Origin of the sequence: Natronomonas aquatica, assembly GCF_024449025.1 — an archaeon.
Taxonomy (GTDB): Archaea; Halobacteriota; Halobacteria; order Halobacteriales; family Haloarculaceae; genus Natronomonas; species Natronomonas aquatica.
Window position 1 is genome coordinate 1 of record NZ_JAHLKM010000006.1, and the last position, 112,458, is coordinate 112,458.

At 65.1% G+C, this 112,458-nt stretch carries 108 protein-coding genes, 2 tRNA genes and 2 pseudogenes; 57 read left to right on the forward strand and 55 right to left on the reverse strand.

Features of this window, described 5'->3' with window-relative positions:
- Positions 1-108: 108 nt before the first annotated feature.
- Positions 109-192, reverse strand: a tRNA-Leu gene (locus KM295_RS06680).
- Positions 193-301: 109 nt separating this feature from the next.
- On the opposite strand from KM295_RS06680, the gene KM295_RS06685 reads away from it, so the two are divergent.
- Positions 302-778 (forward strand): hypothetical protein, encoded by a 477-nt coding sequence (locus KM295_RS06685; protein ID WP_256029174.1) that lies wholly within the window; start codon positions 302-304, stop codon positions 776-778.
- A gap of 14 nt (positions 779-792) precedes the next feature.
- On the opposite strand, the pseudogene KM295_RS17030 reads toward KM295_RS06685, so the two are convergent.
- From KM295_RS17030 to KM295_RS06700, 3 genes and pseudogenes are all read right to left on the reverse strand, one after another.
- A pseudogene (locus KM295_RS17030) lies at positions 793-1,142 on the reverse strand (FAD-dependent oxidoreductase); the annotation flags it as partial.
- A gap of 106 nt (positions 1,143-1,248) precedes the next feature.
- On the reverse strand, positions 1,249-2,589 hold the full coding sequence (locus tag KM295_RS06695; protein ID WP_256029176.1) for a hemolysin family protein: 1,341 nt from the start codon (positions 2,587-2,589) through the stop codon (positions 1,249-1,251).
- A gap of 94 nt (positions 2,590-2,683) precedes the next feature.
- On the reverse strand, positions 2,684-4,249 hold the full coding sequence (locus KM295_RS06700; protein ID WP_256029177.1) for a spermidine synthase: 1,566 nt from the start codon (positions 4,247-4,249) through the stop codon (positions 2,684-2,686).
- 204 nt (positions 4,250-4,453) lie between these two features.
- Here KM295_RS06700 and KM295_RS06705 point away from each other — a divergent pair, with 204 nt between their 5' ends.
- Positions 4,454-4,744, forward strand: coding sequence for a DUF7577 domain-containing protein (locus KM295_RS06705; RefSeq protein ID WP_256029178.1), 291 nt, complete (start codon positions 4,454-4,456; stop codon positions 4,742-4,744).
- 265 nt (positions 4,745-5,009) lie between these two features.
- Positions 5,010-6,437 (forward strand): DASH family cryptochrome, encoded by a 1,428-nt coding sequence (locus KM295_RS06710; RefSeq protein WP_256029179.1) that lies wholly within the window; start codon positions 5,010-5,012, stop codon positions 6,435-6,437.
- An 18-nt stretch (positions 6,438-6,455) separates the two neighbouring features.
- Here KM295_RS06710 and KM295_RS06715 read toward each other — a convergent pair whose 3' ends face one another.
- The gene (locus tag KM295_RS06715; protein ID WP_256029180.1) at positions 6,456-8,021 is read right to left on the reverse strand and encodes a cryptochrome/photolyase family protein; all 1,566 of its coding nucleotides are present in this window, start codon (positions 8,019-8,021) and stop codon (positions 6,456-6,458) included.
- Between the two features lie 242 nt (positions 8,022-8,263).
- On the opposite strand from KM295_RS06715, the gene KM295_RS06720 reads away from it, so the two are divergent.
- Positions 8,264-8,410 (forward strand): anaerobic ribonucleoside-triphosphate reductase, encoded by a 147-nt coding sequence (locus tag KM295_RS06720; protein ID WP_256029181.1) that lies wholly within the window; start codon positions 8,264-8,266, stop codon positions 8,408-8,410.
- A 20-nt stretch (positions 8,411-8,430) separates the two neighbouring features.
- Here the strand turns inward: KM295_RS06720 and KM295_RS06725 are convergent, their stop codons facing one another.
- On the reverse strand, positions 8,431-9,453 hold the full coding sequence (locus KM295_RS06725) for a deoxyhypusine synthase (protein ID WP_256029182.1): 1,023 nt from the start codon (positions 9,451-9,453) through the stop codon (positions 8,431-8,433).
- 206 nt (positions 9,454-9,659) lie between these two features.
- Here KM295_RS06725 and KM295_RS06730 point away from each other — a divergent pair, with 206 nt between their 5' ends.
- The 5 genes from KM295_RS06730 (at position 9,660) to KM295_RS06750 (ending at position 14,410) form a co-directional block, all read left to right on the forward strand.
- The gene (locus tag KM295_RS06730) at positions 9,660-10,151 is read left to right on the forward strand and encodes a hypothetical protein (RefSeq protein WP_256029183.1); all 492 of its coding nucleotides are present in this window, start codon (positions 9,660-9,662) and stop codon (positions 10,149-10,151) included.
- Positions 10,148-11,587 (forward strand): 4Fe-4S ferredoxin N-terminal domain-containing protein, encoded by a 1,440-nt coding sequence (locus KM295_RS17035; protein ID WP_256029184.1) that lies wholly within the window; start codon positions 10,148-10,150, stop codon positions 11,585-11,587. Before KM295_RS06730 ends, KM295_RS17035 begins: the two co-directional genes overlap by 4 nt.
- Positions 11,587-12,924: an NrfD/PsrC family molybdoenzyme membrane anchor subunit gene (nrfD, locus tag KM295_RS06740; protein WP_256029185.1), complete on the forward strand. Its 1,338-nt coding sequence runs from the start codon at positions 11,587-11,589 to the stop codon at positions 12,922-12,924. The genes KM295_RS17035 and nrfD overlap by 1 nt, the downstream gene beginning before the upstream one ends.
- Positions 12,924-13,154 carry a hypothetical protein gene (locus tag KM295_RS06745; RefSeq protein ID WP_256029186.1) on the forward strand — a complete coding sequence of 77 codons (231 nt, stop codon included), beginning with the start codon at positions 12,924-12,926 and terminating at the stop codon, positions 13,152-13,154. The genes nrfD and KM295_RS06745 overlap by 1 nt, the downstream gene beginning before the upstream one ends.
- A gap of 134 nt (positions 13,155-13,288) precedes the next feature.
- Entirely contained in the window at positions 13,289-14,410 is a 1,122-nt protein-coding gene (locus KM295_RS06750; protein ID WP_256029187.1) for an Mrp/NBP35 family ATP-binding protein, read from the forward strand.
- 3 nt (positions 14,411-14,413) lie between these two features.
- On the opposite strand, the gene KM295_RS06755 is transcribed toward KM295_RS06750, so the two are convergent.
- Positions 14,414-15,127: an alpha/beta fold hydrolase gene (locus tag KM295_RS06755; RefSeq protein WP_256029188.1), complete on the reverse strand. Its 714-nt coding sequence runs from the start codon at positions 15,125-15,127 to the stop codon at positions 14,414-14,416.
- Positions 15,128-15,327: 200 nt separating this feature from the next.
- Here KM295_RS06755 and KM295_RS06760 point away from each other — a divergent pair, with 200 nt between their 5' ends.
- Together KM295_RS06760 and KM295_RS06765 are read left to right on the forward strand one after the other, a co-directional pair.
- Positions 15,328-16,578, forward strand: a complete 1,251-nt coding sequence (locus KM295_RS06760; protein WP_256029189.1) for a Glu/Leu/Phe/Val family dehydrogenase — start codon at positions 15,328-15,330, stop codon at positions 16,576-16,578.
- Between the two features lie 59 nt (positions 16,579-16,637).
- Positions 16,638-17,123 (forward strand): DUF309 domain-containing protein, encoded by a 486-nt coding sequence (locus KM295_RS06765; RefSeq protein WP_256029190.1) that lies wholly within the window; start codon positions 16,638-16,640, stop codon positions 17,121-17,123.
- 48 nt (positions 17,124-17,171) lie between these two features.
- Here the strand turns inward: KM295_RS06765 and KM295_RS06770 are convergent, their stop codons facing one another.
- From KM295_RS06770 to KM295_RS06800, 7 genes are all read right to left on the reverse strand, one after another.
- Positions 17,172-18,053, reverse strand: a complete 882-nt coding sequence (locus tag KM295_RS06770; RefSeq protein ID WP_256029191.1) for a hypothetical protein — start codon at positions 18,051-18,053, stop codon at positions 17,172-17,174.
- 238 nt (positions 18,054-18,291) lie between these two features.
- Positions 18,292-18,615 carry a transcription factor S gene (locus tag KM295_RS06775; protein ID WP_256029192.1) on the reverse strand — a complete coding sequence of 108 codons (324 nt, stop codon included), beginning with the start codon at positions 18,613-18,615 and terminating at the stop codon, positions 18,292-18,294.
- A gap of 43 nt (positions 18,616-18,658) precedes the next feature.
- Positions 18,659-19,153 (reverse strand): DUF8135 domain-containing protein, encoded by a 495-nt coding sequence (locus tag KM295_RS06780; protein WP_256029193.1) that lies wholly within the window; start codon positions 19,151-19,153, stop codon positions 18,659-18,661.
- Positions 19,146-20,024, reverse strand: coding sequence for a hypothetical protein (locus KM295_RS06785; protein ID WP_256029194.1), 879 nt, complete (start codon positions 20,022-20,024; stop codon positions 19,146-19,148). The genes KM295_RS06780 and KM295_RS06785 overlap by 8 nt, the downstream gene beginning before the upstream one ends.
- A gap of 60 nt (positions 20,025-20,084) precedes the next feature.
- Entirely contained in the window at positions 20,085-20,921 is an 837-nt protein-coding gene (locus tag KM295_RS06790) for an RAD55 family ATPase (RefSeq protein WP_256029195.1), read from the reverse strand.
- A gap of 72 nt (positions 20,922-20,993) precedes the next feature.
- Entirely contained in the window at positions 20,994-21,968 is a 975-nt protein-coding gene (locus KM295_RS06795; protein WP_256029196.1) for a beta-ribofuranosylaminobenzene 5'-phosphate synthase family protein, read from the reverse strand.
- A gap of 105 nt (positions 21,969-22,073) precedes the next feature.
- Positions 22,074-22,214 (reverse strand): rubrerythrin-like domain-containing protein, encoded by a 141-nt coding sequence (locus KM295_RS06800; protein ID WP_256029197.1) that lies wholly within the window; start codon positions 22,212-22,214, stop codon positions 22,074-22,076.
- Positions 22,215-22,430: 216 nt separating this feature from the next.
- Here KM295_RS06800 and ilvD point away from each other — a divergent pair, with 216 nt between their 5' ends.
- Positions 22,431-24,188 (forward strand): dihydroxy-acid dehydratase, encoded by a 1,758-nt coding sequence (gene ilvD / locus KM295_RS06805; protein ID WP_256029198.1) that lies wholly within the window; start codon positions 22,431-22,433, stop codon positions 24,186-24,188.
- A gap of 49 nt (positions 24,189-24,237) precedes the next feature.
- Here the strand turns inward: ilvD and KM295_RS06810 are convergent, their stop codons facing one another.
- Positions 24,238-24,591, reverse strand: a complete 354-nt coding sequence (locus KM295_RS06810; RefSeq protein ID WP_256029199.1) for a DUF8062 family protein — start codon at positions 24,589-24,591, stop codon at positions 24,238-24,240.
- A 181-nt stretch (positions 24,592-24,772) separates the two neighbouring features.
- Positions 24,773-26,395 (reverse strand): GTPBP1 family GTP-binding protein, encoded by a 1,623-nt coding sequence (locus tag KM295_RS06815; RefSeq protein WP_256029200.1) that lies wholly within the window; start codon positions 26,393-26,395, stop codon positions 24,773-24,775.
- 167 nt (positions 26,396-26,562) lie between these two features.
- Here KM295_RS06815 and aglM point away from each other — a divergent pair, with 167 nt between their 5' ends.
- On the forward strand, positions 26,563-27,858 hold the full coding sequence (gene aglM / locus KM295_RS06820) for a UDP-glucose 6-dehydrogenase AglM (protein ID WP_256029201.1): 1,296 nt from the start codon (positions 26,563-26,565) through the stop codon (positions 27,856-27,858).
- Positions 27,859-28,446: a tRNA (pseudouridine(54)-N(1))-methyltransferase TrmY gene (gene trmY / locus KM295_RS06825; protein ID WP_256029202.1), complete on the forward strand. Its 588-nt coding sequence runs from the start codon at positions 27,859-27,861 to the stop codon at positions 28,444-28,446. It begins immediately after the preceding gene.
- 176 nt (positions 28,447-28,622) lie between these two features.
- Here the strand turns inward: trmY and KM295_RS06830 are convergent, their stop codons facing one another.
- The 3 genes from KM295_RS06830 to KM295_RS06840 all read right to left on the reverse strand — a co-directional run bounded on the left by KM295_RS06830 (position 28,623) and on the right by KM295_RS06840 (position 32,023).
- Complete coding sequence (locus KM295_RS06830; RefSeq protein WP_256029203.1) at positions 28,623-29,351, reverse strand: universal stress protein; 729 nt, start codon at positions 29,349-29,351, stop codon at positions 28,623-28,625.
- Positions 29,351-30,775 carry an APC family permease gene (locus KM295_RS06835; RefSeq protein WP_256029204.1) on the reverse strand — a complete coding sequence of 475 codons (1,425 nt, stop codon included), beginning with the start codon at positions 30,773-30,775 and terminating at the stop codon, positions 29,351-29,353. Before KM295_RS06835 ends, KM295_RS06830 begins: the two co-directional genes overlap by 1 nt.
- Before the next feature lie 120 nt (positions 30,776-30,895).
- Positions 30,896-32,023: a C45 family autoproteolytic acyltransferase/hydrolase gene (locus KM295_RS06840; protein ID WP_256029205.1), complete on the reverse strand. Its 1,128-nt coding sequence runs from the start codon at positions 32,021-32,023 to the stop codon at positions 30,896-30,898.
- A 258-nt stretch (positions 32,024-32,281) separates the two neighbouring features.
- Here KM295_RS06840 and KM295_RS06845 point away from each other — a divergent pair, with 258 nt between their 5' ends.
- The gene (locus tag KM295_RS06845; RefSeq protein ID WP_256029206.1) at positions 32,282-33,469 is read left to right on the forward strand and encodes an MFS transporter; all 1,188 of its coding nucleotides are present in this window, start codon (positions 32,282-32,284) and stop codon (positions 33,467-33,469) included.
- Between the two features lie 46 nt (positions 33,470-33,515).
- Here the strand turns inward: KM295_RS06845 and KM295_RS06850 are convergent, their stop codons facing one another.
- The 5 genes from KM295_RS06850 to KM295_RS06870 all read right to left on the reverse strand — a co-directional run bounded on the left by KM295_RS06850 (position 33,516) and on the right by KM295_RS06870 (position 38,288).
- Complete coding sequence (locus tag KM295_RS06850) at positions 33,516-33,629, reverse strand: C2H2-type zinc finger protein (protein ID WP_256029207.1); 114 nt, start codon at positions 33,627-33,629, stop codon at positions 33,516-33,518.
- Between the two features lie 79 nt (positions 33,630-33,708).
- A complete protein-coding gene (locus KM295_RS06855) occupies positions 33,709-35,112 on the reverse strand; it encodes an FAD-dependent oxidoreductase (RefSeq protein ID WP_256029208.1) in 1,404 nt (467 codons plus the stop codon).
- A 69-nt stretch (positions 35,113-35,181) separates the two neighbouring features.
- Positions 35,182-36,927 carry a MutS-related protein gene (locus KM295_RS06860; RefSeq protein ID WP_256029209.1) on the reverse strand — a complete coding sequence of 582 codons (1,746 nt, stop codon included), beginning with the start codon at positions 36,925-36,927 and terminating at the stop codon, positions 35,182-35,184.
- 114 nt (positions 36,928-37,041) lie between these two features.
- Positions 37,042-37,428 (reverse strand): glutaredoxin family protein, encoded by a 387-nt coding sequence (locus tag KM295_RS06865; RefSeq protein WP_256029210.1) that lies wholly within the window; start codon positions 37,426-37,428, stop codon positions 37,042-37,044.
- 56 nt (positions 37,429-37,484) lie between these two features.
- Positions 37,485-38,288: a sulfurtransferase gene (locus KM295_RS06870; RefSeq protein ID WP_256029211.1), complete on the reverse strand. Its 804-nt coding sequence runs from the start codon at positions 38,286-38,288 to the stop codon at positions 37,485-37,487.
- 280 nt (positions 38,289-38,568) lie between these two features.
- On the opposite strand from KM295_RS06870, the gene KM295_RS06875 reads away from it, so the two are divergent.
- From KM295_RS06875 to aglJ, 9 genes are all read left to right on the forward strand, one after another.
- Positions 38,569-39,438 (forward strand): sulfurtransferase, encoded by an 870-nt coding sequence (locus KM295_RS06875; protein WP_256029212.1) that lies wholly within the window; start codon positions 38,569-38,571, stop codon positions 39,436-39,438.
- A 196-nt stretch (positions 39,439-39,634) separates the two neighbouring features.
- On the forward strand, positions 39,635-40,258 hold the full coding sequence (locus KM295_RS06880) for a ferritin family protein (protein WP_256029213.1): 624 nt from the start codon (positions 39,635-39,637) through the stop codon (positions 40,256-40,258).
- 72 nt (positions 40,259-40,330) lie between these two features.
- The gene (locus KM295_RS06885) at positions 40,331-41,293 is read left to right on the forward strand and encodes an NADPH:quinone reductase (RefSeq protein ID WP_256029214.1); all 963 of its coding nucleotides are present in this window, start codon (positions 40,331-40,333) and stop codon (positions 41,291-41,293) included.
- 95 nt (positions 41,294-41,388) lie between these two features.
- The gene (locus KM295_RS06890; protein WP_256029215.1) at positions 41,389-42,228 is read left to right on the forward strand and encodes an NOP5/NOP56 family protein; all 840 of its coding nucleotides are present in this window, start codon (positions 41,389-41,391) and stop codon (positions 42,226-42,228) included.
- Complete coding sequence (locus tag KM295_RS06895; RefSeq protein ID WP_256029216.1) at positions 42,225-42,851, forward strand: fibrillarin-like rRNA/tRNA 2'-O-methyltransferase; 627 nt, start codon at positions 42,225-42,227, stop codon at positions 42,849-42,851. Before KM295_RS06890 ends, KM295_RS06895 begins: the two co-directional genes overlap by 4 nt.
- 108 nt (positions 42,852-42,959) lie before the next feature.
- Positions 42,960-44,054, forward strand: a complete 1,095-nt coding sequence (locus KM295_RS06900; protein ID WP_256029217.1) for a glutamate--cysteine ligase — start codon at positions 42,960-42,962, stop codon at positions 44,052-44,054.
- 144 nt (positions 44,055-44,198) lie between these two features.
- Positions 44,199-44,699, forward strand: a complete 501-nt coding sequence (locus KM295_RS06905) for a winged helix-turn-helix transcriptional regulator (RefSeq protein WP_256029218.1) — start codon at positions 44,199-44,201, stop codon at positions 44,697-44,699.
- Positions 44,700-44,755: 56 nt separating this feature from the next.
- Positions 44,756-45,247 (forward strand): phosphopantetheine adenylyltransferase, encoded by a 492-nt coding sequence (locus tag KM295_RS06910; protein ID WP_256029219.1) that lies wholly within the window; start codon positions 44,756-44,758, stop codon positions 45,245-45,247.
- Positions 45,248-45,298: 51 nt separating this feature from the next.
- Positions 45,299-46,243 carry an S-layer glycoprotein N-glycosyltransferase AglJ gene (gene aglJ / locus KM295_RS06915; RefSeq protein ID WP_256029220.1) on the forward strand — a complete coding sequence of 315 codons (945 nt, stop codon included), beginning with the start codon at positions 45,299-45,301 and terminating at the stop codon, positions 46,241-46,243.
- Here aglJ and KM295_RS06920 read toward each other — a convergent pair.
- Complete coding sequence (locus KM295_RS06920) at positions 46,232-46,561, reverse strand: DUF5789 family protein (protein ID WP_256029221.1); 330 nt, start codon at positions 46,559-46,561, stop codon at positions 46,232-46,234. The two genes, aglJ and KM295_RS06920, sit on opposite strands and share 12 nt — an antisense overlap.
- An 89-nt stretch (positions 46,562-46,650) precedes the next feature.
- Between KM295_RS06920 and KM295_RS06925 the strand changes: the two genes are divergently transcribed.
- The 6 genes from KM295_RS06925 (at position 46,651) to KM295_RS06950 (ending at position 53,624) form a co-directional block, all read left to right on the forward strand.
- A complete protein-coding gene (locus KM295_RS06925; RefSeq protein WP_256029222.1) occupies positions 46,651-46,860 on the forward strand; it encodes a ribbon-helix-helix domain-containing protein in 210 nt (69 codons plus the stop codon).
- A 115-nt stretch (positions 46,861-46,975) separates the two neighbouring features.
- Positions 46,976-48,067, forward strand: coding sequence for a lysylphosphatidylglycerol synthase transmembrane domain-containing protein (locus tag KM295_RS06930; RefSeq protein WP_256029223.1), 1,092 nt, complete (start codon positions 46,976-46,978; stop codon positions 48,065-48,067).
- A gap of 24 nt (positions 48,068-48,091) precedes the next feature.
- Entirely contained in the window at positions 48,092-49,273 is a 1,182-nt protein-coding gene (locus KM295_RS06935) for an alpha-1 4-glucan-protein synthase (protein ID WP_256029224.1), read from the forward strand.
- Between the two features lie 38 nt (positions 49,274-49,311).
- On the forward strand, positions 49,312-50,487 hold the full coding sequence (locus KM295_RS06940; RefSeq protein WP_256029225.1) for an extracellular solute-binding protein: 1,176 nt from the start codon (positions 49,312-49,314) through the stop codon (positions 50,485-50,487).
- 39 nt (positions 50,488-50,526) lie between these two features.
- Positions 50,527-52,695: a DUF7846 domain-containing protein gene (locus KM295_RS06945; RefSeq protein WP_418904764.1), complete on the forward strand. Its 2,169-nt coding sequence runs from the start codon at positions 50,527-50,529 to the stop codon at positions 52,693-52,695.
- The gene (locus tag KM295_RS06950) at positions 52,692-53,624 is read left to right on the forward strand and encodes an NAD-dependent epimerase/dehydratase family protein (RefSeq protein ID WP_256029227.1); all 933 of its coding nucleotides are present in this window, start codon (positions 52,692-52,694) and stop codon (positions 53,622-53,624) included. The genes KM295_RS06945 and KM295_RS06950 overlap by 4 nt, the downstream gene beginning before the upstream one ends.
- Before the next feature lie 42 nt (positions 53,625-53,666).
- Here the strand turns inward: KM295_RS06950 and KM295_RS06955 are convergent, their stop codons facing one another.
- From KM295_RS06955 to KM295_RS06965, 3 genes are all read right to left on the reverse strand, one after another.
- Positions 53,667-54,314, reverse strand: a complete 648-nt coding sequence (locus KM295_RS06955; RefSeq protein WP_418904765.1) for a dolichyl-phosphate hexose transferase — start codon at positions 54,312-54,314, stop codon at positions 53,667-53,669.
- A gap of 171 nt (positions 54,315-54,485) precedes the next feature.
- Complete coding sequence (locus KM295_RS06960; protein WP_256029229.1) at positions 54,486-56,093, reverse strand: GMC family oxidoreductase; 1,608 nt, start codon at positions 56,091-56,093, stop codon at positions 54,486-54,488.
- Positions 56,090-56,629, reverse strand: a complete 540-nt coding sequence (locus tag KM295_RS06965) for a gluconate 2-dehydrogenase subunit 3 family protein (RefSeq protein WP_256029230.1) — start codon at positions 56,627-56,629, stop codon at positions 56,090-56,092. The genes KM295_RS06960 and KM295_RS06965 overlap by 4 nt, the downstream gene beginning before the upstream one ends.
- A 100-nt stretch (positions 56,630-56,729) precedes the next feature.
- Between KM295_RS06965 and KM295_RS06970 the strand changes: the two genes are divergently transcribed.
- A complete protein-coding gene (locus KM295_RS06970) occupies positions 56,730-58,334 on the forward strand; it encodes an ABC transporter permease (protein WP_256029231.1) in 1,605 nt (534 codons plus the stop codon).
- Positions 58,335-58,354: 20 nt separating this feature from the next.
- Here KM295_RS06970 and KM295_RS06975 read toward each other — a convergent pair whose 3' ends face one another.
- Positions 58,355-58,768 carry a JAB/MPN domain protein-containing protein gene (locus KM295_RS06975; protein ID WP_256029232.1) on the reverse strand — a complete coding sequence of 138 codons (414 nt, stop codon included), beginning with the start codon at positions 58,766-58,768 and terminating at the stop codon, positions 58,355-58,357.
- Positions 58,769-59,040: 272 nt separating this feature from the next.
- Between KM295_RS06975 and KM295_RS06980 the strand changes: the two genes are divergently transcribed.
- The 4 genes and pseudogenes from KM295_RS06980 to KM295_RS06995 all read left to right on the forward strand — a co-directional run bounded on the left by KM295_RS06980 (position 59,041) and on the right by KM295_RS06995 (position 61,878).
- Entirely contained in the window at positions 59,041-59,544 is a 504-nt protein-coding gene (locus KM295_RS06980) for a halocyanin domain-containing protein (protein WP_256029233.1), read from the forward strand.
- Positions 59,545-59,596: 52 nt separating this feature from the next.
- Positions 59,597-60,184 carry a uracil-DNA glycosylase family protein gene (locus KM295_RS06985; RefSeq protein WP_256029234.1) on the forward strand — a complete coding sequence of 196 codons (588 nt, stop codon included), beginning with the start codon at positions 59,597-59,599 and terminating at the stop codon, positions 60,182-60,184.
- 55 nt (positions 60,185-60,239) lie between these two features.
- Positions 60,240-60,706: pseudogene (locus KM295_RS06990) on the forward strand (VOC family protein).
- Positions 60,707-60,861: 155 nt separating this feature from the next.
- Positions 60,862-61,878: an MBL fold metallo-hydrolase gene (locus tag KM295_RS06995; protein WP_256029235.1), complete on the forward strand. Its 1,017-nt coding sequence runs from the start codon at positions 60,862-60,864 to the stop codon at positions 61,876-61,878.
- A gap of 6 nt (positions 61,879-61,884) precedes the next feature.
- Here KM295_RS06995 and KM295_RS07000 read toward each other — a convergent pair whose 3' ends face one another.
- Complete coding sequence (locus tag KM295_RS07000) at positions 61,885-62,970, reverse strand: sensor histidine kinase (protein ID WP_256029236.1); 1,086 nt, start codon at positions 62,968-62,970, stop codon at positions 61,885-61,887.
- Positions 62,971-63,273: 303 nt separating this feature from the next.
- Between KM295_RS07000 and KM295_RS07005 the strand changes: the two genes are divergently transcribed.
- From KM295_RS07005 to KM295_RS07020, 4 genes are all read left to right on the forward strand, one after another.
- Positions 63,274-63,417, forward strand: coding sequence for a ribbon-helix-helix domain-containing protein (locus KM295_RS07005; protein ID WP_256029237.1), 144 nt, complete (start codon positions 63,274-63,276; stop codon positions 63,415-63,417).
- A gap of 56 nt (positions 63,418-63,473) precedes the next feature.
- On the forward strand, positions 63,474-65,573 hold the full coding sequence (gene rqcH / locus KM295_RS07010) for a ribosome rescue protein RqcH (RefSeq protein WP_256029238.1): 2,100 nt from the start codon (positions 63,474-63,476) through the stop codon (positions 65,571-65,573).
- A gap of 83 nt (positions 65,574-65,656) precedes the next feature.
- Complete coding sequence (locus KM295_RS07015; protein ID WP_256029239.1) at positions 65,657-66,796, forward strand: DUF4013 domain-containing protein; 1,140 nt, start codon at positions 65,657-65,659, stop codon at positions 66,794-66,796.
- 65 nt (positions 66,797-66,861) lie between these two features.
- A complete protein-coding gene (locus tag KM295_RS07020; RefSeq protein ID WP_256029240.1) occupies positions 66,862-67,929 on the forward strand; it encodes an mRNA surveillance protein pelota in 1,068 nt (355 codons plus the stop codon).
- Between the two features lie 21 nt (positions 67,930-67,950).
- On the opposite strand, the gene KM295_RS07025 is transcribed toward KM295_RS07020, so the two are convergent.
- Positions 67,951-68,718, reverse strand: coding sequence for an MBL fold metallo-hydrolase (locus tag KM295_RS07025; protein WP_256029241.1), 768 nt, complete (start codon positions 68,716-68,718; stop codon positions 67,951-67,953).
- Positions 68,719-68,803: 85 nt separating this feature from the next.
- Between KM295_RS07025 and KM295_RS07030 the strand changes: the two genes are divergently transcribed.
- Positions 68,804-71,626: an ATP-dependent helicase gene (locus KM295_RS07030; RefSeq protein WP_256029242.1), complete on the forward strand. Its 2,823-nt coding sequence runs from the start codon at positions 68,804-68,806 to the stop codon at positions 71,624-71,626.
- On the opposite strand, the gene KM295_RS07035 is transcribed toward KM295_RS07030, so the two are convergent.
- Positions 71,623-73,317: a hypothetical protein gene (locus tag KM295_RS07035; RefSeq protein WP_256029243.1), complete on the reverse strand. Its 1,695-nt coding sequence runs from the start codon at positions 73,315-73,317 to the stop codon at positions 71,623-71,625. The genes KM295_RS07030 and KM295_RS07035 overlap by 4 nt on opposite strands.
- 73 nt (positions 73,318-73,390) lie before the next feature.
- Entirely contained in the window at positions 73,391-74,848 is a 1,458-nt protein-coding gene (locus tag KM295_RS07040; protein ID WP_256029244.1) for an RtcB family protein, read from the reverse strand.
- A 235-nt stretch (positions 74,849-75,083) separates the two neighbouring features.
- On the opposite strand from KM295_RS07040, the gene cheB reads away from it, so the two are divergent.
- From cheB to KM295_RS07065, 5 genes are read left to right on the forward strand one after another with little or no spacing between them, the layout of a single operon-like run.
- Complete coding sequence (cheB, locus tag KM295_RS07045) at positions 75,084-76,175, forward strand: chemotaxis-specific protein-glutamate methyltransferase CheB (protein WP_256029245.1); 1,092 nt, start codon at positions 75,084-75,086, stop codon at positions 76,173-76,175.
- On the forward strand, positions 76,172-78,454 hold the full coding sequence (locus tag KM295_RS07050; protein WP_256029246.1) for a chemotaxis protein CheA: 2,283 nt from the start codon (positions 76,172-76,174) through the stop codon (positions 78,452-78,454). The genes cheB and KM295_RS07050 overlap by 4 nt, the downstream gene beginning before the upstream one ends.
- Positions 78,451-79,269, forward strand: coding sequence for a CheR family methyltransferase (locus tag KM295_RS07055; protein WP_256029247.1), 819 nt, complete (start codon positions 78,451-78,453; stop codon positions 79,267-79,269). Before KM295_RS07050 ends, KM295_RS07055 begins: the two co-directional genes overlap by 4 nt.
- Position 79,270: 1 nt before the next feature.
- Positions 79,271-80,593: a HEAT repeat domain-containing protein gene (locus KM295_RS07060; protein WP_256029248.1), complete on the forward strand. Its 1,323-nt coding sequence runs from the start codon at positions 79,271-79,273 to the stop codon at positions 80,591-80,593.
- Positions 80,590-81,453 carry a CheF family chemotaxis protein gene (locus tag KM295_RS07065; RefSeq protein WP_256029249.1) on the forward strand — a complete coding sequence of 288 codons (864 nt, stop codon included), beginning with the start codon at positions 80,590-80,592 and terminating at the stop codon, positions 81,451-81,453. The genes KM295_RS07060 and KM295_RS07065 overlap by 4 nt, the downstream gene beginning before the upstream one ends.
- An 18-nt stretch (positions 81,454-81,471) precedes the next feature.
- On the opposite strand, the gene KM295_RS07070 is transcribed toward KM295_RS07065, so the two are convergent.
- A complete protein-coding gene (locus KM295_RS07070; protein WP_256029250.1) occupies positions 81,472-82,467 on the reverse strand; it encodes a VOC family protein in 996 nt (331 codons plus the stop codon).
- A 127-nt stretch (positions 82,468-82,594) separates the two neighbouring features.
- Here KM295_RS07070 and KM295_RS07075 point away from each other — a divergent pair, with 127 nt between their 5' ends.
- The gene (locus KM295_RS07075; RefSeq protein ID WP_256029251.1) at positions 82,595-82,918 is read left to right on the forward strand and encodes a hypothetical protein; all 324 of its coding nucleotides are present in this window, start codon (positions 82,595-82,597) and stop codon (positions 82,916-82,918) included.
- Between the two features lie 9 nt (positions 82,919-82,927).
- On the opposite strand, the gene ahbB is transcribed toward KM295_RS07075, so the two are convergent.
- Positions 82,928-83,986 carry a siroheme decarboxylase subunit beta gene (ahbB, locus tag KM295_RS07080; RefSeq protein WP_256029252.1) on the reverse strand — a complete coding sequence of 353 codons (1,059 nt, stop codon included), beginning with the start codon at positions 83,984-83,986 and terminating at the stop codon, positions 82,928-82,930.
- A gap of 125 nt (positions 83,987-84,111) precedes the next feature.
- Here ahbB and KM295_RS07085 point away from each other — a divergent pair, with 125 nt between their 5' ends.
- Positions 84,112-85,176 carry an anthranilate phosphoribosyltransferase gene (locus KM295_RS07085; protein WP_256029253.1) on the forward strand — a complete coding sequence of 355 codons (1,065 nt, stop codon included), beginning with the start codon at positions 84,112-84,114 and terminating at the stop codon, positions 85,174-85,176.
- Between the two features lie 9 nt (positions 85,177-85,185).
- On the opposite strand, the gene KM295_RS07090 is transcribed toward KM295_RS07085, so the two are convergent.
- The 6 genes from KM295_RS07090 to KM295_RS07115 all read right to left on the reverse strand — a co-directional run bounded on the left by KM295_RS07090 (position 85,186) and on the right by KM295_RS07115 (position 93,749).
- Positions 85,186-85,479, reverse strand: coding sequence for a DUF7521 family protein (locus KM295_RS07090; RefSeq protein WP_256029254.1), 294 nt, complete (start codon positions 85,477-85,479; stop codon positions 85,186-85,188).
- Between the two features lie 2 nt (positions 85,480-85,481).
- Positions 85,482-85,868, reverse strand: a complete 387-nt coding sequence (locus KM295_RS07095) for a winged helix-turn-helix domain-containing protein (protein ID WP_256029255.1) — start codon at positions 85,866-85,868, stop codon at positions 85,482-85,484.
- A gap of 191 nt (positions 85,869-86,059) precedes the next feature.
- Entirely contained in the window at positions 86,060-88,048 is a 1,989-nt protein-coding gene (locus KM295_RS07100) for a SpoVR family protein (RefSeq protein ID WP_256029299.1), read from the reverse strand.
- Between the two features lie 2 nt (positions 88,049-88,050).
- Positions 88,051-89,382, reverse strand: a complete 1,332-nt coding sequence (locus KM295_RS07105) for a YeaH/YhbH family protein (RefSeq protein WP_256029256.1) — start codon at positions 89,380-89,382, stop codon at positions 88,051-88,053.
- A 15-nt stretch (positions 89,383-89,397) separates the two neighbouring features.
- Positions 89,398-91,680 carry a PrkA family serine protein kinase gene (locus tag KM295_RS07110; RefSeq protein WP_256029257.1) on the reverse strand — a complete coding sequence of 761 codons (2,283 nt, stop codon included), beginning with the start codon at positions 91,678-91,680 and terminating at the stop codon, positions 89,398-89,400.
- On the reverse strand, positions 91,677-93,749 hold the full coding sequence (locus tag KM295_RS07115; protein ID WP_256029258.1) for a PrkA family serine protein kinase: 2,073 nt from the start codon (positions 93,747-93,749) through the stop codon (positions 91,677-91,679). Before KM295_RS07115 ends, KM295_RS07110 begins: the two co-directional genes overlap by 4 nt.
- 596 nt (positions 93,750-94,345) lie before the next feature.
- Between KM295_RS07115 and KM295_RS07120 the strand changes: the two genes are divergently transcribed.
- Positions 94,346-95,320: a transcription initiation factor IIB gene (locus tag KM295_RS07120; protein WP_256029259.1), complete on the forward strand. Its 975-nt coding sequence runs from the start codon at positions 94,346-94,348 to the stop codon at positions 95,318-95,320.
- Positions 95,321-95,412: 92 nt separating this feature from the next.
- Positions 95,413-95,586: a DUF7836 family putative zinc-binding protein gene (locus KM295_RS07125; RefSeq protein WP_256029260.1), complete on the forward strand. Its 174-nt coding sequence runs from the start codon at positions 95,413-95,415 to the stop codon at positions 95,584-95,586.
- Positions 95,587-95,614: 28 nt separating this feature from the next.
- Here the strand turns inward: KM295_RS07125 and KM295_RS07130 are convergent, their stop codons facing one another.
- On the reverse strand, positions 95,615-96,178 hold the full coding sequence (locus KM295_RS07130; protein WP_256029261.1) for a DUF420 domain-containing protein: 564 nt from the start codon (positions 96,176-96,178) through the stop codon (positions 95,615-95,617).
- Between the two features lie 153 nt (positions 96,179-96,331).
- A tRNA-Leu gene (locus KM295_RS07135) sits at positions 96,332-96,416 on the reverse strand.
- A gap of 197 nt (positions 96,417-96,613) precedes the next feature.
- Here KM295_RS07135 and KM295_RS07140 point away from each other — a divergent pair.
- From KM295_RS07140 to KM295_RS07150, 3 genes are read left to right on the forward strand one after another with little or no spacing between them, the layout of a single operon-like run.
- On the forward strand, positions 96,614-97,105 hold the full coding sequence (locus KM295_RS07140) for a helix-turn-helix domain-containing protein (RefSeq protein WP_256029262.1): 492 nt from the start codon (positions 96,614-96,616) through the stop codon (positions 97,103-97,105).
- Positions 97,106-97,143: 38 nt separating this feature from the next.
- Positions 97,144-98,316 carry an alanyl-tRNA editing protein gene (locus KM295_RS07145; RefSeq protein ID WP_256029263.1) on the forward strand — a complete coding sequence of 391 codons (1,173 nt, stop codon included), beginning with the start codon at positions 97,144-97,146 and terminating at the stop codon, positions 98,314-98,316.
- A complete protein-coding gene (locus KM295_RS07150; RefSeq protein WP_256029264.1) occupies positions 98,313-98,846 on the forward strand; it encodes an HAD family hydrolase in 534 nt (177 codons plus the stop codon). Before KM295_RS07145 ends, KM295_RS07150 begins: the two co-directional genes overlap by 4 nt.
- Here the strand turns inward: KM295_RS07150 and KM295_RS07155 are convergent.
- The 4 genes from KM295_RS07155 to KM295_RS07170 all read right to left on the reverse strand — a co-directional run bounded on the left by KM295_RS07155 (position 98,807) and on the right by KM295_RS07170 (position 101,882).
- Entirely contained in the window at positions 98,807-99,049 is a 243-nt protein-coding gene (locus KM295_RS07155; RefSeq protein WP_256029265.1) for a DUF5822 domain-containing protein, read from the reverse strand. The genes KM295_RS07150 and KM295_RS07155 overlap by 40 nt on opposite strands.
- The gene (locus KM295_RS07160) at positions 99,050-99,232 is read right to left on the reverse strand and encodes a DUF7576 family protein (protein ID WP_256029266.1); all 183 of its coding nucleotides are present in this window, start codon (positions 99,230-99,232) and stop codon (positions 99,050-99,052) included.
- Positions 99,233-99,309: 77 nt separating this feature from the next.
- Entirely contained in the window at positions 99,310-100,497 is a 1,188-nt protein-coding gene (gene glmU, locus KM295_RS07165; protein WP_256029267.1) for a bifunctional sugar-1-phosphate nucleotidylyltransferase/acetyltransferase, read from the reverse strand.
- 38 nt (positions 100,498-100,535) lie between these two features.
- On the reverse strand, positions 100,536-101,882 hold the full coding sequence (locus tag KM295_RS07170; protein ID WP_256029268.1) for a RimK family alpha-L-glutamate ligase: 1,347 nt from the start codon (positions 101,880-101,882) through the stop codon (positions 100,536-100,538).
- A gap of 102 nt (positions 101,883-101,984) precedes the next feature.
- Between KM295_RS07170 and KM295_RS07175 the strand changes: the two genes are divergently transcribed.
- The 5 genes from KM295_RS07175 to KM295_RS07195 all read left to right on the forward strand — a co-directional run bounded on the left by KM295_RS07175 (position 101,985) and on the right by KM295_RS07195 (position 106,574).
- A complete protein-coding gene (locus tag KM295_RS07175) occupies positions 101,985-102,983 on the forward strand; it encodes a succinylglutamate desuccinylase/aspartoacylase family protein (RefSeq protein WP_256029269.1) in 999 nt (332 codons plus the stop codon).
- A gap of 92 nt (positions 102,984-103,075) precedes the next feature.
- Entirely contained in the window at positions 103,076-103,468 is a 393-nt protein-coding gene (gene sdhC, locus KM295_RS07180; protein ID WP_256029270.1) for a succinate dehydrogenase, cytochrome b556 subunit, read from the forward strand.
- Position 103,469: 1 nt separating this feature from the next.
- A complete protein-coding gene (locus KM295_RS07185; protein ID WP_256029271.1) occupies positions 103,470-103,835 on the forward strand; it encodes a succinate dehydrogenase hydrophobic membrane anchor subunit in 366 nt (121 codons plus the stop codon).
- A 2-nt stretch (positions 103,836-103,837) separates the two neighbouring features.
- A complete protein-coding gene (locus KM295_RS07190; RefSeq protein WP_256029272.1) occupies positions 103,838-104,701 on the forward strand; it encodes a succinate dehydrogenase/fumarate reductase iron-sulfur subunit in 864 nt (287 codons plus the stop codon).
- 43 nt (positions 104,702-104,744) lie between these two features.
- Positions 104,745-106,574 carry an FAD-binding protein gene (locus KM295_RS07195; protein WP_256029300.1) on the forward strand — a complete coding sequence of 610 codons (1,830 nt, stop codon included), beginning with the start codon at positions 104,745-104,747 and terminating at the stop codon, positions 106,572-106,574.
- Positions 106,575-106,638: 64 nt separating this feature from the next.
- Here the strand turns inward: KM295_RS07195 and KM295_RS07200 are convergent, their stop codons facing one another.
- The 8 genes from KM295_RS07200 to KM295_RS07235 all read right to left on the reverse strand — a co-directional run bounded on the left by KM295_RS07200 (position 106,639) and on the right by KM295_RS07235 (position 112,427).
- On the reverse strand, positions 106,639-107,019 hold the full coding sequence (locus tag KM295_RS07200) for a cupin domain-containing protein (RefSeq protein ID WP_336272735.1): 381 nt from the start codon (positions 107,017-107,019) through the stop codon (positions 106,639-106,641).
- A gap of 54 nt (positions 107,020-107,073) precedes the next feature.
- Complete coding sequence (gene thiM, locus KM295_RS07205) at positions 107,074-107,904, reverse strand: hydroxyethylthiazole kinase (RefSeq protein ID WP_256029273.1); 831 nt, start codon at positions 107,902-107,904, stop codon at positions 107,074-107,076.
- Positions 107,897-108,541 carry a thiamine phosphate synthase gene (gene thiE / locus KM295_RS07210; RefSeq protein WP_256029274.1) on the reverse strand — a complete coding sequence of 215 codons (645 nt, stop codon included), beginning with the start codon at positions 108,539-108,541 and terminating at the stop codon, positions 107,897-107,899. The genes thiM and thiE overlap by 8 nt, the downstream gene beginning before the upstream one ends.
- 90 nt (positions 108,542-108,631) lie before the next feature.
- Positions 108,632-108,775 carry a XapX domain-containing protein gene (locus tag KM295_RS07215; RefSeq protein WP_256029275.1) on the reverse strand — a complete coding sequence of 48 codons (144 nt, stop codon included), beginning with the start codon at positions 108,773-108,775 and terminating at the stop codon, positions 108,632-108,634.
- A 108-nt stretch (positions 108,776-108,883) separates the two neighbouring features.
- Complete coding sequence (locus KM295_RS07220; protein WP_256029276.1) at positions 108,884-109,489, reverse strand: DNA-3-methyladenine glycosylase family protein; 606 nt, start codon at positions 109,487-109,489, stop codon at positions 108,884-108,886.
- Positions 109,490-109,519: 30 nt separating this feature from the next.
- Positions 109,520-110,074, reverse strand: a complete 555-nt coding sequence (gene cysE / locus KM295_RS07225) for a serine O-acetyltransferase (RefSeq protein WP_256029301.1) — start codon at positions 110,072-110,074, stop codon at positions 109,520-109,522.
- Positions 110,075-110,147: 73 nt separating this feature from the next.
- The gene (locus tag KM295_RS07230) at positions 110,148-110,573 is read right to left on the reverse strand and encodes a TRAM domain-containing protein (RefSeq protein ID WP_256029277.1); all 426 of its coding nucleotides are present in this window, start codon (positions 110,571-110,573) and stop codon (positions 110,148-110,150) included.
- A 519-nt stretch (positions 110,574-111,092) separates the two neighbouring features.
- A complete protein-coding gene (locus KM295_RS07235; RefSeq protein WP_256029278.1) occupies positions 111,093-112,427 on the reverse strand; it encodes a nickel pincer cofactor-dependent isomerase, group 22 in 1,335 nt (444 codons plus the stop codon).
- Positions 112,428-112,458 lie beyond the last annotated feature (31 nt).

Sequence of the window (112,458 nt, forward strand, 5' to 3'; positions counted from 1 at the left end):
CCCCGGCGATGCGAGGGGAGGGATTTGAACCACGGTCAGAGCAGAGCTCTTCCCTGATTCAAATCCCTCCTGCATTCGCTTGCGGCGCGGTGAGCGCCGCTTCACTCATGCGAGGGGAGGGATTTGAACCCACGGACCTCTACAGGAGCGGATCTTGAGTCCGCCGCCGTTTCCGGGCTTGGCTACCCTCGCACGCAACTCCGGGTAACATCTTCATCGGATTTAACCCATCGGTTTTCCCCGCCCGCAACCCGCCCGGCTGAGACGGACCACAGAAGTGATTCGAGAACCAACGACGGGTATGCTCGATCACCCACGGCTCACATCCACCGACGCCGACGAGCCGGCGATCGCCCTCACGCTCGATCCGTCGGCCGACCACAGCTTCGCCGAGCCGTCGCGAGAGACGTTCGTCCTCTCGGCGCGTGCGGCCGGACTGCTCGTCGAGGATCTCGAATACGACGACCGCGAGGAGATCGCGCCGGTGACGACGCGGACGCTTCTGCTCACCGGCGGCGCCTACGTCCCCGAACAAAAACACGATCCCGTCGATCTCCTCGATCGGCTCCGGGTACCCGACGGCGGCAAGCACCCGACGGCGTCGGAGATCGAACGCGTCGCAGCATACCTGGAAAACAGCGAAATCGAACAGCGCGCGCGATGGCTCGCCGAGGAGGTGGTCGCCGAGAGCCGGCTCTCGGAGGTCATGGAGATAGACGACGTTCGGACGCGGCGCGAACGGATGAACGACCTCCGGGAGATCGCCAAGGACCTGTGATCGTCCGGCGGAATGTCCTCGTCGAGCCAGGCGTCGTCGAGGGAGTCGGTCAGCGTCCAGGTGTCGCGCATGGCGTTCTTCAGACACCCCGAGGCGCCGGAGGCGGGCGTCACGTCGAATACGATCCCGTCGCCAGCGATCTTGGCTTCACCCACGTCACGAGGTTTCTCGTCGGTGGTCACGATCTGCGGCCGGACGCCGCCGAACCCCTTCGCGCGTCGATGTCGTCCGGGTCGACGTTCGGGACGACCTTCCGGATGTCCGGCGGGAAGGCCCGCTTGCCGATGACCGGCAGATCGTAAATGGGGTTCTCGAGTACGTACGGTAACAGCACCCTGTCGGCGAGAATGTTCCCGTAGCTCAAAACCCTGGGAGAGTCCGAGGCCAACGGTTGTCCGGACTCAACCCCGTCTTTCTTTTGTCCGTTTCGATTTCGTCCGGGTCTTCGCCCGGAGTCCCCCCGTCGACGATCACTTCTCGGGTGTCTCGTCCGCTTCGTCCTCGTCGATCCTCTCGATCAGAACCGTCGAGATGCGGGTGCCGTCGACGCTCGTTACTTCGATCCCGTATCCGGCCTCCTCGATCCGGTCGCCCTGCCCGGGTACACGATCGAATCGCTCCAGAACCATCCCACCGATCGTCTCGAACTCCTCGCTCTCGAAACCGACACCGAGTCTGTCGTTGACCGTCGATAGTGCGACCCCGCCGTCGACGTCGTATCCGCCGCCGTCGCGCTGTCGGATCGACGGTTCCGGTTCGTCGGCGTCGAACTCGTCGCGAAGGTCGCCCACGATCGCCTCGACGACGTCCTCGATGGTCGCCATCCCCTCGAAGGAGCCCCACTCGTCGATCACTGCGGCCATCTGCTGGCGCTCGTCGCGGAACTCCATCAGGAGGTCGCTGATCGCCGTCGTCTCCGGGACGACGAGTATCTCTCTCGCAAGATCGTCGGCCGTCACGGACTTCTCGTCGGATTCGCCCGCCCGAAGCACGTCCTTGACGTCAACGAACCCGACGATCTCTTCGCCGTCCTCGGCGTCGACGACCGGGTATCGTGTGTGTCCGGCCTCGAGGACGAGCGATCGGAGTTCCGAAAGCGAATAGTCGGCCGGTACGCTCACCACGTCCGGCCGGGGAACCATGACCTCCCTGACGAGTACGTCATCGAGATCGAACACGCGCTCTATCATCTCGACTTCCGCCATGTCGACGTGTCCCGCCTCCCCGGATCGGGCCAGCACTCGCCGGAGCTCCCGCTCCTCGAGTGTCTCGTCCGTCTCGGAAGCCGGCGGAACCCCGATCAGCCGTGTGAAGGCGTTGGCCGTCCCGTTGAAGACCACGAGCCCCGGGTAAAACAGGTAGTAACAGAACTTCAGCGGAGGCGCGACGATAAGCGATATCCGTTCGGCCTCGGCGATCGCGATCGTCTTCGGGGCGAGTTCGCCGAAGACGACGTGGAGGAACGTAATGAACGTGAACGCGACCGCAAAAGCGACGATGTGGACGAAGTTCGCCGGGAGGAGCGATCCGAACACAGGTTCGATCAGCGACGCCACCGCGGGTTCGCCCGCCCAGCCAAGCCCCAGGGAGGCCAGCGTGATCCCGAGTTGCGTCACCGCGAGATAGTTATCCAGGTTCTCCATCGCGTTTTCCAGCGCCCCCGCGCCCGGGCGACCCTCCTCGACGAGCTGTTCGACTGACGTCGACCGGACCCGGACGAGGGCGAACTCAGAAGCGACGAAGAAGCCGTTCAACACGACGAGAACCAACGCGATCAGGAGCCGACCGACCGAGAACGCGACGTCTACCATCGCTGTTCCGCCCCGTCGTCGGATCGAGTTTGATACCGGTTCATACGCACCCGTTTTCGGGCCACCGTCAAAACACTGGCCGCTTCGTGACGACTCAATCGGCGGTCCCGTTCCCGACGGGGGCGTCCTCGACGACGTAGCGCTGTCCGACCATCGGATCGAGCAGACTGTCCACCGGCGCACGGTCGTCTCTGAGTATCGGGACGTCGTCGGTCGGCTCGTCGCGCCGATAGGTGTCGATCTCGCTTTCGAGGTCGATCCCGATCTCCCGGTTTCCGTTCCGGACCCGAAGCTCAGATTCCGTCACGACGTCGGGGTTTTTCGTCGCGACGACCTCGATGTTTTGGATCACGTTCGAGTCGACGGTCGGGAAGCTATAGACCTGCGGGAAGACCTGTTTCATGGTTCGGTACTCGGCACGATAGAATTCCGAGGCGGGGCCGCCCGGCGCGGAGATGAGGTTCGCGACCAGAATCCCGTCCGACGAGAGCCGATCGTTCGCCAGCTGCATGAACTCGACGGTCGTCATATGGAACGGCACCTTGTCCTTCTTGTAGGCGTCCAGCACGATGAGGTCGTAGGTCCGGTCCGTCTCCCGGAGGAACCGACGGCCGTCTTCGTTGTGGATGTTGAGCTGGTCGGACTCCTCGACGGCGAAGTACTCCTTTGAGACATCGATGACTTCGGGGTCGATCTCGACGACGTCGACGGTGGCGTCGTACTCCTCGACGAACCGTTTCGGCCCCGAGAACCCGCCGCCGCCGACGAACAGCACCCGATCGATCTCGTCGGGATCTTCCGCGAACAGATACGGCATGTGGAAATAGCGTGTGTAGCCGAAGACGTGACGGGTCGGGTCGGTCAGGTCCATCGCGCTGTGGCGCTGGCCGTCGAGATACAGCGTCCGCGTGTTGCCGAGATCGGCCACCTCGAGTTCCTGATACGGTGTCTGGGTCTGATAGACGACCTGCCCGCCGGTGGAGACGCCGACGGCGCCGCTCCCGACGGCCGCGATCAAAAGCAGCGCGACGGCGACGGTAGCGAAGAACGGCTCCCGGTCGATCGAGGGAAGCGAGATGGAAAACGCCGTGACGACGAGCAGGGAGCCGAACAGAAAGCTGATAATCTCGACCCCGAAGGTGGGGATGAGGAGAAACGTCGTGCCGAAGGCACCGAGGATGCTGCCGACCGTCCCGAGGGCGTACACGCGGCCGGAGGCTTCGCCCACTTCATCGGTGTTCGAGAGTTCGGCTGCGTAGGGGCTTATGAACCCCAGCAGATAGGTCGGCGGGCCGAAAAGCAGCGTGACGGCCGGCAGCGAGGCGAACCGGCTCGGCAACGGGAACGCCGAGCCGGCCGCCAAGAGCGGGTCGCCGGCGAAGATCAACACGGCGATGTATGCGGCCGTCCCGAGCAACAGCCACGACAGCCGTTCGACGCTGGCGCGCGCTCGGGCCCGCTTGCCGCCGTAGTGGTATCCGAGACTCAGTGCAGCGAGGAACACGCCGATGATGCTCCCCCACGTGTAGATGCTGCTGCCGAACTGGGGGGCGACGATGCGGCCGGCGAGGATCTCCAGCCCCATACTCGCCACGCCCGAGACGAACACTGCGATTTCCGGGGCGGTCGTCCGCCGGAGCGACCGATCCAGAGACGGCATATACTAGCCGGTACGGCGTTTCGGGGATAAAGGTGCTGTCGTCTCGACAGTATCGCCGCGAGATCCCACGGCGGAAGCGGGGCCCACCCCCGCGGTCATCGCGGACGTCTCCGGGCAATCCGGTTCCCGTTTCGAATTCGGACCGATAGGTCCATCGGCCGTGAAAAACGTAAATACGGGCCGACAACAATGTTATACGTTGCCATGGATGCGATGCTCCTCGTAGCGGTCGGTTTGCTCGTCGGCTTTACGCTGGCGGTGACCTCGACGATGCGGGAGCGCTACGGGGAAAGATACGAGCACGAGCGGGAGTTCCTGCGGGAGCGACAGCCGGAGGCATGGGGTCTGATCGACGCGGGAAGCGCCGCCGAGGAAACGGCGGACGGGGACGTTCCCGCCGATCGCTGTCCAGCCTGTGAGACGGCGAACGAAAGCGGCTACACCTACTGTCGTCGCTGTGGAGTCCGGCTCCCGGTGGGAGAAACGGGGGACTGATACTGTCGGCTACAGCGATTTCGAAATATTCGTTCCCCGAAGATGTCCGCACGAACGTATAGTCGACAGTATGATTGTCCCCCCGACGTAAGCTCCCCCGGCCGCCAGTCCAACGTTTGGAGTCTCGGAAGACACGACTCGCGAGCTATCCGTACTTAATTGGCTAGTAGCTGTCCGGTTTCCACTGCACATTATACTGTGGGACGTGCCCAAAGCCCGAGCCACACTGAAACAGATATTTGATCCGCCCATTCCTACTACCTGCATGGAAACCACCGTCGTCTGGTTTCGGGACGACATTCGAATCACGGACAATCCGACGCTCGCAGACGCCGTCGAGGCCTCCGACGTAGTGGTACCCGTATACATCTTCGATTCCCGCGAATACGGGGAGACTCGGTACGGGACTGAAAAACGTGGTCCACACCGTACACGGTTTCGGCGAGAGAGTGTTCACGACCTCCGGACGTCACTACAGGAGCGCGGCGGTTCGTTGTTCGTTCGGCAGGGCCGCCCCGAGGTGATCCTGCCGGAACTGGCGGATCGCACCGACGCCGAAGCCGTCTATGCCCAGACGAAGCCGGCGGTCGAGGAACTAAAACGAGAGCGGAGCGTCCGGGACGCCCTGCCGGAGAGGGTCAGCTTCGAACGCCGGTGGACGCACACACAGTATCACCTCACGGACCTCCCGACCCCGTACGATCGGATCGACGATACGTTCACTCCCTGGCGAAAGGAGGTCGAGCGCGACAGCACGGTTCGCGATCCGGTGTCGACCCCTGACACGGTTCGGACGCCGGATCTCGAACCGGGGGAGATCCCGGCGCAGTCGGATCTGGGCGTCGGGGAGCCACCATCGGACGACCGTGCAGTGTTGCCGTTCGAGGGCGGGGAGTCGGCCGGCAAGCGCCGGCTAGAGGAGTACGTCTGGGCGGGCGATCACCTCAGAGAATACAAAGGAACCCGGAACGAACTGTTGGGCGCGAACTACTCGTCGAAGTTCTCGCCGTGGCTGGCGGCAGGATGTCTCTCGCCGCGGTGGATCCATGCCGAAGTTCAGCGCTACGAAGACGACCGTGTCGCAAACGAGGACACGTACTGGTTGGTGTTCGAACTGCTGTGGCGGGACTTCTTCCAGTTCCAGTTCCTCAAACACGGCGTGGACTTCTTCACGCCGACCGGCATCCGAAACGAGGACAAAGAATGGGACCGCGACCGCGAAGCGTTCCGCAGGTGGAAAGAGGGAACGACGGGCGTTCCGTTCGTCGACGCGAACATGCGGGAACTAAACCGGACAGGATACATGTCCAACCGGGGGCGCCAGAACGTCGCCTCCTTTCTCGCAGACGCGCTCGGTATCGACTGGCGGTGGGGCGCAGCCTACTTCGAATCACGCCTGATCGACTACGACGTCGCCTCGAACTGGGGCAACTGGGCCTACCAGGCTGGCGTGGGCAACGATTCCCGGGACGGCTATTTCGATGTCCTCTCTCAGGCCGAGCGATACGACAGCGAGGCCGCGTACGTGACGACCTGGCTCCCGGAACTGGAGGGACTCTCGCCGACGTTCGCACACCGTCCCTGGCGGATGAGCGACCGGGAGCAGACCGAATACGGCATCGAACTGGGTGTCGACTACCCGCGGCCGATGCTCGACATCGAGGCCCGGTACCGCGAGTTACGGAACACCTGATAGGGGGTCCGTGTCCTCTCAGAGGTCGCCGTCGGTAGCACGGTCGCGCAGATCCGCGACGCGGTCACGGACGGCGTCCATCTCGCCGGACTCACGCTTGTCGTCGACGTGGCTGTACATCAATCCCATCCGGTGGTTGCTCCGCAGGCGGTCCTCGTTGCGGTCGAGAAACTGCCAGTACAGCGCGTTGAACGGACAGGCGTCAGCACCGGTGTTCGCGTCCTGATCGTACGCACAGTCCGTACAGTAATCGGACATCCGATCGATGTAGTTAGCCGAGGAGACGTACGGTTTCGTCGCGAAGACGCCGTGGCCGAACTGCCCCATCTCGATGACGTTTGGGGTCGTTACCCAGTGGTAGGCGTCGATGTAGGTCGCGTGGAACCACTCGTTCAGTTCGCTCGGTTCGACACCCCACAGCGTGGCGAAGTTCGCCAGGACCATCAACCGCTGGATGTGGTGTGAGTATCCCCGTTCGTGGACATCGTCGACCGTCTCGCTCAGACAGTTCATCCCTGTCTCGCCGGTCCAGTACAGGTCCGGGAGGTCACGGTCGGCAGCGAGTTGGTTGGCTGTCGCCAGTTCGGGCATCGCGTGTCGGTACACGTGACGCATGAACTCCCGCCAACCCAACAGCTGCCGGATGAACCCCTCCGCGGAACTGATTGGCACATCCGCGCGCTCCTCGTAGGTCTGCTCGACTTCCTCTATGACCTCCACCGGGTGGAGGAGGCCGAGATTGATCGCCCCGCTCACGAGCCCGTGAGCCATCGCCCAGTCGTCGGCCCGCATCGCGTCCTGATAGGGGCCAAACGCCGGTAATCGCTCCGTGAGGAAATGGTCCAGGTGGTCGCGGGCCTGGTCGCGCGTGACCGGCCAGGGGAACGACCGCAGTTCGTCGTTTCCCCACGTATCGAACTCCTCGCGCACCCATGCCGACACTTCTTCGATGACAGCGCCGTGCTCGTGGGTCGGCACGGATGGTGCCTCCCAGTCTTCCGGTGGCACGTCCCGGTTTTCTCCGTCGTAGTTCCACTCCCCGCCGGCCGGATCGCTGTCGGACATGAGGACACCGGACTCCCGGCGCATCCACCGATAGAACTGCTCGTGTCGGAACTGCCCGCCGTCGTTGGCCCACTCGTCGAACGCCCGGCGCGTGCTGGCGAATAGTTCGTTCTCGACGACCCGGAGGGTTCCGCCGGCCTCGGCGACGAGGTCCCGAAGACGTCGTTCGGAGTTATAGCTGGGTGAGCGCATCGTCACCAGCGTGCTTTCCGGATTGTCCTCGAAGAACGTGGCGAACGCTTCGCCGAACGTGTCGGCCTGTATGTAGGTCACGTCGTATCCGGCCGCACGCAGACGGTCACGGAATCGCCGCATCGCAGCGAACACGAGCGTCAGTTTGTGGTGGTGATAGGGCATCCGTCGAGCGAAGTCGTGAGCCTCGACGAGCAGTACCTGACTTCCCTCGGACACACGGGCAAGCGGCCCACACTGCTCGGAGAGATGCGTCCCGAGAATCCAGGGCACCTCGTCGTCACCCACCGCGTACTCCGGCGGTTTTCCGACTATTGGTTGGCGCATACTATCGGCACGAACCGGAGATGCATAAGTCGCTGCCACGGGGACGCCGTCTATGTTAGAGGTGGCCGGATATTTCGGTGTCTACAGCCAAAGAGGGCGGCCTCGGAACTCATAGGGGTCGTCACTGCCGGCTGCCTACACCGGCTCGGGTCGGTCGTTCGTCACTGGCCGGACGGCCTACCGGATGTGGCCTACTCACAGTTCGGGACACGCTTAAATACTGCGACGAGGGACGTACAAGTATGGCAACCGAAACCATGTCCCGATGTCTGGCGTGTGGTTTCGAAGCACCCGCCGGCGCCGACGCCTGGAGTTCGGTCCAGCACCCGCCACTCGGGGAAATGACGCAGTGTCCCGAATGCGGGAGTACCGAAACCCGACAGCTGTAGTCACGCTCGGACCGCTCGGGTTACTCGATCCGATCGAGCGCGGCGGCCACGACCAGCGGCAGGGTGATCGTCGCGTCGGCGTACACCGAGACGTTTCTGGCGTCGTGCTCGAGTTTCCCCCACGAGCGGGCCTCGTCCAGCGTCGCTCCCGAAAGCCCGCCCGTCTGTGGGGGGTCCATCGTCAACTGGACGGCGTACTCGTAGGCGCCGGGCGTGACGAGCATCGTCTGCAGGACGTAGTTTTTCGGAACGCCGCCACCGACGACGAACGCCGCCGTCGAGTCGGCCTCGTATGCCTGATCGTTTAGTGGCGACATATCAGAGAGCGCATCGAGCGAAAAGCCCGAGACCTGCGAGCGGAGCCACGCCTGCAGTCCGAGTACCGAATCCTGGATCGCGGGCGCGTATACCGGGACGCCGTTTTCGTAGGCCGCGGCGGCGATACCGGGGTCCTCGTCGACGCCCTCGCGATCGTTTGTTTCGGCGTTGGCTCGGCCGAGTTCACGCGTGAATTCGGCGATCGGGACGACCTCCTCGCCGAGGGCGTCGAAGACCTCCTCGCGGAGGTGGTTCTCGAAAAGGGTGAAGTGCTCCTGGGGGAGATAGACGTTGTAGATCCGGTCGACGCCCTCCTCGCGGAGGCGTTCGTCGAACGCCCGACCCTCGAAATCCGGGTGTTCGTCGGTGCCGTGGTGGTGCTTGCCGCCGATCGCCTCGATGGCATCGTGAGTCAGGTTCGCGCCGGTCGTCACGAGAGCGTCGATGTGGCCCTCCCGGATGAGATCCGAGACGATCGCCCGCATTCCCGCCGGCACCATCGCGCCCGCGAGTCCGAAAAAGACGGTCGTCCCCTCGTCGTCGAACATCTCGCCGGTCACCTCGATCGCCTCGGCGAGGTTCGCGGCGCCGATGCCCGCCTTGCCGTACTCGGTGGCCAGTTCCGAGACGCTCATCCCCGAGGAGACGCGCGCATGGTCGATCGGATCGTGATCGAACGCCTCTCGCCCGGGTGAGTCGTGTCCGTCGCCCCTGTCGTCGGTCATGTCTTCGAGGTCGGACGCGATCGGTTTAACAGCGCGGATCCGGCGGCGATCGCGTCCGAAACAGATTATAAGAATCAAGGAAATAGGGACTGTGTAATAATAAGTGTGCTGGATCGCCGTAAAACGACGGAGTAAGAGCCTGTAGTTGTTGATGCTCACAGTCGAATGAGGTGTATTTAATACCGTTGAGTCAAAGAGCCATGTTGATGGCAGTGTCCGGTTCCGACTGGCGAAAATCCGCCGACGGATACTGGACGGACACGACCCTCGGGGTCGTTTCTGTCCGTCCGGATCGTGGCGGAGCCTCCGCGGTTTCCGACCCTCGGACCGGCGGACGCCGGAGCGACGTCGATCGGACACTCGCCGACGACACGGACAGAAATACGAACGGTACAGGGTTCGATCCCGTCGAAACGGACGGGAGCGTCTCTCCCCGACCTCTGGCCATCGGAGCCCCCGGAGAGGACGCGCCCATCACAGAACACCCCGACGACGAACCCACGAAGGACGTGGACATCGACACTAGCGGGGATCCGGCGGGACCCGATCTCGACGAAGCCGAGCTTTCTTTGCGCTATCTTCACGCTCGGTCCGGGTACTCGATGGAACGCGGTGATCGTCGACCGATCCACGAGAAAGCGCCCGGCGCGAACGGGAGTTGTGGACGGACCACGGATCAAACGGTGATAATCAAATGAGTAGAGAGGACGACTCCTGTGGTCACGGAAGCTGTGGCTGCGGGGACGACGAAACAGCGGACGAATCGTTCCACCCGATGGGTGAGGAGTACGAGGCCGAGATGCGGGAGATGCTCGACGACACCGAGTACGATACCGAACTCGGCATGGACATGGCCGAAGACTCCTTGCGGCTCATCCAGGGTGAGATCTCCGAAGCGGAGTTCCACGAGAAGTACAACGAGGCCGTCGTGGAGGAGTTCGACGTCGACGACCGTCCGACGGTCGAAGCCTTCGAGGAGATGAAGGCCGAAGAGGACGAAAACGGGGGCCTCTTCGAAAAGCTGACCGGCGACGAAAGCATCGCCGAGAAGCTCTCGAACGTTGATACCGAGATGAACCAGAGCCGCCGGGACACGATGAAAAAGATGGGTGCCGGAGCCGCGGCGCTCGGCCTCGGTGGCGTCGCGTCGGCACAGAGTTCTGGCGATCCCAAGGACGACGGCTACGGCGCCGAGCCGGTCGGGGACACCTCCGAGGAAGGTCCCCAGATGGGGATGGTCATCGACCTCGAACGCTGTGACGGCTGTCTGGAGTGTGTCACGGGCTGTATCGAGGAAAACCAGACCTCGACCGGCGCGAACTGGATGTACGTGCTCACCTACGAGGACGAAAACTCCGAGCAGGAGAACTTCCTCGTGCGACCCTGCCAGCACTGTACGAACGCGCCGTGTGAGAAGGTCTGTCCGGTTCGGGCACGACACACGCGCGACAAGGACGGGATCGTCCTCACGAACTACGAGACCTGTATCGGCTGCCGGTACTGTCAGGTCGCCTGCCCCTACGGTGTTAACTACTTCCAGTGGGGCGAACCCGACGTGCCCTATGAGGACCTCCCGGGCTCGGAGAACGATTTCGAGGAGCTCAAACAGATGCCCGACGACGAGCGAAACGAGCACCTCACGGAAGACAACGACCACATCCACGACGGGCGCGGCCAGTGGAGCGACATGCGCCCGCCGCAGGGTGTCATGGGCAAGTGCACCTACTGTCCCTCCCGGCAGGACGGCCACCAGGGCGAAGAGAAGGTCGGGACGACCGCCTGTATGGAAGCGTGTGACGCCGCAGGGATGAGCGCGATCCACTTCGGCGACATGAACGACCCCGAGAGCCGACCCCAGCAGTACCTGCAGCAGCGCGCCGAGCAGGACTTCGCGCGCGATACCGAACTCGACAACGGCGAGCAGTGGGGCGAGACGGTCACGCCGTGGGGGAAGCTCTCTGCGTGGCAGCTGCTCGAAGACCTCGGTACGGAACCGAACGTCGTCTATCTGGGCAACCAGCCCGGTCCGGATGCCGAGCAGATCGAAGGCCCGGTCACCTACGAACAGATCGGCGCCGACGACAACCGGAAGGAGCACCTTGACCAGTTCACGGTCGGTACGGGTGATGACTGATGAGTTCGAGAACGCCTAACTCCGACGACATCGTCCGCCCGATGCAGCGCACCCAGAAGTGGTATTACGTCGTCTTCGGGCTCGCCAGCCTGCTCGCGCTCGTGTGGTTCGGCCTCTGGTCCATCCAGCTCAGTCGTGGCCTCGCCGTCACGAACCTCGCCGACTGGGGGTCCGCCGGCGGCGTCACCTGGGGGCTGTACATCGGCGCGTTCATCTGGTGGGTCGGCATCGCCCACGGCGGGATCATCCTCTCGGCGGCAGTCCGGCTGTTCGGGATGAAACGGTACCTGCCGGTCGCCCGCCTCGCCGAACTGCTCACGATCGGCGCGCTCAGCATGGCCGGGTTTTACATCATGATCCACCTCGGTCGCCCCGACCGGATGGCCTGGAGTGTCATTCAGTCCTATCCGGTGACAGTCCACCAGTCGCCGCTGGTGTGGGACGTGACCGTCATCACGATGTACATGGTGATGACGCTCACGTACCTCGGGTTGACCGTCCGGTACGACATCAACCGGCTCCGCGACGACCTGCCGGGGTACCTCGAACCGGTCTACAAGCTCGCGACCCTCGGTTACTCCGAGAGGGAGGACGAGGTCATAGAGCGGATCGTCTGGTGGCTCGCGCTGGGCGTCATCGTGATGGCGCCGCTTCTCCTCCACGGTGGCGTCATTCCGTGGCTCTTTGCGTTGCTCCCGTCGATGCCCGGCTGGCAGGGCGCGATCCAGGGCCCGCAGTTCCTGACGATCGCGCTCACGTCGGCGATCGCCGGCGTCATCATCCTCGCGCTCGTACTGCGTCGCGCCTACGACTGGTACCACATCCTCACGGACGACATCATCCGCGGCCTGACGCTTTGGCTCGGGCTGTTCGGCCTGCTTTTCATCTGGCTGCAGCTCCAGCAGGTCATCACCGGCGTCTACGCCGCACCGCTGGACGAGCGGGCGATCGCACACGCGAAGATCTCCGCGCCGCCCTACCAGTTCGCGATCGGCGTCGTCATACTGGCGATGGCGTACATCTTCGCCCAGGCGGTCAAACCCAGCGTCTTCAGCGTCCGACGATCGCTGGCGGCGTCCGTGCTTATGCTCGCCGGCACGCTGACCGAGAAGGTGCTGTTCGTCTTCGAGGGACTGGAGTACCCGACCTTCGACATGTACTACAACACCCCGGGACACTACTTCCCCAGCCCGATAGAGATCGGCTCACTCGTCGGTACGCTCGCGCTGTGTACGCTGTTCTTCCTCGTGATTCTAAAGGTCATTCCGGTGATCGAATTACACGCGATCGAGGAACTGCGTGGCGAGGGCCACGCGCCAGCGGAGGGTGATGACTGATGGCTGAGTTCGACGTCTGGAACGTCCTCTATCCCGGTACCTGGGTCATCTTCGGCATCATCGGCCTGCCGATATACACCGCGGTTCTCGGGTGGTTCCTCGGGAAACCACGACTGCCGAAGAAGTCGCTGATGGCTCTCAGCTATCTGGTCGGCTTCATCGTCTCGATGTGGGTCGGCGTCTACATCATCACGATCCTGATCGGCATGGTCTTCCCGCCCGCGATGTGACGCCGGGGTCGACAGTTCTTTCTATCGTTGCTTCCCGTTTCGACTCTTTTTGACGCTGCTTCGATCCGGAGCGGCTCGTTTTCGATTGGGGAAATAAAGCCTCATACGTACCCGTGCCGTAGGGCGACCAACAGATGAGCGAACTCGAAGACGAACTCGAAGCGAGGCTCCGGGAGATCGAAGACCCACTGGTCGGTGAGGACATCATCACGATGGGGCTCGTCAACGACGTCGAGATCGACGATGGGACCGCCTCGATCTCGCTCGCGTTCAACACCCCCTTCGCACCGGGTGAACTCGAACTCGGGGACGCGGTCCGGGAGGCCGTCGCCGACGTCGGGCTCGAACCGAACCTCTATGCGGAGGCCGGCGAGGAGCAGGGCTTCGACGAGGAGGTCATGCCGAACGTCCGCAACGTCGTCGCCGTCGCATCCGGGAAAGGCGGCGTCGGCAAGACGACCGTCGCCGCCAACCTCGCCGCCGGGCTCGAAGACATGGGCGCCCGGGTCGGACTACTCGACGCCGATATCCACGGACCGAACGCCCCCCGCGTCCTCCCCGTCGAGGAGGAACCGGGCGTGACGCCCGACGAGAAGATCGTCCCGCCGACCGCCGACGGCGTGAAGGTCATGAGTATGGGCTTTCTGCTCGGCGAGAAGGACGACCCGGCCATCCTCCGGGGACCGATGGTCAACAACGTCATGACACACTTCTTCGAGAACGTCGAGTGGGGCGCGCTCGATTACCTCGTTGTCGATCTCCCGCCGGGGACCGGCGACGCTTCCCTGGATCTCGTCCAGACGCTACCCGTCGCCGGGGTCGTCATCGTGACGACACCCCAGCAGATGGCCGTCGACGACGCCCGGAAGGGGCTCCGTCTCTTCGAGAAGCACAACACCCCCGTTTTGGGAATCGTCGAGAACATGAGCCGCTATCACTGTCCGAACTGCGGCGACGAACACGATCCCTTCGGTCGCGGCGGGGCCGAGGAGATCGCCGACTCCTACGACGTCGAACTCCTCGGTCAGATCCCGATCCACGAACACTTCGGCGCCGACGGTACCGCCGATCCGGCCGTCAAACTCGAGGACAGCCCGGTTCGGGAACCGGTTCGTGATCTCGTCGACGGGATCGCCGATCGGATCGGTGAGGTCAACCGCCGGAAAGTGGCCGACATGCTCGATCTCGGCGGACGCGAAGAGGACCAAAGCCCCGCCGACGGCCGCCCGAAGGGCGGCGCCGGACCCAAGCTGTAGCCGCTATTTTCCGGCCGCTATCAGCGTCTCTGCGGTCTCGATCGGCATCGAGAGGAACGGCGAGTGACTCGCCGGAAGCGTCAGTGTCAGATCACACCCCCGGTCTTCGATCATCGCTCGCTGCTGTTCGATCGTTATCGCCCGATCGTTTCCGCACCGTACGTAGACGCGTCGGACGGTTTCGAAACGGCCCTCGGAGATCGAAACCGGCGCCGAGAGGGGTTCGAGCGGTTCGGGTCGGACCAGCGCTCGGGCCAGTGCGACGTCGCTCGCCGAACAGTCCGCATAGAAGAGCCCCTCGAGTTTGTCATCGGCGATAACCCCGACGCCGCGTGCCTCGTCGGCCACGAAGCTCTCGGAGATCAGTGACCCTTCGACGCGCTGATCGATCATCGATTCGTCGTCCGGCGGGAGGTACGCCGTCAGGTATACGAGCGTCCCGATCTCGTCGGGGCACCGTTCGGCGACCTGCGTGATGACCATGCCGGCCATGCTGTGTCCCACGAGGGTGACCGACTCGTCCGGCGTCCTGACCGCCTCACAGACGCGCTCGACGTAATCCTCGAAGGAGACGTCCCCGAAAGGTATCATGTCGATGCCGTGCGCCGGGAGGTCGAAGGCGACGACGTCGTGGCCGCGGGCTTCGAGTTCGGGGACGACCTTGTGCCAGCACCACGCGCCGTGGTAGGCACCATGGACCAGAACGAACGTACTCATCGGAACCGCCTCCGGTATCGTCGAACCATGATCGGGCGGACGGTTCCCCGTTTATTAAACGTTGATCTCGTTCCCCGAACGGTCACCGGGCCACCGGGTGTCGCCGGCCAGATCCGGAACCGGACCGCCGGACCGGGAAAGCGACCGACGATGAACTTCGACGGGTGGGAGTTATATGTCCGTCCAGAGAATCCCTCCCCATGAGCGAGACGAGTCCCCTAGAGAACATGCTGGCACAGATGTCGGCCGCCCGTCCGTACGCCGACATCGACGACGGCGTCTTCGAGCGGCTGAAACACCCCGAGCGGACGCTGAAGGTGACTCTCCCGATCCACCGCGACGACGGCTCAATCGAGGTCTACGAGGGGTACCGCTGTCAGTTCGACTCCGCCCGGGGGCCGTACAAGGGCGGCGTCCGCTATCACCAGTCGGTCACCCGCGAGGAAGTCGAGGCGCTGGCTGGGTGGATGACCTGGAAGACGGCGCTGATGGACCTGCCGTACGGCGGAGCCAAAGGCGGCGTCGTCGTCGATACCCGGGACCTCTCGGACCGAGAGATCGAGCACCTCACCCGTCGTTACACCGAGGGGATCCGGCGGATGATCGGTCCCGCGATGGACGTGCCGGCGCCGGACATCAACACCGGGCCCCAGGAGATGGCGTGGATGATGGACACATACTCGATGTACGAGGGGTACGTCGTCCCTGACGTGGTGACCGGCAAACCGCTCTCGATCGGCGGGACAGCCGGTCGTGTCGAGGCGACGGGCCGGGGGGTTGCGATCACCGCCGACCACGCCTTCGAGTACTTCGAGCGCGATCTCACCGAGGCGACGATCGCGATCCAGGGGTTCGGCAACGTCGGCAGCGTCACAGCCCGGCTCCTGGACGAGCGCGGCGCCGACATCGTCGCCGTCAGCGACATCACCGGAGGAGTCTACAACGCCGACGGGCTCGATACCGGCGCGCTCGAAGCCCACCTCGAGTCGACAGGTGGCGTCGCGGGGTTCGAGGGCGGGCGATCGATCGACAACGACGACCTCCTCCGACTCGACGTCGACGTGCTCTGTCCGGCCGCCTTAGAGAACGCCATTACGGTCGATGTCGCCGAAGAATTGCGGGCCGACCTCGTGTTGGAGGCCGCCAACGGTCCGACGACCGTCGCGGCCGACGAGGTCCTCCGGGAACGTGACGTGCCCGTCGTCCCCGATATCCTCACGAACGCGGGTGGGGTAATCGTCTCCTACCTCGAGTGGGTACAGAACTCCCAGCAGTACTCGTGGGATCTCGAGGGGGTCAACGCCGACCTCGAACGCCGGATATCGACGGCCTTCGAGGAGACCATCGAGGCTTTCGCCGAACGGGAGACGCCGGACCTGCGGACCGCTGCCTACGCCGTCGCCCTGGAACGGGTCGGGGACGCCCACGGGGTCCGGGGTCTTTTCCCCTGATTTCTGTCGGTCTCCGGCGATCGTACGGAACAGGAAAGCCTAATTGATAAACCTACTCGATGGACGAACATACGGACGATCCCACTGTCGAACCGCCCCAGTCGGGGACCCCGACGGGCTGGAATCCAGACTCCGAGACGTGGAAGCAAGCGACGCTGCGGCGCGCCGCTATCCACGGTGTCCGACTGTATAACGCTGGCGCGTTTCACGAATCCCACGACTGTTTCGAGACGGAGTGGTACAACTACGGGAGCGGAACCACCGAAAGCGCATTCGCTCACGGAATGGTACAGGTTGCGGCGGGCGCGTACAAGCACTTCGACTTCGGGGATGACGACGGAATGCGGAGCCTCTTCGGGACGGCGCTGCAGTACCTCCACGGCGTCCCGAGCGATTATTACGGACTCGACATCCTTGATGTCCGAACGCGGCTCACGAACGCACTAGAGGACCCGACCGCCCTGGAGGGGTGGCGAATACGGATCGACGGAACCCGGCCGGAAGCCGGACCAGCGGATTACGAGCATGCCGAAAACCTCGAATGAGATACTTCCTGTACCCGACGGTCCGGTCGATTGGTTCCCGTCTGCGAATCACGCGCGCCAAATAACGTTCCACGCCGCGTACTGTCTGACATCGCTTCCACTGTGGAAAAGCCGTAGTCCGTCGATTTCCGCCTCCGACGGCACAACGAACGGGAGAACACCTTCCTCGAAGAACCCGTCGACGATCTCGTTGGACCCATCGTACATATCGTCCCGTTCGTACTCGGTCCGGCTCATCGGTTCGAACTGCACGCCCGTCGCGACCAGCCCCACGCCCACCCGTTTCGGTGTCGTTCGCGTCGTCCCGGAGTTGTTTTCGACGCGGAAATCGATGAACACGAACTTCTCTCCCTCGCCGGCGCGGTGTACGTTCCGTTCGCCGTCCGGACCGGTGTACTCGTAACGCGATTCGAACCGGGGATTCGACGCAGTGATAGCCAGCCCTGTCGACGTTTGATAGGGTTCCCCCCAGCTCCGGGTGGGTGTTTGTACCACCGTCTCCTTTGCATCCATGACTCGGGGTCGGTCCTCGGGGACGAGATAAAACTCCCACAGGATCGTCCCGGCTTCGTCGGACGCGAACGCTCCCGACTCGAACGACTCCGATCCGCCGGATCGGAGCGTGATCTCTTCGTTGAACAGCGTCTCGGGTACCTCCCGGTCGGCGAGTGCTACGTCCAGCCCGAAGGTCGCCTCCATATCCTCGCCCTCGTTTCTCATCATGGCCCCGAACGTGAACTCCTCGTCGACTTCGACTTCCGCCGGCACGTCGGCGCTGATCGTGTAATCGAGGTCCGGTTCGCCATCGGCCCGGCTCTCACTATTTTGTCCGCCCTCTGCTCCCGTGGTCGTCCCGTCGGTCTCGCTATCGGGCGAACCCGACCCCGCATCCCCTCCGTCGTCGCGTCCACACCCGGCTAACGAGGCCACGGCAGCGGCCGACAAAGACAAAACGAAACGGCGCCTCATAGCCTGGTGTAGGTCTGTCGAATGAAAAGCGTTCCCACGACTCACCCATGTTGCCGGCTATTCGTCCGTGTCGGTCCTGCGCTACCGATATCGGCGCTAGCTGGCGGTATCCATCCTGTCGGGGTGCTGTGTGCCGTTTCGGTGGTTACTGTGAACGCCGATCCACGTCGCGCTCGCGATCACGCTATAGCCGACAGTATCAGCTGTACTCGCGCCACCGATAGCCACACTCTTTGCATTTGAAAAATCGCGTCGGCGGCTCGTCGGCGGCGCCCGTCTGTTTGATCGTATACCACGCGACGCCGTGGCCACACTCCTCGCAGGTGACGTCCTCGGCGGTCGGTTTGCCCTCGAAGTCGGCGTCGGCCGAGGACTCGATGACGTCGTCTTCGCTTTGAGATTCGGTGCTGACGAACGACTCCGCCAGCGTCTCGTCTTTGCGCTGGGTCGCCCCACAGGAGGAACAGACCATCTCCTCGCCGTCGGCGTGCATCATCGACCCGCACTCGTCGCAAAACTGCATGTCCGTCGGAACGGTCCCGAAACGCAAAAGCGTACGGCTTCCGTCACTGCTCGTCGGCGAAGACGTCACGCACCCGCCCCCGCTGGACGACGACGGGACAGTTCGAAACCCGGAACTCGTCGACGCCGACGAGTTCCTCGATCTCCGTGCCGGGTCTGGTACACGCCACCGCCGGAGGCTCCGAGAAAAACTTACACCGCTTGCAGTACTGGTCCTTGGGGACGACCGCGTCGGCGCCCGTCTCGATCTGATCGGTATCGGACGGAGTCTCGTCGGAGGAGAACACCGCTTCCCAGACAGCGTCGTCGTCGAGGTCTGCCGTCTCGACGGGTTCGAAAAACTCCTCGAGTTCCTCGGACGAGGCCTCGGAATCGTCGAGCCCCTCCAGTTCCACGAACGGGTCCTCGCTGTCTACGTCGTCCTCGTCGGCCTCCGGATTTCGTCCGTCGCCGGTGCCCTCCTGGGAGCCATCCGATTCCGGGAAGGGATCGTCCGTCGCGGTCCCGTCGTGGTCGTTCCCGTCCGGCTTCTCACTCATGATAGGACTCCGGTTCCGATTCCGATTCCGGTTTCGGCTCGGGTTCCCGTTCTCGTTTCGGTTCCGATTCCGGTTCTGCTTCGGTCGTGGCTGGATCCGTTCCGGTGAGTTGTGGAGACCTGAACCGTCCCAGAATCGACGACGGGTACTCGATATCACGGAACGTCTGCTCGCAGTGGGGGCAGGCAGCCTCCGTGAGGAGACCGATCCGGAGGCGTTCGCCGCAGTTCTCACAATCGGCCGCAGTCGTCCCGTTTCGGTTCGCTGTCCGCCGGATCGAATCGAGCGCCTCGGCCGAGTCGGCGGTTCCCTCGGCGCGCTGTTTGAGTTCGAGGACGACCCGGGCGAGGCGGTGGAGTCGAGTCTCGACTGTCCCGAGTCTGTCCTCGTTCGATTCGAGGTCCGAACCGAGTTCCTCGAGTTCCGTGGCCGTCGCCTCGGATTCGGCCTCGAGATCCTCCAGCGTCGATGCGATCGTCTCGATCCGTCGGGAAAGCGTTCCGATTTCGGGGTGCTCGTGGTCGGCCGGCGCGCTGGATTCGACCGCCTCCTTGAGCTGGAGGATCCGACCTCGGAGATCCTCGACGTGTTCCGACAGCGCCGCGTCGATCTCCTCGATACGGCGTTCGAGATCGTCGAATTCTTCCCGTTCGACGGTCCGAACATCGTCCTTGCTCGTAGCGGCCGCCGACTGCAGCGCGTCGACCTCCTCCGGGTCGAGTTCAGCCATCTCCCGGTACGTCTCCAGCAGCTCTACGAGCAGCCAGTTGCGGTCGACCCCGAGTGCCGCGGCTCGTTCGTCGAGCCACTCCGAGAGCGGCGACGAAAGGGCGACCGATTGCTCGCTATCCGCGGCCGGCTCGGTTGCCATCACTGTATATAGGCGCTGATACACCCTTAAGGGTTCGGCTCTTTTGACCGTCGAAGGGCGTTACCTGATCTTTCTGACGTCGCTGATATCGAACCCCGAGTCGCCGATCTCCGTCTCGAACTGGACGATGTCCTCGGCTTCGATCCGCGAGAGGACGCCGCCGAACTGTTTTACCACCATCGTCCGGTCCCGCGTCGAGCCGCCGCTTTCCCACTCGAAGACGAGCGTCCCGTCGGCGGCATCGACAAGCTGGCCGTGGTGGCGGGCGTCGATCGCCCCCCTGCTGACGTAGACCAGGACCAATCCGCCCCACTCCGAGGCGGCGCGAGTGATCCCCCGCAGCAGGACCGGGACGTCGTCCCACGAAAGGTCGTCCATCGGCGCCCCGACGAGATCGGTGAGCGAGTCGATGACGACGAGCGTGTTGACCGCGTTTTCGGTCAGCCGGTCCCCGAGCGCCCTCGGGAGGCTCCGCTGCTCCGTGGTGTCCCCCAGATCCGAAATCGAACCGACCCGTTCGGAGTACCACTCACGGGGTACCGGGCTGAGATGGAAGTACTCCGCGGAGAGATCATGGAATGTGACGCTCTCGACGGCCGCGTCGACTATCGACTCGTCCATCGTGAGTGCCATCTCGTCACGGAGCTGTTCTTTTCTCGCAGTGAACGAGATGTAGTGTACCGCCTCCGGGACGGCCGTGGCCTCGTCGAGATCGCCGTAGTAGAGATCGAACAGGTCCGGATCGGCCTCTGTGAGCCCGTTCATCAGCGCGGCGGTGTACATGAACTCGCGGGCGCCCGCACCGGCCTCCCCCGAAAGCAATACGACGCTCCCCGGCGGCGCGCCGCCGCCGATCGTCGTATCCAGCCGGCGGATACCGAAGGGGATTCGATCCATACCGATGCGTTGATGCCGGGGGACTAAATGGTTGTTCGCCTCGCGGAGAGGTACGGACCTCCGAATTCTCGGCTATCCGAGTTCGGTGACCTCGACGCCCCGGTTTCGTGGCGCGGCGATGTGGATCCGGCCGTCGATGTCCAGCCCCGAGAGCACCCGCTCGGCGGCGGAAACGGCCTTTCCGGCGTACGACACGTCGGTGAGTCCGTAGACAGCCGGCCCCCACGAGGACTGGCCGACGCCACGGATCGCGGCGACATCCGAGAGGGCGTCGATGATCCGCCCGGCCGGTGGCCGGTAGACGCCACCCTGTTCGTCGGCGTACCACGCGCCGTTGAGCCGGCCGAACGCCCCGATGGCGTCGCCGAACGCCTCGAGACGGCCCTCGGCGACGGCCGGGAGGAGACGCCTGACGAGCAGCGCCGAGAGCGAATCCGCCACAGAGGGGTCCGCGTTTTCGACGGCCGACCGCATGCTCTCGTCTTCCCGGTCGCCGCTGCGGCCGGTCTCGCCGTCGGGCAACACGACGAGAAAGCGCCACGAATCGGGCACGTCGTGGCGGGCGGTAACCGCCGGGACGGTCCACTCGCCGGCCGCCGGCGGATCCGTCGTGAACTGTTCCGTCGGGTGGCCCGCGTCGACGACGAAGCCACCGGACTCGAAGGTCGCCACCCCGACGCCGCTTCTGCCGCCGCGGTTCAACTCCGGCGCCCGTTCCCGGACCGACGGCGACCGACCGTGCGCCCGGGCGACGGCGACGAGCGTCGCCAGCGCGGCCTGTGTCCCGCTGCCCAACCCGACGTGGCGGGGGAGCGCCTCGACGACGTCGATCTCGACTCCATCGACGCCCAGAATCGCACAGCTCCGTTCCGCGTAGTCGGAAAACACCGGCCAGTCACAGAGGACCTCGTCGGCCGGTTCCGCTCTGAGAACGATGCCCATCGAGTCGAGGGCGACCCCGACCCCACCGTAGAGCCGCTCGTGGGCCAACGAGAGGTTCTGAAACCCGAAGTGAAGCCGGGCGCCGACGTCGACACGGACGCGCATTAATCGAAATACGGCGGCGACCGTGTTGTCGCTTTCGACACCGGATACTCACCGTCGTTTCACTGATCGCACTGCTCGCGTACTATCGGGTGTGTGCCGTCTGTTTTATAAGTCACGGGGGCGGTCGAGTCGCAGGAGCTCCGAGCCACACTCCGAACACGTCTCGCCGGTTGGCGCCTCGATCCGGGTCCCACAGCCGAAGCATTCGTATATTTCCGTTCCCGCCTGTATGTCAGTCGGTCGCATGTATCAAAGTAACACGCTGAGGTAGTTAGTCGGTTCCCTAATATTCATAATAGTATGAAAATGTATTTGCAAAATCGGTAAACGTACGTCCAGATATGAACTTATCCGCCATCTAACCGTCCATGTGACGATCCTCAACAGCGGTTGCCGTTCAGTATTTTACCATGCGGGCGAGGGGAAGCGTACGATTAAGTCGTTTGAGCATAAGGGTCTCGTATGAGTCAACAACCGCCGCAGGAAACCGAACCGGGACGATACGACAAGGACGAACGGCTCCGCAGCCGGGAGGTAACCGAGGGAGCCGACCGCGCCCCGCACCGATCGATGTTCCGGGCGATGGGGTTCGACGACGAGGACTTCGGCTCGCCGCTCATCGGTGTCCCGAACCCCGCCGCCGACATCACGCCGTGTAACGTCCACCTCGATGACGTCGCCGAATCGGCGCTCGAGGGGATCGACGAGGCCGGCGGCATGCCGATCGAGTTCGGCACGATCACGGTATCGGACGCCATCTCGATGGGGACCGAGGGGATGAAGGCCTCGCTCATCAGCCGGGAACTCATCGCCGACTCCGTCGAGTTGGTCTCCTTCGGGGAACGGATGGACGCTCTCGTGACGGTCGCGGGCTGTGACAAGAACCTACCGGGGATGTTGATGGCCGCGGTCCGGACCGACCTTCCGTCGGTCTTTCTCTATGGCGGTTCGATCATGCCCGGCGAACACGACGGACGGGAAGTGACTATCGTTCAGGTCTTCGAGGGCGTCGGCGCATACGCCCAAGGCGATATGAGCGGCGAGGAACTCGACGATCTCGAACGGAGCGCCTGTCCCGGGGCGGGATCCTGCGGCGGGATGTTCACCGCGAACACGATGGCGGCTATCTCCGAGGCGGTCGGGCTCGCGCCGCTCGGCAGCGCCTCCGCGCCGGCCGAGGACCACGAACGCTACGCGGTCGCCCGCCGTGCCGGCGAACTGGCCGTCGAGGTCGTCGAGGAGGACCGGCGCCCCTCGGATATCCTCTCGAAGAAATCCTTCGAGAACGCGATCACGCTTCAGACCGCCATCGGCGGGTCGACCAACGGTGTGTTGCACCTGCTCGCGCTGGCCGCCGAGGCCGGGGTCGACCTCTCGATCGAGGAGTTCGACGAGATCTCCCGGCGGACCCCGAAGATCGCCGACCTCCAGCCCGGCGGCGAGCACGTCATGAACGATCTCCACGAGGTCGGCGGCGTCCCGGTCATCGTCCGCCGGCTGATCGAGGCCGATCTGTTCCACGAGGACGCGATGACGGTGACCGGACGCACGGTCGGCGAGGAACTCGAGTTCCTCGAATCCGAGCACGGCCTGCCGGACGACGACGAGATCGAGGCCGACTTCCTCTATACCGTCGACGATCCCAAGGAGGAAGAGGGCGCGATCAAGATCCTCAAAGGCAACCTCGCGCCGGACGGCGCGGTGCTGAAGGTGACCGGCGACGACCAGTTCCACCACGAGGGACCGGCCCGGATCTTCGAAAACGAGGAGGACGCCATGGCCTACGTCCAGGAGGGCCACATCGAATCCGGCGACGTCATCGTCATCCGCAACGAGGGGCCGAAAGGCGGTCCCGGAATGCGCGAGATGCTCGGCGTTACCGCCGCGGTCGTCGGGGCCGGACACGAAGACGACGTGGCGCTTTTGACCGACGGGCGGTTCTCGGGTGCCACCCGCGGCCCGATGATCGGTCACGTCGCCCCCGAAGCGTTCGTCGGCGGACCGATCGGAGCCATAGAGGAGGGCGACCGCGTCACGGTCGACATCCCCGATCGGACACTCGATGTGGACCTCTCCGATTCGGAACTCCAGGCCCGCCTCGACGAGCGCGAGCAGCCCGAACCGGCCTACACCGACGGCGTCCTCGCGAAGTTCGGCAACGCCTTCGGCTCGGCCGCCAACGGCGCGGTGACGAACCCCGGCGTCAAACGCGACGACTGACAGATCGAAAAGCTCCCACGGATCGTCCTGCGGACACCCCCGGCGACCGCTACTCGCCCGCGTCGACGACCGTCGTCTCGGTGTCGGTGTGTTCGAGCGAGACCGAATGGCCGGTGTGGCGGGTGTGGGTCTCGGCCCACCGCCGGGCGGGTCGTTCCGAGAGGAACTCATCGCCGTCCGAACACCGCTCGCAGACGGCCGTCCACGGTCTGACCTCGTCCGGGAAGTGCCCGGTGTGACGTTTGTGGTCGAGCGCGAACCGTTCGAGCGCACGGTTGCCGACCCGTAGCGTCTCGAGTTCGTATTCGAGATCCCACTCGGCGTCACACCGACTGCAGGTCACAGTCGGCGTGTCGTCGATACCGTCCGGCGGGCGGTTGCCGCCGTCGAACTGATCTGACACGGTCGGACGTTGGGCGCGATCCTATATGTGTTGTTGCAAAACCGACCGTCCAGCCTACTCGGGGCGTCCCGCGTCCACTCTGGCCGCGCCGAGCGGCAGATCCGACAGACAGCACGCGGGGTCGGGATCGGCCACAAGTCCTCGTGTACGACCCGTCTCACCCGCCGATATCGGGGGTCGACTACTCGGTCTCGGTGACGTCCGTCACCGTTCCTACCCCCTTCGATCGACCCTCCCGGAAGACGAACCGCTGGCCTTCCTCGACGGCGTACGGGCAGAACTTGAACCGGATACGGGCACGCCCGGTATCGCCGGGCAGGAGTTGGCCACCCTCGGGGTGGATCGAGGCGGTCTCGCTGACCGTTTCGAGGTGCACGACCGGTTCGTAGCCGTCGTCGATCCGGGTCGGGTGGTTCAGCACCATCACCTCCGCCTCGAACTCCCGGACGGCAGCCGGATCGGCGTCCCGGGGGAGAAGCACCATCCCGCGTTCGAGATCTGACTCGGCGATCCCTTTCAGTGCGATGCCGACGATTCGACCGGCGGAGGCCTCTTCGACCCGGTGGTAGTGCATCTCGATCGAGCGGGCCTCGACGGGCCGGAACGTGCCGTCGGCGAGCGGGCCGACGAGCAACTCGTCGCCGGCTTCGATCCGCCCGGAACGTACCGTTCCCGAGGCGACCGCGCCGACGCCCGTGACGTTGTACGTTCGGTCGATGTACATCGAGAAATCGCCGGGTTCGGTTCCGGTCTTCGGCAGGTGGGCAAAGAGTTCGTCGAGGACGTCCAGCCCTTCCATCGTCACGGCGCTGGTCGGTACCACCGGAACGACCTGTTCGCTGATCTCCTCGATCGCGGTTTCGATCCCGTGGCGCTCGACCGAAAGCGGGGTCCGATCGACGTTCCGCAACAGCCGCTCGACCTCGCGTTCGACCTCCCGGAGCCGCTCGTCGGTCACGATATCGGCTTTCGTGATCGCGACGGTCGTCGGCAGCTCGGTCGCCAGCAGGATGCCGAGGTGTTCGCGGGTCGTCTTCGTCGGGCCGTCGTCGGCGGCGACGACGAGGAGACCGTAATCCAGCTTCTGGCCGACGAGCCCGCGGATAGTCGTCCGGAGCCACGGCTCGTGGCCGACCGTATCGACGAACGAGACCAGCCGGTCGGACTCCTCGACGACCCGGGCGCGCTCGGACTTCCGGTGGGGGTTGTCCATCCGGACGGCCCCCTCGTCGTCGAAGCCGTAGACGCCATAGGAGAGATCGGCCGACAGCCCACGCTCCATCTCGTGGGGGCGGACGTCGAGGAAGCTCCGGGTCCCGCCCTGGCCGTCGTCCGGCGAGCCGGTCACGAGCGACCCCACGAGCGTCGATTTGCCGTGGTCGACGTGGCCAGCCGTCCCGACGACGATGTGGTCGTCGTCGGCGTCCAGCACCGACCCCTCCTTCAGCGTGGCGACGCCGACGATTCCGCCGCCGTTTTCGTCCCCGGAACCGCCGACCCCCCACGTCTCGACGTCGTCGATGTGGGCCCCCGCCTTCTCGGCCAGAAGCGAGAGGATGTCCATCGATTCCGAGAAGGCGTCCGGCTCGATCCCGGCGATCCCGCCCTCGTCGGTAACGCCGACGACGTAGGTGGCCTCGCCGTCGCCCGACAGCAGCCGATGTCGCAGTTGTGCGGTGAGCGATTCCAGCCGGCCGTCTTCGAGGTGGGTACCGCGGGTGAGCCGTTCTTTGAACTCGATACTGCCACCTTCGCGTTCGCCACGTTCGAGGGCCCGCCGGAGCGGTGCCCGGTCGGCGCTCATACGCGAAGGGGTAACAACCACACCGTCAAAAGCTTTCCCCGAAATTCCGTCCGAACGGACCGTTACTGACTGTTTCTCCCGATCCGTCTCGATAGCGTCCCTGAGGCGTCCGGGCCGCCGATCGACGGAGCCGAACCCTCAAATCCCCCGCCGTAATACGGGGGTACATGAACGTAAGCGTCGTCGGCACCGGCTACGTCGGGACGACTCTCTCGGCCTGTCTGGCCGAGCTGGGACATCAGGTGACCGCGATCGACGTCGACGAGACGACCGTCGAACGGCTCAACGACGGCGGGGCGCCGATCCACGAGCCGGGGCTCGACGAACTCGTCTCGGCGCACGCCGGAAACCGGCTGCGGGCGAGTACGGACCACGCGGCCGTCGTCGATACCGACCTCACCTTCCTCGCGGTCGGGACTCCCGCCAACGCCGACGGTTCGATCGACGCGTCGATCCTGCGTGCGGCCGCCGAGGACGTCGGGGCGGCCATCGCGGACGAGACGGACTATCACCTCGTCGTCGTGAAATCGACGGTGCTGCCGGACGTGATCGAAAGCCAGATCCTCCCGGCGATCGAGGCCGCCGCCGGAACGTCCGAAGGCGAAACGTTCGGCGTCGCGGTCAACCCGGAGTTTCTCCGGGAGGGAACGGCGGTCGAGGACTTCACCGACCCCGACAAGATCGTCCTCGGAACCGACGGCGACGGGCGGGCTCTCGATCTGTTGAGAGAGCTCTATCGGCCGCTAATCGAAGAAACCGACCCCCCGGTCGTCGAAACTGGCCGCCGGGAGGCCGCCACCATCAAGTACGCAAACAACACCTTCCTGGCGGCGAAGATCAGCCTCATTAACGATCTGGGGAACGTCTGCAAGGAGTTCGGCGTGGACGCCTACGAGGTCGCCGACGCGATCGGTCTCGACGACCGCATCGGCGAGCGGTTCCTGCGGTCGGGCGTGGGGTGGGGCGGGAGCTGTTTCCCGAAAGACACCGCCGCCCTCAGGGCTGCCGCCGAATCCGCAGGCTACGATCCGCTGATGGTCGATGCGACGATCGAAATCAACGAACGTCAGCCCGAACGACTGCTGGAACTGCTGGATAGCCACGTCGACGTCGAAGGCAAGGAGATCGCGGTTTTGGGGCTCGCGTTCAAACCCGGGACCGACGACATCCGTGGATCCCGTGCCAAACCAGTTATCGAGGGCCTGCTGGATCGCGGCGCCGAGGTAGTCGCTTACGATCCCCGCGCTGTAGGCGAGATGGCCGAAGCGTTCCCCGACATCGAGTACGCCGACTCGGCGGCCGACGCACTCGCGGACGCCCACGGGGCCGCGATCGTCACGGACTGGGCTGAATTCGCCGATCTGAACGCGGAGTTCGACGCGATGGCCGACCCTGTCGTCGTCGACGGCCGGCGGATAATCACCCGGCGTGAGGGGATCACCTACGAGGGGCTGACCTGGTAGATGCGCCGTTTCGTCGTGCTCGCCCACGAACTGTCCGCCGACGCCGAGATAAATCTCGATGACCTCCCGGGTGCGGGACGGCTCGATCTCCTCTGTCGCTGTGTCACGAGCGCCCTGCTTCTCTCACACGATATCCGGACGGACGTCCGTATCGACCTCCTCGTGGACGGCTACGTCGTCCGGTTCGATGGATCCGAACTTCGAAGACTCAACCCCGACGAGCGCTCGACGGCGGCGCTGATCCGCGACGCGCTCGGGGCCAGCGGAGAGGCGATCGGAGCGATGGCGGCCACGGCGTCGCCGGGCGTCTCGATACGGAAGGGCGATCTCGAGTCGGTCCTCGAAGACCGGTCAGACCGGACGATCGTCCAACTCCACGCCGAGGGCCGGCCGGTCGTCGAACTCACACCCCCCGAGAATCCGGTTTTCGTGCTCTCCGATCACCGCGAGTTCACCGACCGCGAACGCGAGTCGCTCGTCGAGTTCGCCGACGAACGCGTCTCGCTCGGGCCGCGGGCGCTCCATGCCGATGGGGCGATCACTGTCGCACACAACTACCTCGATACGGGTGGGTTCGACGCGTACTGACCGGCGAATACGTACCGGAAACCGTCGTATGGCTCGTTTATGGTACTCGTCGACTCTCCCCCGAGCTCTCGGCGCGCTTAGGCCGACCGTCGGACTCTCACCGCGTGAGGCGATCCGGGGATTCAGGAACTCCGCGACGCTCCCCATCGTCTCGAGATACATGCCGAGTGCGGATCTCACTCACGTTCCCCGTCGAGTGACGGGTCGTATCTGACAGCGATCACGGGGCCGACCGATGCCGATGCCACGCGGTCGGTCTCGTCATCGAAGACGAACGACCTGAACGAGGGCGCTTTCTCGCCCATGACGACCGCGTCGTGGCCGGGAAGCAGTCCCACGAGCGCATCGAAGGGCGTCTCGTTCGGAACCCGCTCCGTGCGCACGTCGAGGCCGCCATCGCGGAGCCGCTTTGCGGCCGCATCGAGACGGTCGTCCCCCCGCATCCCGCTTTCGGAGTTGTCGTCGGCGCTATCGCCGGCCGAAAGCAACGTCGCGCCGATGTCGCGGTTGCCGATCAGCTCCTCGATGAACGACAGGATCCGATCGGCCGCGACGTCGCCCGAAAGCGAAACGAGGAGCCGATCGACGTCGCCGGTCACGCCGGAGATCGCGATAGCTCTCGCACCGACCTCGTCGGCGATCCGGTCGACTGTCTGTTCGCGGTGGTGGGTGAAGACGAGTCGGTAGTCGGCTTTTCCGCCGGCAGTGCGGAACTCCTCGCTGAGATCCTCGAGAGCCTCGGTCGCGCGCTCCTCGTACTGGTGCCGTGCCTGGTCCGGCGGCGTCTGTTCCGGCAGGACGTGGTACCCAAGCACAGTCACGTCGACCGTCACAAGCAGGCTCATCAGTCCGGGCGAGACGGTCTTTCCTTCGAGGATCTCGACGGGTACGAGTACGCGTGTCATCACAGGGCCCCCCTGAGTCTCACGTCCCGAGCGTAATAGAAGTACCACCCGGCGGTCACGAACACGATGGCGACGCCGATTGCGATCGAGAGCAGGTTCATGAACGCGACGAGCCCGAAACTCGCGAGCGCACCCACGACCGGGATCGCCACCCCGCCGGGGACACGGAAGTCGGGATCGTACCACTCGGGTTCGTCCCGACGGAACGAAAGCAGCGCCACACACATCAGTCCGTACATGAGCAAGTGCAGAAAGGAGGCGACCTCGGCGAGCAACTGGACCTGCCGGGTCGCGGCCAAGACGATCACTGGGCCGCCGGCCATCCCCAACGCGACGTGTGGGGTTCCGTATTTGAGGTTGATCCGGCTGGCTTTCCGTGGTAACAGCGCGTCCTTCGAGACGCCGTATATCGCCCGCGAGGTGCTCAAAACAGAGGCGTTCGCCGATGACATCGTCGCCAAGAGACCGCCGACGATGATGACGAGTGCTCCCGCCGGACCGAGCAACTGTCGCCCGACCTCGACCATTGCCGTCTCGCCAGCCACTTCGAGGGCGTCCTGTGTGAAGACGTTCGTCGCGACGAAGATCGTCAACACGTAAAGCACCGTGACGATCAGGACCGATCCGACCATCGCCAGCGGGAGGTTCCGTCCGGGACGTTTCATCTCGCCGGCGACCGTCGCGACCTGTGCGAACCCCAGATACGACGTGAACACCAGGGCGGCCACCGACATGATCGGAACGATCTCCCAGACGTTCGCGGCCTCCCCCGGCGGTGTGCCCGCATCGACGACGCCGAACGCCTCCAGGAGACCGAACGCCAGAAACGCGACGAGCATCGACAGAAGCAACGCGACGATCCCGTTCTGTAGCTTGGCGGCGTTTTCGGTTCCGGTGACGTTCAGAACGGTAAAGCCGATCCCGAAAAGCACGGCCAGCACCGAGACGACGGCGCCGGCGCTGGCACCGACGGCGATCCCGACAGCGGCGAGAGCGTCGATCGCATAAAAGCCCAGCCCGACGAGATAGAAGGCGGTCGCAAAGACCAACCCGAGCCAAAGCGAGAGTCCGACGACGGTGCCGGCGAGCGTCCCGAGTCCGCGGGAGACGAAGTAGTACCCGCCGCCGCTTTTCGGCATCGCCGTGGCGAGTTCCGACGTCGGCAGCGCGACGAGCAGAGCGATAACGCCGCCGACCCCGAAGGAGGCCGTCGCCGCCGTCCCGACCTCCGCCCCCGCGAGCCCCGGAAACACGAAGATACCCGCCCCGATCATCGTCCCGATGCCGATCGAGAGTCCCCCCGCCAATCCGAGCGTCCGTTCGAGTTCGGCGTCGTCGGTGATCGTCGCCTCCTCGGTCTCGACGACCGGTTCGGCGTCCGGTGCCTCCCCCTCGATGTTGGTTCCGGTCGGTTCCTCGCTCATACAGGACGTCGTGACATGTGGCTTCGGTTAATAAGTATGGGGCCTGCGCCGTCTTCGGATACTGTGTCTGTCCGGGAGGATACGGACCCGTCGGGAAAACGAACTGCCAGCCGGGAGTCGCTAGCTGCTGACCTGGAACTCGGTGTACCCGTGCTCACAGGGCGGACCGTTGGTACCGAGCAGGCGTTTCTCGGTTAGATCCATGATGAAACTGCCGCCAGTCTCGAGACGGTCCAGTTCGGGGTCGTCCTCGTTGGGATGACGGCAGATGCTGTTCGGGTGCCCGAAGTGATCCCGGAGCGCTCCTTTTATATCCGCCTCGCCGACCGTGTCGGTCCCCTCGGTCAGCAACCGGCGGAGCCGGGGTGCGCGACACAGCGTATCGGGAATGAGCTTCTCGAACTGGCTGTCCATCGACGTAGTGTCTTCGACGTGGTTGGTGTGAACCAAGAGCCCGTCGTCGTCGGGATAGAGGTAATTGGCTTTCTCGGGTGAGAGTTCGAGGTCGATCATCTCCCCGCTCTCGTGACCGATGATGACGTTCGCCGAGCAGACCCGATCCTTGGCGATCAGCGCTTCGATGGCGGCGTCCATCCGCTCGGCGTCCAGTACTTCGCGTAACCGGACGTGGTACGGTTTCCGGAACGGATCCTCGCCGTCGTGTTCGGTGACGAGGCCGTTGAGCGTCAATGCGAGGCCCGCTTCGTTCACGCCGATCTTGCCCCCGACGATCCCCGCCTCGGTCATGGCGACGTGGTTGGCGCCGTTCTCCTGTTCGACGTCCATCACGAACGTTTCCAATCCCGGCATCCAGTCCCAGTTCTGGCCGACGTACGTGTGCCCGTCGTCCGAAAGCGAGTTCCGGACCCCATAAGCCGTACACGCGTCCGGCTTGGCCCTGTCGAGGTCGTCTGCGGCCTGTTTGAACGCGCTGTACATCACCTCGTATCGTGCGTTGAGGATCGTCACGTCCTCGATCGACAGCCCGCTCCCCTCGGCGACGCCCTGCATCTCCTCGGCGTACGCCTCGTTTTCGTCCTCGATAAGGGGAACGAACGCCTCGGCCTGCTCGTAGACCGTCCCCTCGTCGGTGCCCTTGTATTCGAACACGTCGAGGTAGATCTCGAGGTTCTTTTCTATTTCGTCCGCGAACGCCTCGCCGTGGGTAACCCCCCGTTCGTGTGGTGAGCCTGTGAGTTTCAGGCTCCGGAGCGGGCCGTACTTTGATTGTTCTGTTTGGGTAGCCATTACACGCCGCAATTCTACCTACAGGTATAAAATCCATCTGCAGGAATACCGCTCGTCTCGAGGAGGGTCGATCGGGGTTCGGGAGAGTGAGACAGGGGCGCTGTGCCGGGGACGTTCCAGTTCGATTCGTTCCCCGGTCCGATCCGCCCCGATCCATCGAGCGCGAGTCAGATATCACGACCACACGCTCCTAGCGATACTGTTTTCAGGGAGAGGGGGGAGGTATCCGGTGTGACGTTTCGAAGCCGAGTTGGGAATGTGACAAACGAACTGTGGAGCGACGGTCGGGGGTGGATCCTAGTAGCTGTCTCGGTCGGACACCTCCTCATGCTCGGCGTCCGACTCATCTTCCCGGCGTTGCTCCCCGAGATCAAGGCCGAATTCCTTCTCACGAACACCACGGCGGGGATTCTCCTCGGTGCCCTCTGGATAAGCTTCGCGACGGCACAGCTTCCCGGCGGGGTTTTGACCGACCGGATCGGGGAACGCAACACCCTCGTGGCGAGCGCCGTCATGGCCACGATCGGGATCGGCGTGATCGTCCTCTCGTCCGGGTTGGTGGTGTTCGCTCTCGGCGTGCTACTGTTCGGGTTCGGTTCCGGTCTGTTCGGCACGCCACGGTTGACGGTTCTTTCGGATATCTACCCCGACCGCGGTGCGACGGCGATCGGCATCAACGCGGCGGTCGGGAACTTCGGGAACGTGATCCTCCCCGTGGTCGCTACTGTCGTCTCCGGGTGGTTCGCGTGGCGGATCGGTATCGGCGTTGTCCTGCCCGGGTTCGTGTTGCTCGTCGGGGGATTCTGGCTGGTGATCCCCGTCCGGACCTCCTCGGAGATGCAGGACGGGGGGGACGGATCGCGACGCCGGATCGTACGCCGGATCATCGACGTCTCCACGGGGCGACCGATAGTCGTGGCGACGGCCGCGATGGTGCTTGTCGGGTTCGTCTGGCAGGGATACACGTCGTTCCTTCCAACCTATCTCGTCGAGGTGAAAGGGCTCCCCCAATCGACGGGAGCGATCGCGCTCGGAGCTTTTTTCGTCACCGGCGGCGTGGTCCAGCCACTCGTCGGGAACGTCGCCGACCGGTACGACGAACGCCGCATCCTTATCGCCGTGACAGCGATCCCCGCCGTCGCAATCGCCGCGTTCCCGTTCGCGAACTCGGCGTCAGTGCTGATCGCGCTGTCGACGGTCGCGGGACTGCAGCTCGCGTTCTGGCCGATCATATTCGCGTACATTCCACGGGTACTCCCCGACGACATCCAGGGTAGCGGTTTCGGACTCCTCCGGACAGTCTTTCTCTACGTAGGGGCGACCGGACCGATCGTCATCGGTGCGCTCGCCGACTTCGACCTGTTCGACGAGTCGTTCATATTGCTCGCGGCGATCACGGGCATCGGAACGTTGCTTTCGGCCGTGCTTCCCCGGGTCGCCCGGTAAGGATTCCAGAGCGTTCGATCGACGAAGGACGATCGGAGGCCGGCCGTCACTCAACCAGCCCGACCTCGCGGACGTGACGTTTTAGGGCCGCCTTGGTCGGGAAGGACTTCTCGCAGGCTCCGCAGACGTACTCCCCGTCGACGTTCTCTGGTTCACCCACAGGAGTAGTTTTTTCGTGACTACTGTTAACTCTTTTCTGCGGCGGCCCCTCGTCTACCATACCGATTCGAGAGCGGTCCTCACTCCGGGAGAGTCGCCGTCGCGTCGCGGACGAGGCTGTCGAGGATCTCCGGCGTCGTCGGGTGATACGCTCGATCGGGGATCTCACGGACGTCTAGCCCCATCTCGACGGCGATCTGCATCGTTTTCGCCATCACGTCGGCGTGGTAGTGTAGCCCCTGGTACCCGAGAACGGTCCCGTCCGTCCCGACGACGAGACGGGCGAGCCCCTCGGGGACGTTTTTGGTTTTGAACACGCCGTCGCTTTTCGCCTCGGCAGTGACGGCGATATGCTCGACTCCGGCAGCGTCGGCCGACGTCGCCGAGTGGCCGACGCGGGCGAAAGGGAGTACGCCCAATCCCGAAAAGACGACGTGGTGGTGGACGTTCGTGTACTCGACGAGCGGATCGCCGTCGCGGTGACGCCGGACGTTCTCGGCCGCCGTGAATCCTTGCTCCTTCGCGACGTGGAGAATCGGCTCCCTGCCGTTGGCGTCGCCGGCGACGAACACGCGGTCGTCCTCGCGCGCCTGCATCGTCTTCCCGACCCATTCCGGTCCCGGATCAAGAGACGTCGATCCGATCCCGATCCGGTCGAGCGCCGGACGACGCCCGGTGAAGGCGAACAACTGGTCGGCCTCGATCGCCTCCTCGCGTCCCTCCCGATCGACGTGGAGCCTGACGCCGGCGTTTTCGGTCGCTTCGACTCGTTTCTCGTGGGTGTCGGTGAGCACGTCGATATCGAACGCCTCCCGGTAATACTCGAGGAGCGCGTCGCCGAAGGGTTCGTCACCCTCATCGAGCGGTCTGGCGTCGTGTTCGACGACAGTGAGATCCATCCCGGCCGCCTCGCTGAGGTACGGAACCAGTTCCAGCCCGACGTATCCGAACCCCATGACGACGCCCGACTCGCCGAACTCGCTCCGGTCGAGGACGTCCGCGCTCGTCAGTACGTCGACGTCGCCGATCCCCGGAAGCGACGGGAGGTCCACCGTCGACCCCGTCGCGATCACCACGTAATCGGGCTCGATCGTTCGGTCCCCGACGGCGAGGCGACCGTCGTCGACGAACCGCGCCGTGTCGTGGAGGAACGTCACGTCGTCCCGTTCGGCGAGCCGTTCGACCGCGGCACGGCGGTGGGCGGCGAAGTTCGCCGTGTGGTCGTCCTTCCGCTCGATGACGCTTTCGAGGTCGACGTCCGGAAGCGGACCCGAGAGCCGGTCGTCGTGGCGGGCGACGAAGCGGTGTTCGGCGGCCGAGAGTACTTCCTTCGACGGCATACAGCCGCGGAGGATACAGAGCCCCCCGCCCGGTTCACCGTCATCGACGAGTGTCAACTCGATGTCGGGATCTTCCGCCAGCCGTTCCGCAGCGGCGACACCGGCGCTTCCGTAGGCGCCGACGATCGCGACGTGGGTAGCCATATCCCACCGTTTTCGTGGGGACGTATAACCGTTCCCCGGACAGATATCCGATCGACAGCCCCGAGTAAACTACCCCTCCTCGAGCCCGCTCCACTCGGCGTCCGAGAGCGTCCGCTGGACGATCTCCGTGTCGACGGCCTCCGCGAGCGTCCGGAATCCCGCCTCCTCGGCGCGATCGTCGGCGTTGGCGACCAGCCTGGAGACGATGAACTCCGGGGTCGAGCGCCCGACTTCGCCGAACCGGGGCTGGTAGTCGACCTCGAGTTCCAGATCGTCGGTCAGCCCCTTCGCGACGATGCCGTCGGTTCGGGCAGGTTCCGGCAGCGGCTCGAGGTCGTCGGCGAGGTGGGTCACGAAGGTCCCGAGCGCGCCTTCGGCGATCGTCAGCCGGACCAGCCCACCCAGCAAATCGGCTGCCCGCCCCGGTTCGGTGATCGCCTCGAACTCGTCGACGAGCATGAGCGTCCGATCGCCCGACACCAGCGGCGGCACGACCGACTGTAGTGTCGACTCGAGAACGCCGGCGTTGAAGCTCGCATGCCGGCGGTGAAAGACGAGCCGATCGAGGACGGACACCTCGGCCTCGGCGGCAGGGATCGGCAGTCCCATGTGGGCGAGGATCGCGACCGCACACAGCGTCTCCAGAAGCGTGGTCTTCCCGCCGCTGTTGGCACCCGTCAGTACCGTCACCTGCTCGTCGTCGGGCGGTGCGATCGTGTGCTCGCCGACGGCGTAGGTGACGGGCTGGATCGAGCCGTCCGGTTCCAGCGAGAGGTTCCGGGCGTCGACGACAGCGAGTGTCGCTCTGTCGACGTAGCTCGGATGGACGAGATCGTATTCGGCCGCGAACCGGCCGAGTGAGAGATCGCGGGCGACGGTCCCGACCGCGGTCCGGGCCCGGTCGACGTCTTGCCCGGCGGCCTCGATGTCCGCATCGAGATCCGCCCGGACGGTCGCGGCGCGCGCTTCGATCGCGGCGTCTAGGTCCGACCGGAGGGTCCGTAGCGTCTCGGTGACGAATCCGGTCGCGTCGACGGCGTCCTCGGCCATCGCCGCCCGGATCCGTTCGGTTTCGACCGTCGTCTCCGACCGAAGGTGATCGAGCAGTCCGGTCCGGAAGCCGGCGGTGTCTTCGACGCCGGCCGAACGGAGTTCTTCGAGAACGCTTCCGGGGTTCGCCGAGAGCCGATCGACCGCCTCGCGTGCCTCCCGGAGCCGGTCGAGTTCGGCGTCCGCGTCGGGGGCGATCCGGCCGTCCCCGAGCGCGCGGAGGGCGACGGCGGCGTCGGCGAGCGTTTCAGTGTCCAGTTCCGCGATCGGCTCGAAGACCGCCCCTGTGACCCCCGTCTCCGAGAGTTCGACCGCGGCCTCGACGGCAGCCAGCCGGCCGCCGCCCGCGGTGTCGTAGGTCCCGAACGCCGACCGGACCGACTCCCGTGTCGGTTCGTCCATCCCTGTCCATCCCTCCCGACCCCGTTCGACGGCTTCGAGGCGTCGCTCCATCTCCTCGCGATCGGACAGGGGTGTCAGCGTCCGGATCCGATCGGCGGCCGCCTCACAGACGGCGTATTCGGCGGCCGCATCGAGGATGTCTTTGTAGACGGCGCGGGTATCACGGGTCGCAAGCAGCTCCATCCCGTCGGCGCTATTGGCGTGCCTGAGGACCCGCATCGCGCGGCTTCGCTCGATGCCGGCCTCGACGAGGGTCCGTACGTCTCCCGCCTCGATCGCCTCGATCGCCGCCTCGGTCCCGATAGCCGCCTCGAGAGTCGCCTTCGTCTTCGGGCCGACGCCCCAGTACGCCTCCAGTTCCATACCGGGACCGTCGACCACATGTGACATGAGACTAACGGAGAGGGCTCGATCGTCCGGGCGGAACTGCCCGTCTCTCCGTCCTCGGTCCGAACCGGAGGAGTGCCGTGGCTCGGATTAGAACGGCGCTTCGAGCCCGTCGTCGACGTCTTCGGGGTCGACGCCGAGTTCCTCGGCGAGGTCGCCGCGCTGGTGGAGTTCCTCGAGGATGTCGCTGCCGCCGATGAACTCGCCGTCGACGAACGTCTGGGGGATCGTCTCCCACCCGCTGTGTTCCTCGAGCGCCGCCCGGTAGGCGTCGAGCGCAGGAAGGACGTCCTCGGCGACGATCTCGTCGCTCTCGTGGTACTGACCGAGGACGTCGAGGGCTTTCTGTGAGTAGCCGCACTGCGGCATCAGCTTGTTGCCTTTCATGAACAGGACGAGGTCGTTGTCCGCGATGAGCGAGTCCACACGCTCTTCGATCGCTTCGGGATCCACCTCGCCGCTCGGGTCGAACGTCATGGAAGCGTGTTCGGGCCAGACCGGCAAAACAGTTGTGCAGGCGGACGGTCCTCCGATCAGTCCTCAGTCCCGGTTTCGATCGAGCCGCCTTCCCTTTCCCATTCGGTGAGGCTTCCCTCGTAGAAGGCCAGATCCGGATACTCGAGCGCCCGGAGTACCGTGTACGTGTGGCTGATCCGCCGGGCAGTGTTACAGTAGAGGACGATGCGGTCCGCCGGGTCGATCCCCCGCGTCCCCAGAAGCGATCGGAGTTCGGACTCGGGGCGGATCGTCCGGGCGTCCGTATCGACGAGTTCCCGCCAGTCGAGCCGGATCGCGCCGGGGATATGGCCCTCCTCGTACTCCCACTCCTCGCGGGTATCGACGAGAGTTGCTCCGGGATCGTCGACCGCGGCAGCGATCGCCTCCCGGTCGATAAGCGGGCCGTCTGCCCGGAACGCCGCCGGGTACGTCCTCGGCGTTACGTCCGGAGCGCCGGTCGTCGTCGGCTCCCGTTGGTTCCACACCGAGTAGTCGCCGTTCAACAGGTGCAACTTCGAGGAATCGTGCCCGTACAGTTCGGCCGTGACGAGAAACCGGGCCGCGAAGACGCCGTGGGTGTCGTCGTAGGCGACGATGTCGCTGTCGGCCGCGATACCCACACTGCCGGCGAGATCCGAAAAAGCGTCCGCGCCGGGCAACATCCCCGCCTCGGCCGTCCCGTGTTCGTCCGCTCTGAAGCTGTCGAAGGGAAGGTTGACCGCGCCGGGGACGTGCCCGATGCCGTCGTACTCCCACGCGTCGCGAGCGTCGACGACGACGGTTCCCGGGGAATCCAGACGGCCAGCGACCCACTCGGTGTCGACGATACGGTCGTTCATGGATGTACGTTCGGACCCGTCGGGTTAATAGCTCCTTTCACGCTCGTATTCCTCGGTTGCCCGATTTATACGGTTCATATTGCCGGTATTTTCCGGGAGAGTAGGGCTGTTCTACGGCCATATCACGGGAGATTCGGGCCCTATCGGCTGCTTTACGCAATTATCTTTCGCCCACAGTTGTCGCCCACTTTTAGGAATTTGTTGCCGATAACAGTGAGGAGCGGCCGAGTGTGCCGTCACAGATGTGGATATATGATGGGGCGTTTTACCGACAGTTGCAATGAGTAACTCAGATTACGCGAAAGACGTGCTCGTATCGGCCGACTGGGTCGAGGAGCGGCTCGACGAGTTCGAAAGCGACGATTCCGACCACCGGCTCGTCGAGGTCGACGTCGACACCGAGGCCTACGAGGACTCCCACGCCCCGGGTGCCATCGGTTTCAACTGGGAGACGGACCTCCAGGACCAGACGACACGCGACATCCTCGAGCAGGGGGACTTCGAGGACCTGCTCGGCGCCCACGGCATCACCGAGGACTCGACGGTCGTCCTCTACGGCGACAACGCCAACTGGTTTGCGGCCTACACCTACTGGCAGTTCAAGTACTACGGACACGAGGACGTGAAACTCCTCGACGGCGGCCGCGAGTACTGGCTCGAGAACGAGTACCCGACGACAGACGAGGAGCCGGACTTCCCCGCCGTCGAGTACGAAGCCTCCGGTCCCCGCGAGTCGATCCGCGCCTACCGCGAGGACGTCGAGAACGCGATCGACCGCGGGCTGCCGCTCGTAGACGTCCGCTCGCCCGAGGAGTTCAGCGGCGAGGTCCTGGCCCCGCCGGGACTCAACGAGACCGCCCAGCGCGGCGGCCACATCCCCGGCGCCCAGAACATCTCGTGGGCGGCCGTCACGAACGACGACGGGACGTTCAAGAACGCCGACGAACTCCAGGATCTCTACGCCGAATACGGGATCGACGGCGACTCGACGACCGTCGCTTACTGCCGGATCGGCGAGCGCTCGTCGGTCGCGTGGTTCGCGCTGCACGAGCTGCTCGGCTACGAAGACACGATCAACTACGACGGCTCCTGGACCGAGTGGGGTAACCTGGTCGGCGCGCCGATAGAGAAAGGCGAGGCGGACGACTGAGCGAACCGAGGGAGTCCGCCCCCCTACAGCGGGCGGAGAACGGAGTGACACACGAGACGGGCCGAAACACGTAACGGGAGAGCTCCCCCGAAAACGGCGACAAACGGCCGTATCCGGGGAGCCGGATTCGAACTGACTCGCCTTTCGACGGCAACTAATCGCCGCATACAAGCCGGGACCGATCATACCGAATTCCATGAACGCCGAGGAATTCATCGAGACCGTCCGTGACGACAACGAAACCGCACTTTCGCGGCTCGGGTCGTCGAAATCCCTCTATGCCGACACCCAGGGCGAAATGGAACCCGAGGAGGTACTGACCGCCGCCGCGACGTCGGAACATCACGCCGCCGAAACCTACGAGGCGTGGGCCGAAAGCGAATCGGACGACGTCGCCGAGGCGTTCGCCAAGACCGCCAGCGAAGAGCGGGGACACTACGAAACCGTCGCCGGCGAACTCGAACGCCACGAGCCGGGCGATACCCCGGCGATCCAGACGTACCTCCGTGGCCTCGAGGGCACCGTCGAACGGCTCGGCGGGGTCGTCGGTCGGACACTCGCCGCCGAGCAGTCCAAAACGCAGGTGACGGGATTTTTCGTCGGCAACGCCGACCCCCAGACGGCCGGGCTGTTCCGGTCGATGGACGACGACCTCGAGGCCCAACTGGCGCGGGCGAGCGAACTGCTCGAGAGCCGATGCGACAGCGACGACGACTGGGAGCGGGCACTGTCGGCCGCCAGCAGCGCGATTCAGGCCGCCTACGACGAGTACACCGAACGGCTCGAATCGATGGGCGTCAACCCGAAGCCGGTCTGCTGAAGGGCCGAGAACCGGCCGGTCTGCCCGACGGGATCGGCTACGTTTATGTCCCCTGGGTGAGTCGGGACGACCATGCGAGCAGTCCGTCTCTCAGAACACGGTGGTCCCGAGGCACTGCGTGTCGAAGAGACCGATCGTCCCGATCCCGGGGCCGACCAGCTTCTGGTCGAGGTCGACGCCGCGGGCGTCAACCCCGTCGACACGTACTTCCGCGACGGATCGTACGAACCCGTCGGCCTCCCGTTCACGCCCGGCGTCGACTTCGCCGGGACCGTCGTCGAGTGCGGCGACGGCGTCGAAGGGTTCGACGTCGGTGACCGGGTCTACGGCACCGGGATCGGCAACGGCGGATTCCAGGGCGCCTACGCCGAGTACGCCGCCGTCCCGACCGACCGCGTCGTCGAACTCCCGGGCTCCGCGTCGATGGTCGAGGCCGGCGCGGCGGGCGTCGTCGCCTGCACGGCGTGGCGCGCGCTGATCGACCACGCCGATCTCGATCCGGCCGAGTACTGTCTCGTTCACGGCGGGTCCGGCGGCGTCGGTCACGTCGCCGTCCAGATCGCCTCGGCCGTCAACGCCCGAACGATCACCACGGCCGCGCCCGAATATCACGACACCATATCCGGATTCGGCGCCGACACGGTCCTCGATTACGGCCGCGACGATCTCGCTGACGCGGTCATCGAGGCTTCCGACGGCGGCGTCGACGTCGTCTTGGATCACCGCCTCGAGGACTACCTCCAGTTCGACGCGGACGTCGCGGCCGAGGGAGCGACCGTCGTCGGGATCGGCGAGAACGATCCCGCCCCCGCGTTCTCGAACGTCGCGGGGCCCCGCGCGAAGGACGTCCGGTATCAGTTCATGAGCATGTTCAACGCGCCCGACCTCCGGGTGCTGCTCGGGGGTGTCGCCCACCTGCTGTCGGAAGGCCTCTCGGTCGAAATCGCCCGGAGCTACGATCTCGAGGAGGCGCCACAGGCCCAACGCGACGTGATGAACGACAGCTTCCTCGGCAAGCTCGTCATCGAGCCGTAGCCGGGGAGCCGGTTCGACCCACCATCGGAACGCGCCGAACGTGCCGTTCGCGTCGTTCGCGAACGCATATACCATCGGGACCTGTAGACACCCTCATGACCGACCGACGCTCACCGAGTACGGGCTGGTTCGCCGGTATCGATCCCGGCGATCCCGAGGCCGCCGCCGGAGCGATCCGGGACGGATCCGGTGACGCCGTCCGAGAGTGGCCACAGGTCGCGGTGGAGTCGGGAGCGTTCGACTCGGAAGCCGACTACTACGCGGCGCTCCACGACGCGACAGTGACGGCGACCCGCGCCGCGGTCCGCGAGGCCGAAACCGCAGACGACAGACAGCTCATCCATTCGGTACGGGCCATGGACGACTGTGAGCGCGTCGCGAACGAACTCGCCGAACGCGTCGCCGAGTGGGCGGGTAGCCGACGCGAGGACGCCGGGACCGGCGTCGATTACGCCGGAACGCTGGCGGGGGAAGACGACGCCGCCGAACCGCTCGTCTCGCTCGCCCGACGGGTCTGCGATCTCGACGACGAGGCGGCCTCGCTGCGGGCTCACGTCCAGCGGACGGCCCCGGAGGTCGCGCCGAACCTCTCGGCTCTGGCCGGTCCGGTTCTGGCCGCCCGTCTCGTCGCGCTCGCCGGCGGGCTGAAGGATCTGGCCAGAAAACCCTCGGGGACGATCCAGGTACTCGGCGCCGAGGAGGCGCTTTTCGCCCACCTCCGGGGTCACGCGCCGTCGCCGAAACACGGCGTCATCTTCGTCCACGAGGCGATCCAGGGGACATCCCCCGAACACCGCGGCTCCGCCGCGCGCGCGCTGGCCGGAAAGCTTGCGATCGCAGCCCGGATCGATCACTACACGGGCGATCGCAAGCCAGAACTGGATGCGGAACTCGAGGAACGGATCGAGCGGATCCGGGAGCGTGAGACCGAATGACGCTGCCGGACGGCGTCGAACGCCGATCGTTCGGCGAAAAGGAGGGGCTGGCGACGCGCGGAGAGCCAGTCTACGGCGAGCCGACCGACGGGGCGTGGCGGCGGTGGGACCCGCGCCGGTCGAAGCTCGGCGCGATGCTCGAAAACGGCATGGAAACCGGGCTCTCGGGCGGCGAGACGGTCCTCTATCTGGGGGCGGCGGCCGGGACGACGGTCGGACACGTCGCGGACTTCGCCAGCCCGACCTACGCCGTCGAGTTCGCCGCCCGTCCGGCCCGGGATCTGCTCTCTGTCGCCGAGTCCCGGAGGAACCTCTTTCCGCTTTTGAAGGACGCCCGGAAGCCGGAGACGTACGCCCACGTCGTCGAACCGGTCGACGCGTTGATCCAGGACGTCGCGACGCGGGGTCAGGCGAAGGTCGCGCTCGCGAACCGCCGGTTCCTCCGCGAGGACGGCCGGCTACTCATGGCGATCAAAGCCAGAAGCGAGGACGTCACCGCGGACCCGGATGCAGTCTTCGAGACGGTGCTGGGGTCGCTCGAGGACGGCTACGAGATCCTCGAAACCGGGCCGCTCGCCCCGTTCCACGAGGACCATCTCGCCGTAGTCGCCCGGCCACGGTGACGGGATCCGGATCGGGTCCCGGACCGAGGCGGGCCGTCCCCGTCGGTACTGCACCACGGACGGCCGCGGACGCATGGTATTTAATGGTCCCCGGTGAAACACCCGTCGATGGATCTGGGTTCGCGCGACGCCTTCGACCGGATGGGGACGCTCGGTATCGAGGAGGAGTTTTTCATCGTCGACGACGCCGGGCGACCCACTTCGGGCACCGACGAACTGGTCTACGGGAACGAGCCGCCGTCGATACTGGAAGACCGGATCGATCACGAACTGTTCAAGTTCGTCCTCGAGACGCAAACGCCGACGGTCGACTCGCTTGCCGCGGCGCGTGAGGCGGTCTCGGAGGTCCGGGCGGCGCTCGTCGAACACGCCAACCGCCACGGGTTCAAGATCGCCGCCGCGGGGTTGCACCCTGCAGCGAAGTGGCGCGAGCTCGAACACGCCGAAAAGCCCCGGTATCGAGCGCAGCTCGATCGGATCCAGTATCCCCAACACCGGAACACGACCGCCGGCGTCCACGTCCACGTCGGGGTCGACGACGCCGACAAGGCGGTCTGGATCGCCAACGAACTGCGCTGGTACCTGCCGATCATGCTCGCGCTGTCGGCGAACTCGCCGTACTGGAACGACTTCGACACCGGGCTGGAATCGGCGCGCGCGAAGATCTTCGAGGCGCTCCCGAACACCGGCGTCCCGACGGCGTTCGAGGACTTCGAGGCGTTTGAGTCCTTCGAGCGGAGGATGGTCGAAACCGACTCGATAAACGACCGGGGCGAGCTGTGGTTCGACGTGCGACCGCATTCCTCGCATGGAACCGTCGAGATCCGGGCCCCTGACGGCCAGGCCGACCCGGAATACGTCCTCGCGTTCGTCGAGTACACGGAGGCGCTCGTCGAGGATCTGGCGGCCCGCTACGAGGACGGCGAATCCGGCACCGACCACCGCCGGGAGTTCCTCGACGAGAACAAATGGCGGGCGATCCGGCACGGCCACGAGGCGGAACTGCTATCGAGAGAGTGGACGGAGCCGGTCCCGCTCGGGGAACTCGTCGAACGCGAGGCGGACCGACTCGGCGTCTCGGGGATCGTCAACGTCTTCGACGCCGAAAGCGGGGCGGACAGACAGCGCCGGCTCAAAGAGAGCGAGGGTCTCGATTCGCTCTGTTCGGCGCTCCTCCTCGAAGGGAACGAAAGCGCTGTTTGAGCCGACGTTCCCGGGGATACTCGTCGGTTCACCGGAGGGCGATTCCAGTCGGTTCGCCGGGTCGTCCGGCACGCTCCGATCGACGGTCCGGGTCGGCACAGGGTTTATATATGGGAGTGCCTTGTGTCCGGCTGAATATAACACATGTCTACCGATGATCACTCCGACGACGGCCAGGGGACACCCGTCGACGGGGAACACGAGGGCGTACGGAATCGGCTGGAACAGGAGGCCGAACGGGCGGCCGAGGAGTTCGACGAAGGGATCGTCGAACTGCTGTCGTGGGTGCTCGATACCGAGACCCGTGCGCGGATCTACGTCTATCTCCGACAGCACCCCGGAAGCACAAGCGAAGAGATCGCCGAGGGTACCGGTCTCTACCCCAGCACCGTCCGGGAGGCGCTCGCGGAACTCAACGAGGAAGGGAAAGTCCAGCGCAGCAAACGGGAATCGGAGAGCGCGGGGAACAACCCCTACGAGTACACCGCGATGGCGCCGAGCGAACTCGTCGGCAGCGTCATCGAAGAGATCCAGGAGGAACTCAACACCGTGTTCAACCTCGATTCACACCTCGGGATGGGGTGCGGAGACGACGACGACCCCGTCGAGATAACCGTCAAGGACGACGCGGACGATCGGCCGTAGCTCCCGAGCGCTCTCCCATCGAAGCCTCTAAACCACGGCCGGTCCTTGCCGTCTCCATGAAGGTCGTGCTGGGCGGGACGTTCGATCCAGTACACGACGGCCACCGGGCGCTCTTGGAGCGCGCGTTCGAACTCGGCGAGGTGACCGTCGGACTGACGAGCGACGATCTCGCTGCCGAGACCCGGGGCGTCGATCGCCACGTCCGGCCGTTCGACGAGCGGAGGGTCGGCCTCGAGTCCGAACTCGAATCCTTCGCCGCCGAGTACGACCGTTCCTTCGAGATCCGCGAGTTGACGGAGCCGACCGGAATCGCGACCGAGCAGGGGTTCGACGTCCTCGTCGTCTCACCGGAGACCAAAGCGGGCGGGGAGAAGGTCAACGAGGTGCGGGAGTCGAAGGGCCTCAAACCCCTAGAGATAGAGGTAGTAGACCACAGATACGCCGAGGACGGGAAAGTGATATCCTCGACCCGTATCGTCGCCGGGGAGATCGACGAGCACGGCAACCTGACGCCGGACTCGGACGGTCGGTCGGCCGAGATCGAGTGATCGGCGAGCGAACCCGCTGTTTTTTTGCGTCGGGTGTTCGATTCGTTCCTAATGGCTGACCGCGCGGACGTCTGTGTCCTTTTACCTACCTTGAACGAGGCCGAGACGATCGGCGACGTCGTCGACGGCTTCCGCGCCGAAGGGTTCGAGAACGTCCTCGTCGTCGACGGCGACTCCGAAGACGACACCAGATCGATCGCCGAGGACCACGGCGCCCGGGTCATGGTCCAGTCCGGCCGGGGGAAGGGACAGGCAGTCAGAGAGGCCGTAGAGAGGATCGACGCCCCGCACGTGCTGATGGCTGACGGCGACGGAACCTACCGGCCGGCCGACGCCGAGGCGATGCTCGAGCCGCTCTTCGAGGGGCGGGCCGACCACGTCATCGGGAACCGGTTCGCGGACATGGAACAGGGGGCGATGACGCGGCTCAACGCCGTCGGGAACCGCCTGATAAACCGGCTGTTCGCGCTGATCCACGGCCGGGATCTCAGCGATATCCTCTCGGGGTATCGAGCCTTCACACGGAGCTCGTTCGAACGGTTCCGGCTGGACGCCGACGGGTTCGGTATCGAGACCGAACTCGCCGTCGAGTGCGTCAGACAGGGGATCGAAACCGAGGTCGTCCCGATCAGATACGAGTCCCGCCCCGGGAGTTCGGAGACGAACCTCAGTCCTTTCCGGGACGGGGGACGGATCGTTCTGACGCTGTATACGCTCGCGAAGACCAACAACCCGGTTTTTTATTTCGGGAGCGTCGCCTCGGTCGCCGGGTTTGCCGGCGTCGGGACGGGGCTCTTCGTCGGGTACCGGTACGTCGCCGCCGGCGTCTCCCACGATGTCCTGGCGCTGCTCGCGGTGTTTCTCGTGTTGCTCTCGGTGCAGCTTCTGATGTTCGGCGTACTCTCGGACATCCTCGTTTCGATCAGCCGCGAGCAGACCCGTCGGCTCGAGGAGCTCTCCGAGCAGATACAGGACCTCGAGGAGTCAGAACGGTAACAGCGACCGCAACTGTCCGAGGAAGCTGTTTTTCGCACGCTCGCGTCTGGCCTCGAAGACCGGGTGGATCGCGTTCAGAAACTCCTGGCGGGTCTCGAACCGGACGCGGCTGAGCTCATCGAGCGCCTCCGAGAGGCGGAGCTCGTTGCCCATCGCGTCGTACGGCACGCTCGGATCGCCGAGGGCCTCGATCAGTTCCTCGTCGGTCGCCGGAAACGTGGCGTCGGCCCGTTCGAGGTAGTCATCGAGCGCTGCGATGCCGAACGCGACCGTCTCCGGCGCGTCGTCGTCACCCTGCTGTGGCGGCCGTACTCCCATTATGTGTCCCGTATACGCCACAGTCCCCTAAACATTCCCGACTCGGCCGCGGTGGACAGACCTATGTCCGTCCCCGGCGACCGTCCGGTATGACCGAGTACACGACGGTTTCGATCCCGAAGGAGCTCTCCGAGCGCGTCGAGGAAACGATCGAGGGGACCAGCTTTTCCTCGACGAGCGATCTCGTCCGGTTTCTGCTCCGGAGCATCGTCATCCAGCACCAGAAACAGGGCACGCTGTCGGAGGCGGAGTTCGACGAGATCACCGATCAGCTCCGCGATCTGGGCTATCTGGAGTAATCAGGTCGTCGCAGTATACCGGCTTTCGCGTCCGTATCCCCGCGGTTCCTCGCTTTTAGCCTCGCCTAAAAACCGCCAGAGTTAAATCATTTAGGCCAGCCTAAACCAATACTGGATGAAGGATCGAGGCGTTCTCACGCGGATCGGCGGTGTCTACTCGCGCGAGCGGCTGACCGTCGTCGGAACCGTACTCGTGGTGATCGTCGGGGGCGTCATCCTCGCCCGGACCGTAGATCTCCGGAGGACGATCGCGCTGCTTTCGGAGGCCGATCTGCGCCTTCTGGGGGCGGCGCTCTGTGTGTATCTGCTCTCTTGGCCCCTCCGCGGGCGACGGTTCGGCGACGTGCTCGCGTCGATGGACAGGCGCTTCGGGCTCGGGTTTCTCACGTGGACTGTCTTCGGGAGCCAGACCGTGAACCTGATCGTTCCCGCGCGGGCCGGCGACGGCGTCCGGGCGTACCTCCTCAAAGAGCGGCGGGGCGTCCCGTACCCGATCGGCGTCGCCTCGCTGGCCGTCGAGCGCGCGTTCGATCTGGTGGCGATCGCCACGCTGGGCGGGGCGGCCTTCGCGGTTCTCCTCCTCGAGGGCCGGTGGGTCGCGGCGGGCGATTCGACGGTCGGGACGACGGTCGCGCTCGGTGTCGCCTCGCTGGCTCTGGTGCTTTCGGTCACGACGGTCGCCGTCGCCCGGAGCGATCGAACCCTCGGCCCGGCGCTCCGCGACTCCCTCGGGCAGTCGCGGCTCTCGGGAATCGTCGACGCCGCGATCGACTTCGGCGCCAGCGTCCGCGTCGTCGCCGAGCGTCCACGGGCCCTCGCGACGATCTATGCCGGCAGCGTGGCCGTGTGGGCGCTGGACGTCCTGACCGCCGTCGCGGTGCTAGCCGCGCTGGTCGGCGGCGGGGGGATATCCGGCTGGGGACTGCTCGCGGTCGGGACGCTCGCGGTCAGCGTCGGCAATCTCGCGAAGATCCTGCCGCTTTCACAGGGCGGGATCGGCCTCTATGAGGCCGCTTTCACCGGCCTCGTGGTTGGGGTCACCCCGATCGGCGTCGAGATCGCCGTGGTCGCCGCGATACTGGATCACGCCCTGAAGAACGCCGTCACTCTCGCCGGCGGCACCGTCGCCGCGATCGCGCTCAACCTCTCTCCGACGCGATCGCGCGAGGGTGCGGGCGGATCGCCGGCCGAACCGCCAGATTTTTAGGCTGGCCTAAAAAATACGCTGGCGATGAGCCGAGACACGACAGCGGAGTCCGACCGGGACATCTGTGTGATCGTTCCGACGATCCGGGAGCACGAGTGCGTCCGGGCCTACGTCAAGAACGCCCGCGAACACGGGTTCGACGTCTCGCGGCTGTACTTCGTGCTCGTTACGGAGGATTTCTGTGAGACCGATACGATGCGGACGATGCTCGAGGATCTGGACGTCGCCGGGGCGGTCTTCGACGGCACCCGTCGGGAGGAGTGGTACGAAACACACGGGATCGAGGAGTACGCCCACGTCGTCCCCGCCGCCTCCCACGCCGAGACGAGCTTCGGTCTCCTCTATATGTGGGCCGACGAGCGCTTCGAGTACGGCCTCTTCATCGACGACGACACGCTTCCACACGACGAGGAGGACTACTTCGGAACGCACATGCATAACCTCGCCTTCGCGGGAGAGATAGAGCGCGTCCGCTCCGACGAGGACTGGGTGAACGTGCTGTATCAGAACGCCGACGAACACGGGCTCTATCCCCGGGGGTACCCCTACTCGGCGATGGACGAGACCGTCGAGACCGACACCGTCGAAACCGAACGCGGCGGGGTCGTCGCCTCCCAGGGGCTGTGGACGAACGTTCCCGACCTCGATGCGGTCCGGATCCTGATGGACGGCGACCTCAACGGACAGGCCCAGACCCGGACGAAGGCCGGGGATTTCGAACGCGATTTCGTCGCGGGCTCCGGGAACTACCTCACGGTCTGTTCGATGAACCTCGCGTTCCGTCGAGAGGTGATCCCGGCGTTCTATCAGCTCCCGATGGACGAAAACGAGTGGGACGTCGGCCGCCTCGACGATATCTGGAGCGGCGTGTTTCTCAAGCGCGCCTGCGACGTCCTCGGAAAGCGAATCTACAACGGGCGACCGCTCTGTGAACACAACAAGGCCGAGCGCTCGACGTTCGACGACCTCCACAACGAGGTCGCTGGACTCGAACTCAACGAACACCTCTGGGAGCTTATAGACGACGCCGGGAGCGACGCGACGGATTACGCCGGCGTCTACGACGCCATGGCCGACCAGCTCGTCGAGGGTGACTTCGGGGAGTACCGGAACGGGGCGTTCTTCAACCACGTCGGCGAGCACATGCGCGATTGGCTCGACTGTCTGGAGGTACTCAGGCCCGCTCCCGCGGCGGCCGACGACTGAACCGACACGACTAAGTTTGTTTAGGCTAGCCTAAAAATATGACGAGGCACGACAGACACGGACGCGACGTGAGTCGACGCCGGTTCATCCTGGCGTCGGGCGCAGTCGGGATCGCCGGGATCGCCGGCTGTGTCGGCGGAAACGGATCCGACGGCGACACCGGCAACGGCAACGGGAACAGTGGCAACGGTAACGGCGACGACGTGACCGATTCGGGGACCGGCCAGATCGGGTCCGGCCGGGAGGGCCGCGACGGTCCCGGCGGAACGCCGATCGCCGAGATGCCCCCTCTCAAGGGCGAACTCCACGTATACTCCGGACGCGGGGAGTTCCTCGTCGGCGAGTTGGTCGACTACATCGAAAACCAGTACGACGATTTCTCGCTTACCGTCCGGTACGGGAACTCGACCGACCTCGTAAACCAGATCGCAAACGAGGGTGAAGGGTCGCCGGCCGACGTGTTTTACTCGGTGAACTCCGGGGCCCTGGGCGCGCTGGCCGGGGAGGGGCGGACACGGACGCTCTCCGAGGAAGTCGCCGGGATGGTCCGCGAGGAGTTCCGGACCGGGGAGTGGATCGGTACCTCCGGCCGGGCCCGGACGGTCCCGTACAACAGCGACGCCTACTCGGCCGAGGATATGCCGAACGACATCATGGCATACCCAGAGGAGTTCGAGGGTAATCTCGGGTGGGCCCCCTCCTACGGCTCCTGTCAGGCGTTCGTCACCGCGATGCGGATCCTCGAAGGCGAAGAAGCGACCCGGGAGTGGCTCGATGGGGTCACAGAGGCCGGGATCCAGGCGTACCCCGACGAGTTCGCCGCCTGCCAGGCGATCGCCGACGGCGAGATCGACGCCGCCTTCACCAACCACTACTACATCCAGCGCGTACTCGACGGCAACCCCGAAGCCTCGATCGCGACCGCGTTCACCGAAGGCGACGCCGGAGCCGCGTTCAACGTCGCCGGGGCCGCCGTCGTCGACAGCGCCGAGGACGCGACGCTAGCGGAGAACTTCGTCCGCCACCTCCTCTCGTCGGAGGCCCAGGACTACTTCGCGCGCTCGACGTTCGAATATCCGCTCGTTCCCGGCGTCGAACCGATCGGCGATCTTCCGACGATCGACGAACTCGACGTGCCGGATATCGACCTGACACAGCTTTCGAACCTCGAGGAGACGGTCGATCTCATGCGGGACGTCGGCATCAATATCTGACACCGAACGCACTAGGAACCGCCCGACGTGTTGTACCAACTGATCCGGACGATCCGCCGGCGGTACGCGAACGCGAGACGCGCCGCCCGCAAGCGGGCCGTCCGTTCGGATCCCCCGCTCGTCGCCGCCGGGATCGCCCTCGTCGCGGGAGTGGCCGTCTTCCTTCTGGCTACCACCGTCTTCGGCTATCACTCCAGCAACCACGACGAGGGGGTGTATCTCACCCAGGCGGCGATGCTTCTGGACGGGCAACTCGAACTCCACGCCGGCGATCTCGTCGGCGCGTTCCGGCCGTGGTTCTTTGTCGAGGACGGCGGACGCCTGTACCCGAAGTACACACCTGTTCCGGCGGCGATGTACGCCGTCTCGATGGCCCTGTTCGGGGAGCCCCGTGTAACGCTTGCGGCCGTCGCCGCGGGCAACGCAGCGCTCGTGTACGCACTGGGGCGGATGCTCGTCGATCGCCGGACGGGCGCCGTCGCCGCCGGCTTCTTTGCGGCCTCGCCGCTTGCGCTCGTGACGACGTCGGTGTTTCTGCCGTACGCGCCGACGACGCTTCTGAACCTGCTTTTCGCCGTCGCCTATCTGTACGGGATCCGCGAGGGATCGGCCGTCGCCGCCGGCGTCGCCGGGGTCGCGATCGGACTGGCGTTTTTCGCCCGCCCGTTCACCGCGGTCCTCTTTGCGATCCCGTTCGTCTGTCACGCGCTGTATCGCGTCGGCACCGCGATCCGTCGGGCGGGGCTTCTGCCGCTTCCGGGTCCCGTCCGCCGACAGGTGCTGACGGCCTTCTTCGGGCTCTGTTTCGTCGGCGTGACGCTCGCCTACAACGCCCGTCTGACCGGCTCGCCGCTCGTTTTCCCCTACGAGGCGTTCGCGCCGCTGGACGGCCCGGGGTTCGGCCGCCGCCGGATCCTCGGACACTCGATCGTCTACTCGCCGGAGGTCGCCCTCGAGGCGAACGGTTACGTTCTCCGGTACTTCTCGACGCGGTGGTTCACCGCCGGGATCCTCGGGACGGCGCTTTCGGTCGCCGGGCTGGCGTTTTCAGCCCGCCGCTGGTACCGGGGAGAGGCTGTCCCCGGGTCGAGCGTCGACAGGGACAGCCGTTTCCAGCGGACTGCCGGCGTATTGATCGCGGGACTGTTCGTGACGGTTCCGGTCGGCAACCTCCTCTTTTGGGGCAACTTCAACATCCTCGCGACGCCCTCGGATCCGACCGACGGGATCGTCTCGCAGTTCGGTCCCTTCTATCACTTCGATCTGCTTGTCCCGTTTTCGCTTTTCGCTGCCGTCGGTGTTTTCGCCTGCTGGCGGTTCCTCCGGGCGTTCGGTTCGCGGCTCAAAACGCGGTGGTCGCCGCGCGCCGGGAAGGCGTTTCTCGTCGTCGCGCTCCTCGCCAGCGTCCTTCTGGTCGGCGCCGTCAACGTCACGGCCGTCTCGGCGCCGCTGGAGCGGAACGCGGCACACGAAGCCAAACACGAAGCCGCCTACGAACCCATCGAGAGGACGTCCTTCGAGGACGCGCTGGTCTTCATCCCGACCCCGTACGGCGACTGGCAGAACCACCCCTTCCAGTATCTCCGGAACGATCCCGGCTTCGATGGCGACGTGGTGTACGCGCTCGATCGGGATCCGCCCGACGACTTCGCTGTCCTCGACGCCTATCCCGATCGGACCCACTACAGGTACACCTACCGCGGGGAGTGGACGTCCGATCCGAACCGACACGTCGTCCCGAAACTCGAACCACTCGAGATCCGGCGCGGACCGACGCTGGAAGGCGAAACGACGGTCGGGGTGCCCGAACGAGTCGACCGTGCGAGTGTTCGTCTGGAGGCCGACGCCGACACGTATGCGGGCTATACCGTGGCCGATCCGGACGGATCGATCACCGCGAACTGGACGCTGGACGGCGATACCGCGCGGCTCGTCGAGGGTGATACGGAGCCGATCCCGCTCGAGGAAACCGACACGGTGACGCTGTTGGTGACGCTTGCCCAGGCCGACGGGTCGACGCTCACTTACCGACAGGAGACGACGGTGCGAACGAACGACGGCGGCGTCGAGGCCGTCTGGCCGCCGGAGCGGTACGTCTGCCCCCTCGTGACCGACTGCGGGACCGAGGGGACGTACCTCCCGGACGACCCGGACGCTCACTTCGACGGCGTGTGGTTCGAGACGCGGATGCGGAACACCGAACGATGACAGCACACACCACACAACGGACACTGGTAACGGGCGGCGCAGGGTTCATCGGGTCGCATCTGACCCGCCGGCTCGACGAAGCGGGACACGACGTGACCGTCGTCGACGACCTCTCGAACGGTCGGCGGGGATGGGTCCCGGACGACGTCCGGTTCCTAGAGCGGGATCTCACGGAGCGTGATGCCGTCGAGGACGTCGTCGCCCCGGAGTACGATCTCCTCGTCCATCTCGCCTCCCGGAAAGCGGTCGACGACCCCGACCCGCGTTCGCAGTTCCGGGAAAACACCGACATGACCTACGATCTCGTCGAGGCAGCCCTCGATGCGGGCGTTCCCGATTTCCTCTTCACGTCGAGTTCGACCGTCTACGGCGAAGCGCCACGGCCGACACCGGAGGATTACGCCCCCCTGGAGCCGATCAGCGCCTACGGGGCGAGCAAACTCGCCTGCGAAGGGATCCTCTCGACGGCCGCCCACGCCCACGACCTCACGGTCTACAACGTCCGGTTTGCGAACATCGTCGGTCCGCGCCTCCGGGGGGCGGTCGTCCCCGACTTCATCGAGAAGCTCAGGGACGACCCCGAGACGCTCACGATCCTCGGCGACGGCCGACAGGAGAAATCCTACATGCACGTCGAAGATTGCATCGACGCAATGCTGTCCGTCTACGAACACGCCGAGGGGCCGATGGCGACGTACAACCTCGGCACGCGAACGACCACGTCAGTGAACCGGATCGCCGACGTCGTCGCCGACGAGATGGGGCTTGCCCCCGACTACGAGTACACCGGCGGCGACCGCGGCTGGACCGGCGACGTGCCGAAGATGCGGCTCTCGATCGAGAAGCTCGCCGCCCTGGGGTGGGAACCGTCGATCGAGAGTACCGAGGCGGTCCGGCGGACGGCGCGGGAACTTCTAGAAGAGCTGTGACGGCGGTTCGGCAGTCCGGATTCGCCTGAAGAGACATGACGCCTACCGGAAGCGCTCCTCGAGACAGACCTTTACGATCGATTTCGCGATCGCGGCACCGCCCTCGATCGGATCGAGTTTCGTCTCGCCGAGCCGCTCGGCGTAGTCGATCGGATGTTCCCGGACGTCGTAGCCTCTCATCAGCGGCCGGATCAGAAGCTCCGCCGAGAGGCCGGTGTTCTCGGTCCACTCGATCGACTCGACGACCTCACGTCGGTAGGCGCGCATCCCCGTCGTGGTGTCGTGGACGCGTTCGCCCATCAAAACGCTCGCCCCCAGCGCGAACAGGCGGTTTCCGAGCCGGTTGAAACCGGGCATGGTCTCGGCGCCATGATAGAGCCGATCGCCGCTGACCACGTCGTAGCCGGCGTTGATCGCCTCCAGAAACTTCGGGAGCTGTTCCATCGGGTAGGTGTCGTCGCAGTCGGTCGTGACGACGATCGGCCGGTCGGGCGCGAGGATCGCCTCCCGGACGGCGACGCCGTATCCCTGTGGTTCCTGTTCGATGACGCGGGCACCGTGTTCGCGGGCGATCTCGGGCGTCCGGTCGGAGGAACCGTCGACGCAGACGACCTCGGCCTTCCCGTCGGTGATCCGTTCGATGTCGGCCAGGACGGTCCCGATCGCCGCCTCCTCGTTGTAAGTGCCCATCACGACGCTCAGGTCCCCGAAGCCGTACTCCTCGTTCCCGTCCGTGTCGGATTCGCTGCTTTCGATCGTCGGCTCGACGCCCGAGGGCTCTATCGCTTCGCTCATTACCCGTCGTTTCTCCCCGACACACTTGAATTTTTAGGTTCGCCTAAAACAGTGTGAGGTGTCGGGCTACGCCAGCGACGCTCCGACGGCGTCGGCCGCCCGCAGCGCCAACGCTGCAATAGTGAGCGTCGGGTTCACGGCGCCGGCGGTCGGGAAGACGCTGCTGGAGGCGATCCAGCAGTTCTCCAGGTCGTGGGTCCGCAACTCCGCGTTCACGACGCTCTCTGTCGGGTCTTCCCCCATCCGGGTCGTTCCCATGTGGTGATACGCCGGGCCGGTGTCCTCGGGGCCGACGTGCCAGGTGATCTCCGCGCCCAGCGCTTCCAGGATCTCGCGTTGGACCTCGTTGGCCCGCTCGATGGTGCGGAGCGCCCGGTCGTCGACCGTCCAGCGGACGTCGGGGACGGGGTTGCCGTGATCGTCCGCCCGGTCGTGATCCAGCGCGACGCGGCTTTCGGCCTGCGGCAGTTGCTCGACGAGCGCGCCCATCCCGATGTGGTCGCCGTACGCCCCCCTGAGTTCCTCGAGCAGGGCGTCACCCCAGTCGTCGCCCGAGAGCGCCACCTCGACCGGCGAGGGGCCGTCGTAGTTGAAAAACTCCAGTTTGAACGGGGCGATCTCCCCGTCGGCCTCGTCGTAGAACTGGTGGCACTCGCTGGTGAGAAAGCCGACGTGGTTCTGTCGGGTCGGCTCCGAGAGGCGACCGCCCATCCCGGCGAAGAGGTGGTCCATGAAGAACCGCCCGACGAGGCCACTGGAGTTGGCCAGCCCGTCGGGGTACTGTTCGGACTCCGATAGAAGCAGGAGCCGTGGCGTCTCGACGCCCCCGCAGGCGACGACGAAGGCCTCGGCCGTCTGTCGGTACTCCTCACCGTCGGGAGTGGCGTAGACCGCGGCTCGAACCCGGTCGGCGTCGTGAGCGAGCCGCTGTACCGGTGCCCGATCGATGACCGTCGCGCCCTTCGCTTCGGCCCGTTCGGCGTGGACCGTCGCGTCGTATTTCGCGCCCGACGGACAGACCGGCTGGCAGGTGCCGTAGCCGACGCAGGCCGACCGGTCGTCGTACGTCTCGGAGTTGCGCGCGTTGGGGACCGAGTGCATGTCGATCCCCAACTCCTCGCAGGCATCGGCGAAAAGCGAGTCACTGTAGGAGGGTTCGAAGGCCGGCATCGGATACGGCTCCTCTCTGGGCGGCGCGTAGGGGTTGTCGGAAGCCCCGGCAACGCCGAATTCGCGTTCCGCGGCCGCATAGTACGGCCGGAGGTCAGCGTAGTCGATCGGCCAATCGGGGCCCACGCCGCGGGCACTCCCCGAGTTGAAATCGTCCTCGTGTAGCCGCATTACCATCCCCTGCCAGTGTAGCGTCGAGCCGCCGATACCCTTCACGCGGGCGTGGTTCAGCGGATAGAACCACTCCCCGGAGGCCGAGTGTGCGTCGCGTTCGCCCCCGACGTCCCACACGTCTGGCCGATCGTAGGCCGGCCTGATCGCCCGTTCCTGACGTGCGAGCCGGTCGGCCGGATCGAACCGGGGGCCGGCATCGAGCATCACGACCTCGTGGTCATCGGCCAGCCGGTCGGCGACCAAAGCGCCGGCGGGACCGGCACCGATCACACAGACGTCGGCGCCCTCGATCGGCATCCGGTCGGCGTGAGGTGAGAAGGCGGCCGTCATCGGGACCCCTGTGTGTAGCTTTCCGCCCCGCCGGCGTGACCCTGTGGGTTCTCGATTCCGACGAGTTCGCCGCCCGTCGGGGCGGTATACAGTGCCAACAGGAGTTCGTTGACCACGTAGTACCGGATCCGCTCGGCGGTCGTGCCGTTCGGGTCCTCCTCGGCGCTGTCGGCGCCGACCTCCCGGAGGAGTCGATCCCGCTCTTCGCGCGACAGTTCCGTTACCCGCCTGTCGTACCACGATAGCGCGTGCTCGTCGAGTTCGGTGACGGCAGTCCGGATGCCCGAGGCGTGATCTCCCCCGGCGAGACGCCCCTCGAGGAAGCCGTCGACGAACGCCTCGATGCCGGAGACCTCGGTCGGATAGACGACCTCCGCGACCGCGATCAGCGTCGCTCGCACCCCGCCGTCGGACGCGCTCGTGTTCGGTTCCGACGAGCTCCCCTCCCGTTCGTTCCGGCGAACACCCAGCGCGATCCCGCCGGTTGCGCCGATCGCCGCGAGGGCGGCTGCCGCATCGCGCCGCGTCAGCTCCATACCTGGTTTAGGCAAACCTAAACGCTTATACCCATCGGACTGGTTCGATCCGGTCACGGGAAAGGCTCCGTCCCACGGACCGCCGCTCGGGGCTACAGATATGGGCTTGAGACACCGACTCACCGGAGAATCCTCTGAGGGGGAGTCATCCGTCGGACTGACGCTTCTGTCCGGAGCGATCGCGACGGCGCTGGTGTTCCCTTTACTCTGGCTGGTGATCGAGGCCGCGCGAGTCGAACCCGGTCGGGCGAGCGAACTCCTGTTCAGCGTCGGGACGCTCGATATACTGATCAACAGCCTCCTGTTGATGGGGGGTGTGACTGCCGGGTCGATCCTGCTCGGCGTCCCGCTTGCGTATCTGACCGTCCGGACGGACCTGCCGTTCCGCCGCTTTTGGTCGGTCGCCGCCGCTCTCCCGCTTGTCGTCCCCAGTTACGTCGGCGCGTTCGCGTTCGTCTCGGCGTTCGGTCCCCGCGGCGAGTTTCACTCGCTTCTGGCACCGCTGGGCGTCGAGCGGCTCCCGGAGGTCTACGGTCTCCCGGGGGCGGTATTCGTGATCACGCTGTATACGTACCCGTACGTCTATCTGACTACCCGTGCCGCGTTCCTGTCGTTCGATACCGAACTGATCGACGCCGCCCGAACGCTGAACCACGGCCGCTGGCGGTCGTTTCGGCGGGTTACCCTCCCACAGATCAGGCCGGCGATCGCCGCCGGCGGGCTGTTGACCGCGCTGTATGCGGTCTCCGATTTCGGTACGCCCGCGATCATGCGCCTGTCCGTGTTCACTCGTCAGATCTACGTCGAGTATAACGCCTTCGGCCGCGATTACGCCGCGTTGCTCTCGTTGCAGTTGCTCGTCGTCGTGCTCGTCGTGTTGGTCCTCGAGTGGTCGGTGCGTTCGGAGGGAACCGTTCGAGGCAGCGACGCCGACCGAGCCGGGAGCCGTATCCGACTGGGCAGGTGGCGCTGGCCCGCGACCGCCTTCCCCGCGGCCGTCACGACCGTCGCGCTCGCCGTCCCGGTCTGGATCCTGTTACTTTGGCTCGGCCGGACCGACGCCGGACGCCGTCCTTCGATGGCCTTCGAGTGGACGCAGGTGCTCAACTCGGTTTCGATCGCGGCCGCGGCCGCCGTTGTGGCGGCGCTGGCTGCGCTCCCGGTCGCGTATTTCGCCGCCACCCACGATTCCCGGATTTCGACGCTCTTCGAGCGGGCGACCTACGTCGGCTTCGCCGTCCCCGGGATCGTGCTGGCGCTCGCGTTGGTGTACTTCGGCGCCGGATACTTCCCGTGGATCTACCAGACGCTGCCGTTGCTCGTGTTCGCCCACGTCGTCCGGTTTCTCCCCCAGGCTGTCGGCGCGACGCGGACCTCTATCCTCCAGGTTGACCCGAAGGTCGTCGAGGCGGGGCGCACGCTCGGGGAATCCCCCATCAGTGCGTTTCGACGGATCACGTTCCCGCTAACCCGATCCGGGATCGTCGCGGGCGCCGCCCTCGTGTTCCTCACGACGATGAAGGAACTGCCCGTGACGCTCGTCCTCCGTCCCTCGGGATTCGAGACGATCGTCACCCAGATCTGGCGCGCCCAGGAGACCGCCCTCTATCAGTACGCCGCCGTGCCGGCGCTCATCCTGCTTTTCATCTCCGGGCTCTCGATGGTCGTGTTGCTCTCACAGGAAGGGAGCGACCGGGGGCTCTAGACAGGACGATCCGCCGGTGATCACTCCGGGAGCCCTTCGAAATCGCTGGCCGGCGGTTCGGCGTCGACGATCTCCATCGCCAGGCCGTCTCCGGATCGGGTGAACGCCGCGGCGTTCTCGATACCGTAGGGCGGCACCGCGACGAAGACGACCTCGTGGAGATCGTCGGCCTTCGTCAACGCGAGCGTCCCGTCCGGGTGAGAGCGGAACCGGCCGGCCGCACCGGGCGTCGAGAGGTCCATCCCGAAGACCGCCGTCACCGACCGCCCGGTGTCGGGGAGGTACATGTCGGTAAACACCGACCGGTCGGACGGTAGGTCCGCATCGAGTTCCGCGGCCGGCGTCACCGCAAGCGAGACCGTGACGTCGGAGGGATCGCGGTCCTCGGCGAGTTCCAACAGCGCGGTCAACAGCCCGCGAGTGATCCAGACCACGCCGACGGTTGGCGCCCGAAACATAAAACCGTGTCAGTAAGCTAGCCCACGGATTCATCTGTGGAGTTCCTCGTTGTTACCGCTATGATCCGGAGGTCCGGATGGAAAATATAATTTTAGTATCATGTGCCGAACGAACGTTTCGGCGAATCGACTGACAGGGAGATACATTCGTCTTATTACCCATGTTCGATCGTGATTGTTAAACCGTGAGTCGTTGACATATCTCAACGGGTGTTTATGTATCGGCAGTCCTTAGAGCCGGATTGTACATGAGAGAAATCAGCCGACGCAGGTTCGTACTGGCGACAGGTGCTGTAGCCGCGACGGGCGCCCTCGCCGGGTGTAGCGGGAACGGAAACGGCGGCAACGGAAACGGAAACGGCGGCAACGGAAACGGCAACGGCGGTGGCGGTCCCACAGGTACCGCCGAGACGTACCTCAGCGACAACGAGGCCAACACCTACGAGAGCGTGCAGGACATGACCGGTGAGAGCGAGGTCACCGTCAGTGTCGGTGCCGGCGACAGCGGCTTCGCGTTCGAGCCCGCCGGGATCACCGTCGATGCCGGAACGACTGTCGTCTGGGAGTGGACCGGTAATGGCGGCGGTCACAACGTCTCCGCGGAGGAGGACAGCGACTTCGAGTTCGAGAGCGAGCGGACCGACGAGGAGGGCTTCACCTTCGAGCAGACCTTCGAGGAGTCGGGCGCCGCGCTGTACGTCTGTGTCCCCCACCGCGCACAGGGGATGTACGGCGCCGTCGCTGTCGAATAACGCCGAGCAGTAACCCGCGCAGTTTTTACTACTCGCTCGCCTACCCGCCGGTGTGAAGCGAGTCACGGACCGCGTCTCGAACCCCTTCGGAATGCGTGCCCCCGGGGAACCGGCGGTCTACGGCTACGGCGACGCGAACGCGGACTTTCACGTCATCGGGCGGGACGCCGAGACCCACGGCGGGGCCGAGACGGGCGTCCCGTTCACCGGTTCGCTGGCCGGCGAGCGGATCCAGTCGGTTCTCTATCGGGTCGGGCTCGCCGCCGAACCGTACAACGACGCCCCCGACCTCGAGAACTGCTATCTGTCGTATGTCCGGATCTCGCCCGGCGATCCGGCGGATCTCGAACGCTACATCGACGCCGAACTCCGGGCGCTGAACGCCCACATCCTGCTTCCGGTCGGGGGCGAACCCCTTTCGTACGTCCTCTCGGAGTTCACCACACAGGCCCGACGGCTCCCGGCGGATTCGACACGCCTGCACGCCTCGGAGATCCGTGGACGGGGGTTTCTGGTCGTCCCGGTGCGGGAGCCCGCCGAGTGGGAGCCGGGCGACGAGGCGGCGCTCGTCGAACGACTCGGGGCGCTTTTGAACAGCGACTACCGCCAGACGAAGGGCGTCGCGACGCGGATCGGATAGCGATCTCGGTGTGCGGTGAACAGGATATTTACTCGCGGCCCGTCTGTTTCGACGCATGGAGGATACGCCCGAAAACGACGTCACCGCGGAACCGCCCGAGAGCCCGATCCATACGGTCGGGACCGACCACATGACCGTCATGGGCGGGGACGCGGCGAGTACGATCGCCTTCCACCGGGATCTGCTCGGCATGCCTCTGGTGCTCGAGCAGCCGAACCTCGATGCGCCGGAGCTGACGCATCTGTTTTTCGACACCGGCGACGGTCGGATCCTCACCTTCTTGGTCGGCGAGAACCGACCGACACGCCCCCACCGCGGGCCTGGCAACGTCCATCACCTGGCGTTCAGTATCGCCCCCGAGGAGTTCGAGGCGACGTGCTCGCCGTGGCCCACGAAAAGCGCGTCGAGGCCGGAGCCGGCTTTGTCGACGACGAACACATGCAGGCGGCCCTCTCGGAACTCGGGCTCGATCCCGAACCGCGCTTTTCGGGATCGGCACCGACCGGAAGAGGCGTAGAGTGAAGCAGGCGAAGAAAACGTTTTCTCGCCCGGCGGGCACCAGTACCGTATATGGACTCGGCGTTCCACACGACGTTTTGTAGCCGCCCCGGTAGTCGGATAAAGACCCACCCATCGAGGACGGCCGGACGGGGCAACCGCACTCGAGGGGAACCCACATGACCGACCCGAAGCTGGGGTTCGAACTCGGCGTCGTCTCGCTCGGCGGTTCGGCCTTCGAAGGCGAAAACAGCGTCTACCTGCTCGGACTCGAACAGGGGGCAACGACGACGCTCGTCGACACCGGCGTCGGTGCCGATCCGACCCGTCGGGATCTCAGGGCGGGGCTCGATCGGTACGGGGTGTCATTCGGGGAGATCGATCGGATCCTCCTGACACATTATCACGGCGATCACTCGGGGCTGGCGGGCGAGATACAGGCCGAAAGCGGCTGTCCGGTGTTCGTCCACGAGGCCGACGCGCCGCTCGTCGGGGGGGATCCCTCGGCGCTTTCGGATCAGTCCGAACGGCTCCGGCGGTACATCGACGTCTGGGGGATGCCGGAGGACAGACAGGACGAACTCCTCTCGTTTCTGGACGCCTCGGACGTCACCGGGAGCCGCCCCGACGTGACGCCGTTTACTGCAGGCAAGACCTTCGAGGTCGGAAATATCGACCTCGAAGCGGTACACATGCCGGGGCATACGGTCGGACTGACCGGGTACGCGTTCGACGGCGTCGACGGCGAGGAGGTCTTCAGCGGCGACGCGCTGTTGCCCTACTACACGCCGAACGTCGGCGGCGCCGACGTCCGCGTCGAGGGCGCGCTCGAGGCGTATCTGGACACGCTCAGTGGGATCATCGAGCGCGGATTCACGCGGGCCTGGCCGGGCCACCGCGGTCCGATCGTCGATCCCGCCGGGCGCGCCGCCGACATCGTCCACCACCACCGCGAACGGACCGAACGCGTGTTGGACGTACTGGCGTCGGGCCCGGCGACGCCCTGGGAGGTCAGCGCCGAACTGTTCGGCTCGCTGTCCTCGATCCACATCCTCCACGGCCCCGGCGAGGCCTTTGCCCATCTGGAACATCTCGAAGCCGCCGGGATCGTTTCGCGGGACGGACGAACCTTCGAACGCGTCGATCCCGATCCGGACCTCGATCCCCTGTTCCCGGACGTATCGGGTGCGGTCTGACCTTTTTCAGGCCTTCGGGAACCACACCCGGAACCGCGTCCCGGTCGGCGAGCGATCCCCGACCCCGACACGGCCGCCGTAGGACTCGACGAGCTTCCGGACGAGGTACAGCCCCAGCCCGTCGCCACCACTCTTGTCCGTCCGGACGCCCGGATCGAAGACGGATTCGCGGATCTGATCCGGGATCCCACGGCCGTCGTCGGCGATCTCGACGACGACGCCCTCCTCGGTCTCCGCCGCGGCGACGGCTATGGTGAGATCGTCGGGCGGATTGTGTGTCACGGCGTTGTCCAGGATGTTGTGAAACACCTCGTCGACGAACTGGTTCGATTCGACGTATAGCCCGTCATCGATTCGGGTCCGAGTCTCGATTTCGGGGGCGTTGCTCTGGATCACACTCATCTGCTCCCGGAGAACCGTGGAGAGATCGACGGGTTCGAACTCTTCGTCGCCGGTTTCGGATTCTAACACGGCGTTGGCCGTCTCCAGGAGCCGTTCGATATCGGCCGACCGGTCCCGGATGCCGGCGACCGGATCGACCCGGGAGTCGACCGCGGCAGGATCGACCGCCTCGGTGTACTCCGAGATCGCCATCAGGTGGTTCTGGATGTCGTGATCGAGCAGCCGCAACAGGAAGACGAGCGTCTCCTCGCGCTCGGCTTTCTCGGCGACCAGCCGCCGGTTCCGGACCGCCTGCCCACGGTTGAGCCCGACGAGGACGCCGGCCGCCGCCCCGACCGAGCTCACGATGACGAACTCGTTTAAGAACTCGAGTGTGACGACGCCGGCACTGAGCTCCGAGGCCGATCCCCAGACTGCGAGAAACCCCATCAGCGCCGCCCCGAACGCACACCGCTTTGCCGCGATCAGACACTCGTCGGTCGAGAGGTCACTCCGGTAGACGAGGATCCCGGACATGGTGAGGATGTAGCCGAAGAGGACGTGGACGACGACCCCGAGAACGAGCCGATGGAGCGAGGTCGTTCGGGGCCGATACAGGACGAACCACAGCGCGAGCCCGGCGGCCGCAAACGCTATCCCGAGCGTCCAGAGGAGTATCGCGACCTGCGATCGACGGCGGTTCTCAGACATCGATCGTGATCCCGGTCGGTCCCCCGAACGATCTATGCCGAAATCGGCGGCGGCGGAGCGCATCCGGGTGGCCTGCGGCTCGGACCGTCGGGTAAGGGTACCCCGCCGGAGGCTGTCGGTCAGAGATAGCTCCCCGCATACATCGCAGTATCACACCGGAGGTCACCACTGTTCGGGTCGCTTCACGGACCGTTTCAGCGTTCGAAACGGACGGCTCGACGCCGGCCGTGCGTGCCGGCGGCACCGCGGCCGACATCGAGGGAGGGCGACAGTGTTTTATCCTCTCCCGATGTCGGTCGCAGTATGCCACCGTCCGACGAAGCCGTCGAGATCGACATCGCGTTCGACGACGGCCTGCTCGCCCGGATCGATCGCCTGTGTCACACCCCGGGATACGACACCCGCTCGGACGTCGTCGCGGCGGCGATCGAGGCCAAAGGCGAGTAGCCGGGGCGCGCCGGACGACCCGTCAGGCATTTCTTCGGGCCGAATCAGCTACGTGTATGGACCGAAAGCGGGCGATGACGAGCGTCGATCTCGCCGCATTGGTCGGTGAGTTACGCGAGTACACCGGCGCAGTCGTCGACAAGGCGTACCTCTACGGCGACGGTTTCGTCCGTCTGAAGATGCGCGATTACGATCGGGGGCGGGTCGAACTCGTCCTCGAAGTCGACGACCCCAAACGCGCCCACGTCGCCGCCCCCGAACACGTCCCCGACGCCCCCGGACGGCCACCGAACTTCGCGATGATGCTCAGAAACCGGATCGCCGGCGCGAACTTCGAGGGCGTCGAACAGTACGGCTTCGATCGTATCCTCACGTTCCGGTTCGAACGCGAGGACGCGACGACGCTGGTCGTCGTCGAGCTCTTCGGGGACGGCAACGTTGCCGTCCTGAACGAAGACCGGGAGGTCATCGACTGTCTCGAGACCGTCCGGCTGAGTTCCCGGACAGTCGCCCCCGGCTCGCAGTACGGCTACCCGGAGGAGCGGTTCAGCCCCCTCGGTTGTGACTACAAAACGTTCGCCGCGCGGATGAGCGAGTCGGACACCGACCTCGTCAGGACCCTCGCCACACAGCTCAACTTCGGCGGTCTCTACGCCGAGGAGCTGTGTACCCGGGCCGGCGTCGAGAAAACGATCGACATCGAAGAGGCGACCGACGACCACTACGAGGCGCTCTTCGGCGCGCTCGAACGCCTCAGAGAGCCGATTCTCGAGGGGCGGACCGATCCACGGCTCTACGAGACCACGGAGGGTGAGGTCGTCGACGCGACGCCGCTTCCCTTGCGGGAACATGAGGCCGAGGGCTACGACGCGACCGGCTTCGAGAGCTTCAACGGCGCGATCGACGAGTACTTTTACCGACTGGAGAGCGAGGCCGAGGAATCGGTCGAGACGGGGAGCGATCGTCCGGATTTCGAATCCGAGATCGAAAAGTACGAACGTATCATCGAACAGCAGGAGGACGCGATCGAAACGTATGAACAGCAAGCCGAGCGCGAACAGCAGAAAGCGGAGTCGCTGTACGGAAACTACGATCTCGTCGACGAGATCCTCTCGACCGTTCGGGAAGCCCGCGAGGAGGGACGTTCCTGGACGGAGATCGAGGACACGTTCGAGGCGGGTGCCGAACGCGGGATCGGGGCGGCCGAAGCGGTCGTCGGTATCGACGAGGCCGAGGGGACGGTCGCGATCGACCTCGGGGACGGGAAGATCGACCTCGATCCCTCGGTCGGCGTCGAGAAGAACGCCGACCGGCTCTACACCGAGGCAAAGCGCGTCCGGAGCAAAAAGGAGGGCGCACAGGCGGCGATCGAGGACACCCGCGAGGATCTCGAAGACGTCCGACGGCGTCGCGAGGAGTGGACAGCCGACGACGAAGAATCCGAGGAAGGGGCGGACCGAGAGCGGGATTACCTCTCGATGGCGTCGGTCCCCGTTCGCTACGACGAGAAGTGGTACGAGCGGTTCCGGTGGTTCCGGACGAGCGACGGCTTTCTGGTGATCGGCGGGCGAAACGCCGACCAAAACGAGGAACTGGTCACCAAGTACCTGGATCCTTCAGACCGGTTCTTTCATACCCAGGCCCACGGCGGGCCCGTGACGATCCTGAAGGGAACCGATCCCGGCGAGCCGGCCCGTGACGTCGATATTCCGGAGCCGAGCAAGCGGGAGGCCGCACGGTTCTCCGTCTCCTATTCGTCGGTCTGGAAGGACGGCCGTTTCGAGGGCGACGCCTACGAGGTCGGCCCGGATCAGGTGTCGAAAACGCCCGAGAGCGGCGAGTACATCGAGAAGGGGAGCTTCGTCATCCGCGGCGACCGCGAGTATTACCGGAACGTCGCCGTCGGCGTCGCCGTCGGCGTCAAATGCGAACCCGACACCCGCGTGATCGGCGGTCCGCCGACGGCGATCGAGCCGGTCGCCGAAACCGCGGTCCGGATCGAGCCCGGCCAGTACGCCCAAAACGACATCGCGAAGCGGCTCTATCGGACGCTCCGCGAGCGGTTCTCGGATACCAGCTTCGTCCGAAAGATCGCGAGCCCGGACCGGATCCAGGAGTTCTGTCCGCCCGGCGGAAGCCGAATCGTTGACGAGTGACGACTCTCCCGACGGCGGCATCGCGACAGGTCGGTCCGGATCTGTCCACGGGTTATAAGCGCCCGCCGGTCGTCGGATGCGGTATGTTCCGGCAGGCGCTGGGTTATCCCACCCGACCGCCCGAGGGCGGACGCTCCGTCCTCGCCGGCGGGCTCGCTCTCATCGCGATCACCGCCTGTTTCGGGGTCGCGACGCTCGATGCTCCGTACGCGTATCTGGCCGCCGTCGGCCTCCTTCCGTGGCTCCTCGTCCGGGGGTATTACGTCCGAACCATCCGAACGACGATCGGCCGGGATCGCCCCCTACCGCCCCGTTTCGGCGACCTAAAGCGGTTGCTCCTCGACGGCGTGACCGCGGTCCTGATCGCCGTCGTCTATCTGTTTCCCGGTGCCGTCGTCCTCGGACCGCTCGCTGTCGTCCGGGCGTTCGAGCCCGACGTGGTCACGTCGCTCACCGCGTCGGTTCCAGGTTCGGCGGTCACGGCGCTTTCGGCCCTCGTCGGACTGCTGGCGGTCGTCGCGCTCATGTCGGTCATCGGCGCGCTCTACGTCCTTCCCGTGGCGGTCGCGCGGTTCGCCCACTCCGGTGAGTGGCGGCGGGCCCTGGAACTCCGGACGGTCGTCGACGGCGCGCTGACGGAGGATTACGTCATCGCGTGGGGAGTTACCGTCGTCCTGCAGGCGCTTTTGTTGCCCGTCGCATACCTGCTTCGAGTCGTGCTCTTCGGGTTTTTCCTGCACTTTATCGTCGCCGTCGGCGTCCGGTACTGCTACGGACAGGGAGTCGGCGCGGCGCTCGAGTTGGACCCCGTCGGATCGGATCACGCCGACGCCCGCACGGGCGGCCCCGACGCCGACGTCGAACGTGATCCCGTACCGGCGTTCACGCGGGTCGATACCGCACGGTGGGGCGTCCGCCCCGGCGAGGACGACGAACCGATGTCGAAGAGCCGTCGGTTCGGTGGGGAGGTCCGTTCTCGAGGCTCCGTCGTCCCTCCCGAACCGACGGACGAACCGGGAGGCCAGTCCGCCGAAGTGACTGTCGCGGATGCCGGCCCCGGGCGGGAGTCTAGGGGTGCAGGCGACCTGGGGGCCGACGGGACGGATGACCCAGACGGATCCGACGACATGGAGGACCCCGAGGGCTCCGAAAACGGCGAGAGATGGGATCTACCGTCCGCTGTCGAACGGGTTGTCGACGACGAGACGGGCCCGGACCGTTGAGAGACGCTTCGAGAACCTGTGTGTCGAATCCGAGAGCACTTACCCCTGCCGGGCGGACGGCCCGTATGCGTATTGCCGACCGCGAGGACGCCGAGGGCCGTCGGGAACGGATCACCGTCGTCCCGGAGAGCCTCGATGACCTGTGGCATCTCACGTACATCCTCGAGCCCGGCGACGCGGTCTCCGGCGACACGACCCGCCGGATCCAGCGCGACGACGACAAGATGCGGGACACTGGCGGGCAACGCGAGCCGATGTGGGTCGAGATCGATGTGAGCGACGTCGAGTTCGCGAAGTTCTCGAACCGGCTTCGCGTCGGCGGCGAAATAACGGGTTGCTCGCGGGAGGACCAGATCGGCTTTCATCACACGTTCAACGTCGAAGACCACGACGAGGTGGCCATCGAGAAAGTCTGGCAGGTCGATCAGCTCGAACGTCTAGAGGAAGCCGTCGAGGCGGCCGAACAGCCCGACGTCGCGATCGTGACCGTCGAGGAGGGTGAAGCCCACGTCCACACCGTCGCCCAGTACGGCGTCGAGGAACGGGCGACGATCACGGGGACGACCGGCAAAGGCGAATACGCCCGAGGGCGCGAGGAGCTGTTCGACGAACTCGCCTCGATCGTCGGACGGCTCGACGTCGAGGCGATCGTCCTCGCCGGCCCCGGCTTCACGAAGCAGGACGCCCTCGATTACATCGAGGGCAACGCCCCGGAGGCGGCCGAAAAGATCCAGACCGTCGATACCGCAAGCGTCGGCGACCGCGGCGTCCACGAAGTACTCAAACGGGGTGCGGTCGATCGGATCCAGACGGAGACACGTATCTCGAAGGAGGCCGAACTCATAGACGAACTGATGGAACGGATCGCCGAGGGTACGAAAGTCGCCTACGGAATCGAGGAGGTGGCCGAGGCCGCCGAGTACGGCGCGGTCGAACAGCTGTTGATACTTGACGAACGGCTCCGGGTCGAGCGGGCCGGTGAGGGGGATTGGGAACTCGACGTCAACGACGTCGTCGAGAACGTCGAACGGCAGGGTGGAGAGGTCACCGTCTTCTCACACGAGTTCGACCCCGGACAGCAGCTTTCGAATCTGGGCGGGATCGCCGCCTTGCTCCGGTATCGGCTGAACTGATCGGGAAGTCGAACCGGATCGTCACTCCCCGTCCCGCCGTCGGAGATCGACCGTCAGCCCGTCGCGGGCGACCCGGACGTCCCCGTCGAACCGTTCCTCGACCGACTCGGTCATCTCGTCGTGGTGGCCGTCGGTATGGGGGTACAGATGCGTCAGATAGACGCGGCCGATCTCGTGGCCTGAAAGAACCGCGCCGAGCTGGCTCGGCGTCGGGTGGTTGTCGACATCGATCCCGTCAGGGAACGAACAGTCGTGGGCGAGGACGGCCGATCCGTCGGCGAGCTCGGCGACCGATTCGACCGCCTCGGTGTCCGCCGAGAATGTAAAGGCCGCGTCGGCGGTCTCGAAGCGGTAGGCCAGACAGTACATCGAGTGGACGGTCTCGACGGCCTCGATGTCGTAGCCCGCAAGCGAGAACGCTCCGGGACCGACCTCGCGAAACGAAAGCTGGAACCGCCCCTGCATGTAGTCGTGAACCGAAAGCAGCCCCTCGAGTAGTTCCCTCGTGCCCTCGGGACCGACGATCTCCAGTTCGGTCTCGCCGGCCAGCCACCGCGCCTTCAGAAGCGCCGCGAGATCCGAGACGTGATCGAGGTGATGGTGGGTCAAAAGGACGGTTCCGATCCCCTCGTAGCCGACGTCCGTCGCCGCGAGCCCGTGGAGGACACCGCTGCCGCAGTCGACCAGCAGTGGTTCGGCGTCGCCGTCGGGGTCCTCGAGCAAGAGACCGGTCTGGAACCGCTCGCCGGTCGGCATCGCCGCACCGGTTCCCAGAAACGTTACACGCATACCGGCGTCTCGGCGCGAGGTGGCAAGTGTGCTGTGGTTGATCGAGGGGAACGCACTTGCCGATCGGACGCCTACGGGTGGACAGATGAGTGAGGCATCTTCGGCAGAAGCCTCCGTCCGAAAGCGGCTGGCCAAACACGGGTTCGAGTACGACACCGAAGCAGTCGACATCGACGACGCCGACGCCTTCTCCCGGCTCGCTTTCGACGTCCAGGAGTGGTGGATCGAGCAGTTCGGTGAGTTCGTCCCCGAAAACGGCGGACTCTTCACCCCCCCACAGAAGGGGGCGATCCCGCGGATCGACGAGGGGGTCAACACGCTCGTCTGTGCGCCGACCGGCAGCGGCAAAACTCAAAGTAGCTTTCTGGCGATCATCGACGACCTGTTCGAACGTGCCGAACAGAAGGACGAAGGGCTCGAAAACAGCGTCTACTGTCTGTACGTCTCGCCGCTGAAGTCACTGGCCAACGATATCCACCGGAACCTCGCCCGGCCGCTTTCCGGGATCACCGATCGGCTGGCCGATCGCGGCGAGGATGTCGAGATCCGACACGCCATCAGACACGGCGACACGAGCGACAGCGACCGGCAGGCGATGCTCGAGGAGACGCCACACATCCTCAATACGACCCCCGAAACGCTCGCTATCCTGCTCAACAGCCCGAAGTTCAAACGGAAACTCGAGACCGTCGAGTACGTCATCGTCGACGAGATCCACTCGCTCGCCGAGAACAAACGCGGGACGCATCTGTCGGTTTCCCTCGAACGGCTCGAACGACTCTGTGAGACCTCGCCGACACGGATCGGCTGTTCGGCGACGGTCGAACCCCTAGAGACGATGGGGCAGTTCCTCGTCGGCGGGACGCCCGGTGGGAACGACGATGACGGCGACGGCGAGGCCGGCTGGCAGTCCCACGAGTTCGACGTCGTCGACGCCCGCTTCGTCCGGGAGTTCGACTTGGAACTCGAATGTCCGACCGACGATCTAATAAACACCCCACGGAAGGTCATCACCGACCGGTTCTACAACCGACTCGACGATCTCGTCTCCGAGCATACGAACACGCTGGTGTTTACGAACACGCGGTCGGGGGCCGAACGCGTCCTCCATAACCTCCGCGAGCGCGGCGAGTACGACGAGTCCAACTCCGGCTGTCACCACGGCTCGCTCTCGAAGGACCGCAGGACAGAGATCGAGGAGGGGTTGAAGAACGGCGATCTCGACGTCGTGACGACGTCCACGTCCCTGGAGTTAGGGATCGATATGCCGTATATCGACCTCGTGGTACAGGTCGGCTCGCCCAAGAGCGTCGCCGCACTGCTCCAGCGCGTCGGACGGGCGGGTCACCGCCTCGACCGGACGGTCAAAGGGCGGATCGTCGCGCTGGATCGGGACGAACTCCTCGAGTGTGCGGTCATGTTAAAAAAGGCCGAGGAGGGCTTCGTCGACCGGGTGTTCGTCCCCGAGAACGCCGGGGACGTCGCCGTCCAGCAGGTCTACGGGATGGCCATAAACGGCCCACGCCCCGAAGCGGAGATCAGAGAGATCCTGAAAAGCGCCTATCCCTACCGGAACTACACCGACGAGGAGTACGAGTCGCTGTTTCAGTATCTGACCGCCGACTACGACGGGATGGAGGACAGAAACGTCTATGCAAAAGTCTGGCGTGACGAGAACGACCCGCCCGGCGGCGAACACCACTACGAGGATTTCGAGCCGGGGACGCCGCTCGTCGGCAAGCGTGGACGCCTGGCCCGCGTCATCTACATGACGAACATCGGGACGATCCCGGACTCGTTCAGCTGTGAGGTGTTTACCCGCTCGGGCGAGGAGTGGGTCGGCAGCCTCGACGAGGAGTATCTCGACACCCTCGAGGCCGGCGACGTGTTCGTCCTCGGTGGACAGCGCTACGAGTATCGCTACCGGCGTGGGTCGAAAGTCTACGTCGACCCGACGAGCGCCCGGCCGACCGTTCCATCGTGGTTTTCCGAGCGGCTCCCGCTGTCCTACGACCTCGGCCGGGAGATTCTCCGGTTCAAGCGGGAGCTTCTGGATCGGCTCGAATCGGACGGGCCACCCGCCGTCCGGCGGTGGCTCCGGGAGCTCCCGCTCGATGAGAACACCGTTCGTGGTCTGACTCGGACCTTCGATACCCAGCGGCGCTACGCCGGCACCGAGAGCGTCTCGACGGACCGGCGACTCGCGATCGAGGTCGAACTCGACCGCGAGGAGTACCGGCGGAACTACTACGTTCACGCCAACTACGGCCGGCAGTTCAACGACGGGCTCTCCCGGCTTTTGGCCTACCGCTGTGCCCAGCGGGCGAACGCGAACGTCAAAATCGCGGTCGCGGATCAGGGATTTACGCTCTCGATGCCCCTGAACCGGAAGGTCGATATCGACTCGATTCTCCGGGGAATCGATCCGGCTGACGTCCGCGAGGATCTTCGCGCGGCGCTCTCGGGGACCGACCTGCTCAAGCGGTACTTCCGGATCAACGCGACCCGGTCGCTCATGATCCTCAAACGCTACAAGGGCCACGAGAAGTCGGCGAGCCAACAGCAGGTCTCCAGTGAGATGTTGCTGGGGTTCGCCGAGGAGAAACCGGGGTTCGCGGTGCTAGAGGAGACGTACCGGGAGATCTTGGAGGACAAACTCGACGTCGAAGCGGTCGAGACGTTCCTCGCGGACGTCGACGCGGGGAAAATCGACGTGGTCCGACACCGGATCGATTCGCCGACCCCGCTGGCGTTCGGGCTGGCGACGCTGATGGCCAGCGACGTCGTACTCGCCGAGGACGAATCGGCCGTCCTCCAGGCGTTCCACGAGCGCGTGATGTCCGAGATCGGCGAGAGCGAAGATCCCGAAATCCCTGTCGATACCGACGGCGGAACGGAAGATCCCTAGCCGCCAGCGACGGTTCGGTTGTCCCCGGCACGCTCGTCGTCCGGCTCGACGATCGTCGTCTCCTGGCCACGCTCTACGGGGATCCGTTCGACCACGTCGCCGTTCTCGTCGGTGATGATGATGTAGTAGGCGACTTCCCGGTCCGTATCGTCGCCCTCAACCGGTTCCAGATCCGATTCGTCGACCGTACCGGCGACGAACGACCGAACCGCGTCGTCGTCGCGGATCTCGACGGCCCGGCTCGAATCGGCGTTGACGAAGACGTTCCGCGTCACGTCGGTGAAGTCGGTCGGCGAGACCTTGATGTGCCACCACAGGTCGCCGTCGATCGTGACCGGAACCGGCTCGGTGACGACGAAGTTCTCACCCCAGTTCGTCTGTGAGTCCGCCGATCGAGCGATCCCCATGGCCCGTTCGGGGCCGGTCAACGTTTCCTCTTCGGTCCCGAAGAAGGCGTACTCGCCCGTTTCGGCGTCGGCGAACCACACCTCGTCGAGCCCCCGGGTATCCTGTCCGTACGGCTCCATGGCGGTCACGTACGACATCCGCTCGTCCTCCAGGTCGATGACGAACGGCTGGGCGTTGTCGGCGCCGGAGGGGAGCCGAGCCACCTCGATTTGCCCCTCGTGAGCGCCGACGACCGAGAGTTGGTTGACGATCCCGTTCCGATAGCCGAGCGATCCCATCTCATCGCGCGTGAGTGTGAGCGGATACAGCCGCTGGCCCTCGAGAATCGGGTTCGATCGGGCCTCTTGCGGGCTGAGGTGTTCGATCTCGCCGTCGGGGTGGAGCAACGCGCCGCCGTCCCACGTCGGCGTCGTGTGTGGCAGCGGCGTCAGGTGCCACTCGTGGCCCGTTTTCGGGTAGTACATGTACGGTCGCCCGTCGTGGCTGAACTCGACGGCTGCGTCGTCGTACTTCGCGAAGTAGTCGGTCTTCTTGAGGTTCCAGTCGGCCGATCGGTGCAGCACCATCCCCTCGCCGTAGGTGAAATCCTCCTCGTAGACCTGGATCTGTCTGTCGTCCATCCGGGTCATGTCGGTGACGAGGACCCCACGCTGGTGTTCGACGACCCTGTTCCGGAAGCCGTCGGGCTGGATCGCATAGGACCACGCCAGCGATCCGTTCTCCATGCGGGCGATGTCGCTGGTCCCCAGCCTGTGTTGACGGTACGAGACCGATCCGCGGGTGGTGATGTCGGCCACCTGACGGGGAACGACCCGCGGGTTCTCTGGGTTGGCCTGCGGGAACTCCTCGACCTCGGTCGCCTCGTCCATCGTCTCTTGGGCCAGCGTCCGCTGTTCGAGCATGCCGGCGGGTACGCCGACGAGTACCGAGAGGACGGCGAACACACCGACGGCGACGGCGAACAGCCGGAGTTTCCGTCCGGGGGACCCCTGAAGACTCAACAGGACCTCGAGCGGGCCGTCGGCCTCGCGCAGGACGCGTCCGATCGGGGGCCCCGAGTCCCCGACGTCGAACGGCGGAAGAAACCAAAGCACGAGCGCTGCCAGGATCGATCCGCCGCCGAAGACGGCCATCCCGGGCGAATAGAGGATCCCGTAGACGATCCCGTGCCAGAGCGGCCGGGTGAGATACCCCACGAAGAGAACGATACCGAGACCGAGGAGTCGTATGGCGGCGTGGATCGCGAGCGATCGGGCGCCGCTGGAGGGACTTTCGTCTGCCATCGGGGGAGATAGCGCGGCCCCAGTAATAAGCGTCGGCGGTGTGTTGACCCGGTCGTTTATGATCGGTCGCGAATCAGCCCTTGATATTACAGATCGGCGTGACCCGGACGACCTTGTCGCCGATCCCGAGTTCGTCCGAAACCCGGACGACCTCGTCGACGTTCTTGTAGACGCCGGGGGCTTCCTCGGCGATCGTCGCCCCGCTTTGAGCCTTGACGTAGACCTCCCGGTCGCGCAGGTCCTCCTGGACGTCCTCGCCCCAGTACTCGTTTTTCGCCCGCGTTCGGCTCATCAACCGGCCGGCGCCGTGGGCCGTCGAGCCGAACGAGACGTCCAGCGATTCGGCGCCGCCACAGAGGACGTACGATCCGGCACCCATGCTGCCGGGGATGATGACCGGCTGGCCGACATCGCGATACGCCTCGGGGACCTCCTTCCGTCCGGACGGGAACGCACGCGTCGCCCCCTTCCGGTGGACGTACAGCTCCTTTTCGCCGCTGTCGACCGCGTGAGTCTCCTTTTTCGCGATGTTGTGGGCCACGTCGTAGAGCAGCTCCATCTCCAGATCGCGCCACGAGGCCCCGAAGACGTCCTCGAAGACGGTCCGGGTCCGGTGGGTGATGAGCTGTCGGTTGACCCATGCGAAGTTGATCGCCGCACACATCGCCCCGTAGTACGCCTCTGCGAGCTGCGAGCCGGCCGGCGCGGCGGCCAGTTCCTTGTCGGGGAGCTGTGAGAGCAGCCCGCCGTGGGCCTGCTCGATCTCCCGGAGGTAGTCGTTGCAGACCTGATGGCCCAGTCCACGCGAGCCGCAGTGGATCAACACGACCACCTGTCCTGCCTCGAGCCCGTAGGCGTCGGCGATCCGCTCGTCGAAGACGTCGGTGACGCGCTGGACCTCCAGAAAGTGGTTCCCCGACCCGAGCGAGCCCATCTGGTTTCGGCCGCGGTCCTTCGCCTTGTCGGAGACGGCCGCCGGATCGGCGTCGGGTCGTCGCCCCTCGTCTTCACAGTGGGCCAGGTCCGACTCGACGGCGTATCCCTCCTCGAGACACCACTCGACGCCACTTTCGAGGGCGGCTTCGACCGTTCCCCTATCGCCCTCGACGATCCCGCCGCCGCCGAGCCCCGTGGGGATCGCCTCGAAGAGCGCGTCGACGAGTTGCTCCTCGCGACCACGAACGTCGTCGTATTCGAGGTTTGTTTTCAGCATTCTTACGCCGCAATTTATATCGTAACCGATCGATCCGGGCGAAATACAGCCGTTCTCGGCGTCGATCCCCGCGACGCCGCCGACCGGGAATCCGTACCCCTGGTGGCCGTCGGGCATACAGATCGCGTACTTCTCGATCCCCGGTAGATGGGTCGCGTTCTTCAATTGCTGGAGCGTTTTGTCCTCGGCGATCTCCTCGAGCAGGCGTTCGCTGGCGAACACCCGGGCCGGGACGCGCATACCGCCCTCCGGGGGGATCTCCCAGACGTGTTCGCGGACCTTATGGAGCGTAATCCCGCCCGCGTCGAACGTGGTCATACCTACCGTTCGACGGCGGCGGCCCAATAAGTTACGACACGGTCGCCGGTCCCCGGAGACGTATCGAACTGCGTGACGAGCAGTGAGTCCGAACGGGTATTGATATGGACTCCGGAAAAGGTCCACGTATGAGCGAGTCGGTTGCACCGTTCCGTCCCGGAACCGGGACCCAGTTTCGCCCCGGCTGGAACGCCATCGGACCTGGGGTGAAGGTCGAACCGGAGTTCGAAACACCATGACGCGGGCCGAGGTCGCCGGCGCCCGGTCGTCGACGGATCTCCGGGCCGTCGTCGTCGATGACTCCCAGTTCATGCGCACCGTCATCGGCGACATGCTCGAAGACGAGGGAATCTCGGTCGTCGAGACCGCTTCCGACGGCGCCGCCGGTGTCGAGGCTGTCGAACGGCACGATCCGGACGTGGTCACTATGGACCTCAAAATGCCGGGGATGGACGGTATCGATGCCGTCGAAGAGATCATGTCGATCCATCCGACGCCGGTCTTGGTGCTTTCGGCCCACGCCGCCGACGGCGCCGAGTTGACCTTCGAGGCGATGGACCGCGGCGCGGTCGACTTCTTCGAGAAGCCAAGCGGCGAGGTCTCGGTCGGGATCAAACAACAGCAGGACAGACTCGTCGAGACGGTTCGGTCCGTCGCGGCGGCGGACGTTTCGGCGACCGAGGCGGCGGCCGATCACACGCCGACCACCGCGAGCGTCTCGGGTCCGGCCTCCGAGTACGTCGAAAACCCGACGCTTCTGATCGGTTCCTCGACCGGCGGTCCGACCGTAGTGGAGGGAGTCCTCAGCGAACTCCCCCTGGAGGCGGATCTGCGGATCCTCGTCGTCCAGCACATGCCGGACGGGTTCACCGATCGGTTCGCCGAACGGCTGGATTCGGCGAGCGAGTACAGCGTCAGGGAGGCGACCGACGGCGCACGGATCGGCGGCGGCGAGGCCCTGGTCGCGAAGGGGGGCAAACACCTACGGGTGTCGGGGTACGGCGGCGGGCGGATCCGCGTGTCCCTCTCGGAGAGCGAACCGGTCAACAACGTCCGCCCGGCCGTCGACGTGACGTTCGAGACGGCGGCGGCACAGATCGACGGGCCGCTGACGGCCGCGATACTGACCGGGATGGGAAAAGACGGGGCCGAGGGAGTCCGTAACGTAAGCGGCGCCGGCGGAACAGTGCTCGCACAGGACGAAGAGACATCCGCGGTGTTCGGAATGCCACAGCGGGCGATCGAGACGGGGGTCGTCGACGACGTCCGACCCCGGGACGAACTCGCCGCCGGCGTTCTGAACGCGATCACGACACGGGAACAATGAACGACGATCACATCCACGCCTTCGTCTCCGAGAGCCGCGAGAGCATCACGGACCTCAACAACGCACTCCTGGCGCTCGAGGACGATCCGAACGACGAAGAGGCGATCGAGTCGGTGTTCCGAACGGCCCACACGCTGAAGGGGAACTTCGGCGCGATGGGCTTTTCGAACGCCAGCGACCTCGCCCACGTACTCGAGGACCTCCTCGACGAGATACGCGACGGCAACATCGAGGTCACACCCGAGATCATGGACGCCGCCTTCGAGGGCGTCGACCGGATCGAGACGATCGTCGACGAGATCGAACGCGACGGCGACTCGAAGACGAACCCCGAGGAGACGACCGCCCGGCTTCGGGCGGCGATCGAGGAAGGAAACGCGACAGCCGCCGACTCGGGGGCGGTCGAGGAAGCGACCGGATCCGACGGTGACACTGGGGACGCCGACGCGGAATCCGAATCCGACGGCGTCGACACCGACGTGGCGTTCGCTCACGCCGAGGAACCACCCGTGTTCGAAGACACCGACAGCTTCGTCCACGCCCGAATCGGCGTCGATCCCGACGGGATGCTCGGTGTCGACGCGATGTTGGTTCTCGAGCCGGTCTCGGAGACGTTCGACCGGATCGAGACCGCCCCGGAGCGGGACGAGATCGAGGAGGGCGAGTACGACGGCGAGTTCGATCTGTTCGTCCCGGACGCCGATCCGGACGACCTCGCCGAAACGCTCGAAACGGTCGGCGCGGTCGAACGCCTCGAGCTGACCGAGATCGGAGCCGACGCGGAGAGAACGGCCACCGGAGCCGATGAAGCGGTCGAGGAAGCCGACGAAACGGACGTCGCCGACACAGTCGGTGGCGAGGAGACGACCGACGCGGCAACTGACGGTCCCGAGGAGGCCGATGAAGCCGGGGATGCCGGGAAAGCAGACGAAGCGACCGACGACGGCAACGCGAGCGAAGACGACGGGGACAGCGGTTCCGACGGCGGAAGCTCCCAAACGAGCCCCTCCAGCGGGAGCGATATCTCCTCTGTCCGGGTCGACGTCGACCGGCTCGACGAACTTCACGGCCTCGTCGAACAGCTCGTCACCGGCCGGATCACGATCCGTCGTGCCATCGAAAACGAGGACTTCGAGACGGCCCAAAACAGTCTGAACGACTTCGATAAGGTAACCTCGCGGTTGCAAAACACCGTCATGGACATGCGGTTGATCCCGCTCCGACGGGTCGTGAGCAACCTCCCCCGCGTCGTCAGGGACGTCGCCAGAAGCGAGGGCAAGGAGATCTCCTTCGGGATGCACGGCCAGGACATCGAACTCGACCGGTCGATCCTGACCGAGATCGAGGACCCGCTCATTCATATCCTCCGCAACGCCGTCGATCACGGGGTCGAAGCGCCCGAGGAACGCGAGGCGGCCGGCAAGCCACGCGAAGGGGAAATCGAGCTCCGGGCCACCAGAGAGCGCGATCACGTTACGATCACCGTCTCCGACGACGGCGCCGGGATCGATCCCGACGCGATGCGCCAGAAGGCCGTCAATGAGGGGGTCATACCAGAATCCGAGGCCGAGACGATGCCCGACGACGAGGCGTACGACCTGATCTTCCATCCGGGCTTTTCGACCGCCGAGGAGGTGACCGACGTGAGCGGCCGCGGCGTCGGGATGGACGTCGTCCACAGCACGGTCGAACAGCTCGACGGCACCGTGAACGTCGACAGCGAACTCGGCGAGGGGACGACGGTCGAACTCCGGCTTCCGGTGTCGGTCGCGATCGTCAACGTTCTGTTCGTCACCGTCGGCGAACAGGAGTACGGGATCCCGATCAAGAATATCGACGAACTGACACACGCCACCGATACCGAGACGGTCAACGGCGAGACGGTCGTCAGACACGACGACGAGGTGTATCCCGTCATCCGACTCGAGGAAGCCCTCGAGATCGAAGGACAGATCGCGGCCGCTCGAGCCGCGGAACCCGACGACGCGGCGGTCGCGACCGACGGCGGTCCCCCCGAGGAAAGCGGCAGCCAGAACGGGTCGGATTCCTCGGTCGAAACCGGCGACGGCCACCTCTCCGACGACGACGGTATGCTGGTTCGGATCCGCGAGTCCGTCCGCCCGGTCGCGCTCCGCTGTGACTCGTTTAGCGATCAGGAGGAGGTCGTCGTCAAGCCGCTGGAGGGGTCGCTCAGTGGGATTCCGGGGCTCAGCGGTACGGCAATCCTGGGCGACGGAAACATCGTTCCGATACTCGACGTGGTGAGTCTCGAGAGATGAGCCGGACCGACACCGAACCGGAACTCGGCGAGGTCGTCCAGTATATCGCCGACAGCATGGCCTTCGAGCCGGACTCCTACAACGAGTCGTATCTCGATCGCCGGGTCTCCGCCCGGATGCGTCGGACCGGCTGTGAGGAGTACGGCGAGTACCTCGAGTTGCTCTCTTCGGACGCCGACGAGCGGGCGGCGCTTTTGGACGCGTTGAGCATCAACGTCACGAGCTTCTTCCGGAACCCCGAGGTCTGGGAGGGCATCCGGGACGTGCTCGCCGAGCTGACCGAGGACAGCCGGACCGTCAGGTGTTGGAGCGCCGCCTGTGCCGACGGGCGGGAGCCGTACTCGATCGCGATGCTCGCCCGTGACGACCGGCGGATCGACGAGGGTGCAGTCGAGATCACCGCGACCGACATCGACGCCGAGACGCTCGGGGAGGCCCGCGAAGGCGTCTACGAATCGACCCGCACCACCGATATCGGCGCACAACTGGAGCCGCTTTCGAACCCGAACGATCACGTCGACGTTTCCGAGGACGGGACCGCCTTCACCGTCAGGCCGGCGGTCAAACGGATGGTGTCTTTCGAACAACACGACCTGATAAGCGGCCCCGCAAAGAGCGGATACGATCTGGTTCTGTGTCGGAACCTCCTGATCTACATCGACCGGTCGTACAAAGAGCCCATCTTCGAGACGCTCACCGGGGCGCTCCGATCGGAGGGAATCCTGACGATCGGGAAATCGGAGACGCTGCCGCGGACGTTCAGAAATAAATACGAGCCCTACGATAGGAGCAACCACATCTACCGGAGGGATTGAGATGTCACTGTACCAGCTGGAGCGAGAGCGGGATATCGACGAGCTGGTCGAGACGCTGCGCCGGAGTGACAACCCCTCGATCCGTCGCCGGGCGGCCGAGATCATCGGCGGGCTGTTCGAGTCCGACGACGTCGACGGGACCGACGTCCTGCCGGAGCCGGAAACGCAAAACGATCTCGGGATCGAAACCGAAAACACAGAGACAGAGAGCGATTCCGTCGTCGACGTGTTGGTCTCCGTCGTCGGAGAGGACGACGACAGGGGCGTCAGGGCCGCCGCGATCGACGCCCTCGATAAACACAGCCAGGAGGCCATCGAGCGAGTCGTCACCGAACTGTCCGAGAAAGATCTGGGGTCCGCGGCGGACTGGGTCGCGGCGAAGGCGTTCGCGGAGGTTCTCGACGACGAGCAACCGGAACTTCGCATGGCGGCGGCGACCGGGCTGGGACGGGTCGGCGATCCGAGCGTGACCGCGGCACTGGTCGAACGCCTCGAAGATTCCGATCCCAGAGTCCGCTGTCGGTCGGCAACCGCCTGCGGCCGGATCGGGGATCCGCGTGCGGTCGAACCGCTCGAGGAACGGCTCCGGAACGACCGGGACATCGACGTCCGTCGAGCGGCGGCCGAGGCGCTCGGCGAGATCGGCAACGAGGGCGCGATGCGGGTGTTGATCGACGGGGCCGGCGACCCGAACGAGTCGATCCGCCGGGTCGTCGCGGATTCGCTCGGAGCGTTCGGAAGCGTCGCGCCGGTCGAGACGCTGGCCGACCTTCTCGAGGACGAAAGCGAGGCGGTCCGGCGGACGACGATGTTCTCGATGGTCGAGATCCTCTCGAACGCCCCGCCACAGCGGAGCCACGACGTCAGGGAGGCGACCGCGGAGAAACTCGAGTCGGCCACCGCCGGGGAAGTGATTCCACCGCTCTCGGAGATCCTGACCGAGAGTTCCGGCACCCCACAGCGGCGTAACGCCGCCTGGCTCCTCGGACGGGTCGTCGGCGACCAGCACCGCGAACTCGCCCGGGAGGCGCTCGTCGACGCCCTCGGCGACGACGACGGGATGACCGCCCAGTTCGCCGCGACCAGCCTCGCCCGACTCGGGGACCCGTCGCTCGAGTCGGAGCTGCTCGAACTCGTCGACGACTCCGAGGCCGACGAGGCGGCACGCTCGAAGGCACTGTTCGTCCTCGGAAAGGTCGGCGGCGAGACGACCCGTGAGGAACTCGGCGAGTTCGTCGACCGGAGCGAAAGCGACGCGCTCCGCGAGCAGGCGTTCTCCGCGCTGTCGAAACTCGGCGGGATCGGCGCCGGTGAGACCCCATGAGCAAGTCGGAACGCAAGCTGATGGACACGACCGGCCGGTTCACGCAAGTCGTCCGCGACGGCCGGAAGCTCAACGACATCGACTGGACCGACGGCCGAATTCTGCTTTCGAACCGACGGCTCGTCCTCGCCGGCACCGAAGGCAAGCGGACGCTGCAGCTCTCGAAGATCGACCGCATCGAGGGACGATACGACGTCAACCGGACCATCGCACAGGTCACCGACTACGTGAGCGTCCGGATCGGCAAGGACGTCTATCTCGTCTCGACCGGCGAATCCGAGAGCTTCGAACGGATGTTGCACAAGACGATCCTCGACGGCGAGATCGTTCTCGTCAAACACCCCGCCATCGAGGGCGGCGTCGTCCAGGACGTCAACTGGCGGAAGGCCCGCGTGAAGATCGACGAGGACGCGGTCAACCTCGCCGTCGAGGACGGATCCTTCGTCCAGATCGAAATCGACGACGTCGGGACAATCGAACAGAACGAACGGACGGTAAAATCGGAGGACAGGCCGGTCTTGGAGGCCGAACACACCGTCGAGGGGACGAGCGTCGAGACGTACCTCTCAGGGAACGGCAAACACTGCTCGGTGTTGAGTTCCGTCCTCGAGCGGGGTGCCGAACAGAACGCCTCGTCGATCGACCTGAGCAAGGACGAAACGGAGGTGCTGATGGCGCTGTACTCGGGCGTCTCCTCGTTCGAGGTCCCGGAGTTTCTCGATATGGATCCCGACGACGTCGAGGAGATCTACGAGCGGCTCATCGAACTCGACGTCCTCCAGGAGGTTCGGATCAGACGGGAGGTCGCTTTGAAACCCCGCGGACGGAACATCGCCAGTGAGTCGATGAACAGCCAGTAGCGGTAGCAGCGTCGGGTTTCAGTCGTCTGTTTCGGCCCGGGCAGATTCGGCACGGGGGATCGTCACGTCCGGGAGCGCGTTTTCGATCTGTTCTCGCTGTTCCTCGAACTCACCGGGGAGTACGAGCCGTCCGCCGAGGTCCTCGGGCGGTTCGTCGCTGGCGTAGCCGGGGCCGTTCGTGGCGAGTTCGAAGAGAACGCCTGCGAACTCCCGGAAGTAGACCGACCGGAACCAGTGGCGGTCGATCTGTTCGGTCGGACGAAGCCCCATCGACCGGACGGCTTCGCGCATGGCGTCCTGATCGGCGTCGGTCGGCGTCCGAAACGCGACGTGATGGACCGTCCCCGATCCCTGCCGGCCCGCCTCGACCGCCGGGAGGACGTCGACGTATTTACCGACGGGTCCGCCGGCGGCGAACCGTGTCCGCTCCTCGCCGGGGACGTCCTCGGCTACCCCCTCGGTTCCGTGTTCCTCGAACCCCATCGTCCCCAGCAGATCCTCGGTGGGACCCGGATCACCGAGCCAGAGGGTAACCGAGTGGAACCCGCGGATCGCTGCCGTCTCGGGGACGAAAGCCGTCCACGGAACCGTCGGATCGTCCTCGGGGAGCTCGACCTCGACCAACTCGACGGGGAGCCCGCCGGGATCTTCGAAGGGGAGGACGGTCTCTCCGAACCGTTCGATACGCTCGCCGTATTCGACCCCGTACCGGTCGAACCGCTCCTCCCAGTACCCGAGGCTCCCTTCGGGGACGCGGAAGGCGGTACGGGCGACCTGCCCGGAGCCGACGCTCCCGCGGGAGAGATCCTCCCACGGGAAGAAGGTCATGCTCGTCCCAGGCGTACCCTCGGCGTCGCCGAAGAAGAAGTGGTAGGTCCCGGGGTCGTCCTGGTTGATCGATCGCTTGACGAGTCGGAGCCCGAGCGTCTCGATCCAGAACTCGAGGTTGCCCTGGGGGTCGTTCGTGACACAGGTGACGTGGTGGATGCCGGGCGTCGGCGGTGGCGTCGTCATCACCCCTCGGTACGGGCTCTGGAACCTTGAACGTGCGCTGACACGGATGTTACCGGCTATCCTCGCCTCGCCGCGGTTCGGGCGACAAACAGGTATATTTTTAATTACTGATGCTAGTTACAACGGTATGGCTGTCCATGGCACTCGAGACGCCGGCGCGGGCCTCGCTACTCTCCCGGAGGTCGTGCCGTTCGAGATCCCGCATCTGTCCCGGCTGAGCTGGGAACTCGGCTCCCGTGTGATCGAGGGTACGGAGTCGGTACACGCCGGCGAGTGGCGTCACGCGAGGGGACGGTGGCGACTGTCCGTCTTCGAGGTAACCGACAACACCGTCCTCATCCGTGTCCGCACCTCGGTCGGCAGGGAGCGCTTCTACGACGCGATGCAGTCCGAACTGGAGTCGGCGCTGCCGGCGATCGAGGCGTCGGCCTCGTGGCGTCGGATCGAGTGACCGAGGGTACTACTCTCCGCCCTCGACGATCGCCTCGTAGCGCGCGCCGGTCTGTTTCAGCGTCTCCGTCGAGTAGAGCCGCTCGTGGTCGACAGGCAGATACTCCGTGGCCAGTTCGTCGATCTTCGTATCGACTGCCGCCGGATCGCGGCCGTGGATCATGGTAAAGAGGTTGTAGGGCCACCCTTGTTCGCGCCGGCGGGGGCGGTGATAACACAGCGTCACGTAGGGGAGTTCTCCGACCGTCTCCCCGTAGTCGTCGAGGTCGCCGTCGGGGACGTCCCAGACGACCATGCAGTTCGAATCGAACCCGGTCACGACGTGGTTGACGATACAGCCGATCCGCTTGATACAGCCGTCCTCGACCAGTTCTTCGATCGCAGCCAGCACGTCCGAGACGGGTGCGTCGACCGCCGAAGCGATCTCCCGGTACGGCGTCTCCGAGAGCGGGAAGCCGTCCTGGATCTCGAGGATCAGCCGCCGATCGAGCGCCGAGAGGTCGGCGGCGGCCGTCTCGGAGATCCGGGTGGCGTCGACGTCCGTCGAGGCGACGGATTCGCGGGCGAACCGGTCGCCGTTGACGACCGGGAACTCGAGGTCGATGTAATAATCGGTCACCATCGGCAACTTCAGCACGGAACAGCCGGTCTCGGATTCGATTTCGGCGAGGATCTCCTTCCGTTTTTCCAGCGAGGCCGCCGTGACGACGAACCACATGTTCCACTCATGATCGCGGCGGTAGTTGTGGTTCACCTGGCGGTGGGCGTTGACCGTCTCGGCGATCTCCGCAAAGCGGTCTTCGGGGGCTCGAACGGCGGCAAGCGTCGAGGAGCCGATGACAGGGGGATTCAGAACCGCGCCGAACCGCCGGAAGATACCGGACTCATAGAGCCGCTCGACGCGACGCAAGGCCTCGTTCTCGTCGGTCCCGAGTTCCGCCCCGACCCGCCGGAACGGACGCTCGACGACCGGAAACCCCGACTGGAAGCCGTCGATGAGCGCCGCGTCGACCCCGTCGAGGTCGGCGCGCCAGTCACCATCATCGCCCTCGGAGGCTGGCTTACTCATTACCCCACCTAGGGACGCGGGGGTTTAGGGTTCATCGGTTCCGTCGATCCGGGCGGCGAATCGGTGGCTAGCCGTTCGGGTGCCGAATCAGGGACGTTTTTGTTTCGGGCGTCCGAAAGTCGTGTATGGCACAAGCGACGGAACGGTACGGGGAGTGGCCGCTGAAGCGGCTGATGACCGAGGTCGTCGGCTCGGGGCACAAATCCGCCGACGACATGACCCGCGAACAGGCCGAGGAGGCGTTCCGCCGGATCCTCGGCGGCGAGCCGGACCCGACGACACTCGGGGCTTTCTGGCTCGCGAACCGCTGGAAGCGCAACACGCCCGAGGAACTGGCCGCCTACGTCGACGTGATGGCCGAGGGTGTCGAGACCGCCGAGCCGGACTGCGATCCGGTCGACTGCGGCGCGAACTACGACGGGAAGGGCCGGAGCGCGCTCTTGGGGGTCGCCGCCGGCCTCGTGGCAGCGGCGGCCGGCACGCCGGTCGTCGCCCATTCGGGCGATCGGGTCCCGACACAGAAACAGGACGCATACAAACACGTCCTCGACGAACTCGGGGTCAGGACCGACCTCTCGCCGTCGGAGTCGGCCACCATGACCGACGAAGTCGGGTTCGGTTTCTATTATCAGCCGAACTTCGCCCCCGAGATAGTCGCTCTCACCGACCGACGCGATCAGATGGGCGTCCGGACGTTCGTCAACACCATCGAGACCCTTGCGAACCCGGCGGGGGCGTCCGTCCACCTGGGTTCGTTCTATCATCTCCCGTACGCCAAGCGGATCATCGATACGTTCCGGGCCGCCGAAACCGCCGCCGTCAGTCGTGCCGTCATGTTTCAGGGACTGGAGGGGTACGACGACGTCCGTCCGGGATCGACGAAGGTCGCCGTCTGGAACGAAGGAAAAGAGATCGACGACTTCGACGTCGAAACCCCGGAGTACGGGATGGACTTCGAAAGCGAGGATCTCGGTGTCTCCGACGTCGCCGCCGATTCCGCGGCGATCACCGAGGCCGTCCTCGAGGGCGACCGAACCGACCGCTTTGCCGACGCCGTCGCAGTCAACGCGGCACTGCGGATCTACGCTGCCGACGACACGGAGGATCTCGATTCGGGGCTGGAAGCCGCCCGCGACGCGATCGAATCGGGGGCGGCGGCCGAACGGCTCGAGGCGCTCCGGGCGTTCTGAGGCGGTCGGCTACCGGACCCGAAGCGAGAGGGCGATGATCGAGAGCCCGAGCAAAACGAACAGGCTCTCTACGAGTATCCCGACGCCGAGGGGGACGTTCAGCAGCTCGAAGGTGACGCCGGCGAGTAGGACACCGATAACGATAAACGCGAACCCGACTGCGAGAAAGCCCAGCGCCCGGTCGTAGGTGCGTCGGTACGCACTGAGAGCCAGATACGTCACGATGCCTCCGATGACGAGGATGAGCGTCTTGACGACTGCGATCGCAAGCTGGACTTCCTGAACGACACTCGTTTGTATCATGGTTAGATCTCCTTTCGTACCTCGGACCACATCTCCGCGAGCCGTTCGTCGGCCCGCTTTGTGGGTCGTTCGATTTCGATTTCGATATCGATCCGGTTGTCGCCCCCGTCGTGTGTAATGATTATCTCTTCGAAATCGATCTCGTATCGGGTTGCGTGGCTCCCGTCCTCGCGGATCTCCGTGCCCTCCCGGACGATCGTTGCCTCCGAGAGCCGATCGAGTTTCCGGTACAGCGTCGAACGAGGGATCTCACACTGATCGAGGAGTTCCCGTGCGGTCAACGGCTCGGTCAGCCTCGAGAGGATGGCGCGGCAGTCCTCGTCGTGAAGCGCCTCCAGCACCGCCTCGGTGTCGGGAGCGTCGTCCTCGACCAGCGGATCCCGGGCCATTCGGCGGATCTTTCGGCCGGTGACATAAAAGACGGTCGTGTTTCGATCGATAGTGGACGCGGTCGGTCCCTCCTCGAAGCTTACTCGAAAAGTCGATCGAAGACGATGCGCTCCTGCTGGCTGTGAACCGCCCCGGGGTCAAGCCCCGAGGCACCCGGCCTGCCCCGCCTGTAGAGACGTATACCGGCACATCAGAGCCATTCGTCGGGTTTCGTGTCGTAATCGAGGTCCGTTGCCGCGATGTCCGCGACCGACTCGTCGGGGAGGTCTTCTCTCTCGAAGGACTCGCCGTCGAAGCGGATCAGCGTTCCTTGCTCGGTCGGTTCCGGTTCCCTGTCGCGTCGGCGTGCGACCTCGATGTCGTGTTCGTCGAACTCCTTTCGGATCGTCTTCAGCGCGACGGGACGGCCCCACAGTTCGAAGACGCGCTCCAGCGTCTGTTTGGCTTCCCGGAAATCGAGCTCGACGCCGTTGTATTGGTGGATCAAAAGCAGCTCGTTGCGGTTCCGGAAGTTGCCGTCTTCGACGGCGATCGTCGGCTTCCCGAAGTTCGTGAACTGCAGCATGAGCTTCTTTTTGACGTCCGCCGCGTCGGTCGAGGTAACCCGGAAATCGTCCGTCGTGTGGGTGTACTCGTAGGTGAAATAGTCGTTGTCCTCGACGAACTCGTCGGTGAGGAAGGCATCGAGGAACGTCACGTCGTTGTGGCTCTCGCGGACCTCGAACATACGGTCCCAGCCGGCCGTCCGATCGACGTCCGCGACCGCGGCCTCGATCGAGCCGTAGCGGTCGGTCTCGAAAAGGTACCTGGCGGTCCGTTCGAGTTCGTTCTGGGAGACGGATCCGAGGAACCCCCGATGTTCGCGCTTGACGAGCGAGTAGTGTCGCTCTGCCAGTCCCTGGTAGGTCAGGAGCTTCCAGGGGTACGTTTCGACCGTCTCGTGATCTAGCTCCCCGTCACGAACCCCTGAGAGAATTTCTCTGTCGATCCGGGGATCTTCGGGGTCGAGCTCTTCCAGATGGCCGACGGGGTCGTCGACGACCGGATCCGGCTCCAGTTCCTCCAGCACCGCATCGAGATCGACGGTATCGTTGAAGTTCCGCCAGGTCACCCCCTCGACACGGAGCAGGTGTTCGATGACCGCCCGGCGGTTGCGGCGGTTCTCGACGTACTGCCACAGCTCGAAGCCGAGTTTGTAGGGGTTCAATCCCGGCGAGCCGAGCACCTGCGCCATGTGGTCGGCATAGGAGACGAACTCGTCTTCGGTAGCGAAGTTCTCGTCGGCCATCATCTTCGACTCCCAGTATGCCGCCCACCCCTCGTTCATTACTTTCGTCATCTTCTGGGGGGCGAAGTAGTACGCCTCCTTGCGGAGCAACTCGAGGGTTTCGCGTTGCCACTCCTCGTACTCGACGGCCTTGCCCGAGTCCCCGTCGTAGGCCTTCCCGTGGGTCGTCAGGAACGCCAGAAGATCCCGCTCCGGGCTTTCCGGGAACGTCGGTCCGTCCTCGTCTTCGCTGATCTGCTCGAGCCATTCGTCGTCGAACACCTCGCGTTTGACCTCCGAGGAGAGATCGAGTTCCTCGAGTTGCTCGTCGATGTCCTCGCCGGTCGGGGAATCTTCTTCCCACTCTCCGGACGTCGAGAACGGCCTGTGTTGGTCGATGTTGTCCTCCAGACAGAGGACGTGGTCGATCCACTCCTCGATTTCCTCCCGGTCGATCTCCGGGTCCGCCATGTATTCGGCGACCGTCTCGGCGTGCCGTTCGAGCATAGCCGCCGCCTCGGGGTCGGTCCCGAACATCCGGAACCACTCGTTGTTCCTGAAGAAGTCGGCGTGAGCTTCGACGTGGGTGATGACCGCCTTCTGGTCGGCGAGATCGTTCGATTCCTGCAGGAAGGCGTTCGACGGGTCGTCGTTGTTGACGATCTCGAAGGCCTTCCCGCCGAGGAACTGCCGCTGTTTCCGCTGGCGGTCGTACTGCATTCCCCACCGCCAGTGGGGATACCGGCGCTGGAAGCCCCCGTAGGCGATGAGTTCGTTCATTTCGTCGTAATCGACGATCCAGTAGTTCACCGGAAACGGGTCGAGCCCCAACTTCCGTGCCAGCCGGTTCGCTTCCCGGGTCGGTTCCTCGAGGCTGTCGGCGATACGCTGTTTGTGGATCCGATCGTCCATGCTCATGTGTCGTCGTCCTCCGTGCTGAGGACCGTATAGATCGCATCGACCACGTCGTCGGCCCCCTGGACGTAGGCCACGGCGACGTTCGAGTCGTCGCCGAAGTGCCGTTCGAGTTCTTCGGCGTGGGTCGCGTTGATCGCGTTACCCGACGGTTGCGTCTCCACGTAGGCGTGGAGGTTCGCGTCGATCCCCTCCATCAGCGGGATCACCCGCTGTTCGGTGTCGTTCGAGGAGTTCTCCGAGTCCCCCGCCGCGAAGACGTAGCGGTTCCACTCGCTCCAGGGGTACTCCTCGTCCAAGATCTCCGCCGCCAGTTCGTAGGCGCTCGATATCCGCGTTCCGCCGCCGCTCCGGATACCGAAAAAGTCCCCGCGGTCGACCTCCCAGGCGTCGGCGTCGTGGGCGATATAGACGAACTCGGCGTTGTCGTACTTGCCGGTCAGATACCAATCCAGCGGCGTGAACGTTCGCTCGACGAGTTCGCGTTTCGACTCCCGCATCGATCCCGAGACGTCGCGGATGTTGACGACGACGACGTTCTTTTCGCGTTCCTCGACGATCTCCGGGTAGCGGTACCGCTCGTCGGATCGCCTGAACGGGATCTCTTCGATCCCCTCCCGGCGGATCCGGGCGGCCGTCGCTTCTCGGTCGACGTTGGCTTCCATCTCCTCGATCGAAACCCACCGCGAGCGCTCTCCGTCGGGGATCGAGCCGTCGGCGTCGTCGATCCAGGCCCGCGACACCGGGATGTGCTCCCCGCGGGCCCACTCGAAGACGGCTTCCGGCCCCCACCCCTCGACGCGGAGGGCTTCTTTTATATACTCCTCGTCGAAGTCCATCGCCAGTTTCCGTTTTAGACCCTCCTTGAACAGCCGCTCGAAATCGAGCGTGCTCGCCGGGCCGCTTCGGGTGATGTCGGTGAAATCGCCCTCGGTCTCCTCGATCACTTCCTTGCCTTTCGGATCGAGGTCGAGTCCGAGTTCCTCGTCGAGTTCGCGGGCGAACTCCTCGGGATCCATCTCGTAGTACTCGTGGTCGGCGCCTTCCTCGCCCGGCTCGTCGCCGTCATCGCCGTCGTCGCCGTCGCCGGCCGCCTCTTCGGGTTCGCCGACAGGATCACCGACGTCCGGTGTTCCGCCGTCACCCTGGCCGACGCCGCCTATGTCACGGGGATCGTAGACGAACTCCGGAGGGTCGACGATCTTGATCGGGACCTTCACCTCGTCGGGGCGAGAGTCGCCCAGATCGCCGTACTGGATGAACTCGGTGAGGTCCTGTCGTCGTTTCTCGCCCACCTCGCGGTACCGCTCGAGGTCGTCTTCAAGCCCCACTGGCGGTCACCTCCTTCAGTCCCATCGGTAGCTCACCTGTCCCATAACGTGTCGGCTCGTCAGCTCCGCAGCCGCCTCCGAGTAGCCGAACAGCTCCTTCATGTTCCGGAGCGTCCGCTCTTTGACCGCCTCTGTTTCGGTTCCCGAGGGTGGATCCGCCCACTGGGCGGGATCCAGATCGCCGTAGGTTCGTCGGACGTCGTCCCAGTCGTGGCTGCCGAGGACCGTCTCGATGACGGGGATCTCGCGGGGATCGACGTCCGAGATCCGGAAGTCCTCGTCGCGGTTCCGCCAGGCGTAACGGTTCAACGCAGTGAGGATCTTCTCCGACCGGAAGGCCTCGACGCCCTCGGTCGGCGCGGCCCCCTCGTAGTCGTCCTCGTCGAACCGGCCCAGGTGTTCGATCTCGAACACCTTCATCTTCAGCGGATCCGGGTCGGTCGGCTCGCCGCGGTCGTTCTCGATCGTCTCGCCCTCGACCCACGCGTAGACGTGTTCGAGGTACTCTTCGACTGTCGCCTCGTCGACCCGCTTTTGACGCATGGCGGCGTCGATCACGTCGGCCTCCTGCTGGCCGAAGATGTGGTTTTTGACCGGGACGAGACGGGTTTCGTATTCGGCTCGCTCGTTCGGCGAGAAGACCGGCGCGTCCTCGAGCCCCTCGACCATCGCGTTCAGGACGTCACGCGGCATGATCACGTCCTCGACGTTCAACGTGGGGTGGTGGCGGTCCGTCTCCTCGTGGAGCAGGTCGGCGACGACATCGCGGGTGTAGGTGACGGGGATCCCGCCTTTCCCTTCGGTCGCGTCGCCGAATTCGAACTCCTCTTTGTACCGGCGTTCGTCGCCGTCCTCCAGGTACCCGCGGTCGTAGACCAGTGCCTTGTCGACGATGTCCAGCCCGGGCGGGAGGGTTTCGTCGTCGAGCCTGGTTCCCACCGCATAAAGCGCCGCGGCCTCGATCGTGTGCGGCGCGAGTTCGCGGTCCCGGACGGTCCCGTCGGCGCCGCGAACCGAGACGACGACCGACTCGCGGATCTTCGCCGCCAGTTTATCGTAGCTGTCGGCCTCCCAGATTTCGGTCTCGTTGGTGAGCTCCCGGCAGAGGAGTTCGGCCTCCAGAGAGAGGTTCGTCAGGTACGTGAACTCGTGTCTGTCGAGCCGCCGCTTCAGCGCCTTCAGGGGGTCTGCGTCCTCCCGGTCGGCGTGTCTGTTCAGCTGTGTCTCCAGGTCGGGATTCGAAATAAGCATCATCTGGGTGTCGATGTCCATCCCGATCCCCTTGTCGAGCTTGACGGTCCCTTCGTCGGGGACGTTCAGAAGCTTCCCGAGCAGATCGGAGTGTTGGGCGGCGTCCTCGACGACCGTCAGCAGGCCGTTTCCCTGCGAGAGGACGCCGTCGTAGCTGAACGCCTGGGGGTTCTTCCGCCCCCTCGAATCGAGCTGCTGGAGCATCCCGGCCATCCACGAGCCGACGAGCCGCTCTTTCGGCGATCCGTCGTCCTCGCTGTGGAGGACGCCGATCCCCCGTCCGAGGTCCACGACGTAGTTTTTTACTCGGAGGTGTTTTCCGTCGGTGATCGCCGAAAAAAGGTCCTCTACGTCCCGTCTGCGGTACTGCTCTTCGAGGTGATCGTAGGCCTCCCGGCTGAACGGGTCCAGCCGGGCCTCGAGATGGATCGGGATGTGGTCCTCGAGAGTCGCGTTCAACTCTTCGAGGAGTTTCTCCCGAACCGGCTCGGGGAACACCGACAGGGGATGGACCTGGACCGGCGAGGGGTACCAGTCGTCCTCGTCGGTCGGGACGCCGTCGCCGTACGTCATCCCGGAGGCGGCCTCGCCGCCGACGCCGGCAACGTTCCACTCGACGGTGTAGCGGCGCCCAGCCTCGGTCTTCGAGTACTCCCTGAGCCCGTTTATCAGACACCGCTTGAGCTCGGACTTGCCGGTCGCCGTCGGGCCGTCGAGCCAGAGGATTTTCTCTTCTTTGCCGCGTCTGGCGGCGATCGACCGGAGGTCGTCGACGAGGGCGTTCAGCGTCTCGGTGTTGCCGAGGATGGCGTGTTCGCCGTCGTTGTGGGGGTCGTCGAAAAAGCGGTACCGCTCCTTGCGCTCGCCCTCCTCGACGACGGTTCGGGTGCCGGCGGCCTCTATCGCCGAAAGCAGGTACTTCGAGGCGTGGGCCGCCGAGGCGGGGTTCTCGAGGACAGTCTCGACGTACTCCTCGAGTTCCATCGGCGGCTCGTAAGTCTCCCGGAGTGCGTCGTCGGCCCGTTCGATGTACTCGTCTGCGGTCATTCCGATTCCATCTCGACTTTCGCGACCTCGGCGCCCGCGAACTCCAGGAGTTCCTTTGCGCCCTCCGTGCTGTAACCCTGCTCTTCGAGGGCGTCGATCCAGGCGTTTCGCTCCTCGTCGTCGAGTTCGCCGCTGGAGACCAGCGCCGAGAAGTTGATGTTGTGTTTCTTGTCCTCCCACAGTTTGCGCTCTAGGGCCCGCCGGAGCCGGTCGTTGTCCTGCGGTTCGAACGTCTCGCCCTCGCGGGCCCGCCGGCTGACCCAGTTTGCGACCTCCTGTCGGAAGTCGTCCTTTCGGTCGGCCGGGACGTTGAGTTTCTCTTCGACGGCCCGCAGGAACGTTTCGTCGGGTTCCTGCTCGCGCCCGGTGATCTCGTCTTCGACGGTGTCGTCGTCGATGTAGGCCATCACGTGGTCCATGTACTTTTCGCCCTGTCGCTGGATCTCGTCGAGATCGTACGCCAGGGCGTGACGGACGTCCTCGATCGCTCGCTCTTTGTACTCCTCGCGGACCAACTCCAGATACCGGTAGTACGTCTCGAAGTTCTCCTCGGGGATCGACCCGTGGTTCTCGAGGTTTCCCTCGAGGTGATTGAACGCTGTCAGCGCCGAGAGGAACATCCGTTCTCTGTGCATCGAGTCCATGATCGCCTCGGCGATCTCGTCGCCGATAAAGCGCGGAGAGACCCCGTCCATCCCCTCGCCGATGTCGGCCGTCTCGGCGGCCTCTTCTCGGAGTTTCTTGAGGTCGATGTCCTCGCTTTCGTCGATCTCACCGTTGTAGGCTTTGGCCTTCTGGACGACCGATACGTTCCCGCCGTCGGGCTCTTCGATGCGGGTCAACACGCCGAACAGTCCCGCCATCTCCAGGGTGTGTGGTTCGACGTGGATATCGGGAAGGTCGGCGTTGTTCAGCATCTTCCGGTAGATCTGTGCCTCCTGTTCGTACTGGAGGACGTACGGGAAGTCGATCCGTTTGGTCCGGTCGTTGAACGCCTCCATCTTCTCGTCGCCCTTCTTGTCGCGGTACTCCGGCATGTTCGTCCGGCCGACGATCACCTGATCGATGTCGATCCGGGGGTTGTTCTTCGGCTTGATCGTCTGTTCTTGTGTCGCGTGCAGAAAGTCATAGAGGAACTCCCGCTGGAGTTTAAGCAGTTCCTCTCCGGAGAAGAGCCCGCGGTTGGCGTTACAGAAGGCCCCCGAGTAGTCGAACGCTCTGGGATCGCTCTCGCCGTAGACGGCGATCTTCGAGTAGTTGACGTCACCGGTGAGTTCGGTTTCGTCCTGGTTCTTCTTGTCCTTTGGTTCGAACGTTTCGATGCTCTGGCGTTTGTTCTCGTTGGCGATGAGCCGGATAACTTCGACGTGATTCTCTAAGACGGCCTGCAGATCGTCGTCGTAGTACTCCAAAAGCGCGTCCATATAGAATTCGCTTGCTGGGTCCAGCGACTGCTCGTTTCTGATCGTGTACGGCGCATCGAGCGCCTCGTTTATGTTCTCGATGACGCGTTCGCGCTGTTCGAGCGGCAGGAGAACGATCGGATCCTGGTTCATCGGCGAGCGGACGACATCGTCGGCGGGGTCCTGATCCGGAAGGACGTCACAGAGGCCGGTCCACCGGAAGGTGTACATTCGACCCGCATCGCGTGCCGTGTAGTCCTCGAAGTACCGCCGGACCTGCCGGTCGAAGTCGGATTTCCCGGATCCGACGGGTCCGAGCAGGAGTTTGATTCGCTTTTCGGGCCCGAGCCCGCGGGCGCCGGATTTTACCTTGTTGGTGAACTCGTGGATAGCCTCGTGGACCACCTGCCCATAAAAGGTGTTCTCGCCGTCGCCGAGCGGATCCTCGGCGGCGAGATCGTACTCGACGACTCCAGCATCCTCGTCGTAGGATGTCCCGTAGTAATCGAACATGTCTGCGACGCGCTGGTGGGCGTTGCGGGCGATTCGCGGGTGTTCGTACAGTTCTTCGAGGTACCACTGAAACGACCGCGTCCGGCGGAGGTCCGAGGGGATCGTATCTCTGTACTCCTTGCTGAGTTCTTCGAGGGTTTCCATGTCGCTCATTCTATCACGGAGACGCACGGGGCGTCCCACCCGGGTGTCCCGGGATGGCCGCTGTCCCGGTATCGCGTCGTGCTATGTTATGCCAGCCCCCGGGCACGAACCCGGCTCTGCCGGACGGGACAGCACACCGAAAGCGATGGACGACGACAATACCGGGACTATATTATAAGAGAGTACTACAGGTATAAAAATATTTTCCCAACGAGGCTGAAGGAAGCTGTATCGACAGAACAAAACTGGCAAACATCGCGCGATACAGCCGCGATCGGTCTGAAGCCGTTCCGGGATCGTTCGCCGGGGCTTATATGGAGAACTCGGCATCGATCCGGCCATCGGTCGGCCGAGAGCCGGCGAGCGAGCCGACAGGAGCTACGGCGGTTCTGAAGTAACGTTTATAATCTATAACGGTTCGAAACGTGAATTCGAATGAGATATGTTACCGTGAAATATCGGTCGAAACGCCCGTATTCGGCAATTTCCGGCTGAGAACCGACGAAAGATTTAAGTAGTTTTCGGACTAACGTAGTATTAGGAGACGTCCGGCCCGGATTCTACGGTATTCCGCCCCCGGAGCCGGAAGTAACTCACCCCCCATCATGAGTGACACTGGAATCCGAACCTACGCGGAGGAGAACCGAACCGAAACGGCCGAACGGACGGAAAACACCGAGGACGTAGCGACCTGTCCGGAGTGTGGCGCCCGCCTAAAGACCGACACCGAACACGGCGAGACGGTCTGTTCGGAGTGCGGACTGGTCGTCGAGGAGGACGAGATCGACCGCGGGCCGGAGTGGCGCGCCTTCGACAGCGCCGAGAAGGACGAAAAGAGTCGTGTCGGCGCGCCGACGACCAACATGATGCACGACAAGGGCCTCTCGACGAACATCGGTTGGCAGGACAAAGACGCCTACGGGAACCAGCTGTCGAACCGCCAGCGCCGGAAGATGCAGCGGCTCCGGACCTGGAACGAGCGGTTCCGGACGCGCGACTCGAAGGAGCGCAACCTCAAACAGGCGCTGGGCGAGATCGAACGCATGGCCTCGGCGCTCGGGCTACCCGAAAACGTCCGTGAAACCGCAAGCGTCATCTACCGCCGCGCGCTCGACGAGAACCTCCTGCCCGGCCGCTCCATCGAGGGCGTCGCCACCGCCGCGCTCTATGCGGCGGCCAGACAGGCGGGAGTCCCCCGCAGCCTCGACGAGGTAGAGCGCGTCTCCCGCGTCGACAAGATGGAACTAACCCGGACATACCGCTATATCATCCGGGAACTGAACCTCGAGGTCAAGCCGGCCGACCCCGAAAGCTACGTTCCGCGGTTCATCAGCGACCTCGATCTCACCGACGAGGTCGAACGGCGCGCCCGCGATCTCATCGAGGCGGCCCGCGAGGCGGGCGTCCTCTCCGGGAAATCACCCGTCGGGCTGGCCGCGGCCGCCGTCTACGCGGCGGCGCTTCTGTGTAACCGAAAGGTGACCCAAAACGAGGTCAGCGAGGTCGCGGACATCTCGGAGGTCACCATCCGGAACCGTTACAAGGAACTGCTCGAGGCCGGCGAGATCGCGACGGCGTAGCGGCCCTGAAACCGACCGAAAGCGGATCGGGGCTCCCGGCGGCCCACGTGCCGTGACAAAGGTTTTCATACCCGGACGTCATTAAGAGCCGTATGGAGACGTACGTTCGATTACTGTGTCCGGAGTGTGGCAAGACGTGGCAGAAGTCGCCGAGTGAACTCCCCGACCCCACCCGGACATTCCACTGCCCTGGCTGTCACGCGAGCCGGCGGCTCTCGGAGTTTGCCCGAACCGAACACGACCTCCAGAACCTCAGGAACTTCTGATCCGCCGCGGTTCCCGACCCGTCCCGCGTCAATAGACGTGGTACAAAAGCAGGTAAATGACGATCCCCATCGAAAACGAGACGAGCCAAAGCGCCGCGGCGACGCGGCCGACCCGGGGATGGATCGAGCCGTAGATCTCCTCTATCGGCCGCGTTCCGGCCGACAGAAGCGCATAGAACACGAACGGGACACAGAGGATCGCCAGCCCGATATGTACCAGCAGGACGGGAAAATACACGAACGTCCGGATCCACTCGGGGCCGCCGAAAGTGTTCGGCCCCAGGACGGCGACCCGGTAGAGATACAGCAGGAGAAACGCCGCAAACAGCCCGAAACTGGCGAGCATGAGGGTTCGGTGGCGCTCGACGTGCCCGGCCCTGATCGCACGAACCCCGGCGAGGATGGTCCCGATGGCCGCCAGGCTGATCGCAGCGTTGAGATGCGGTATCGCGTGCAAAACGGACGTCGGCCGCGGGAGCGCCCCGACGGGGAGCAACTGCAGCGCCGCGGCGAACACCAGCGCGAGCGATCCGACGGAGAGAAGCGCCGTCAGGGCCGGGACGTGTTCTTTCGCCCACCTACTGTCTGCCATATCAGACTGTAGCGCGAGCGGAAGGAAAGGCCTTGTCTTCGCGCGATTCCGGGCGGTCGGACTCGCGAGTACCGGTCGGTGTTCCACGAGAGGTTTGCGTGGGTGCTGTCTTCGAGCACCCGCACTGGATACGGCGAGGTGAATCGCCAACAGTGCGTGGGACCGGATTTGAACCGGCGGACCTCTACAGGACAGCGCCCTCAACGCTGCGCCGTTGGCCTGGCTTGGCTACCCACGCACGCTGTCGGTGACCGCATACGAGCGTACCGTGGGGGACAATAAAAGGGCTTTCCTTTGGCTCGGATGATCGTTCCTTCGGGCGGGTTTTTCTGCGTCCGACGGAACGGAAACACCGACGGACGCACCGCGGGAAGTGTCGAATCGAGCGTCTGTTGGAGCGCGAGGTTCAAGTGCGTTCCGGGCCTCGGAACACGCATGGCGAAATACTCCACCGGCGACCTCGGGGGCGACTCCGGCGGCGCCTGTGAACTCTGCGGCGCCGAGGGGCGGTCGCTCGAGACGGCGACGGTCGCGGGGGCGGAACTGGAGGTCTGCAGCGAGTGCCGCAAACACGGCGAGGGGTCGAAATCGGATCCGGACGAACGGAAACGGGAGCGCAAGCGACGAAAGGAAACCGCCCGGAACGTTGCCCGACTCGAGGACGCCCGGGCGGCCGACACCGACTGGGAGGAGGGAACCGAGTACGAGGACGATCCGTTGCCGTATCTCGCAAGCGGGTACGGTGCCGCGCTGGAGGCGGCCAGACAGGACGCCGGGCTAGGGACGGACGAACTCGCCGCGGCGATCGACGCCGACGAGGACGACATCGTGGCGATCGAACAGGGCCGGGCGGCGCGGGCGGGTGTCGGCGGCTCGCTCATCGAGGCGCTTGAGGAACACCTCGACATCGAACTCGCCGACCGCTGACCGACCGGTTTTTGGTATCGAGGTGCGAGACGACCGGTATGGCACCGTCGAAGGCGCCCGACGATCCCGAGACGCTCACGTTCGAGGCGACCGTCGAGGAAGGCGGCACTGAGGTCGTCCTCTCGGAGACGTACTTCTACCCGACCGGGGGCGGACAGCCCGCCGACCGCGGTACGCTCGGGGGATGCGAGGTTATCGAGGTCACGGACGAGGGGGGATCCGTCGTCCACACGATCGACGGAAAGCTCGAAGCGGCGACGACCGTCACCGGAGCGATCGATCCCTCGTTCAGGCGGTACTGTATGCGTGCCCACACGGCCAGCCACGTTCTCTACGGCGCCGGACGGCAGTGCTTCGAGGAACTCGGGTACGGCGGGTTCGACATTTCGTCGGAGAAGGTACGGGTCGACCTGCGGACGCCCTCGGCGATCGACGACGACACCCTCGTCGAACTCGAACGGCTCACGAACCGCTGTGTCTGGGACTCCCGTGACGTGTCCTGGGAACGGCTCCCCCGCGAGGAAGCGCTCGGTCGCGAGGACGTCGCGTTCAACACCAAGACCGAGGAGGGGATCACCGGCGAGACGGTCCGGATCGTCGAGATCGACGGCTGGGACGTCGCCGCCTGTGGCGGGACCCACGTCCCCAACACGCGCCGGATCGGCCCCGTCACGGTACTCGATCGATCGAACCCCGGCGAGGGGCTGACGCGGATCGAGTTCGCCGTCGGCCCCGACGGTATCAACCGGCGGATACTGGAGAAACGAGCCGCCCTCGAGGCGGCCGCCGAGGTCGGCACGAACGTCGGATCGCTCCCGGCTGAGGTCGAACGGCTCCGGACCGACCGAAACGCGATGCGGGCCGAGCGCGAGGAACTCCGATCGGAGCTTCTCGAGATCCGCATCGAAGCTGTGGCCTCGGACCCCTTCGACCGCGACGGCCGACACTGGGGCGCCGGCGTCGTCGAGGCGGACGCGAACGCGCTCGCGGAGGCGGTCCGGGACCGTCCCGACGACGTCGACGTACTGGTACTCGTAACACCGGACGGACAGCTCGCAGTCGGCTCGGGATCGGCCGACGCTGCCGAGGTTGTCGAGGACCTGACCGAGCGGTTCGGCGGTGGCGGCGGCGGCTCGCCGGCCGTCGCACAGGCCGGTGGACTCGACGCAGACGGCGAGACCGTAGTCGATTACCTCCGGAGCCAGGAATGATCGACAGCTACCCGACGACCGTGTTCGATCTCGACGGGACGCTCGTCCGGCTGAACGTCGATTGGGACGCCGTCGCCGAGGACGCCGCCGCGGCACTCAGAGATCACGGCGTCGATCCGCCGGACTCGCTGTGGGAGATACTGGAGACGGCCGAGGCACACGGCCGCCGGGCAGCCGTCGAGGACGTCATCGCGACCCACGAGCGCGACGGGGCGGCGACCTCGACCCGGCTGCCGGCGGCCGATACCGTCCCCGGGGCGTCGGTCGGCGTCTGCTCTCTGAACTGCGAGGCAGCCTGCCGGATCGCGCTGTCGACACACGGGATCGACGGAATCGACACCGTCGTCGGCAGAGACACCGTCTCGACCGAAAAGCCGGACCCTCGGCCGCTCTTGGAGACGATCGATCGGCTCGACGGCGAGCCGGAAAACGCTGTTTTCATCGGCGACAGCGACCGGGACGGGACGACGGCCGAACGCGCCGGCGTCGACTACGTCGACGTGTCGGCCTGGCTTCGGGCGTACAGATAGACCGATACCATGGTACAGAGCCAGACGACGGCGCCGACACGGATCGCGAAGTTCGCCCGCTGGCTCCAGGCCGGTAGATCGACGAACAGCGAGAGCACGGCGACGACGGGCGCCCCGACAACGATCGTCAGCACGAACGTCGTCTGCATCACCCAGCCGTAATCGACGCCGTCGGGGTCGGTGGTCTCGACGCGGGGTGGCATCTACCGGTCCCGTTCGGATCGGCACTCCGGCCCACAGAAGTGCTCCGTCACGACAGTCCCGTCCTTGACCCGCGTGACGACGCGGTGTGTGGGCTCCTGCAGTATCGGGTCGTCACAGACCGCACAGCGCGGTGCCTCCTCCTCTGTTACTTCCTCGCCGAGATCCGAGGTCGGGTCCACCATCCTACATCGGCGTTAGGCGGGAGCTATATGAACGGTTATGTTCGCGCTTTACCGCGCTGTCCGTCTCCACCGTCGGCTCACCGATCGCGGCTCACCGACTCGCCCGGGTCGGTTCTGGCGCCGGCCGACAGGACCACCCCCGGCGCGAGGCTCGTGTTGATCCCCGTTTTCGCCCCCGGTCCTGCGACGACGCCGTACTTGCGTCGGCCGGTCGAGACGCGTTCACCCTTCACGGTCTGGCGGACGTCGGCCCCGTCGTGGCGGAGGTTCGCCACCTGGGTCCCCGCCCCGAAGTTTACCCCGGGACCGAGAAGGCTGTCGCCGACATACGAGAGGTGTGGAACGTTCGTTCCGGCCATGAGGACGCTGTTTTTGACCTCGACAGCGTGACCGACGTGACAGCCTTCCCCGACGAGCGTCGCCCCCCGGAGGTAGGCGTTCGGCCCCACCTCCGCGTCGGATCTGACGATCGCGGGCCCCTCGACGACGACGCCGGGTTCGATCGTCGCCCCGGCCTCGATAACGACCGACTCCCCGAGTTCCGCCCCTGCCGCGACGTCGCCGTCGATCCGACCTTCGAGTTCGGCGATCTTCCACTCGTTTGCGGCGAGTAGCTCCCAGGGACGCCCCACATCGAGCCACCGCGAGAGCGTCACCGGCGTCACCACGGTCGCCTCGATCGTCCGGGCGACGACGTCCGTGAGTTCGTACTCGCCGCGTTCGCTCTCGCCGACATCGAGGTACTCGAGGGCGCCCTCGGGGAAGGCATAGGCCCCCGCGTTCGCCAGGTTCGAGGGCGGATCGTCGGGTTTCTCGACGATCCCGGTGACCCGGTCGCCGGCGGACGTCGTCGAGAGGACGCCGTAGTTTCCGGGGTCGTCGACCGCGATCGCGGCGATCGCGGGGGCGGCCTCGAAGAGTGCCTCGACGGCGGCCGGTTCGTAGACGTTGTCCCCGTTCAGAACCACGAAGGGACCTTCGAGATGCGGGCGGGCCGCCCGGACGGCGTCGGCGGTGCCACGCTGGTTCTCCTGGACGGCGATCGAGACCGGAACGTCGCGGTACTCGTCGCTGAAGAAGTTCCGGACCGCCTCGGCCTCGTAGCCGACGACGACGACGAGTTCGGAAGCGCCGGCGGCGACGGCCGCATCGGCGGCGTGGGCACACAGCGGCCGATCCGCGACCGGCAACATCGGCTTGGGGACGGTCTCGGTCAGGGGTCGCATTCGCGTTCCCTCGCCGGCGGCGAGGATGACTGTCTGCATACCCGTGACGTCGCCCGTCCCGAATAAAAACGGTCGGACTACTCTTCGAGGGTGGTCTCCTCGATCGCCGGCGGTTCGCCCTCGTCGGCCTGCCGACGGACGTCGACGTGGTAGTGTTCGAGGATGTCCCGGCCGAGGAGGAGCGGATAGTCCATGTGGGCGCGGTCCTCGATGCTCGCGGTGACAGTGTGTTGTTTCCCGCCGACGCCGACGACCAGATCGACGACGGGCCGCGAGCGCCCGGATTTGACGCTGCCGGATTTGATCTTGACGATGTCCTTGATCGGTCCGGTCCCGATCTCGGCGGCGAGCTGGGCGTCGATACTCGTCCGGGTCGCGCCGGTGTCGGATTTCGCCATGACGGTCCGCTGGCCGCTCGTACCCATCGCGACCACTTCCTCGACGTACCCGATGACGGGCGTCTCCGTCGGGACCGTCTTCTCGGGGCGGGGCATACACGCCGGCCGGGAGTCGTCGAGGTTCGCCGTCAGCTCGTACACCCGTTCGGGGTTGACCTCGCCGCCGGCGCGTTCGATCGCGAGGCGAGCGATGTGAGGCGCCGGCGAACGCCCCGTCGCCTTGAACAGCCCCCGGAACCCCGCCGTCGGGTTCACTTCGAGGAGATGATACCCGTCTTCCCCCTCGACGATGTCGACGCCGGCGTAGTCGAGGCCGATCTCGTCGGTCGCGCGCTTGGCCATCGTGACGATCTCGTCGGACAGTTCGTCGGTTACGTCGACGACTTCGCCGCCCAACGCGACGTTCGTCCGCCACTCGCCTTCGGGTGCGTAGCGGTTCATCGCCCCAACGACGCGTTCGCCGACGACGTACACCCGGAGATCGTGGTGCTGCTCTTCGTCGTGCTCTATGAGTTCCTGCAGGAAGGCCTGTCTGGCCCCGACCATCGGGTTCACCGGATCGTCGGTGTCGAGCTTCCAGGTCCCGCCGCCGTGGGTGCCGATCGCCGTCTTGTAGACGACCTCATCGCCGAACCGGTCCCGACGGGTGTTCAAAAGATCGCCCGAAAGCGCCATCAGCGCGTCCGGAACCGGGAGCCCGGCCTCCGCGAGAGCGGTTCCGGAGGCGAACTTGTGCATCGCCGTCATCGTCGCCATCGGCGTATTCAGCATCGGGCAGATCCGATCGAGCATCGTCGCCAATCCGAGCGCCTCGGCGGGCTGTTCTTCCTTCGAAAGCAACAGCCGGTTGACGATGATGTCGACGTCCGGTTCGAGCGCGACCTCCCCGTCGGTTATCTCGACGGCTGTGTTTTCGGTTCGGAGCCAAGCGGTGTCGTATCCGAGATCGTCGACGGCGTTGAGGATCGCCTTCGTCTCCTTGGAACTGTGGAGACTGAGAACGCCGACGGTGAGCGAATCGGTCATACCGTGCTTGCGACCGGTTCGGGCAAAACGCTGCCGATACGGCGGACGCCCCCTCGGCACCGCGGTCCACGCGTTTATACTCTTGCTCTCCGAGGCTCGGGTGTGACCACAGCCTTCACGTACAACGGCGGGGCCGTCGAACCGGGCGAGACCACGAACGTCCGTTTCACCGTCAGCGAGACCTACCTCGGGGACCCGGTTCGGATCCCGGTGACGATCGTCAACGGCGAACACGAGGGTCCGACGCTGTGTCTCGCGGCAGCAACCCACGGCGACGAACTCAACGGGATCGAAATCGTACGGGAGGTCGCCCACGAGTGGGATCACTCGGATCTCCGCGGGACGCTCGTCTGTCTGCCCGTGCTGAACGTGCCGGGATTCATCGCCCAACAGCGCTACCTTCCGATCTACGATCGGGATCTGAACCGATCGTTCCCCGGCCAGTCCGCCGGGACCAGCTCGAAACGGATCGCCGATCGGGTGTTCCGGAACTTCATCGAGCCGTGCGATCTCTGTCTGGATTTTCACACGTCGACGCGTGGACGGAGCAACATGTTACACGCCCGTGCCGATATGGCCGACTCCGCGGTCGCGCGGGTCGCGAACGCCTTCGCCTCGAACGTCATCATCGACAGCGAGGGACCGGACGGCTCGTTGCGCCGGGAGGCGAGCAAGGCGGGGACGCCATCGATCACCGTCGAACTCGGCGAGGCCCACCGGTTTCAGCGACCGCTCATCGACGCCGCGCTCGAGGGGGTCCTGTCGGTGATGGCCGAGTTCGGCATGCTGGAGACGGAAACCGTCAAATGGCCCGGCTGGCGGACCGTTATCGAGGGATCCGACGAGAAGACCTGGCTGCGGGCCGACGCCGGCGGGCTCGTCGATATGCACCACGAACGGGGCTCGCTCGTCGAAGCCGGCGAGACTGTCTGTACGATCTCGGATCCGTTCAAGGCCGAGGTGACCAAAATCGAGGCGCCCTTCACCGGACTCCTCATCGGGATCCCCCAGAACCCCCTCGTGTACCCGGGAAACCCGCTGTGTCACCTGGTCGCTCTCGAGGAGCCCACGCTCCGGGCGGTCCGACAGATACGCGGGTAGGTGGCTGATTAAACGACTCCCGACACCGAGTTCCCCGACAACCGTTCGCAGGTAGTAACTACTATACCGACGCGGTCCGGAGAATACGGTGCATGAGTCAATCGTACGACCGAGGTCTGATAGAGGACTTCGGGCGGTGGCAAGAGTTCTCCGCCGGGATGTGGGCCTGGATCTTCCACAAGTTCACCGGCTGGGTACTCATCGGCTATCTGTTCACACACGTCGCCGTGTTGAGTACCGCGACGGTGGACGGGGCGACCTACACGTCGACCCTCCAGGGGCTCGAGAGCCTCCTTCTCGTCCGGTTTCTGGAGGTCGGCCTGCTCGCGGTCGCCGCCTTCCACATACTCAACGGGATCCGGCTGCTGTTCGTCGATCTCGGCGTCGGGCTCGGGGCACAGGACAAGGCGTTTTACGCCGCGCTGGTAGCGACCGCGGCCGTCACGGTCGCGAGTATTCCGACGTTCCTCGTGGGGGCGTTCTGATATGGCGGAACATTACTCCTCCTTCGAGCCGAAGGGGACCCGCTGGCTGATACAGCGGATTACGGCCGCGTTCCTAGTAGTCGTGTTGGCGTATCACTTCATGATGCTCCACTTCGTCAACCACGCGGCCGAGATCACCTTCGCCGGGACACAGGTCCGGATGAGCCAGGTCGGCTACTTCGCGACGATGGTGCTGTTTTTGATCACCGCGGCGTTCCACGGCGTCAACGGTGTGTACAACGCACTCGTCAATCAGGGTCTCGACGGCACCCAGAAAACCGTCGTCAAGTGGCTTCTCGTTGTCGCTGGAGCGCTCTTGATCGTCCAGGGGATCCGCGTCGCGAGCGCCATGACGGGGCTGTTCTAACCATGAGTACGCAAATCCAGGAAAGCGAGACCGAAACGGAGACAGAAGAGACGTCCGAACACCAAACGCGGCGGCTGGCCGAGAAGCGCGAACGGGCGGACATGGCCGAACGGGCCGAGACCGACCTCTCGGGCGCCGACGAGACGGCCCGGATCAAGGTCTTCCGGTACGACCCCGAGGTCGAGGGCAAGAAGGATCCCCGGTTTGACACCTTCGAGATCCCGTTCACCAAGGGGATGACGGTGCTCGATGCCCTCATCTACGCGCGGGATCACTTCGACTCCTCGCTTACCTTCCGGCACTCCTGTCGGCAGGCCATCTGTGGGTCGGACGCGCTCTTTATCAACGGCCGACAGCGGCTCGGCTGTAAGACCCAGATGGTCGATCTGGAGTGGCCGGTCCAGATCGAACCGCTGCCGCACGCCGAGGTCGTCAAGGACCTGGTCGTCGATATGGAACACTTCTACGACCAGATGGAGGCCGTCGAGCCGTACTTCCAAACGAACGACCTCCCGGACGGTGAACTCGAAGAACAGAAACAGACCAGAGAGAACCGAGAGAAGGTGAAGATGTCCACGCGGTGTATCTGGTGTAGCGCGTGCATGTCTTCGTGTAACATCGCGGCGGGCGACAACAAGTATCTAGGTCCGGCGGCGATCAACAAGGCCTACCGCTTCGCGATGGATCACCGGGAGGGCGAGGACATGAAGGAACACCGCATCAACATCATCGAGCAAGAACACGGCGTCTGGCGGTGTCAGACGCAGTTTTCCTGTACGGAGGTGTGTCCCAAAGACATCCCGTTGACGGAACACATTCAGGAGCTGAAACGCGAGGCAGTCAAAAGCAATCTGAAGTTCTGGTAACCGTACGCTCAAGACGCTCAAATCCCAACTACAAACTATGACAATACACGAACACGACGTCGTCGTGGTCGGTGCCGGCGGAGCCGGACTCCGCGCCGCGATCGCGGCCGACGAGGAAGGCGCCGATGTGGCGATGGTCACGAAACTCCACCCGGTCCGTTCGCATACCGGCGCGGCCGAGGGCGGTATCAACGCCGCCCTTCGGGACGGCGACGACTGGGAACTGCACGCCTACGACACCATGAAGGGGTCGGACTACCTCGGGGACGCCCCCGCTATCGAGACACTCGCCCAGGACGCTCCCGAAGAAGTCATCCAGCTGGAGCACTGGGGGATGCCCTTCTCGCGGGAGGACGACGGCCGCGTCTCCCAGCGGCCCTTCGGCGGGCTGTCGTTCCCCCGGACGACCTATGCCGGCGCCGAGACCGGCCACCATCTGCTGCATACGATGTACGAGCAGGTCGTAAAACGGGGAATCAAGGTCTACGACGAGTTCTACGTCAGCCGGCTCGCGGTCACTGACCACGACGACCCGGAGGATCGGGCGTGTCACGGCTGTATCGCCTACGACATCAAATCCGGCGAGGTAGTCGGCTTCCGGGCGAGAAACGGCGTCGTACTGGCGACCGGCGGCGACGGGCAGGTCTTCGATCACACGACAAACGCGGTCGCGAACACCGGCGACGGCCCGGCGATGGCCTACCGGGCCGGTGTCCCCGTAGAGGACATGGAGTTCGTTCAGTTCCACCCGACGACGCTGCCGTCGACGGGCGTACTCATCTCCGAGGGCGTCCGCGGGGAGGGCGGCATCCTCTACAACAGCGAGGGCGAGCGGTTCATGTTCGAATCCGGCTACGCGAACAACGCGGGCGAACTCGCCTCCCGCGACGTCGTCTCTCGGGCCGAGCTGACGGAGGTCAACGAGGGCCGCGGGTTCGAAGACGAGTACGTCTATCTCGATATGCGTCACCTCGGCGACGAGCGCATCTACGACCGGCTGGAGAACATAATCCACCTCGCGGAGGACTTCGAGGGGGTCAACCCCGTCGAGGAGCCGATGCCGGTCAAACCCGGCCAGCACTACCACATGGGCGGCATCGAGACGAACGAGCACGGCGAGACCTGCGTATCGGGCCTGTACGCCGCCGGCGAGTGTGCGTGTGCCTCGGTTCACGGCTCGAACCGCCTCGGCGGCAACGCCCTGCCGGAACTCATCGTCTTCGGGGCCCGTGCGGGACACCACGCAGCCGGGCGCGATCTCGGAGAAGCGGAGGTGCCGACCGGCCCCTCGGCCGAAAGTGAATCCGAGGATTCGCTCGACACGCCGGTCAATCCCGGCGCACTCGATGCCTCCGACAGCGACGTCGCGGCCGACGGCGCCCTCGTCGAACCCGACGAACTGGTCGAACGCGCCGTCGAGACCGAACGCGATCGAATCGAAACGATGCTCGAATCCGACGGGACGAACCACGCCGAGATCCGCGAGGACCTCCAGCAGGCGATGACCGAGAACGTCAACGTGTTCCGGGAGAAAGAGAGCCTGAAGGAGGCGCTGGAGGTCATCCGCGAGTGCCGCGAGCGCTACCAGAACGTCGCCGTCTCGGATCCCTCCCGGACGTTCAACACCGATCTCATCCACACGATCGAGACCCGCAACCTCATCGACATCGCCGAGACGATCACGCTCGGGGCCCTCGCACGCGATGAGTTCCGGGGGGCCCACTGGCGCCGGGAACACCAGGAACGGAAGGACGACGAGTGGCTCAAACACACGATGATCGCCTGGAACGACGGTTCGCCGCAGCTCTACTACAAGCCGGTCGTCCTCGAAGGCGAGAACAAAGAGTACGAACCGAAGGTCCGCTCGTACTGAGACGGCCCTCCGGGCCATCTGTCGTCGGTTGGTTTCCCTCTCCGAGGCCAAACGCCGAGGCGCTTCACCCGATAAAACCGTCCGTGCTCCACTCGGCGTCGTCGCCTTCCGGTTCGATCGACACGGGAGCGCTCACTAGCACGAAGGCGGCTTCCTCGTCGTCGTTTCGGATCTGTCGGGTCGCCTCCGGCGGGATCCAGACGGCATCGCCGGTCTCCATCCCGACGGATTCGCCGTCGATGACGACCGTCGCGGTCCCCTCGATGAGGACGTAGATCTCCTCGTGGCCGTTCTCGGTGTGATCGTGGGGTCGGCTCTTCCAGTTCGGCTCACACCGCGTGATCGTGACGCCGACGTGCTCGCTTTCGAGAGGTTCTCTGAGAAAGTGCATCCCCCCGGAGACTGGCTCGATCTCGCGGTAGTTGACGCGTTTGTACGTGCTCATACCCCCCGTAGAACGGCCACCGAAATAGTTGTCACGCCGTGACAGGGGCGTTGGTCAGGCCGAAAGGACCCGTTCGATCCGTTCGTTTCCCGACTCGGGGGGGCGGTCGGCCATCCCGGCGACTGCATCGAGGAACGCGATCCGGTAGCTCGCCGGCCCGTCGTAGGAGCCGTCGGTCGCGGCGCGTTCTCCCGCCAGCCCGAACCCGACCGCCCCGGAAAGCGCTGCCTCGAGGGGGCGATCGAGCTCGATCCCGGCGGCGAACGTCGCGAGCGTGACGCCGAGCATACAACCGGTTCCGACGACTTGCCCCATCATAGGGTGGCCGACGGCGAGTTCGTATGCGCCCTCGGCGTCGGCGACGACATCCGTCTCCCCGGAGGCGACGACGACGGTGTCGTACTCGCGGGCACACGAGACCGCACGCTCGGCGATCTCGGCGTACTCGCCGACGGACTCGACGCCACGGACCTCGGCGTCGGCCCCCGAAAGCGCCGTGATCTCGGCGTGGTTTCCCTTCAGGACCGTCACGTCGAGTTCCTCGACCAGCCGGGTCGCCACGCGCGTCCGGGTCGGCGTCGCGCCGACTCCCACCGGATCGACGACGAGCGGCAGACCGTGTTCGCTTGCCGCCCCGCCGGCGGTCAGCATCGTCGCCTCGCCGGCCTCGTCGACCGTCCCCATGTTCAACAGACAGCCGTCGGCGGCGGCGACCATGTCTCCGACCTCCCGTTCGTCGTCGGACATGACCGGCAACCCGCCCCAGTGGAGCGTGACGTTGGCCACGTCGTTGACGGTGACGTTGTTCGTCACGGCGTTGATGAGCGGTTCGGTATCGGCGATCGCGCCGAGGGCCCCCGCGAGATCGGTTTCGACCTCAGACATCCGCGTTCACCCCCCGGACGGCAGCTCCGAGTCGTCTGGTCGCGGCCTCGGGATCGTCGGCACCGGTGATCGCGGAGATGACGGCGACGCCGTCGGCGCCCGCCTCGACGACCGGTCGGGCGTTTTCGGGCGTGACGCCGCCGATCCCGACGAAGGGGAGGTCGGTCGCTTCTCGGACCGCCCGGATACGGTCGAGCCCGATATCCGACTGCTCGGGGTCGGTCTCCTTCGAGGTGGTTCCGTAGACCGCCCCGACACCCAGATAATCGGCACCCTCGCGTTCGGCCCGGCGGGCGGTTTCCGGTGTCGAAACCGATCGACCCACGAGGGCGTCCTCTCCGAGCCGGTCGCGCGCGACCGCGATCGGCAGGTCGTCGTCACCCAGATGGACGCCGTCGGCGTCGATCGCGGCGGCGAGATCGATCCGGTCGTTGACGATCAGCGGGATGTCGGCTTTACGAGTCAGTTCACGGACCGTCCGTCCGAGTTCATAGCGGTCCCGGGCGCTCGTGCCCTTCTCGCGCAACTGGACGGCGTCGACGCCGCCGCGGATGGCGGCTTCGACGATCTCGGCGGTCGATCGATCCCCCGACAGCGCCGTATCGGTCACCAGATACACGTCGAAACGCTGGGTCATACAACCGACTGGTACGCCTCGCCGGGGTATCGGTCTTTCCGTTCGAGCCGGGTGTATCCGATCCGGTGGTGTTCGCTTTCATCCGACCGGTTACAGCCCCAGCGCAGAGAGCGGATCGAAGCCGATCCCAAGGTACTCGACGGTCCCGAAGCGGAGATAGATACCGGCGATCCCGAGAACGCCGGTGATCGGCGGCGGCGCCGTGATCGGGACGCCGACTGTTGGAGAGACCACACGGAGAAAAACCGGATCACAGCGCCAGGATCGGGAGGACGAGGTCGGTGCTCATCGTTCGGTTCGGCCCGAGACTCCATCCGATAAAGTGGTTCGGGAGATCCCGGACTACCCCTGGGTTACCTCTTCGACCGCCTCGACGACGTCCTCATCGACGCGCCAAAGATACAGCGTCGCGTAACTCCGGTAGGGCGCCCACCGTTCGGCTTCGCTCACCATCTCCTCTCGGCTCATTTCTTCCTCGAAGAGCGTTCGCATTCCCTTCCGGACACCCAGATCGCCGACCGGAAACACGTCCGGACGCCCCAGCGAGAACAGAAGCTGCATCCGGGCCGTCCACTCGCCGACGCCCTTGATAGTCGTTAGTTCCTCGATGACGGCCGTTTCGTCCATTCTCTCGAAGTACGCCCGGTCGTACTCGCCGTCGAACGCCCGGGCGATGTTACGGACGTACTCGGTTTTCTGCCGGGAGAGCCCACAGTTTCTGAGCAACTCCGGATCGGCGGCGAGGACCCCCGACGGGGTCACCTCGATGGACTCGAACAGGCGCTCTCTCGTCGCCTCTGCCGACGCCATCGAGACCTGCTGGCGCAGGACCGAGACGACGAGTCGGCGGAACATGTCCTCGGCCGGATCGAGTCCGAGCCGGCCGTAGCGTTCGACGAGCGGGCCGAGACGGTCATCGGAACGGAGGTGATCGTGTGGTGTCGACATGGGTGAACGGAGGGACGCCGGGGTCAAAGCTCACTCGGAAGGGGACCCCTCGGCGGTCGACCGCTCCCCGGTCGCCGTTCCGATCGGCTCGGCCGGGACTCCAGCGACGGTCGTTCCCGGATCGACGTCGTCGACGACGACGCTTCCGGCCCCGACGGAGGCGTTTTCTCCGACCGTGATCGCACCGAGAAGCGTCGCGTTCGCCCCGACGGTGACGCCGTCCTCGAGCGTCGGATGACGCTTCTCCCGGCGCATCGAATCGCCACCGAGCGTGACGCCATGGTACAGGAGGACGTCGTCACCGATCTCGGCAGTTTCCCCGATCACGACGGCCGCACCGTGATCGATGAACAGCCGGCGGCCGATGTCGGCGGCCGGGTGGATCTCGACGCCGGTGAGAAACCGCACGAACTGTGAGAGAAACCGGGCGGTGAACCGAAAGCCACGCCTCCACAGCGCGTGGGCGAGTCGATACCCCCAGATCGCGTGGAGCCCACTGTACAGAAGCGCGATTGTCGCGGCGCTCGTCGCGGCAGGATCCTTCGCGAGTGCGGTCCGGACGTCCTCTCTGAGGGACTCGAGTATCGCCGTCATACATTCGAGGGAGGCCGGCAGGCGGATCCTATCGGCGATCCGGGCCACGGGAGGGGGACGGACACTACTCGTAGTAGCTCAACCGTTCGGTGACCTCGGCGAAGGCGACGTTCTCCTGGACGTCGGTGACCTCGATCCGGACCCGTTCGCCCCGCTCGGTGTCCGGGACGATGATCACGTAGCCGCGCTCGACGCGCGTGATCCCGTCGCCCTGACTCCCGATATCCTCGATCTCGACGGTCCGGTTCTCGCCCTCCGTAACGGGCGGTTCGGGTCTGTCGGAGTCGGACGTATCCGCATCCGACTCCGGCTGGGCGTCGGTCGTCGGCGTCGCCCCCTCGGTCGTGGGCAAAAGCGCGACGCGGTACGTCTCGGACGCCTCGAGTGCGCCGAGTTCGATCTCCCGGTCGGGTAGTTCGATGAGATACGATCCGTCCCGCTGTTCGACCGTCGCCGAAAACAGACAGTGAAGTTGTTCGGAAATCTCCATAGTAACGATCTATTTGGAACTTTGGGCCCGCCTGGAACTTGACTCCACCGGTTCAACCGACGACGGGAGCGTACGGAGCGTGCAAACATAAACGAAATATAACGGTATCCGGGTTCGAATCACCGACCTCTCCGAACGGTCAACAGTGGCTTTTCGGTTCTATCGACGAGAATCGATTGTACGGAGCCGAAAACCCGTTTTCGAAGCGCCGGCTCAGTTTCGCTCGATGCGACGGAATCGAACTCTGTGACACGGGACAGAATAGTCTCGCGACGGTCACTCGCTGTCGGTTGTCCGACGCGATGCGGTCTCGATCGGCTCTCAGTTCGTCGAGTCGGCCGAGATCGGCGTCCGGTTTCACGAGTACGACTCCGCGTTCCAGTGCCGTCCCGGCCGACCCGAATCCGGGGGCAACACCGACCGACAGCCGTATTCGTTCGCGGCCGTATCGATCAGTCGATCCCGATCTCTGGTGGACACCAGGCGCGTTTCGAGATCCCATCGCTGAAGCCAGCCGCCTCACTCGGGAGCGACCGGCGACGGGCGCACGAGATCACCGTCCCGGAACCGAACCGGCTCAGGTTCCGAGACGACCCGGAGGTCGTCCCGCTTGCGGGCCTCGGCGACGAGCGACTCCGAGGCGTAGAGTCGCTCTAGGTGCATCGTATCCGTCGCCCGGAGCAGACGGATCTCGGATGGATCCCGCGGTCCGACCGTCGAGAGACACGCGAGGAGACCGGCACGGTCCGTCTCGACGCCGGCCGGCGTCCGGGCGTTCCGGACGCTGCCCGAAGTGATCGCGTTGGTGACAGTCTTTTCGAGATCCAGCTCTTTCAGCAGGTCCCGATGTACGAAGTCGGCCTGGCCGATCCCCATGGCGTTTCCGTGGGACGCGTCGGTCAGCGACCGGGTGTAAATCCGGCGAATGAACGGGGTTTCCGGTTCGGGTTCGTTGAACACGAGCATCCGACCCGTGACGTTCGTGTCCATTCCCGCCCCGCTTACGTCTTTGCCCTGCCGATCGAAGACGACGACGTCCAGTTCCTCGAACGGAAGCGTCGGCATGTACTCGTAGGCCACCTCCAGCAGTTCGGCCTCGCGCTCGAGAAAGCCCGAGGCCGGAACGCCCTCGACGATGGCCGTATCGTCGCGCTGGTCCTCGACGATCGCGACCCCGCCGACGACGGGCAGGGCGTCGACGAGTACGTCGGTGATCTCCGGGATCATGTTCCGGAAGCTCCACTCGAGCGCCCACTCGTGGGCCATCTTCGCGCCCCGCTGTTTCCCCATCCCGATGACCAGCATCTTCGAGAGCCCACTCTCGACGTCGCCGGCGAAGGAGGTGTGTGGTTTGATCCGGTTGATCGGCACGATCGCGTCGGTAGCGGCGGCGTGTGCGTCGGCGTAGACAGGGACCCCTCTGTCGGTCGTTCGGCCGACCTGTTCGACCTCCATAGTCGCGCGGATCTCACACTCGACCGCCCGTTCGGTGACACCGAGCGCTTCGAGCACCTCCAGCTGTCCGTCCACCGTCGCCCCGCCGTGGCTGCCCATCGCCGGGAACAGAAACGGTTCGTACCCCGCCTCGCGGATACCGGCGACGGTCCCACGAACGATCGCCGGGAGGTTCGCGATCCCGCGACTGCCGACACCGACCGCGACCTCGCCGCCGTCGGGGACGTCATCGAACGGGAGGGAGGCGGCCGCCTCGGCCGCACTAGCCTCGATCCGCCCGTCGGGGATCGGGTCAGTCTCCCACACCTGCTCGATGACACCGAGCGGCGGGATCTCGCGGTCCTCACACAGTTCGACGATCGTCCGCTCGGACACGACCGAACCATCGGCTTCGACCATGCGGGTCCCAACGGGACGGACCAACAAATAT

What these genes read in the sequence shown, in the direction of transcription:
- trmY (WP_256029202.1), top strand. Translation starts at nt 27,859, where the DNA reads ATGCGCCGTTTCGTCGTGCTCGCCCACGAACTGTCCGCCGACGCCGAG.
- KM295_RS07230 (WP_256029277.1), bottom strand. Translation starts at nt 110,573, where the DNA reads ATGGAGATTTCCGAACAACTTCACTGTCTGTTTTCGGCGACGGTCGAA.
- KM295_RS06870 (WP_256029211.1), bottom strand. Translation starts at nt 38,288, where the DNA reads ATGAACGACCGTATCGTCGACACCGAGTGGGTCGCTGGCCGTCTGGAT.
- KM295_RS06815 (WP_256029200.1), bottom strand. Translation starts at nt 26,395, where the DNA reads ATGAGCGCCGACCGGGCACCGCTCCGGCGGGCCCTCGAACGTGGCGAA.
- glmU (WP_256029267.1), bottom strand. Translation starts at nt 100,497, where the DNA reads ATGCAGACAGTCATCCTCGCCGCCGGCGAGGGAACGCGAATGCGACCC.
- KM295_RS07200 (WP_336272735.1), bottom strand. Translation starts at nt 107,019, where the DNA reads ATGAGCACGTACAAACGCGTCAACTACCGCGAGATCGAGCCAGTCTCC.
- KM295_RS06935 (WP_256029224.1), top strand. Translation starts at nt 48,092, where the DNA reads ATGAGCCGAGACACGACAGCGGAGTCCGACCGGGACATCTGTGTGATC.
- KM295_RS06930 (WP_256029223.1), top strand. Translation starts at nt 46,976, where the DNA reads ATGAAGGATCGAGGCGTTCTCACGCGGATCGGCGGTGTCTACTCGCGC.
- KM295_RS17035 (WP_256029184.1), top strand. Translation starts at nt 10,148, where the DNA reads ATGAGTAGAGAGGACGACTCCTGTGGTCACGGAAGCTGTGGCTGCGGG.
- KM295_RS06750 (WP_256029187.1), top strand. Translation starts at nt 13,289, where the DNA reads ATGAGCGAACTCGAAGACGAACTCGAAGCGAGGCTCCGGGAGATCGAA.
- KM295_RS06880 (WP_256029213.1), top strand. Translation starts at nt 39,635, where the DNA reads ATGAACGCCGAGGAATTCATCGAGACCGTCCGTGACGACAACGAAACC.
- KM295_RS06780 (WP_256029193.1), bottom strand. Translation starts at nt 19,153, where the DNA reads ATGAGTGAGAAGCCGGACGGGAACGACCACGACGGGACCGCGACGGAC.
- KM295_RS07025 (WP_256029241.1), bottom strand. Translation starts at nt 68,718, where the DNA reads ATGCGTGTAACGTTTCTGGGAACCGGTGCGGCGATGCCGACCGGCGAG.
- KM295_RS07015 (WP_256029239.1), top strand. Translation starts at nt 65,657, where the DNA reads ATGTTCCGGCAGGCGCTGGGTTATCCCACCCGACCGCCCGAGGGCGGA.
- KM295_RS06695 (WP_256029176.1), bottom strand. Translation starts at nt 2,589, where the DNA reads ATGGTAGACGTCGCGTTCTCGGTCGGTCGGCTCCTGATCGCGTTGGTT.
- ahbB (WP_256029252.1), bottom strand. Translation starts at nt 83,986, where the DNA reads ATGAGTAAGCCAGCCTCCGAGGGCGATGATGGTGACTGGCGCGCCGAC.
- KM295_RS06685 (WP_256029174.1), top strand. Translation starts at nt 302, where the DNA reads ATGCTCGATCACCCACGGCTCACATCCACCGACGCCGACGAGCCGGCG.
- KM295_RS06795 (WP_256029196.1), bottom strand. Translation starts at nt 21,968, where the DNA reads ATGCGCGTCCGTGTCGACGTCGGCGCCCGGCTTCACTTCGGGTTTCAG.
- KM295_RS06710 (WP_256029179.1), top strand. Translation starts at nt 5,010, where the DNA reads ATGGAAACCACCGTCGTCTGGTTTCGGGACGACATTCGAATCACGGAC.
- KM295_RS06865 (WP_256029210.1), bottom strand. Translation starts at nt 37,428, where the DNA reads ATGACGTTCGACCCGAGCGGCGAGGTGGATCCCGAAGCGATCGAAGAG.
- KM295_RS07055 (WP_256029247.1), top strand. Translation starts at nt 78,451, where the DNA reads ATGAGCCGGACCGACACCGAACCGGAACTCGGCGAGGTCGTCCAGTAT.
- KM295_RS06910 (WP_256029219.1), top strand. Translation starts at nt 44,756, where the DNA reads ATGAAGGTCGTGCTGGGCGGGACGTTCGATCCAGTACACGACGGCCAC.
- ilvD (WP_256029198.1), top strand. Translation starts at nt 22,431, where the DNA reads ATGAGTCAACAACCGCCGCAGGAAACCGAACCGGGACGATACGACAAG.
- KM295_RS07170 (WP_256029268.1), bottom strand. Translation starts at nt 101,882, where the DNA reads ATGACCGATTCGCTCACCGTCGGCGTTCTCAGTCTCCACAGTTCCAAG.
- KM295_RS07235 (WP_256029278.1), bottom strand. Translation starts at nt 112,427, where the DNA reads ATGGTCGAAGCCGATGGTTCGGTCGTGTCCGAGCGGACGATCGTCGAA.
- KM295_RS06760 (WP_256029189.1), top strand. Translation starts at nt 15,328, where the DNA reads ATGAGCGAGACGAGTCCCCTAGAGAACATGCTGGCACAGATGTCGGCC.
- KM295_RS06730 (WP_256029183.1), top strand. Translation starts at nt 9,660, where the DNA reads ATGGCAGTGTCCGGTTCCGACTGGCGAAAATCCGCCGACGGATACTGG.
- KM295_RS07000 (WP_256029236.1), bottom strand. Translation starts at nt 62,970, where the DNA reads ATGTCTGAGAACCGCCGTCGATCGCAGGTCGCGATACTCCTCTGGACG.
- KM295_RS06700 (WP_256029177.1), bottom strand. Translation starts at nt 4,249, where the DNA reads ATGCCGTCTCTGGATCGGTCGCTCCGGCGGACGACCGCCCCGGAAATC.
- KM295_RS06830 (WP_256029203.1), bottom strand. Translation starts at nt 29,351, where the DNA reads ATGACACGCGTACTCGTACCCGTCGAGATCCTCGAAGGAAAGACCGTC.
- KM295_RS07110 (WP_256029257.1), bottom strand. Translation starts at nt 91,680, where the DNA reads ATGACCGCAGACGAGTACATCGAACGGGCCGACGACGCACTCCGGGAG.
- KM295_RS07115 (WP_256029258.1), bottom strand. Translation starts at nt 93,749, where the DNA reads ATGAGCGACATGGAAACCCTCGAAGAACTCAGCAAGGAGTACAGAGAT.
- KM295_RS07120 (WP_256029259.1), top strand. Translation starts at nt 94,346, where the DNA reads ATGAGTGACACTGGAATCCGAACCTACGCGGAGGAGAACCGAACCGAA.
- KM295_RS06855 (WP_256029208.1), bottom strand. Translation starts at nt 35,112, where the DNA reads ATGGCTACCCACGTCGCGATCGTCGGCGCCTACGGAAGCGCCGGTGTC.
- KM295_RS07140 (WP_256029262.1), top strand. Translation starts at nt 96,614, where the DNA reads ATGGCGAAATACTCCACCGGCGACCTCGGGGGCGACTCCGGCGGCGCC.
- KM295_RS06835 (WP_256029204.1), bottom strand. Translation starts at nt 30,775, where the DNA reads ATGAGCGAGGAACCGACCGGAACCAACATCGAGGGGGAGGCACCGGAC.
- KM295_RS07065 (WP_256029249.1), top strand. Translation starts at nt 80,590, where the DNA reads ATGAGCAAGTCGGAACGCAAGCTGATGGACACGACCGGCCGGTTCACG.
- KM295_RS06840 (WP_256029205.1), bottom strand. Translation starts at nt 32,023, where the DNA reads ATGGCTACCCAAACAGAACAATCAAAGTACGGCCCGCTCCGGAGCCTG.
- KM295_RS07020 (WP_256029240.1), top strand. Translation starts at nt 66,862, where the DNA reads ATGCGTATTGCCGACCGCGAGGACGCCGAGGGCCGTCGGGAACGGATC.
- KM295_RS06720 (WP_256029181.1), top strand. Translation starts at nt 8,264, where the DNA reads ATGGCAACCGAAACCATGTCCCGATGTCTGGCGTGTGGTTTCGAAGCA.
- KM295_RS07130 (WP_256029261.1), bottom strand. Translation starts at nt 96,178, where the DNA reads ATGGCAGACAGTAGGTGGGCGAAAGAACACGTCCCGGCCCTGACGGCG.
- KM295_RS06885 (WP_256029214.1), top strand. Translation starts at nt 40,331, where the DNA reads ATGCGAGCAGTCCGTCTCTCAGAACACGGTGGTCCCGAGGCACTGCGT.
- KM295_RS07090 (WP_256029254.1), bottom strand. Translation starts at nt 85,479, where the DNA reads ATGATACAAACGAGTGTCGTTCAGGAAGTCCAGCTTGCGATCGCAGTC.
- KM295_RS06920 (WP_256029221.1), bottom strand. Translation starts at nt 46,561, where the DNA reads ATGGGAGTACGGCCGCCACAGCAGGGTGACGACGACGCGCCGGAGACG.
- KM295_RS07050 (WP_256029246.1), top strand. Translation starts at nt 76,172, where the DNA reads ATGAACGACGATCACATCCACGCCTTCGTCTCCGAGAGCCGCGAGAGC.
- sdhC (WP_256029270.1), top strand. Translation starts at nt 103,076, where the DNA reads ATGAGTCAATCGTACGACCGAGGTCTGATAGAGGACTTCGGGCGGTGG.
- KM295_RS06965 (WP_256029230.1), bottom strand. Translation starts at nt 56,629, where the DNA reads ATGGAGCTGACGCGGCGCGATGCGGCAGCCGCCCTCGCGGCGATCGGC.
- KM295_RS06980 (WP_256029233.1), top strand. Translation starts at nt 59,041, where the DNA reads ATGAGAGAAATCAGCCGACGCAGGTTCGTACTGGCGACAGGTGCTGTA.
- KM295_RS07185 (WP_256029271.1), top strand. Translation starts at nt 103,470, where the DNA reads ATGGCGGAACATTACTCCTCCTTCGAGCCGAAGGGGACCCGCTGGCTG.
- KM295_RS06960 (WP_256029229.1), bottom strand. Translation starts at nt 56,093, where the DNA reads ATGACGGCCGCCTTCTCACCTCACGCCGACCGGATGCCGATCGAGGGC.
- KM295_RS06860 (WP_256029209.1), bottom strand. Translation starts at nt 36,927, where the DNA reads ATGGAACTGGAGGCGTACTGGGGCGTCGGCCCGAAGACGAAGGCGACT.
- KM295_RS06895 (WP_256029216.1), top strand. Translation starts at nt 42,225, where the DNA reads ATGACGCTGCCGGACGGCGTCGAACGCCGATCGTTCGGCGAAAAGGAG.
- KM295_RS07060 (WP_256029248.1), top strand. Translation starts at nt 79,271, where the DNA reads ATGTCACTGTACCAGCTGGAGCGAGAGCGGGATATCGACGAGCTGGTC.
- KM295_RS06905 (WP_256029218.1), top strand. Translation starts at nt 44,199, where the DNA reads ATGTCTACCGATGATCACTCCGACGACGGCCAGGGGACACCCGTCGAC.
- KM295_RS06790 (WP_256029195.1), bottom strand. Translation starts at nt 20,921, where the DNA reads ATGGATCGAATCCCCTTCGGTATCCGCCGGCTGGATACGACGATCGGC.
- KM295_RS06755 (WP_256029188.1), bottom strand. Translation starts at nt 15,127, where the DNA reads ATGAGTACGTTCGTTCTGGTCCATGGTGCCTACCACGGCGCGTGGTGC.
- KM295_RS07160 (WP_256029266.1), bottom strand. Translation starts at nt 99,232, where the DNA reads ATGGTGGACCCGACCTCGGATCTCGGCGAGGAAGTAACAGAGGAGGAG.
- KM295_RS06875 (WP_256029212.1), top strand. Translation starts at nt 38,569, where the DNA reads ATGAGTAACTCAGATTACGCGAAAGACGTGCTCGTATCGGCCGACTGG.
- nrfD (WP_256029185.1), top strand. Translation starts at nt 11,587, where the DNA reads ATGAGTTCGAGAACGCCTAACTCCGACGACATCGTCCGCCCGATGCAG.
- KM295_RS07095 (WP_256029255.1), bottom strand. Translation starts at nt 85,868, where the DNA reads ATGGCCCGGGATCCGCTGGTCGAGGACGACGCTCCCGACACCGAGGCG.
- KM295_RS07100 (WP_256029299.1), bottom strand. Translation starts at nt 88,048, where the DNA reads ATGGACGATCGGATCCACAAACAGCGTATCGCCGACAGCCTCGAGGAA.
- KM295_RS07075 (WP_256029251.1), top strand. Translation starts at nt 82,595, where the DNA reads ATGGCTGTCCATGGCACTCGAGACGCCGGCGCGGGCCTCGCTACTCTC.
- rqcH (WP_256029238.1), top strand. Translation starts at nt 63,474, where the DNA reads ATGGACCGAAAGCGGGCGATGACGAGCGTCGATCTCGCCGCATTGGTC.
- KM295_RS06925 (WP_256029222.1), top strand. Translation starts at nt 46,651, where the DNA reads ATGACCGAGTACACGACGGTTTCGATCCCGAAGGAGCTCTCCGAGCGC.
- KM295_RS07190 (WP_256029272.1), top strand. Translation starts at nt 103,838, where the DNA reads ATGAGTACGCAAATCCAGGAAAGCGAGACCGAAACGGAGACAGAAGAG.
- KM295_RS06715 (WP_256029180.1), bottom strand. Translation starts at nt 8,021, where the DNA reads ATGCGCCAACCAATAGTCGGAAAACCGCCGGAGTACGCGGTGGGTGAC.
- thiE (WP_256029274.1), bottom strand. Translation starts at nt 108,541, where the DNA reads ATGACCCAGCGTTTCGACGTGTATCTGGTGACCGATACGGCGCTGTCG.
- KM295_RS06900 (WP_256029217.1), top strand. Translation starts at nt 42,960, where the DNA reads ATGGATCTGGGTTCGCGCGACGCCTTCGACCGGATGGGGACGCTCGGT.
- KM295_RS07070 (WP_256029250.1), bottom strand. Translation starts at nt 82,467, where the DNA reads ATGACGACGCCACCGCCGACGCCCGGCATCCACCACGTCACCTGTGTC.
- KM295_RS06705 (WP_256029178.1), top strand. Translation starts at nt 4,454, where the DNA reads ATGGATGCGATGCTCCTCGTAGCGGTCGGTTTGCTCGTCGGCTTTACG.
- KM295_RS06995 (WP_256029235.1), top strand. Translation starts at nt 60,862, where the DNA reads ATGACCGACCCGAAGCTGGGGTTCGAACTCGGCGTCGTCTCGCTCGGC.
- KM295_RS07005 (WP_256029237.1), top strand. Translation starts at nt 63,274, where the DNA reads ATGCCACCGTCCGACGAAGCCGTCGAGATCGACATCGCGTTCGACGAC.
- KM295_RS07145 (WP_256029263.1), top strand. Translation starts at nt 97,144, where the DNA reads ATGGCACCGTCGAAGGCGCCCGACGATCCCGAGACGCTCACGTTCGAG.
- KM295_RS07220 (WP_256029276.1), bottom strand. Translation starts at nt 109,489, where the DNA reads ATGTCGACACCACACGATCACCTCCGTTCCGATGACCGTCTCGGCCCG.
- KM295_RS07040 (WP_256029244.1), bottom strand. Translation starts at nt 74,848, where the DNA reads ATGACCACGTTCGACGCGGGCGGGATTACGCTCCATAAGGTCCGCGAA.
- KM295_RS07155 (WP_256029265.1), bottom strand. Translation starts at nt 99,049, where the DNA reads ATGCCACCCCGCGTCGAGACCACCGACCCCGACGGCGTCGATTACGGC.
- aglJ (WP_256029220.1), top strand. Translation starts at nt 45,299, where the DNA reads ATGGCTGACCGCGCGGACGTCTGTGTCCTTTTACCTACCTTGAACGAG.
- KM295_RS06765 (WP_256029190.1), top strand. Translation starts at nt 16,638, where the DNA reads ATGGACGAACATACGGACGATCCCACTGTCGAACCGCCCCAGTCGGGG.
- KM295_RS07150 (WP_256029264.1), top strand. Translation starts at nt 98,313, where the DNA reads ATGATCGACAGCTACCCGACGACCGTGTTCGATCTCGACGGGACGCTC.
- KM295_RS06725 (WP_256029182.1), bottom strand. Translation starts at nt 9,453, where the DNA reads ATGACCGACGACAGGGGCGACGGACACGACTCACCCGGGCGAGAGGCG.
- KM295_RS07035 (WP_256029243.1), bottom strand. Translation starts at nt 73,317, where the DNA reads ATGGCAGACGAAAGTCCCTCCAGCGGCGCCCGATCGCTCGCGATCCAC.
- KM295_RS07085 (WP_256029253.1), top strand. Translation starts at nt 84,112, where the DNA reads ATGGCACAAGCGACGGAACGGTACGGGGAGTGGCCGCTGAAGCGGCTG.
- KM295_RS06745 (WP_256029186.1), top strand. Translation starts at nt 12,924, where the DNA reads ATGGCTGAGTTCGACGTCTGGAACGTCCTCTATCCCGGTACCTGGGTC.
- thiM (WP_256029273.1), bottom strand. Translation starts at nt 107,904, where the DNA reads ATGTCTGAGGTCGAAACCGATCTCGCGGGGGCCCTCGGCGCGATCGCC.
- KM295_RS06950 (WP_256029227.1), top strand. Translation starts at nt 52,692, where the DNA reads ATGACAGCACACACCACACAACGGACACTGGTAACGGGCGGCGCAGGG.
- KM295_RS06940 (WP_256029225.1), top strand. Translation starts at nt 49,312, where the DNA reads ATGACGAGGCACGACAGACACGGACGCGACGTGAGTCGACGCCGGTTC.
- cheB (WP_256029245.1), top strand. Translation starts at nt 75,084, where the DNA reads ATGACGCGGGCCGAGGTCGCCGGCGCCCGGTCGTCGACGGATCTCCGG.
- KM295_RS06890 (WP_256029215.1), top strand. Translation starts at nt 41,389, where the DNA reads ATGACCGACCGACGCTCACCGAGTACGGGCTGGTTCGCCGGTATCGAT.
- KM295_RS06955 (WP_418904765.1), bottom strand. Translation starts at nt 54,314, where the DNA reads ATGGGCACTTACAACGAGGAGGCGGCGATCGGGACCGTCCTGGCCGAC.
- KM295_RS07030 (WP_256029242.1), top strand. Translation starts at nt 68,804, where the DNA reads ATGAGTGAGGCATCTTCGGCAGAAGCCTCCGTCCGAAAGCGGCTGGCC.
- KM295_RS06775 (WP_256029192.1), bottom strand. Translation starts at nt 18,615, where the DNA reads ATGCAGTTTTGCGACGAGTGCGGGTCGATGATGCACGCCGACGGCGAG.
- KM295_RS06800 (WP_256029197.1), bottom strand. Translation starts at nt 22,214, where the DNA reads ATGCGACCGACTGACATACAGGCGGGAACGGAAATATACGAATGCTTC.
- KM295_RS06785 (WP_256029194.1), bottom strand. Translation starts at nt 20,024, where the DNA reads ATGGCAACCGAGCCGGCCGCGGATAGCGAGCAATCGGTCGCCCTTTCG.
- KM295_RS06970 (WP_256029231.1), top strand. Translation starts at nt 56,730, where the DNA reads ATGGGCTTGAGACACCGACTCACCGGAGAATCCTCTGAGGGGGAGTCA.
- KM295_RS07125 (WP_256029260.1), top strand. Translation starts at nt 95,413, where the DNA reads ATGGAGACGTACGTTCGATTACTGTGTCCGGAGTGTGGCAAGACGTGG.
- aglM (WP_256029201.1), top strand. Translation starts at nt 26,563, where the DNA reads ATGAACGTAAGCGTCGTCGGCACCGGCTACGTCGGGACGACTCTCTCG.